At 64.4% G+C, this 112552-nt stretch carries 113 protein-coding genes and 1 tRNA gene (1 of these 114 cut by a window edge); 52 read left to right on the forward strand and 62 right to left on the reverse strand.

Going from position 1 to position 112552, the window contains the following annotated elements:
* The 4 genes in view from EPL00_RS20220 to EPL00_RS20235 are tightly spaced (at most 57 nt apart) and all read left to right on the forward strand, a layout consistent with a single transcriptional unit that may run on beyond the window.
* Positions 1-402 carry the 3' portion of a mannose-1-phosphate guanylyltransferase gene (locus EPL00_RS20220; protein ID WP_135854833.1) on the forward strand. Its footprint begins 648 nt before the window's first position, so only the last 402 of its 1050 coding nucleotides appear in the window; its start codon lies beyond the left edge, outside the window; it ends in the stop codon at positions 400-402.
* 49 nt (positions 403-451) lie between these two features.
* Positions 452-706: an antitoxin VapB family protein gene (locus EPL00_RS20225; protein ID WP_135854832.1), complete on the forward strand. Its 255-nt coding sequence runs from the start codon at positions 452-454 to the stop codon at positions 704-706.
* Positions 703-1095 (forward strand): PIN domain-containing protein, encoded by a 393-nt coding sequence (locus EPL00_RS20230; RefSeq protein ID WP_274381012.1) that lies wholly within the window; start codon positions 703-705, stop codon positions 1093-1095. Before EPL00_RS20225 ends, EPL00_RS20230 begins: the two co-directional genes overlap by 4 nt.
* Before the next feature lie 57 nt (positions 1096-1152).
* Positions 1153-1422: a hypothetical protein gene (locus tag EPL00_RS20235; protein ID WP_135854830.1), complete on the forward strand. Its 270-nt coding sequence runs from the start codon at positions 1153-1155 to the stop codon at positions 1420-1422.
* Between the two features lie 24 nt (positions 1423-1446).
* On the opposite strand, the gene EPL00_RS20240 is transcribed toward EPL00_RS20235, so the two are convergent.
* The 21 genes from EPL00_RS20240 to ahaH form a co-directional block, all read right to left on the reverse strand.
* Positions 1447-2142 (reverse strand): Dph6-related ATP pyrophosphatase, encoded by a 696-nt coding sequence (locus EPL00_RS20240; protein ID WP_135854829.1) that lies wholly within the window; start codon positions 2140-2142, stop codon positions 1447-1449.
* Positions 2143-2928, reverse strand: a complete 786-nt coding sequence (locus tag EPL00_RS20245) for an SDR family oxidoreductase (protein WP_135854828.1) — start codon at positions 2926-2928, stop codon at positions 2143-2145.
* 90 nt (positions 2929-3018) lie between these two features.
* Positions 3019-3558: a hypothetical protein gene (locus EPL00_RS20250; protein ID WP_135854827.1), complete on the reverse strand. Its 540-nt coding sequence runs from the start codon at positions 3556-3558 to the stop codon at positions 3019-3021.
* Between the two features lie 298 nt (positions 3559-3856).
* Entirely contained in the window at positions 3857-4333 is a 477-nt protein-coding gene (locus EPL00_RS20255) for a Tfx family DNA-binding protein (RefSeq protein ID WP_135854826.1), read from the reverse strand.
* A 158-nt stretch (positions 4334-4491) separates the two neighbouring features.
* On the reverse strand, positions 4492-4962 hold the full coding sequence (locus EPL00_RS20260) for a TRAM domain-containing protein (RefSeq protein ID WP_135854825.1): 471 nt from the start codon (positions 4960-4962) through the stop codon (positions 4492-4494).
* Positions 4963-5055: 93 nt separating this feature from the next.
* The gene (locus EPL00_RS20265) at positions 5056-5235 is read right to left on the reverse strand and encodes a hypothetical protein (protein ID WP_135854824.1); all 180 of its coding nucleotides are present in this window, start codon (positions 5233-5235) and stop codon (positions 5056-5058) included.
* A gap of 146 nt (positions 5236-5381) precedes the next feature.
* Entirely contained in the window at positions 5382-5636 is a 255-nt protein-coding gene (locus EPL00_RS20270; RefSeq protein ID WP_238398262.1) for a DUF6684 family protein, read from the reverse strand.
* Positions 5637-5739: 103 nt separating this feature from the next.
* Entirely contained in the window at positions 5740-6135 is a 396-nt protein-coding gene (locus EPL00_RS20275) for a DUF6276 family protein (RefSeq protein WP_135854823.1), read from the reverse strand.
* Positions 6136-6204: 69 nt separating this feature from the next.
* Positions 6205-6903: a V-type ATP synthase subunit D gene (locus EPL00_RS20280; RefSeq protein ID WP_135854822.1), complete on the reverse strand. Its 699-nt coding sequence runs from the start codon at positions 6901-6903 to the stop codon at positions 6205-6207.
* Positions 6904-7170: 267 nt separating this feature from the next.
* Entirely contained in the window at positions 7171-7992 is an 822-nt protein-coding gene (locus EPL00_RS20285; RefSeq protein ID WP_135854821.1) for an ABC transporter permease, read from the reverse strand.
* Positions 7989-9005 carry an ABC transporter ATP-binding protein gene (locus tag EPL00_RS20290; protein ID WP_135854820.1) on the reverse strand — a complete coding sequence of 339 codons (1017 nt, stop codon included), beginning with the start codon at positions 9003-9005 and terminating at the stop codon, positions 7989-7991. Before EPL00_RS20290 ends, EPL00_RS20285 begins: the two co-directional genes overlap by 4 nt.
* A 119-nt stretch (positions 9006-9124) precedes the next feature.
* Positions 9125-12244, reverse strand: a complete 3120-nt coding sequence (locus tag EPL00_RS20295; protein ID WP_135854819.1) for a type 2 lanthipeptide synthetase LanM family protein — start codon at positions 12242-12244, stop codon at positions 9125-9127.
* 62 nt (positions 12245-12306) lie between these two features.
* Positions 12307-12489, reverse strand: a complete 183-nt coding sequence (locus EPL00_RS20300; RefSeq protein WP_135854818.1) for a hypothetical protein — start codon at positions 12487-12489, stop codon at positions 12307-12309.
* A gap of 229 nt (positions 12490-12718) precedes the next feature.
* Complete coding sequence (locus tag EPL00_RS20305) at positions 12719-14134, reverse strand: ATP synthase subunit B (protein ID WP_135854817.1); 1416 nt, start codon at positions 14132-14134, stop codon at positions 12719-12721.
* 3 nt (positions 14135-14137) lie between these two features.
* Positions 14138-15904, reverse strand: a complete 1767-nt coding sequence (locus EPL00_RS20310; RefSeq protein WP_135854816.1) for an ATP synthase subunit A — start codon at positions 15902-15904, stop codon at positions 14138-14140.
* Positions 15901-16242 carry a V-type ATP synthase subunit F gene (locus EPL00_RS20315; RefSeq protein ID WP_135854815.1) on the reverse strand — a complete coding sequence of 114 codons (342 nt, stop codon included), beginning with the start codon at positions 16240-16242 and terminating at the stop codon, positions 15901-15903. The genes EPL00_RS20310 and EPL00_RS20315 overlap by 4 nt, the downstream gene beginning before the upstream one ends.
* Positions 16239-17300 (reverse strand): V-type ATP synthase subunit C, encoded by a 1062-nt coding sequence (locus EPL00_RS20320; protein WP_135854814.1) that lies wholly within the window; start codon positions 17298-17300, stop codon positions 16239-16241. Before EPL00_RS20320 ends, EPL00_RS20315 begins: the two co-directional genes overlap by 4 nt.
* Positions 17297-17878: a V-type ATP synthase subunit E gene (locus EPL00_RS20325; protein ID WP_135854813.1), complete on the reverse strand. Its 582-nt coding sequence runs from the start codon at positions 17876-17878 to the stop codon at positions 17297-17299. The genes EPL00_RS20320 and EPL00_RS20325 overlap by 4 nt, the downstream gene beginning before the upstream one ends.
* Before the next feature lie 24 nt (positions 17879-17902).
* Positions 17903-18172, reverse strand: coding sequence for a F0F1 ATP synthase subunit C (locus tag EPL00_RS20330; protein ID WP_135854812.1), 270 nt, complete (start codon positions 18170-18172; stop codon positions 17903-17905).
* Positions 18173-18363: 191 nt separating this feature from the next.
* Positions 18364-20553: a V-type ATP synthase subunit I gene (locus tag EPL00_RS20335; RefSeq protein ID WP_135854811.1), complete on the reverse strand. Its 2190-nt coding sequence runs from the start codon at positions 20551-20553 to the stop codon at positions 18364-18366.
* On the reverse strand, positions 20540-20872 hold the full coding sequence (gene ahaH, locus EPL00_RS20340; protein ID WP_135854810.1) for an ATP synthase archaeal subunit H: 333 nt from the start codon (positions 20870-20872) through the stop codon (positions 20540-20542). The genes EPL00_RS20335 and ahaH overlap by 14 nt, the downstream gene beginning before the upstream one ends.
* Positions 20873-21032: 160 nt before the next feature.
* On the opposite strand from ahaH, the gene EPL00_RS20345 reads away from it, so the two are divergent.
* Complete coding sequence (locus tag EPL00_RS20345) at positions 21033-21659, forward strand: methyltransferase domain-containing protein (protein WP_135854809.1); 627 nt, start codon at positions 21033-21035, stop codon at positions 21657-21659.
* A 31-nt stretch (positions 21660-21690) separates the two neighbouring features.
* Here the strand turns inward: EPL00_RS20345 and EPL00_RS20350 are convergent, their stop codons facing one another.
* Entirely contained in the window at positions 21691-22188 is a 498-nt protein-coding gene (locus EPL00_RS20350; RefSeq protein WP_238398263.1) for a type IV pilin domain-containing protein, read from the reverse strand.
* Between the two features lie 113 nt (positions 22189-22301).
* A complete protein-coding gene (locus EPL00_RS24325; protein ID WP_449405135.1) occupies positions 22302-23591 on the reverse strand; it encodes a DUF7096 domain-containing protein in 1290 nt (429 codons plus the stop codon).
* 127 nt (positions 23592-23718) lie between these two features.
* On the opposite strand from EPL00_RS24325, the gene EPL00_RS20360 reads away from it, so the two are divergent.
* From EPL00_RS20360 to EPL00_RS20370, 3 genes are all read left to right on the forward strand, one after another.
* The gene (locus tag EPL00_RS20360) at positions 23719-24930 is read left to right on the forward strand and encodes a helix-turn-helix transcriptional regulator (protein ID WP_135854807.1); all 1212 of its coding nucleotides are present in this window, start codon (positions 23719-23721) and stop codon (positions 24928-24930) included.
* Positions 24931-25008: 78 nt separating this feature from the next.
* A complete protein-coding gene (locus EPL00_RS20365) occupies positions 25009-25800 on the forward strand; it encodes an electron transfer flavoprotein subunit beta/FixA family protein (protein ID WP_135854806.1) in 792 nt (263 codons plus the stop codon).
* Complete coding sequence (locus EPL00_RS20370; RefSeq protein WP_135854805.1) at positions 25797-26747, forward strand: electron transfer flavoprotein subunit alpha/FixB family protein; 951 nt, start codon at positions 25797-25799, stop codon at positions 26745-26747. The genes EPL00_RS20365 and EPL00_RS20370 overlap by 4 nt, the downstream gene beginning before the upstream one ends.
* 39 nt (positions 26748-26786) lie before the next feature.
* Here EPL00_RS20370 and EPL00_RS20375 read toward each other — a convergent pair whose 3' ends face one another.
* A complete protein-coding gene (locus tag EPL00_RS20375) occupies positions 26787-27392 on the reverse strand; it encodes a helix-turn-helix domain-containing protein (protein WP_135854804.1) in 606 nt (201 codons plus the stop codon).
* Between the two features lie 130 nt (positions 27393-27522).
* On the opposite strand from EPL00_RS20375, the gene EPL00_RS20380 reads away from it, so the two are divergent.
* The 7 genes from EPL00_RS20380 to EPL00_RS20410 all read left to right on the forward strand — a co-directional run bounded on the left by EPL00_RS20380 (position 27523) and on the right by EPL00_RS20410 (position 33747).
* Positions 27523-27693: a hypothetical protein gene (locus EPL00_RS20380; RefSeq protein ID WP_162224284.1), complete on the forward strand. Its 171-nt coding sequence runs from the start codon at positions 27523-27525 to the stop codon at positions 27691-27693.
* A 23-nt stretch (positions 27694-27716) separates the two neighbouring features.
* Positions 27717-28856, forward strand: a complete 1140-nt coding sequence (locus EPL00_RS20385; RefSeq protein WP_135854803.1) for a radical SAM/SPASM domain-containing protein — start codon at positions 27717-27719, stop codon at positions 28854-28856.
* Positions 28857-28920: 64 nt separating this feature from the next.
* Positions 28921-30108 carry a radical SAM/SPASM domain-containing protein gene (locus EPL00_RS20390; RefSeq protein ID WP_135854802.1) on the forward strand — a complete coding sequence of 396 codons (1188 nt, stop codon included), beginning with the start codon at positions 28921-28923 and terminating at the stop codon, positions 30106-30108.
* 1 nt (position 30109) lies between these two features.
* Complete coding sequence (locus EPL00_RS20395; RefSeq protein WP_135854801.1) at positions 30110-30415, forward strand: hypothetical protein; 306 nt, start codon at positions 30110-30112, stop codon at positions 30413-30415.
* Positions 30416-30457: 42 nt separating this feature from the next.
* Complete coding sequence (locus EPL00_RS20400) at positions 30458-31675, forward strand: MFS transporter (RefSeq protein ID WP_135854800.1); 1218 nt, start codon at positions 30458-30460, stop codon at positions 31673-31675.
* A 71-nt stretch (positions 31676-31746) separates the two neighbouring features.
* The gene (locus tag EPL00_RS20405; RefSeq protein WP_135854799.1) at positions 31747-33048 is read left to right on the forward strand and encodes a S8 family serine peptidase; all 1302 of its coding nucleotides are present in this window, start codon (positions 31747-31749) and stop codon (positions 33046-33048) included.
* An 84-nt stretch (positions 33049-33132) separates the two neighbouring features.
* Positions 33133-33747 carry an ArsR/SmtB family transcription factor gene (locus EPL00_RS20410; RefSeq protein WP_135854798.1) on the forward strand — a complete coding sequence of 205 codons (615 nt, stop codon included), beginning with the start codon at positions 33133-33135 and terminating at the stop codon, positions 33745-33747.
* Positions 33748-33792: 45 nt separating this feature from the next.
* On the opposite strand, the gene EPL00_RS20415 is transcribed toward EPL00_RS20410, so the two are convergent.
* Positions 33793-34815, reverse strand: a complete 1023-nt coding sequence (locus EPL00_RS20415) for a BGTF surface domain-containing protein (RefSeq protein ID WP_135854797.1) — start codon at positions 34813-34815, stop codon at positions 33793-33795.
* Positions 34816-34959: 144 nt separating this feature from the next.
* Here EPL00_RS20415 and EPL00_RS20420 point away from each other — a divergent pair, with 144 nt between their 5' ends.
* Complete coding sequence (locus EPL00_RS20420) at positions 34960-35802, forward strand: polyprenyl synthetase family protein (protein WP_135854796.1); 843 nt, start codon at positions 34960-34962, stop codon at positions 35800-35802.
* A 15-nt stretch (positions 35803-35817) separates the two neighbouring features.
* Here EPL00_RS20420 and EPL00_RS20425 read toward each other — a convergent pair whose 3' ends face one another.
* Positions 35818-36921, reverse strand: a complete 1104-nt coding sequence (locus EPL00_RS20425; protein WP_135854795.1) for a DUF373 family protein — start codon at positions 36919-36921, stop codon at positions 35818-35820.
* 177 nt (positions 36922-37098) lie between these two features.
* On the opposite strand from EPL00_RS20425, the gene EPL00_RS20430 reads away from it, so the two are divergent.
* Together EPL00_RS20430 and EPL00_RS20435 are read left to right on the forward strand one after the other, a co-directional pair.
* Positions 37099-38091, forward strand: coding sequence for a radical SAM protein (locus tag EPL00_RS20430; protein WP_135854794.1), 993 nt, complete (start codon positions 37099-37101; stop codon positions 38089-38091).
* A 177-nt stretch (positions 38092-38268) separates the two neighbouring features.
* Positions 38269-38853 (forward strand): NUDIX hydrolase, encoded by a 585-nt coding sequence (locus tag EPL00_RS20435; RefSeq protein ID WP_135854793.1) that lies wholly within the window; start codon positions 38269-38271, stop codon positions 38851-38853.
* 23 nt (positions 38854-38876) lie between these two features.
* Here EPL00_RS20435 and prf1 read toward each other — a convergent pair whose 3' ends face one another.
* Both prf1 and EPL00_RS20445 read right to left on the reverse strand, forming a co-directional pair.
* The gene (gene prf1 / locus EPL00_RS20440) at positions 38877-40118 is read right to left on the reverse strand and encodes a peptide chain release factor aRF-1 (protein WP_135854792.1); all 1242 of its coding nucleotides are present in this window, start codon (positions 40116-40118) and stop codon (positions 38877-38879) included.
* Positions 40119-40248: 130 nt separating this feature from the next.
* Positions 40249-41307: a hypothetical protein gene (locus EPL00_RS20445; RefSeq protein WP_162224285.1), complete on the reverse strand. Its 1059-nt coding sequence runs from the start codon at positions 41305-41307 to the stop codon at positions 40249-40251.
* Positions 41308-41434: 127 nt separating this feature from the next.
* On the opposite strand from EPL00_RS20445, the gene minD reads away from it, so the two are divergent.
* Complete coding sequence (gene minD, locus EPL00_RS20450) at positions 41435-43297, forward strand: cell division ATPase MinD (protein WP_162224286.1); 1863 nt, start codon at positions 41435-41437, stop codon at positions 43295-43297.
* 42 nt (positions 43298-43339) lie between these two features.
* On the forward strand, positions 43340-43495 hold the full coding sequence (locus tag EPL00_RS23700) for a hypothetical protein (protein ID WP_202932723.1): 156 nt from the start codon (positions 43340-43342) through the stop codon (positions 43493-43495).
* Here EPL00_RS23700 and argS read toward each other — a convergent pair whose 3' ends face one another.
* The 3 genes from argS to EPL00_RS20465 form a co-directional block, all read right to left on the reverse strand.
* Positions 43496-45256, reverse strand: a complete 1761-nt coding sequence (argS, locus tag EPL00_RS20455; protein ID WP_135854790.1) for an arginine--tRNA ligase — start codon at positions 45254-45256, stop codon at positions 43496-43498.
* A 78-nt stretch (positions 45257-45334) separates the two neighbouring features.
* A complete protein-coding gene (locus EPL00_RS20460; protein ID WP_135854789.1) occupies positions 45335-47398 on the reverse strand; it encodes an outer membrane protein assembly factor BamB family protein in 2064 nt (687 codons plus the stop codon).
* A 200-nt stretch (positions 47399-47598) separates the two neighbouring features.
* Positions 47599-48354, reverse strand: coding sequence for a creatininase family protein (locus EPL00_RS20465; RefSeq protein ID WP_135854788.1), 756 nt, complete (start codon positions 48352-48354; stop codon positions 47599-47601).
* Between the two features lie 438 nt (positions 48355-48792).
* Between EPL00_RS20465 and EPL00_RS20470 the strand changes: the two genes are divergently transcribed.
* From EPL00_RS20470 to twy1, 6 genes are all read left to right on the forward strand, one after another.
* Entirely contained in the window at positions 48793-50439 is a 1647-nt protein-coding gene (locus EPL00_RS20470; RefSeq protein WP_135854787.1) for a hypothetical protein, read from the forward strand.
* 2 nt (positions 50440-50441) lie between these two features.
* Positions 50442-51386, forward strand: a complete 945-nt coding sequence (locus EPL00_RS20475) for a PH domain-containing protein (protein WP_135854786.1) — start codon at positions 50442-50444, stop codon at positions 51384-51386.
* Between the two features lie 213 nt (positions 51387-51599).
* Positions 51600-51746 (forward strand): hypothetical protein, encoded by a 147-nt coding sequence (locus tag EPL00_RS20480; protein ID WP_162224287.1) that lies wholly within the window; start codon positions 51600-51602, stop codon positions 51744-51746.
* Positions 51747-52122: 376 nt separating this feature from the next.
* Entirely contained in the window at positions 52123-55419 is a 3297-nt protein-coding gene (gene lanM / locus EPL00_RS20485) for a type 2 lanthipeptide synthetase LanM (protein WP_162224288.1), read from the forward strand.
* A 78-nt stretch (positions 55420-55497) separates the two neighbouring features.
* Positions 55498-55926, forward strand: coding sequence for an OsmC family protein (locus EPL00_RS20490; RefSeq protein ID WP_135854784.1), 429 nt, complete (start codon positions 55498-55500; stop codon positions 55924-55926).
* Positions 55927-56035: 109 nt separating this feature from the next.
* A complete protein-coding gene (twy1, locus tag EPL00_RS20495) occupies positions 56036-57013 on the forward strand; it encodes a 4-demethylwyosine synthase TYW1 (protein WP_135854783.1) in 978 nt (325 codons plus the stop codon).
* Here twy1 and EPL00_RS20500 read toward each other — a convergent pair whose 3' ends face one another.
* From EPL00_RS20500 to EPL00_RS20510, 3 genes are all read right to left on the reverse strand, one after another.
* Positions 57014-57490: an ArsR family transcriptional regulator gene (locus EPL00_RS20500; RefSeq protein WP_135854782.1), complete on the reverse strand. Its 477-nt coding sequence runs from the start codon at positions 57488-57490 to the stop codon at positions 57014-57016. It abuts the gene before it with no gap.
* Positions 57491-57554: 64 nt separating this feature from the next.
* A complete protein-coding gene (locus EPL00_RS20505; protein WP_135854986.1) occupies positions 57555-57947 on the reverse strand; it encodes a cupin domain-containing protein in 393 nt (130 codons plus the stop codon).
* A gap of 44 nt (positions 57948-57991) precedes the next feature.
* Positions 57992-58405, reverse strand: a complete 414-nt coding sequence (locus tag EPL00_RS20510) for an ArsR family transcriptional regulator (RefSeq protein ID WP_135854781.1) — start codon at positions 58403-58405, stop codon at positions 57992-57994.
* A 221-nt stretch (positions 58406-58626) separates the two neighbouring features.
* Here EPL00_RS20510 and EPL00_RS20515 point away from each other — a divergent pair, with 221 nt between their 5' ends.
* Together EPL00_RS20515 and ribB are read left to right on the forward strand one after the other, a co-directional pair.
* A complete protein-coding gene (locus EPL00_RS20515; RefSeq protein WP_135854780.1) occupies positions 58627-59334 on the forward strand; it encodes a DUF120 domain-containing protein in 708 nt (235 codons plus the stop codon).
* Positions 59331-59987, forward strand: a complete 657-nt coding sequence (ribB, locus tag EPL00_RS20520) for a 3,4-dihydroxy-2-butanone-4-phosphate synthase (protein ID WP_135854779.1) — start codon at positions 59331-59333, stop codon at positions 59985-59987. Before EPL00_RS20515 ends, ribB begins: the two co-directional genes overlap by 4 nt.
* 995 nt (positions 59988-60982) lie before the next feature.
* On the opposite strand, the gene EPL00_RS20525 is transcribed toward ribB, so the two are convergent.
* A complete protein-coding gene (locus tag EPL00_RS20525) occupies positions 60983-62419 on the reverse strand; it encodes an aspartate aminotransferase family protein (RefSeq protein ID WP_135854778.1) in 1437 nt (478 codons plus the stop codon).
* A gap of 153 nt (positions 62420-62572) precedes the next feature.
* Between EPL00_RS20525 and EPL00_RS20530 the strand changes: the two genes are divergently transcribed.
* Positions 62573-63508 carry a branched-chain amino acid transaminase gene (locus EPL00_RS20530; protein ID WP_135854777.1) on the forward strand — a complete coding sequence of 312 codons (936 nt, stop codon included), beginning with the start codon at positions 62573-62575 and terminating at the stop codon, positions 63506-63508.
* Between the two features lie 38 nt (positions 63509-63546).
* Here EPL00_RS20530 and EPL00_RS20535 read toward each other — a convergent pair whose 3' ends face one another.
* Together EPL00_RS20535 and EPL00_RS20540 are read right to left on the reverse strand one after the other, a co-directional pair.
* Positions 63547-64191, reverse strand: a complete 645-nt coding sequence (locus EPL00_RS20535; RefSeq protein WP_135854776.1) for a DUF502 domain-containing protein — start codon at positions 64189-64191, stop codon at positions 63547-63549.
* A gap of 828 nt (positions 64192-65019) precedes the next feature.
* Positions 65020-65856, reverse strand: a complete 837-nt coding sequence (locus EPL00_RS20540) for a proline dehydrogenase family protein (RefSeq protein ID WP_135854775.1) — start codon at positions 65854-65856, stop codon at positions 65020-65022.
* 192 nt (positions 65857-66048) lie between these two features.
* On the opposite strand from EPL00_RS20540, the gene EPL00_RS20545 reads away from it, so the two are divergent.
* The 6 genes from EPL00_RS20545 to EPL00_RS20570 all read left to right on the forward strand — a co-directional run bounded on the left by EPL00_RS20545 (position 66049) and on the right by EPL00_RS20570 (position 71118).
* Entirely contained in the window at positions 66049-66594 is a 546-nt protein-coding gene (locus EPL00_RS20545) for a CDP-2,3-bis-(O-geranylgeranyl)-sn-glycerol synthase (protein WP_135854774.1), read from the forward strand.
* Positions 66595-66960: 366 nt separating this feature from the next.
* A complete protein-coding gene (locus EPL00_RS20550; protein ID WP_394352086.1) occupies positions 66961-67320 on the forward strand; it encodes a winged helix-turn-helix transcriptional regulator in 360 nt (119 codons plus the stop codon).
* 170 nt (positions 67321-67490) lie between these two features.
* Entirely contained in the window at positions 67491-68012 is a 522-nt protein-coding gene (gene pyrE / locus EPL00_RS20555; RefSeq protein ID WP_135854773.1) for an orotate phosphoribosyltransferase, read from the forward strand.
* A 349-nt stretch (positions 68013-68361) separates the two neighbouring features.
* Positions 68362-69078 (forward strand): phosphoribosyltransferase family protein, encoded by a 717-nt coding sequence (locus EPL00_RS20560; protein WP_135854772.1) that lies wholly within the window; start codon positions 68362-68364, stop codon positions 69076-69078.
* A 230-nt stretch (positions 69079-69308) separates the two neighbouring features.
* Positions 69309-70730 (forward strand): NCS2 family permease, encoded by a 1422-nt coding sequence (locus EPL00_RS20565; RefSeq protein WP_135854771.1) that lies wholly within the window; start codon positions 69309-69311, stop codon positions 70728-70730.
* Positions 70731-70824: 94 nt separating this feature from the next.
* Entirely contained in the window at positions 70825-71118 is a 294-nt protein-coding gene (locus tag EPL00_RS20570) for a hypothetical protein (RefSeq protein ID WP_135854770.1), read from the forward strand.
* Positions 71119-71171: 53 nt separating this feature from the next.
* Here the strand turns inward: EPL00_RS20570 and EPL00_RS20575 are convergent, their stop codons facing one another.
* Entirely contained in the window at positions 71172-71534 is a 363-nt protein-coding gene (locus tag EPL00_RS20575) for a DUF7344 domain-containing protein (protein ID WP_135854769.1), read from the reverse strand.
* Positions 71535-71707: 173 nt separating this feature from the next.
* Positions 71708-72190, reverse strand: a complete 483-nt coding sequence (locus EPL00_RS20580; RefSeq protein WP_135854768.1) for an Lrp/AsnC family transcriptional regulator — start codon at positions 72188-72190, stop codon at positions 71708-71710.
* Positions 72191-72380: 190 nt separating this feature from the next.
* On the opposite strand from EPL00_RS20580, the gene EPL00_RS20585 reads away from it, so the two are divergent.
* The gene (locus EPL00_RS20585) at positions 72381-73817 is read left to right on the forward strand and encodes an aryl-sulfate sulfotransferase (RefSeq protein ID WP_135854767.1); all 1437 of its coding nucleotides are present in this window, start codon (positions 72381-72383) and stop codon (positions 73815-73817) included.
* A 365-nt stretch (positions 73818-74182) separates the two neighbouring features.
* Positions 74183-74440 carry a glutathione S-transferase N-terminal domain-containing protein gene (locus EPL00_RS20590; RefSeq protein WP_135854766.1) on the forward strand — a complete coding sequence of 86 codons (258 nt, stop codon included), beginning with the start codon at positions 74183-74185 and terminating at the stop codon, positions 74438-74440.
* 52 nt (positions 74441-74492) lie between these two features.
* Here the strand turns inward: EPL00_RS20590 and EPL00_RS20595 are convergent, their stop codons facing one another.
* Positions 74493-75452: a transcriptional regulator gene (locus EPL00_RS20595; RefSeq protein WP_135854765.1), complete on the reverse strand. Its 960-nt coding sequence runs from the start codon at positions 75450-75452 to the stop codon at positions 74493-74495.
* Between the two features lie 150 nt (positions 75453-75602).
* Between EPL00_RS20595 and EPL00_RS20600 the strand changes: the two genes are divergently transcribed.
* Entirely contained in the window at positions 75603-76946 is a 1344-nt protein-coding gene (locus EPL00_RS20600; protein WP_135854764.1) for a tRNA(Ile)(2)-agmatinylcytidine synthase, read from the forward strand.
* Here the strand turns inward: EPL00_RS20600 and EPL00_RS20605 are convergent, their stop codons facing one another.
* Both EPL00_RS20605 and EPL00_RS20610 read right to left on the reverse strand, forming a co-directional pair.
* Complete coding sequence (locus tag EPL00_RS20605) at positions 76947-77471, reverse strand: NUDIX hydrolase (RefSeq protein ID WP_274381013.1); 525 nt, start codon at positions 77469-77471, stop codon at positions 76947-76949. It lies immediately after the preceding gene.
* Between the two features lie 13 nt (positions 77472-77484).
* A complete protein-coding gene (locus EPL00_RS20610; RefSeq protein ID WP_135854763.1) occupies positions 77485-78657 on the reverse strand; it encodes a pyridoxal-phosphate dependent enzyme in 1173 nt (390 codons plus the stop codon).
* A gap of 121 nt (positions 78658-78778) precedes the next feature.
* Here EPL00_RS20610 and EPL00_RS20615 point away from each other — a divergent pair, with 121 nt between their 5' ends.
* Entirely contained in the window at positions 78779-79222 is a 444-nt protein-coding gene (locus tag EPL00_RS20615) for a DUF6653 family protein (RefSeq protein ID WP_135854762.1), read from the forward strand.
* Between the two features lie 41 nt (positions 79223-79263).
* Here EPL00_RS20615 and EPL00_RS20620 read toward each other — a convergent pair whose 3' ends face one another.
* Both EPL00_RS20620 and EPL00_RS20625 read right to left on the reverse strand, forming a co-directional pair.
* Positions 79264-80220, reverse strand: coding sequence for a succinylglutamate desuccinylase/aspartoacylase family protein (locus tag EPL00_RS20620; RefSeq protein ID WP_135854761.1), 957 nt, complete (start codon positions 80218-80220; stop codon positions 79264-79266).
* Between the two features lie 83 nt (positions 80221-80303).
* On the reverse strand, positions 80304-81086 hold the full coding sequence (locus EPL00_RS20625; protein WP_135854760.1) for a hypothetical protein: 783 nt from the start codon (positions 81084-81086) through the stop codon (positions 80304-80306).
* A gap of 114 nt (positions 81087-81200) precedes the next feature.
* Between EPL00_RS20625 and EPL00_RS20630 the strand changes: the two genes are divergently transcribed.
* Positions 81201-81638: a hypothetical protein gene (locus EPL00_RS20630; protein ID WP_135854759.1), complete on the forward strand. Its 438-nt coding sequence runs from the start codon at positions 81201-81203 to the stop codon at positions 81636-81638.
* 175 nt (positions 81639-81813) lie between these two features.
* Here the strand turns inward: EPL00_RS20630 and EPL00_RS20635 are convergent, their stop codons facing one another.
* Together EPL00_RS20635 and EPL00_RS20640 are read right to left on the reverse strand one after the other, a co-directional pair.
* The gene (locus EPL00_RS20635) at positions 81814-82563 is read right to left on the reverse strand and encodes a DUF7504 family protein (protein ID WP_135854758.1); all 750 of its coding nucleotides are present in this window, start codon (positions 82561-82563) and stop codon (positions 81814-81816) included.
* A gap of 322 nt (positions 82564-82885) precedes the next feature.
* Positions 82886-84931, reverse strand: coding sequence for a caspase family protein (locus EPL00_RS20640; protein ID WP_135854757.1), 2046 nt, complete (start codon positions 84929-84931; stop codon positions 82886-82888).
* A 204-nt stretch (positions 84932-85135) separates the two neighbouring features.
* Here EPL00_RS20640 and EPL00_RS20645 point away from each other — a divergent pair, with 204 nt between their 5' ends.
* Entirely contained in the window at positions 85136-86464 is a 1329-nt protein-coding gene (locus EPL00_RS20645) for an MFS transporter (protein WP_135854756.1), read from the forward strand.
* A gap of 94 nt (positions 86465-86558) precedes the next feature.
* Positions 86559-87260 (forward strand): hypothetical protein, encoded by a 702-nt coding sequence (locus EPL00_RS20650; RefSeq protein WP_135854755.1) that lies wholly within the window; start codon positions 86559-86561, stop codon positions 87258-87260.
* Positions 87261-87546: 286 nt separating this feature from the next.
* On the opposite strand, the gene EPL00_RS20655 is transcribed toward EPL00_RS20650, so the two are convergent.
* A complete protein-coding gene (locus EPL00_RS20655) occupies positions 87547-87684 on the reverse strand; it encodes a hypothetical protein (protein ID WP_162224289.1) in 138 nt (45 codons plus the stop codon).
* 129 nt (positions 87685-87813) lie between these two features.
* Here EPL00_RS20655 and EPL00_RS20660 point away from each other — a divergent pair, with 129 nt between their 5' ends.
* Positions 87814-89124 (forward strand): MFS transporter, encoded by a 1311-nt coding sequence (locus EPL00_RS20660; protein ID WP_135854754.1) that lies wholly within the window; start codon positions 87814-87816, stop codon positions 89122-89124.
* Between the two features lie 37 nt (positions 89125-89161).
* Complete coding sequence (locus EPL00_RS20665) at positions 89162-89488, forward strand: DUF7536 family protein (protein WP_238398265.1); 327 nt, start codon at positions 89162-89164, stop codon at positions 89486-89488.
* Between the two features lie 186 nt (positions 89489-89674).
* On the opposite strand, the gene EPL00_RS20670 is transcribed toward EPL00_RS20665, so the two are convergent.
* Together EPL00_RS20670 and EPL00_RS20675 are read right to left on the reverse strand one after the other, a co-directional pair.
* Complete coding sequence (locus EPL00_RS20670) at positions 89675-90502, reverse strand: hypothetical protein (protein WP_135854752.1); 828 nt, start codon at positions 90500-90502, stop codon at positions 89675-89677.
* Between the two features lie 116 nt (positions 90503-90618).
* Positions 90619-91836: a potassium channel family protein gene (locus tag EPL00_RS20675; RefSeq protein WP_135854751.1), complete on the reverse strand. Its 1218-nt coding sequence runs from the start codon at positions 91834-91836 to the stop codon at positions 90619-90621.
* Between the two features lie 156 nt (positions 91837-91992).
* Here EPL00_RS20675 and citZ point away from each other — a divergent pair, with 156 nt between their 5' ends.
* The gene (gene citZ / locus EPL00_RS20680) at positions 91993-93132 is read left to right on the forward strand and encodes a citrate synthase (protein WP_135854750.1); all 1140 of its coding nucleotides are present in this window, start codon (positions 91993-91995) and stop codon (positions 93130-93132) included.
* A 487-nt stretch (positions 93133-93619) separates the two neighbouring features.
* Here citZ and EPL00_RS20685 read toward each other — a convergent pair whose 3' ends face one another.
* Positions 93620-94201, reverse strand: coding sequence for a hypothetical protein (locus EPL00_RS20685; RefSeq protein ID WP_162224290.1), 582 nt, complete (start codon positions 94199-94201; stop codon positions 93620-93622).
* An 89-nt stretch (positions 94202-94290) separates the two neighbouring features.
* Positions 94291-95673 (reverse strand): MATE family efflux transporter, encoded by a 1383-nt coding sequence (locus EPL00_RS20690; protein WP_135854983.1) that lies wholly within the window; start codon positions 95671-95673, stop codon positions 94291-94293.
* 145 nt (positions 95674-95818) lie between these two features.
* Between EPL00_RS20690 and EPL00_RS20695 the strand changes: the two genes are divergently transcribed.
* From EPL00_RS20695 to EPL00_RS20715, 5 genes are all read left to right on the forward strand, one after another.
* Positions 95819-96247 carry a gamma-glutamylcyclotransferase family protein gene (locus tag EPL00_RS20695; RefSeq protein ID WP_135854749.1) on the forward strand — a complete coding sequence of 143 codons (429 nt, stop codon included), beginning with the start codon at positions 95819-95821 and terminating at the stop codon, positions 96245-96247.
* 297 nt (positions 96248-96544) lie between these two features.
* Complete coding sequence (gene ilvA, locus EPL00_RS20700; protein ID WP_135854748.1) at positions 96545-97756, forward strand: threonine ammonia-lyase; 1212 nt, start codon at positions 96545-96547, stop codon at positions 97754-97756.
* A 78-nt stretch (positions 97757-97834) separates the two neighbouring features.
* Positions 97835-98215: a Rid family detoxifying hydrolase gene (locus EPL00_RS20705; protein WP_135854747.1), complete on the forward strand. Its 381-nt coding sequence runs from the start codon at positions 97835-97837 to the stop codon at positions 98213-98215.
* Between the two features lies 1 nt (position 98216).
* Positions 98217-98429, forward strand: coding sequence for a hypothetical protein (locus EPL00_RS20710; protein WP_238398266.1), 213 nt, complete (start codon positions 98217-98219; stop codon positions 98427-98429).
* A 160-nt stretch (positions 98430-98589) separates the two neighbouring features.
* Positions 98590-98671: transfer RNA gene (locus tag EPL00_RS20715), tRNA-Ser, on the forward strand.
* A 341-nt stretch (positions 98672-99012) separates the two neighbouring features.
* On the opposite strand, the gene EPL00_RS20720 is transcribed toward EPL00_RS20715, so the two are convergent.
* From EPL00_RS20720 to EPL00_RS20740, 5 genes are all read right to left on the reverse strand, one after another.
* The gene (locus EPL00_RS20720; RefSeq protein WP_135854746.1) at positions 99013-100035 is read right to left on the reverse strand and encodes a phosphate signaling complex PhoU family protein; all 1023 of its coding nucleotides are present in this window, start codon (positions 100033-100035) and stop codon (positions 99013-99015) included.
* Positions 100036-100037: 2 nt separating this feature from the next.
* A complete protein-coding gene (gene pstB, locus EPL00_RS20725) occupies positions 100038-101003 on the reverse strand; it encodes a phosphate ABC transporter ATP-binding protein PstB (protein WP_135854745.1) in 966 nt (321 codons plus the stop codon).
* Positions 101000-102652 (reverse strand): phosphate ABC transporter permease PstA, encoded by a 1653-nt coding sequence (gene pstA / locus EPL00_RS20730; protein ID WP_135854744.1) that lies wholly within the window; start codon positions 102650-102652, stop codon positions 101000-101002. The genes pstB and pstA overlap by 4 nt, the downstream gene beginning before the upstream one ends.
* Positions 102652-103782: a phosphate ABC transporter permease subunit PstC gene (gene pstC, locus EPL00_RS20735; RefSeq protein ID WP_135854743.1), complete on the reverse strand. Its 1131-nt coding sequence runs from the start codon at positions 103780-103782 to the stop codon at positions 102652-102654. The genes pstA and pstC overlap by 1 nt, the downstream gene beginning before the upstream one ends.
* Positions 103783-103846: 64 nt before the next feature.
* Positions 103847-105049, reverse strand: coding sequence for a PstS family phosphate ABC transporter substrate-binding protein (locus EPL00_RS20740; protein ID WP_135854742.1), 1203 nt, complete (start codon positions 105047-105049; stop codon positions 103847-103849).
* 469 nt (positions 105050-105518) lie between these two features.
* Between EPL00_RS20740 and thsB the strand changes: the two genes are divergently transcribed.
* Both thsB and EPL00_RS20750 read left to right on the forward strand, forming a co-directional pair.
* On the forward strand, positions 105519-107171 hold the full coding sequence (gene thsB / locus EPL00_RS20745; protein ID WP_135854741.1) for a thermosome subunit beta: 1653 nt from the start codon (positions 105519-105521) through the stop codon (positions 107169-107171).
* Positions 107172-107736: 565 nt separating this feature from the next.
* The gene (locus tag EPL00_RS20750; RefSeq protein ID WP_135854740.1) at positions 107737-108732 is read left to right on the forward strand and encodes an ornithine cyclodeaminase family protein; all 996 of its coding nucleotides are present in this window, start codon (positions 107737-107739) and stop codon (positions 108730-108732) included.
* Between the two features lie 35 nt (positions 108733-108767).
* Here the strand turns inward: EPL00_RS20750 and EPL00_RS20755 are convergent, their stop codons facing one another.
* The 6 genes from EPL00_RS20755 to pheA all read right to left on the reverse strand — a co-directional run bounded on the left by EPL00_RS20755 (position 108768) and on the right by pheA (position 112406).
* Positions 108768-109040 (reverse strand): DUF7535 family protein, encoded by a 273-nt coding sequence (locus EPL00_RS20755; RefSeq protein ID WP_238398267.1) that lies wholly within the window; start codon positions 109038-109040, stop codon positions 108768-108770.
* A 59-nt stretch (positions 109041-109099) separates the two neighbouring features.
* Positions 109100-109705, reverse strand: a complete 606-nt coding sequence (locus EPL00_RS20760) for an OsmC family protein (protein ID WP_135854739.1) — start codon at positions 109703-109705, stop codon at positions 109100-109102.
* Positions 109706-109893: 188 nt separating this feature from the next.
* Entirely contained in the window at positions 109894-110448 is a 555-nt protein-coding gene (locus EPL00_RS20765) for a hypothetical protein (RefSeq protein ID WP_135854738.1), read from the reverse strand.
* Between the two features lie 70 nt (positions 110449-110518).
* Complete coding sequence (locus EPL00_RS20770) at positions 110519-110971, reverse strand: peroxiredoxin (RefSeq protein ID WP_135854737.1); 453 nt, start codon at positions 110969-110971, stop codon at positions 110519-110521.
* Between the two features lie 80 nt (positions 110972-111051).
* The gene (locus EPL00_RS20775; RefSeq protein ID WP_135854736.1) at positions 111052-111492 is read right to left on the reverse strand and encodes an Hsp20/alpha crystallin family protein; all 441 of its coding nucleotides are present in this window, start codon (positions 111490-111492) and stop codon (positions 111052-111054) included.
* A 101-nt stretch (positions 111493-111593) separates the two neighbouring features.
* Positions 111594-112406, reverse strand: a complete 813-nt coding sequence (pheA, locus tag EPL00_RS20780) for a prephenate dehydratase (RefSeq protein ID WP_135854735.1) — start codon at positions 112404-112406, stop codon at positions 111594-111596.
* Positions 112407-112552: the final 146 nt, after the last annotated feature.

Below are 112552 nucleotides of genomic sequence, written 5' to 3' on the forward strand. Positions count from 1 at the left end.
ACCTCCTCGCTCGGCCCGCTGGTCGAAGCACTCGACGCGGGCGAACCGGAACGTGGGTTCGCGGAAATCGAGGGCGTCAGCATCGACTACGCCGTCATGGAGCGCACCGACGAGGCCTACGTCGTGCCCGCCGACTTCGAGTGGGACGACGTGGGCGCGTGGGACGCCATCGAGCGCGTGGTCGAGACCGACGACGAGGAGAACGCGATTCTGGGCGACGGACTGACCATCGACGCCGCGGAGAACGTCCTCGCGGCCGACGACGAGACCCACGTCAGCGTGGTCGGGTTGGACGAGGTAGTCGTCGCGGCCTACGACGACCGCGTGCTGGTCGCGCCGAAAGACAAGGCCCAGTGCGTCCGGGAGGTCGTAGCGGAACTGCGCGAGCAGGGGCAGTTTTAGTCGGCGGTGTGCCAAACTTTGATGTTAACAGCGTTGTTAACAGAGTAGTATGGGCACGACGGACAAGCACGTCCGCATCAGCGAGGAGAACTACGAGCGACTGCGGGCGCGTCGGCGGGAGGGCGAGAGCTTCGACGACGTGGTAGACCGACTCCTCGGCGACGACCGCGACTTGCTCGCGGGGTTCGGCGCGTGGGAAGGAACAGACCAGCGAGAGGTAGTCGAAGAGATTCACGACCGAGGAGAGCGCGAGAGTACGGGACGAGTCGAAAAAATCGCCGACCGCGGGAGCGACGACGAGTGAAGGTCCTCGACAGTTCGTTTCTAATGGACTACGAAGACGGTCTGGCCGAGACGAAAGAGTACTTACTCGACCACAGCGACGAGAAGTTCTTCGTTCCCGCGCCGATTTACGCCGAATTTCTCCTCGGTGGCGTCTACGGTGAAGCGAGTTCCCCCAAGCGGGCACGACAGCATCTCGAATGGGTGGAAGTGTACTCGGCCAGTAAAGAGACCGCCGACCACGCCACCGATATCGCAAACGAAATCGATGCGCAGGGACCGCACCTGTCGCCAATCGACTCCCTCGTTGCAGGCGTTTCCCGCGAATTGGGCGCACCGTTAGTCACCAGCGACAGCGACCACACTCATCCCTCTTACCGGAAGATAATCGACGTTGAGGAGTATCGCTGACCGACCGCTTCCGGCGGCCAGTCGAACTTTGTCTCAGTCGGTCGTACGGCCGCCGTCATGTCCGATATGCCAGACGGAGAAGTCGTCGAGGAGACCGACGACTACGTTCACGTCCGGTTCCGCGACCCGGACGAGTTCGACACCATCCGGACGCCCGACTGGGCCGAGAACGCCGCCGGAGACGTGGCCGAGGGCGCGGAGGTCAGGACCGGGAAGCTGAAAGACGAAGACGACTGGCTGGTCGAGAGCGTGCTGATTCCGGCCGGAACCGACCGCGACGAGGCCGAATCCGAGGCCGAGGAGATAGTCGAGAAGATAGAGAGCTGAGGCGAAATTCCGGCGGATTCGCGCTCAGTCGGCCGCGACGAGGTCCCGGTAGTGAATCGTGGTCTCCTCGCCGACCTCCTTCGTGACGCGCTCGCCGGTCTCGATTGGGACGGGGCGGTCGAAGACGGGGCCGTCGTGGACGAACGTGTGGAACTCGCCGTTCTCGCCGCAGGGGTCCACCTCCTCGGGCAGGTCGGCGAGGAGGTCGGCGTCGAACCGCCGACCGGCGAAGTCGGCGTCGAGGGCGTCGTCGTCCACCGCGACCACCGTGGCCGCGAAGGCGTCGGCGAACTCGCGGGCGACCGATTCGGTGTCCCGGCCCCAGATCGGCCAGTAGCCCGCGACCGGGGCGTCCGCGAGGCGCTCCTCGCGGTAGGCCCGCACGTCTTCGAGGTAGAGGTCGGCGAACGCGATGCGCTCGACGCCTCGCTCGTCGTAGTCGGCCGTGGCCTCGGCCATCCGCTCGTCGTACTCGTCGTTGTCGGCCTCCTCGGGTATCTCCACGAACCGAATCGGCAGGCCGAGCGCGTCGGCCTGTCGCTCGTAGAGGTCGCGCCGGACCCCGTGCATGCTGGTGCGTCCGGTCTCGGCCGAGACCGTGGTCAGCAGTTCCGCGACGCTCTCTCCCGCCTCAAGCATCTTCCAGAGCGCGTAACTGGCGTCTTTGCCGCCGCTCCACGAGAGGACGGTCGGGGCGGCGTCCGGGGTCGCGTCTGTCATTTAGCTCCGGAGTCGCCCGCCGTCCACTGGCACGGCGACGCCGTTGACGAAACTCGCGCGCTCGCTGGAGAGGAACGCCACCGCGTCGCCGAGTTCGCGGGGTTGGCCGACGCGGTCGAGCGGGATGTCGTCTGCCCACGCCGCCAACCCCTCGTCGTAGCTGTCGTACTCGCCGCGCTCGACGGCCGCCTCCACGAGTTCTTCGATTCGGGGCGTCTCGTGCGCGCCGGGGAGGACCGCGTTGACGCGAATCTCGGGCGCGAACTCGCGGGCTTGGGTCTTCATCAGGCCGATGACGCCGCGCCGGACCGCGTTCGAGAGGACGAGTCCGTCGATGGCCTCACGGACGCTGGTCGAGGTGACGTTCACGACGGTGCCCGCGTCGCTCTCGGCGAGGTGCGGGTGAGCGGCCTTCGTCAGCCAAACGGCGCTCATCACCAGCAGGTCGTAGGCCTCGTACCAGTCGCGCTCGGTCGTGTCGAGGAACGGACCGCTCGGCGGCCCGCCAGCGGAGGTGACGACGTGGTCGAGTCCGCCGAACTCGTCTACGGTGGCGTCCACCAGCGCCTCGATTTCGTCCGGGTCGGTGATGTCGGTCGGGACCGCGACCACGTCGCCGTCGCCCGCCGCGTCGATTTCTTCTCTGGCGTCTTCGAGTTTCTCCTCGCCGCGCGCACAGAGCGCGACGTTCGCGCCTTCCGCCGCGAGCGCCTTCGCCGAGGCGCGGCCGAGACCGCTCGAACTCGCCGTTACCAGTGCGGAGTTACCGTCTAATCCGAGGTCCATGCCCGGTGGTTCGGAGGCCGTGGTCAAAGGTCTCGGGGTGGCGGCTATCCGTTCAATTTTCCCTCGTCGCTTTCGCCGTTCTCCCTGTCGTTACGCGTCGATTCGAGCGGTCGTCTCGCCGTGCGGGCGGCCGTATCGGGCCGCGAGGTCGTCTACCTCGGCTTCGTAGCGGGCGTCGAGTCGTTCGACCTCGCGGCGTCCCTCGTCGGTGAGAATCCAGTCGGTGACGCGCGCGTCGTCGGTCGTGCGGGCGTAGGCCGTCGGGTCGTCGGCCGCCTCGCCGTCTTCGAGCGCCCCGAGGTCGAACCGCGAGTCGCGGAGTTCCGACGGGGCGAGGTCCGAGACGCGCCGGACGAGTCCCTTCTCGGCGAGTTGGGTGAACGTCCGCCGGACCGTCGCCTTCCGAACGGTCACGTTCGCCGCTCCCTGCGGGCCGATATTAGCGTAGTCGCCGCGCTCGATGACCGCCGCCACGTCGTCCAGCACGCCGCTGACAGTCGTCGGCGCGTCGCTCTCGTGGTCGTCGCCGACCATGTGATTCAGTATCGTGCGCTCGACGTGACCGCTGGTTCGTATCTCCTCGTCGGCGGGTGACTCCTCCGTTCCGGCAGATTCCGTTTCGTTCGACATACCATATGTTACGTAGTTGCGTTGCATTAAACGTTCGGTACATTACATATCGATTCACACGGCGACTGCGAGCGTGAGCTACGACGCACCACGTGAACGCGACTCGTAACCGCCGACGGGACGCGCCGCGAGAGTCTCGTGTCTGCGGGGCGGGGAGGTACGGGGCGCGGTGCTGTGGAGGTGCGGTCGTGATTGTGGTCGGTGGCAACGAACACCGACCAACCAGTTCGCAGGCTTCCGAGTGACTAGAGATTTCTGAAGAATGGACACGAATCGTGAAGACGACACGGAGTCACGCCTACCGGCTGACCTCGCGGGACTTCCGGACCGTCACCGCGCCGTCGGTCGTCACGCCGATGAGGAGGTCCTCGTGAACCTCCCGGCCTTCCACGGCCTCACCGGCCTCGTCGCTCACGCGCTTCATCAGTTCCGGCGCGGCGTGGTTGACCTTCACGCCCGCCTCGTCGCAGGCGTCGTAGACCCGCGAGGGCACGTCGTAGAGGTCGGTGCCCGTCTCGACCACGACCCGGACCGGCGCGCGGAGCGCCTCGGCGAACGCGACGGTCTCGCGGGCCTTCCCGACGTTCTCGCGGGCGCTGGCCTCGACGCTGGAGACGTTGGCCCGCGACGTGCCGAGTCGGTCGGCGATGGTCGCCTGCGCGACCCCGCGCTCGCGCAGGGCCAGCACCTCGGCCTGTCGCCGGGTCAGGACGCTGGTCTCGGCGTCGAACCCCGCCCGGTCGAGAATCTCGTCTACGTCGTGTTGGTCGGTCACGGACCATCACCCGCCCGCGCCGGGTCGGTCTCCGCGTGGCGTGCGCTCATGGTCGGTGGTACGCACTCGGCACGAAAAAACCCGCCGTGGCGACCGGACGCGAGATGCACGCTGTTGGGACTGTCCACCCCGACGCGACCGGCCGCCGGTCCCGGAGGTCAGCTCCCCCAGAAGTTGTCCCGACTGCCGAGTCGCGTCCGATTCGACCCGTCGTCGCCGTCGTCGCCGTCGTCCGAATCGGCGTGGTCCTCCGAGTCGTCGTCGGGTTCGGTCTCGGTCTCGTCGGCGGCGTCGTCCATCGGCAGGCGCTCTACCTCCTCGCCGTCCGCGTGACTCCCGTGGACGTTCGTGACCCGGACCTTCGCGCGGGCTTCCGGCAGGACACCGTCCACCATGACGATGAACCCGTCGTCGGTGCGACCGACGCCAGCGCCGCTCTCGTGGATGTCCTCTACGTCCACGACGACCTCCTCGCCGGGTTGGACCGGGGCGGTCTTGAGGTCCGAAATCGGTTGGCTGTAGTGTTGACACCACTCGGCTCCGCCGCGGTCGCCGTAGTGTTGACATCCCATCCCCTCGATTCGTTCCTGAAAACTCGGGCACTCTTCAGCGAGTGGACAGTCCGGCATGACTGAGGGTACTGGCCGGTCTACCTAAACCTTTACGTCAACCGTTTCCAGCGGTCGCTCGCGGTCAGGGCGCTGGCGTCCGGAGGCCGACGGTCACTCCCCGGCGACGAGGAGCGTCCTGCCGCCCTTGCGTTCGATATACACGTCGGCCACGTCGGGGAACGACTCGCCGACGTACTCGTTCACGCGGCCGGTTTCGACGCCGGACACGTCGAGTATCGTCCGGTCGGTGCCGTCGGACGGCCGTTCTCCGCGAGCGAACTGGGTTATCATATCTACTAGCTGTCGCGGAACCGGTATGAATGTGAGCCGTCCGGAGCGAAAGTGAAACTAACCGCAAGCATCGGGGTAGAGACGCAGGCCGGAATTTCCGCGAACCGGCGTCCCGAACTCGTCGCTCCCGAACGCGCCGCGAGTCCTCAGATGTAGTAGGCCGCGATGTACGTCAAGAGAGCTAGCAGAACGAACGGAATGATGTGCAGTCCGAGCGCGATGAGGTCGAGGAACGTGTTCTGGGGCCACGGCGAGAACACCAAGAGGAACACGGTGAAAAACAGCAGGATGACCAGCGGGATGATGTTCACCGAGATGTCCAGCAGCGTCTCGCGGTTGAACACGGGATGGGACATGTCGTAAGAGGACACGGTCCGGACGAGTATAACGGCGTCGGCCACGCCGGTCGTCAGCGGCCGACGCGGCCTCAGTCCCCGATTCGACTTCGGCGACTGACGCGACCACGACGCCAGTCACGACCACGACGACCAACTGACCGCTCGGCTACTCGTACAACAACTGCTCGGCCTGCGTCCGCCGTCGGTCCACGTCGAAGTGCGGTTCCAGTTCGGGGTCGGCGTCGAGTCGGTCCAACACGAGGAGTGGGTCGGTTCCGCCGCGCTCGACGCGTTCCAACAGGGCGGCGATTTCGCGCCGGTAGAGCGCCAGCGAGTCGAGCAACCCGACCGCGAGCGCCATCGCCACGCCCGCGTCGCCGCCGGGGAACGCGTCGCTGATGCGGGCGAAGTCGGGCGACTCCGGCGGCTCGTCGTCGGTCGGTTCGAGCGCGAGGCAGTGGGTACAGACCGCGACGCGCTCGCTCTCCTCGGGGAGGTACTCCCGCAAGTCGGTCGGGACCGCGAGGAGTAACTGCTCGCTTCCGCACGAAGAACAGGTCATATCGAATGGTAGCGGCGCGTAGTGAAAAGCGTAAGCGAAAGCGGACCGTCCGAACGTGACGAAACTCTCTCAGTCGTCGGCGGTGACCGTCTCGGCGGCCTCCTCGGCCTCGGCCGCGGCGGCCTCGCGCTCGGCCTTCTCCTCTTCTTCCTTCTTGGCCTTGATCTTCTTGAGACGGAAGATCTCCTCGCGCTCCTGTTCTTCGAGTTTCTGCTCGATGTATTCCTTGTTCTCGTTGAGTTCCGGCAGGAGCTTGAACTCCAAGGCGTTGACGCGGCGCTTGGTCGTCTCGATTTCGGTCAGCATCTTCTTCATCGCGGTCTCGACCTCGGCCGCGAGGATGATGCTTTCCAGAAGCTCCTCGTAGGCTTCCGCGGCCTCGTCGATACGTGCGCTGGTCCCGAGAACGCCGTAGCCGCGCTCGTCGAGTCCTTTCCGGACCTTCGAGGACTCGATTTGGGGGACGACGACGCCCATGATGTTCTTGGACTCGGTCGTGATTTCGGGGTGTTCCTTGAGCGCGGCCGCCGCACCGCGGACCGCCACGTCGCCCTCCATCGCGCGAGCCATGTTGATCTTCTGCTGGGCGAGTTCGTAGTCATCTTCGAGGTCCGAGCGCACGTCCTGCGCTTGGTCGAGGATGTCCATGAACTCCATGATGAGACCGTCACGCTTCTTCTCTAGCGTGTCGTGACCCCGCTCGGAGAGCTGGATGCGATCTTCGATCTGCATCAGGTTCTTTCGAGTGGGTTTGACGTCCTTGGCCATCTTAGGGGGAGTTTGTAGCTCGAAGGGGTTAACCTTTTACAGTCAGCGTCGCGGAATCGGCGCTTGACGACCTGTGACGCCACCGGTAAGCCGAGATTTCTGGTATCACGAGAGCGGACCTCGTACGATTTGCATTGTCAATGTCGCCAGTCCGTTGCCCGTATCGTCTACCACGAAAAACTCGAACCGGAATCAGTCCGCCGCGACTTCTTCAGCCTGCTCATCCTCGGAGTACTCTTCGATGAGGTCTTAGCCGAAAGCAGTATATTAGTAGTGGCCGAGCACGCCGAGTCGTCGTGCTCGCCGTGTTGCGAGGTGAAAGACGAAGTAGCCGAGCAGCAGATAGCCGACTGCGGTTCCGACGAGAACTGCTAACGCTAAGGGCGGGAGTTCCCAGAGTCGGTCACCTTCGACCATTGCTCGCTGAAGAAGGGCACTCCCTTGGGCCAAGGGCAAATATCGTGTCCACGCTAAATTGAACGCAGGAGCCGAGATGAGCGGGATGAACGTGAACTGGAGAAAGGTGAGTAAGCTACCAATACGTTTGTAGAGGACGGTAACACCACCGGCAGCGAATCCTAGACCCAACACGGAGAGAATCGATAACGTGGCAACAGGAACGATTGTAAGGAATCCCAGCGAGAGTGTTTTCCCCGTAATTAAAATCATCACACCTAGAACTATTAAAGACGTGAGGAAGGCACGAACGATTTTTGCGACCCCTTTCGCAAGCGCGATAGGCGCAAAGCCAAAGGGGGTGATAAAGTGTCGTTCCAGTGTTCCCCACTGGACTTCTCTCCCGAGGTCACCCGACATTTCGTAGTAGGCACTGACAGAGAGACTCCACAGGAAATAGCCAACAATGATTCCTTCGAGTTGGTCGGTAAGTGCATGTCCGACGAGCATTTTCCCACCGTAGAACAAGAGGATGAAGAAAGCCAACTGTGAGAAAAGTCCGCCCACAGCATTAAGCGGATAGCGGACGAAAATGAGATACTCTCTGTAGAGAACTGCTTTGATGAGTTGAAGGTATCCGATAGATGCTGGTTGCAGGGACTCTATCGGCACGGAGGTTGAATCCTGGGTCATTGTTGATTACCTCGCGTCATCTGGAGAAACGCTTCTTCAAGATCCGGTTCAACCGTATCGACACTATCGAGTGTGACGTCGTGAGAAGAAAGGAGGTCGGTCAGCTCGTAGAACCCAGTAGAATCAGTTGCAACTTCGAGAACGGTTCGACCATTGTACTGCTCAGTTTCTACGTCATCGAACTGACCTTCTATTATCGAGATAACATGAGGTTCGATGTCGTGGCTTGCGATTCGGTAGCCGTAGGTGTCAAAACTGCGTAGCAACGTCTCGACAGCGTCATCGGCAATGACGCGTCCATCGCTGACGATGATAACCCTATCACAGATGTCTTCGATAACGTCCATGTCATGGCTGGAAAGTACAACGGTTAATTCCCGTTCATCAACGATACGGCCGAGTTCCTTTCGGAGAGTGGTCGAACTCTCAACATCTAGTCCAAGCGTTGGTTCATCTAGAAAGACGACATCTGCGTCGCTCGCCAGAACGCTCGCTAGCGAAACTTTCTGTTTCATTCCTCGAGAGAGGTCCCGAACCGGCTCGTCGGCTTTCTCGTCCATCTCGAGTTGTTTGAGTAACCGTTCGTGCCGATCGGCGACCGAGTCGGGGTCGACACCGCTGACTGTCGCAAAATACCGTAGATTTTCCTTAACGGTCAACCGCCAGTAATCGTTGCGAGCCCCTTCTAGCATTGCATCGATATGTCGATAAGCCTCCTTTGGTCGTTTAGCGACGTTAATACCGTTAACTCGAACGTCGCCAGCGTCAGGCAACATCGTACCAAGAATGCATTTGATGGTCGTCGTCTTGCCTGCACCATTCGGTCCAAGCAACCCGACCACCGATCCGGACTCAACACTGAACGAGATATCGTCGACAGCAACGATTTCGTCTTCCGCCGTTTCGAACGTCTTCGAAAGCCTTTCGACTTCGAGTGCTGGTGTGTTCCCGGAACCTCTCTCAGTCGCGTCATCAGTAGGTTGAATTTCTCGTTTGTCGTGCTGTTTTTGCATCCTTTTCTCAATTGTGGAATAAAAGATGCTATATTAAAAATATAACCATTTAATGACGTTTATGCTCCACTAATTGGGTAGAAAGTGGTCGTCCGGTGTTTGCTCGGGGAACGCGAGTGTCATTCAAGAAGAAGAGCGCAAGGGAGGGTGTCAGGCTCCTGGGAGCGAAGCAACGTGTAGACGACCCCGGAAAGACCATTGAAGAACGTCGGGTTGACGAACGAAGAGTCGTGTCCTGGTAGGGCAAGCGCACCGTCTCGGTCTCGACGGGCAAGACAACGCCCCGCTAGTTCGGTCGCGGTAGTGCGGTCAAGGTCGGTGTGACGTGAGCCTTCTATAAGCGCTTCGACACGTCCAAAGTTTCCACAGCAGACGTTGTCAAACGGTGCCGGTGTCGCATTGGCTGTCTCGGAAAGTGCTGCTTCCGCGTCGACGAGTAGCGATTCGTCACCTAGCTCTTTAGCGAGACCGATCCGTGAAAGGGCGATTCCGGTTCTTCCGTGACACCAGCGATCCTGGTAGTCGGGGTATTCGGGTGACTCCATCCAGTTAGTCTGGTTGGAGGAAAATAACTCTGACTCGAATGACAATGCCTCATGCGCCGCTTCAATGAACCGTGGCTCGTCAGCGGCTGCCCCGAGCCTACCGAGTGCGTAGGCGATTCCGCTCGAACCATGTGCGAAACCAGTACTCGGTGTGTCCTGCGTCGTCTTCCACACACGATAGTCCCCAGCGACCATACGTCCTTGAAGAAGGCGTTCTCCACAGACGAGTGCTCGGTTTAACGCCTCTTCGTCGCCGAACCTATCGTAGTATGCGAGTAATGCGAGTAACGTCCCGGCGCTTCCCTCCACCACATCGAACGTGTCATCGTCCGCAATTTTTTCTCTAGTTACCTGTCGAATAGCTTTCCGTGCTTTGGGTCGGTATGTTTCCTCATCTACCAATTCAGCTGCGACAGAGAGGGCGTACACTGGCGAGCCCACACCTTTCATTCCACCAAAACCGATCGAAGTATCGTCAGAAATAGTATTAATTACCGGTTTAAGAGCTTCTTCGACGATGTTTCGGTACTCCTCGTTTTCGGTGACTTGATATATGGCTGCTGCTGCGAGCGCGATGCCACTTCGTCCGTAGTACAACGAAGGACCGGCCCGAGTCAGCGAAAACGTTTGTCCAGCGGGGGTTACCGACACCCACCCATGCCCGTTGTTAGATTGAAGTACATCGTCAAACAGGCTGAGTGCTTCGTCCAGAAACCGATTGGCCGTCGTCGTGGTTGAACACGGAAGGTCAGTCGTCGGTGTCTCGGTTGCCCGATAACTCTGCCGTATCAGCCAAGCCTGTCGACGCTTGTCGGCGGCGTCCATTTCGTCAAGTCGATGTCGAAGGAGTTCGTACCCCGAGGTGTCGGCAGTTGCTTCTAAAGGCTTATTGTCGTGATATATGGTTTCTCGGTCGGAATAGGACGAGAACCGTGGAATATCGAGTCGGCGAAGTGCTTTGCGTTCGGCGGCGTACATCGGCCAATAAGACTCTGCTTGGGCATATGGATGGAAGTACAGTGCCGCTAAACTTTCCATTTTGACAGTGAACCAGACACCATTTCGAAGCGGTGCTAAGTCAGTGGCTGATTCTAGAATTGTATTATATTGTTGTGTAGGGCGGTACAATAGACGGTTTTTGACATCTGTTACCAGATCCGGAGTGACGATTTCCGTAAGAAATAGGCCAGAATCATGAAGTTCACGGATCGTCTCATACGTTCTTTCAAAGCCACTAACGAGCGAGTTAATATGATTTTCCGGCGGATAGTCTTTGGCGTCGAATGTCGGCGTATTAGTGCTCCGGTTAATCACCTCCTTTGACTTCGTGACGGACATGACATCTGTGTTGATTGCTTTAATCGAGGAACGCGACCGATTCGACAGACTCGAAGTGCCACTTCGTGTGCCAAGTCCAGCAAGGGCCGTCGCTAGTTGTTCTCCATCTATGTCCCCTGGTTCGCCAGTCAAACTGGGGAGTAGTCCAGACAGAAGGACGGAATTGATAATTTCGTTAGCTAATTCCGTTCTCGCCGGAAGTGACTTCGGCCCTACGTGTGGATGCAACAACGTCTCTCCGTCGACGAGTACTGGGTTGGCTCTGCTGACAATTAGGTTCTCTAACGAACAGTCGGTAAAGTTGAGAACATACGTGAAGCAGAGCAATGCACCAGCACGCTCGTAATACTTCTCAACAGCAGCATTGTCTGGGAGGTCTTCGTACTCTATGAATTCCATCCAACCATAACTGTCGCGAGGCAGGTAGTTCGGTGTCTCGAATTTTGGGGTTGAGAGATGATTGTCAAGTCTATTTAGAATTTCGTAGAATGATGCGCCTCCTTCGACAGGTCGTGGTTTGTATATTATACTACCAGATTCGAGTGAAACGCGAACTGGGACGCGACCTCCGGCGTGCGTGTCCTCCGTGAGCGGTTCAAGTTCCATTACGGCACCATCAACCTGAAAATGTTCGTGTAGCAAATTTAGATCGTCTTGAAGTCGCTGATACGTCTCCTCGACGGTAGTTATCCATTGTTCGGTTATTTGAATAAAGTTTCGCGCGAGTACTGGATACTCTATACAGAGGTCTTTAAACGCACCGTCGAACACTTCATTGACGAACTTTTGATAGTATTCAGTTGGAGGGTCTGCGAAGTCGTCCGGGTCAGCCGCTATTAGTTCCGGGTCCTTATACTCCACAAAGCTCTTAAACTCGGTATAAAGTACTCTAACACTGTGTCGCTCAAGTCGCTCTAGGAGCCACTCAATCAGCGGTGATATAGTTCGGAGATCGATGTTATCAGAGAGACGATCGTAAGCGTACATCGCGATCGGAGTTAGTATATCATCGAATGGCAGATCCTCCGATGAAGGTATATTGGGTCGGTTACTACAGGGAGAGTTTTCAATGTAATCAATCAGTCTTTCGATTTCTGTAATCCAATCCGGAAACGGAAGATCTTCTGGCCAATAATTTTTAGTGGCGTGTCTTCTGATATTTGATTCGGTGAGACCTTCCATTGCAAGGCGTTTCTGAAATGATTCCTCATCTGGAAACTGCGCTTTCCATTCGTGCAACAACTCCTCTGAATCGGTAACTGAATCGTGTCCGACAACATTAGTAGGCCCATTTTCTCGCTCGTGGAATGTCCGTGCCTGCCCTGCAAGTTTACGTTTTTCATCTTCTAATAGCATTTTTAATTAAAATAGTTAAATTATCTGGTTAATGTCCCCTTATCTCCTGCGTTCTGACGCACCTAGTTTTTGGAAGCGTAATCAAACGAATAACGAGTGCAGACCGCAGATTGTGCTCTACACGGGAACTCGGCCTCAGCGTCATCCCAGTCAACTACGGAATCAGACTCGTCGCTTTTGAACTTGTCAGCATGCATTTGTTTGTCGGCCGTTGCATCCACACCATCAGATATGGCAATTGACATGCAATGTTGGATAATTAACCCTAGGTATTAAATTTTTCGGTTAATATTTTGCTTATATATTTAAATTTCGTATTTATAATTATCCTATTATTAAGCACCAGCGGAAATAAACTCCATAATGATATCCAACCAATGGCATTTAGCTTAGAACCTTCGTGAAAATATAGATTTTGTGTGATCTGTGAGAGTCGAGTACGCCGAAAACGGATTGAGGTAGCGTCAGTCGTCCTCAATCCGCCGCGACCTCTTCGGCCTGCTCGTCCTCATAATACTTTTCGATGAGTTCCTCGTCGATGCGGTTGAGTATCTCCTTGGGGAGCATGCTCAGGAGGTCCCAACCGATGTCGAGGGTCTCGTCGATGTCGCGGTTCGTGTCGAAGCCCTGGTCGACGAACTCCTCCTCGAATCGGTCAGCTAAGTCCAGATATTTGTTGTCGCGCTCGGAGAGGGCCTCGCGGCCGACGATGTTTACGAGGTCGCGCTTGTCTTCACCTTCCGCGTACGCGGCGTACAGTTGGTCGGAGACGTCCCCGTGGTCCTCGCGGGTCAGGCCCTCGCCGATACCGTCGTCCATCAGGCGCGAAAGGCTCGGCAGGACGTTGATCGGGGGCGTGACGCCTTGAGAATTGAGGTCACGGTCAATGTAGATCTGGCCCTCGGTGATGTAGCCGGTCAGGTCCGGAATCGGGTGGGTGTCGTCGTCGCCCGGCATGGTGAGGATGGGAATCTGGGTGACCGACCCGTCTCGACCCTCGATACGACCGGCGCGCTCGTACAGTTGCGCGAGGTCGGTGTACATGTATCCGGGGTAGCCACGGCGGCCCGGCACCTCTTCGCGGGCCGCACCGATCTCCCGCAGGGCCTCACAGTAGTTGGTCATGTCCGTCAGGATGACCAGCACGTGGTAGTCCTTGTCGAACGCGAGGTACTCCGCGGTGGTGAGCGCCAGTCGCGGCGTAACCGTCCGCTCGACGGCGGGGTCGTCCGCGAGGTTCATGAAGACGACCGAGCGTTCGAGCGCGCCCGTCCGCTCGAAGTCCGCCATGAACTCGTTGGCCTCTTCGGCCGTGATGCCCATCGCACCGAAGACCACTGCGAACTCCGAGCCTTCGTCGTCGTCGCTCGCTTCGTCTTCTTCCGGCACGGTCGCCTGACGGGCAATCTGGAGCGCGAGTTCGTTGTGCGGCAGCCCGGAGCCCGAGAAGATGGGGAGCTTCTGTCCGCGGACCAGCGTGTTCATGCCGTCGATGGCCGAGACGCCGGTCTGGATGAACTCCTCGGGGTACTCGCGGGCGGTCGGGTTGATGGCGGCACCGACGATGTCGTCACGACGGTCCGGGACGATTTCGGGACCGCCGTCGATGGGGTTGCCGGAACCGTCCAGCACGCGACCGAGGAGGTCCTCGGTCACGGGCATCTTCATCGTCTCGCCGAGGAACCGGACCGAACTCTCGGTGTCGATACCCTCGGTGCCCTCGAACACCTGAATCGAGACGAGTCCGTCGCTCGATTCGAGGACCTGTCCTCGCTTGGTGTCGCCGTTCGGCGTCTCGATCTCGACGATCTCGTCGTAGCCGATGGGCTCGTCTACTTCCGCGAACACCAGCGGACCGCTGATTTCCGTAATCGTTTGGTACTCTTTCATGGTTTAGTAGAGGTCTCGGAGCTGTGCTTTGATGTCGTCTTCGAGGTCGGCAACGAACTCGTCGGCTTCGTCGTCCGGCGTCGTCGCGATGCGGTTCAGTCGGGGCGCGGCGTCGATGTCGGTGATCTCCTCGACCGGGACGCCAGCGTCGAGCGCCTCGAAGGCCTCGTCGTTGAACGTCCGAATCGCGCCCATGATGAGGTAGGACTTCTCGGGCGGACAGTTGGTGTCCACGTCGTGCAGCGCGTTCTGCTGGAGGAACGCCTCGCGGATGTAGCGGGCGACTTCCAGCGTGAGCTGCTGGTCCTCCGGCAGGGCGTCCTTACCGACGAGCTGGACGATCTCTTGGAGTTCGTCCTCCTCGTCCAGCACGTCCACGGCCCACTGGCGCTGTTCGGGCCAGTCCTCGGCGACGTTCTCTTCGAACCACGGGTCGAGCTGTTCCTTGTACAGCGAGTACGACTCGTTCCAGTTGATGGAGGGGAAGTGACGACGCTCGGCGAGGTCCGCGTCGAGCGCCCAGAACGTCTTGACGATACGCAGGGTGTTCTGCGTGACCGGCTCCGAGAAGTCACCGCCGGGCGGGGAGACCGCGCCGACCACGGTCACCGAACCCTCGGTGTCGTTGATGTTCTCGAAGTAGCCAGCGCGCTCGTAGAACTCCGACAGGCGCGCGGCGAGGTACGCGGGGTAGCCCTCCTCGCCGGGCATCTCTTCGAGACGCGACGAAATCTCGCGCATCGCCTCGGCCCACCGCGAGGTGGAGTCGGCCATCAGCGCCACGTCGTACCCCATGTCGCGGTAGAATTCCGCGATGGTGATACCCGTGTACACGCAGGATTCGCGCGCCGCGACAGGCATGTTCGACGTGTTGGCGATGAGGCAGGTGCGGGACATCAGCGGCTTCCCGGTCACGGGGTCTTCCAGTTCCGGGAAGTCGTCGATGACCTCGGTCATCTCGTTGCCGCGCTCGCCACAGCCGATGTAGACGACGATGTCGGCGTCGGCCCACTTCGCCAACTGCTGCTGGGTGACGGTCTTGCCGGAGCCGAACGGTCCGGGAATCGCCGCGGTCCCGCCCTTCGCGAGCGGGAACAGGCCGTCCTGCACGCGCTGGCCCGTCACGAGCGGCGTGCGCGGGGTCTTCTTCTCGTCGGCGGGACGGGCCTCGCGGACCGGCCACTCTTGGCGCATCGAAATCTCCTCGCCGGTGTCGAGTTCGACGACCGTCTCCTCTACGTCGAAGTTGCCGCTCTCGACGGCGACGACTTCGCCGCCGTCCGAACCCGGCGGCACCATGACCTTGTGGTCGATGCTCTCGGTCTCGGGCACCGTGCCGAGGATGTCGCCGCGTTCGACTTCGTCGCCCTCGCTGACTTCGGGGTGGAACTCCCACGTCTTGTCGAGGTCGATACCGGGTGCGTCCACACCGCGGTCGAGGAACGCGCCCATCTTGTCTTCGAGGACGGTCAGGGGTCGCTGGACGCCGTCGTAGATAGAGTCCAGCATCCCCGGACCGAGGTCCACGGAGAGGGGTTCGCCGGTGTTCTCGACCGGTTCGCCCGGCGCGACGTTCGATGTCTCCTCGTAGACCTGAATCGTCGTCAGGTTCCCTTCGATCTCGATGACCTCGCCCATCAGCCCTTCCTCGCCGACGTACACCACGTCGTTCATCCGGGCGTCGAGGTCGGTCGCGGTCACGACCGGTCCACTTACGCTCTCGATTTCGCCGTCCTCTCGAACGGCATCGCTTTCAGTTGCTTGGCTCATACGTTGTCACCTTGTTCGTCTTCGTCCATAAGGTCGATACCGATCGCACGCTTGATTTTCTCGCGCAGTCCGCCGCTCCCCGCGCCGCCGCCGATGGAGACCATCGTCGGTTCGACGCTCGTCTCGACTTCCTCCCGGACCTGCCGGGACAGGTGGTCGAGGTCCTCGTCGTGCATGACGACGATACCGACCTCGTCGTCGTCGAGAACGCGGGAGACCGCGTCGTCGAGTTCCGTCTCCTTCTCGTCTTCGGGGACGTTCTCGAACTTCCGGACGCCAGCGAGTCGGAACCCAGTCGTGAACTCCGGACTGCCGACGACAGCGATTTCTTGGCTCATAGCATCACCAGTTCGCTCTCGATTTCGTCCTCGCTCAGGCCAGCCTCGCGGCCCCGAGCGATGGCGCGGATGTTGTCGACTTCCCGCTCTTTGGCCAGCACGTAGGCCAACACCGGACAGATCGACAGCGGGAAGACGTGCGAGAGGTGGTCGGAGTACTCCAGCAACGCGGCGTCTAGAGCGTGCTCGAAGCCGATGAGGCTGTCGGCCCGCTCTAACTCGTCCAGCGCCGCCGAGAGGTCCTCGCCGTACGTGCTGTCACGGATGAACGTGACGAGTTCGTCCACGCTCGCGGCGAGTTGCGACAGCTCCGAGGCTCGGAACAGTTCGCCGCCCTCGATGAAGTAGTCGGCCGGGTCGAGGTCCGCGCCGCTTCGCGCGATGCGGAGCGCGTTGCGGGCGTTCCGGAAGTCGATCTCGGCCTGCAAGAACTCGACGTACAGTTGGGTCGCGCGGTTGTCCGTCTCGGTGACGCCTTCGATGAGGCCCTCGTAGTACGTTCGGTCTACCGCGTTTTCCAGCGGAATCAGGACGCCGGTCGCGTCGTAATCCTCGTACGCCGCAGTCAGCGCGTCGCCGTACCGCGTGCTGTCGAGCATCTCGACCGCGTCCTCGATGGACGCGGCTTCGACCAGTCGTTCGAGGAACTGCCGGTCGAACTCTCCGGCGTAGATGAGGTCCTCCTCGATGGCCTCGCTGCTCGAATCCGAGTAGATACCCCGGATGACGGTCTTGACGTTCCACGCGTCGAACTTCCGGAGGTACCGGGCGATGAGTTCGTACAGCGTCCCGTCGGCCCACCGCAGCAGGTCGTTGAAGTGCTTGGCGAGATTCCGGTTGAGGGCGTGTTCGATGAGGTCCACGCCGTCGTAGCGGGCACCGAGCGCGTTGATTTCGTCCTCGTACTCGGTCTCCTCCATGTACCGGGCGATCTCGCCGGGGCCCATGCGGACGAGCTTTCGGTAGTCCTCGTCGTCGAACAGCGCCGCTCGCCGGGCCTGCACCCGAGCGGTGACGTACTCGTAGTTCGAGGTGCCTTCCGTCTTTGGTACGCTCATTGCTCGAAGAGGCGTTTACTGATGTCCTGAAGGTTGTCGTCCCAGATGTCCTCCAGCACGGAGTCGAACGTGTTGTTCACGCGGAGACGAGACTGCTCGCTCTCGACCACGACGCCGCCGAGACAGTCGTACTCTCCGGCGTACTCGTAGCCGTCGTAGTCGGTCACAACGTCGGTGAGCAACTCGTCGTCTTCGGGCTTGCCGTAGACGTGGACGGTGTCGCCCTCGTCGAACTCCTCGCTGGCGGCGTCCAGCAGTTCGCGCGTCAACTCCTCGCGCTGGTCGCCTTCGAGGCTGGCGATGCGGTCTTCGACTGCCGACCGAACGTCTTGGAGTACGTCTCGGCGCGCTTCGAGGCGCTTCTGCTTGGCTTCCAGCTTGGCGCTCGAAAGCTTCTGCTCGCGCTCTTGGGCGATTGTCTGTTCGGTCTCCCGTTCTTGCTCCGCGAGTATCTCCTCGGCGTCGCTCTCGGCTTCGGAGATAATCTCTGCTGCGCGCTCGTCGCCCTCGGAACGAATGTCCTTCGCGCGCTCGCGGGCTTCGTTTCGAATATCCTCAACTACCGTGTCCAAACTCATTGATGAAGAGGGAAAGGGGTGCGTTTAACCGACGAAGAACGTGACCAGCGCCAGAATGACGAGCGTCTCGGGCAGGACCGTCATGATGAGGCCCGTACCGAAGAGGCTCTCGTCCTCGGCGATGGCACCGATGGCGGCGCTACCGATACCGCGCTCGGCGTATCCCGCACCGATAGCCGCGAGACCGACCGCGAGGGCGGCCATACCGTTCTTAGTGATGGTCGGACCGGTGGCGGCACCGGTGTCCTGTGCGAGCGTTACCGCGTCGACGAATGCAGGTGCAAGTTCGAGCATGGTTTCTGGTTCTTCTGTGGCTCTCGTAACCGGACAGTCGTATTTCCCGCTACTGTAGTCATAAAGCTTCCCAAAAGAGTTCGGCAGCGACACCGTTCTGGACGGCTCAATCCGGTGTTTATGATACCAATTACCAAAGCGTATCGCGCGAAAACGACCGATTCCTGTAAATCGAGAGAAAAGAAACGAGGTCAGTCCTGCGTGGTGTACGTCCGGTCGTGACCGAACGGTTCGTACTCCTCGCCGCCGCCCTCGTAGAACTTGCCGAAGAACTCGACGTATTCGAGACGGACCGCCTGTAGACCGGCGCTCGTGATACCGAGCGCCAGCACGAGGAGGTGCCCGAACACGAGGACGAGCAGGCCGATGAGCAGGCCGCCGATGCCCGAGTGGAACAGGCCGCCGAACATGTGGCTCGTCACTTCATGGCCGTGGTACATCGTCCCGACCTCGGGCATGTGGTTGATGCCGAAGTGCCACTCGGCGTGGCTCCCCTCGCCCGTGACGAAGACGCCGAAGAACAGGAGATTGACCACGAAGGCCATCCCCGCCTTGGCGAGCAGGACCGCGGCGATTCGGGTGTACGAGAGCGCGTCCGACAGGACGCTCAGACTCTCCAGCAGGCCGATGAGCAGGCCGGGGCCGCCGAGGTGCTTGACCTCGCCCGCGACGTAGAGGACCAGTCCGAGTCCGCCGATTGCGAGACCGAGCGTCCCGATCTGCGACGAGAAGCCGCTGAAGCCGAACGCGAAGGGCTCACCGGCGAAGATGTCGAACAGGAAGCCGGGCTTCGCCCCGCTGGCCTGCGTGCTAAATATCCACGTCCAGACGCCCGCGAACAGCAGGACCCACGAACCGCTTTCGAGGACTGCATCGACGGGGTCGTGGCTCAGCTCCTCGACGAAGCCGAACAGGTAGCCGACCGTCATGTGGAACAGACCCACGAGTATCGAGACGACCAACCACGTCAGGGCGTAGTCGGCGTTGACCGGCTGGAGACCCTTCTTCATCGGCGGTTCGCCGCCCCAGACGATGCTTCCGAGCTGGTGCAGGCCGAAGACTTCGCCGTACAGCACGCCGAACAGCGCCGTGAAGCCGCCAGCCCACAGCGCGATGCCGCCGAGGCTCTTGAACGCCTCGTTGTCGAAGCTACTGTAGAGCCAGTAGCCGACGCCCATGTACAGGAGTCCGTAGCCGAGGTCGCCGATCATGAACCCGAAGAACGCCGGGAACGTCAGGAACAGGACGACCGTCGGGTCGAACTCGAAGTACTTGGGGCGGTTGATGGTGTTGACCAGCAACTCGAATGGCTTGACCGTGCCGGGGTTGTCCTGCACGACCGGCGGCTGGTCACCGTCCATCGTGGTGCCGCCGTCGGCGGCGACTTCGCCGCCGGTGGCCTCATCCTGTGCGGCGGGTTCTTCGTGACCCATCGCGTCGCGGGCGTCGTACGAAGCGCGTTCGAGTTCGTCTACTTCGACGCGGTCGCCGACCGCTTGGCCGAGCGCGCTAGTGAGTTCGGTGTAGCGCTCGGTCGGAATCCAGCCCTCGGCGACGAACGCGTTCTCGGTCGTCGCGAAGTTAAGCGGCGCTTCGGACTTCTGAACGTCGATGGTCAGCTTCTCCTCGGCCGCCAGCAGGAAGCCAGCAGTGTCGAGTTTGACGTTCTCGATCTCGTTCTCGACGCTGTCGAGCTTTGACTGGAGCTTCTGGTGTTCGTGTTCGAGTTCTTCGACGTACTCGGCGGGACTACCCTCCGCGTCGGGCACGTCCAGCGAGGCGAAGTCCACGCCCACGAGGAGTTCGTCCAGCACGTCGTCGTCGGCGCTCTCCTCGGGGTAAGCGAAGACGGCGACGGTGTTCTCGCCGGAGAACGTGCCGAACTCGGCGATAGAGTCGGCGTCGGCGAGCGCGCTCCGGACCTCGCTCTCGTCGGCTTCGCCGACCGCGACCTGTAGGGTCTCGTAGCCAGACAGCAGGTCGAGGTCGATACCGAGGTCCGCGAACGGCTTGACGGAGTCGAGTCGGTCCTCCACGTCGCGGAGGTCATCCTCTAGTTCGCTCCGGCGGTCGTCCAAGTCGTTGACCTCCTCGCGGACCGACTGGAGTTCGTCTTCGAGCGCCTCGTCGGTGACGATGCGGCTCGGTCCGGCGTCCTCGTCGTCGATGTCGAGGATGCTTTCGAGCGACCGGACGGTGACGAGTTTCTCGGAGGCGTCGTCGGCACCCTCGACGGGGTCGCCCGGCTCGAAGCCGTCCCACGAGCCGTCGTAGTTCGAGAGGTGGACTAGATTCAGCTCGTGGACGGTCTCGATGACATCGTCCATGACGGCGCGCGAGCCGGTCACGGACACCTTACTCATTCGTTCAGGTCTGAGCATGCACCGCCTCCTCGAACAGGTCTACCACGTAGTCGGTTACTTCCTCCTCGTTCCCGCGCGCCCGCGATTCGAGTTTCTCACGCTCGTCCTCGCCGGAGGCGAGGACCTCTTCGCGCTCGGCCTCGATTTCCTCGCGGGCCTCGGCGAGACGCTCGTCGTGGAGTTCGGACGCCTCGTCGTCGGCTTCGCGCCGAATTTCTTCGGCCTCTTCGCGAGCCTCGGAGATGCGCTGGTCGCGCTCCTCCTCGGCCTCGGCGACGATATCGTCGGCCTCCTGTTCGGCCTCCTTGATTCGTTCGAGAACCTCTGGCCTCGGCATACTAATCACGCGAAAGTTGCAGAAGCGCGTATATACTACTTGCGAACTTTTCCCCGGTTGCGGTGACATGGTAGCTGTTTCCAAACCACAATGAGATGCCGGGAACGACGCGCAGACCGAATAGCAGGATTATTTGGCCAGCGGTCCTAACTGTTAGCCAATGGGTATCCTCGAAGACAAGAGTCGGGCGCGACTCTTCTACAAGTACCTCTCGAAGGTGTACGATACCGTCAACCCGTTCATCTGGAACGAGGAGATGCGCGACCAAGCCCTAGAGATGCTCGACATCTCCGAGGACGACCGGGTGCTGGACGTGGGGTGTGGGACCGGGTTCGCCACCGAGGGCCTCCTCGAACACACCGAGAACGTCCACGGACTCGACCAGAGCGTCCACCAGATGGAGAAAGCGTGGGAGAAACTCGGCAAGCGCGACCCCGTGAGCTTCTACCGCGGCGACGCCGAGCGCCTGCCGTTCAAGGACGACACCTTCGACGTGGTGTGGTCCTCGGGGTCCATCGAGTACTGGCCGAACCCGGTCGTCGCCCTGCGGGACATGCGCCGCGTCGTCAAGCCCGGCGGGCAGGTACTGGTCGTCGGCCCGAACTACCCCAAGTCGTCGGTGATGCAGAAGGTCGCCGACGCCATCATGCTGTTCTACGACGCCGAGGAGGCCGACCGGATGTTCCGCGAGGCTGGGTACACGGACATCCACCACTACGAGATGGGACCGAGCTACGACCCGGACATCGCACTCACGACCATCGCGCGCGACCCCGAAGACGAGTAGTTGCCGACAGGACTCCTCGAACGCCGTCGGCTCACGCTACCTCCTCCAACTCCGCGAGAACGGCCGAATCCGTCGAGACCACCACCGTCACGGTCGCGCCCGAGGACATCGCGGGGTCGTTCGTCCCCGCGACCGCGAAGCTCGCCGTCTCGCCAGCCGTCCACCGCTGGTCGGCCGCGCTGTTGAACGGTCCGGTCGGTCCCGGCCGGAACCCCTCCGCCGAGAAGAACGGGACCGGCGGCTGTGCGTCGAGCGCGGTTCCGTCGATTCGGACCCGCACCGAGAGCGCGGTCACGTCGAGGGCGTCGCCGCCGCGGTGGACCAGCGTGACGCGGTTCTCCTCGGCGTCGAGTCGCAGGTCGATGGCGGCGCGGGGCGAGTCGGTCGGCATCGGCGTACCGAGTGCGACGGTCCCGACGGCCCCCGCGAGAACCGCGGTCACGACGAGGAGCAAGACGACGCCGAGGACCGGCGACACCGCGCGGTCGGATAGCGACACCGCGCTATCGGATAGCAACTCCGTGGACACGGACGGGGTTCGTCCCGGCTTCGCTTTTCAACCTTCGGCCGTGACGCGCGAGTTCTGAGGCGACTTCTGAGAATAGCGTCGTCCGCGAGCGAAATCGAGAGGACCGACGCGTGCTACGACTGGACCGGCGTCGCCGTCAGGTTGACCGTCCGGAAGTCGTACGAGGCGCGAACCTCGAACCGGTCGGCGGGCGAGAGCGTCCAGAGGAAGCCCTCCGCGTTCGTCCGGCCGACGAGTTCGCCGTCGATTCGGACCTCGCCGCTCACGGGCGCGCCGGTCTCGTTCGTGAGTTCGACGCGGAGCGGACCACCAGCGTAGGTGCGGTTGACCGTAACGGTGAGGTTTTCGGAGGTATTGGTCGCGCTCGGTCCCGTCGGGAGCGGGGTGTCGCCGGTGAGCCGTTTGTACTGTATCTCTCGGAACACAGATTCCGTACCACCGTCGTAGTAGGCGACGAGTTCCCCGTGCGTGTGTTTTATCCACATTCGATAGATATTGTTGGTACCGTACTGCTGGTTCGTCCCGGTACTTCGCCGGTTGTCGAACGCCCAGCGGTACCGCTCGATGATGCTGTCGCGCGCGCTTCCGATAGTCGATTTATCCGAGAGTGCCGGGTTCCGTCTGTCTTTGCGAACGATTTCACGGACGTACTGTCCGTTGAGTATCGACGCGAGGACTACGCCGTCCTCGTTGGTCGCTACGTAGGTTCGAGTCGAGGACTTTTGACCTTGTACCGTAGCTGAGAGCCGGTCACGGACCGGTCCTTCGAGCATCACTAGTTTTCCGTTTAGCGAGTACGACTCCGTGTCCATCGTAACCCGAGGAATCGAGTCGGCACGTGACCGCAGCGTATCAACCAGCGTGCGAATTTCGCCCGCTTTCGCATCGATGTGACCCAGTGTTCGCAGATACTCGCTCGCTGAAATCGTCCCGTTCGTAAACGCTTGGGTCGCCTGTCGTTCTCGGGCTTTGAGCGAGATGATGTGGTTCTCGATTTGGTACCGGTACCGGTTCAAAATCTGCTTTTTCTTCTCGATGGTCTCGGCGGATCGCAGCTGCCGGTCGAGTACGTTCCTGTTTAGTTTCGTCTCGAACTCGTCCCGGTTGATAGTGAGCGAACTTCCGAGAGAAATCGACGGCGTATCGAACGCTGTTCGAGCCGGTTCGGACCCGAGCGTAGTCACGTTCGTCGTGTTTCCGTCCACTGACAGCCGAATCGTGCCGCCGTCTGTCTGAGCGAGCGAGTCGTTCATCGAAACGGGGGTGAGCGAGGCGTTTCGGGCGGGCGCTGGCGCGGTCGGTGCCGAGGCCTGCACCGCGACTGCTCCGGGGGAGAGGGCGAGCAGTAATGCCAGCATAACGGGGGTGAGGCGCATACGTGCGCCTACTCGGGGACCCATCATTAAAATATTCCCGGAAGTATGAAACCCGACGAGAACCGACGAGAGTACCCGAGACGTTTTACGGACGCCGCTGACGTTTTATTTGTAGATAGAAAGTATTTTCTTGTCGGCGCATTCACGCGATGGTATGCGGTTACTCGCCGCCCTCCTCGTCGTCCTCCTCCTCGTCGGCTCCGGCGGAGCCGGGGCGAGCCACTCGGCCGCCGACCGAGCCGACGCCTCCCAGCGCACGCAGGCGCAAGCGGTTCCGGTCGCCGACACCGAGACCGTCGCGAACGCCACGAACTCGACAGGAGCCAACGTGACGGTACGCGAGGAGACCCTCATGGACATCACGCTCCGCGAGAACGGCGACGCCCGGTGGAACGTCACCGCGCGATATCTCCTCGGTGACGACAACGAGACCGAAGCCTTCCGCGAACTCGCCGCGGAGTACGAAGACGGCCGCGCCGATTTCGGACTCACTTCGGGACCGTTCGAGCGCATCGTCGAGCGCGTGAACGACAGCGTCGAACGCTCGATGGAGATTCGAGAGGTCGGTCGGTCGGCGCAACTCCGACGCAACGGCACCGTCGGCGTCCTCTCGCTGTCGTTCACGTGGACGAACTTCACGGAGATTAGCGACAATCAGATCGTTCTCGGCGACGCGTTCTGGCTCGGGTCCGATACGTGGCTCCCGACGCTCGGCGACGAGCAGACGCTGACGATATCGGTCCCGAACTCCTACTACCTGTCGAGCGGGAGTCCGTCCGGCGGGAAAATCGTGAACGGCACGGTCCTGCGCTACGAGGGACCCCAACAGTTCGAGCGGGGGGACTTCGATATGACCTACTCGCCGAAGAACACCGAGACGCCCACGACGACCCCGAAGGAAGGATTCTTGCCCGGCGGGTCGGGCCTCTGGGGTGCCGTCGTCGTCTTCCTCCTGCTGACGGGGAGTTTCGGCGCGTACGCGTTGGCCCAGCGGCGCGGCGTGGACCCGACCCCCGCCGCCGAACCCTCGTCGGCGGACGCGCCCGACGACGACGACGCGGGAGCGTCGGCCGCCGAACCGCGGGCGAACGACGACGGTAACGCCCTCGCCGACGAGCGAGCGTCGGAGGACGAATCCGAACCCGAACCGGAACTGCTGAGCGACGAGGAGCGCGTCCTTCGACTCCTCAGGGACAACGACGGGCGGATGAAGCAGGGCCAGATCGTCAAGGAGACCAACTGGTCGAACGCCAAGGTCTCCCAACTCCTGTCGAAGATGGACGACAACGACGACGTGGACAAACTCCGCATCGGTCGGGAGAACCTCATCACGTTGCCCGACGAAGACGTGACCGAGATGGGTTGAAAACCCGCGTCAACCCGTCGAGCGTTTCGCGTCGCGCGTTTCGAAACCGTTTACCCCCAAGACGGAGACGTACCGGGTATGAAGGTCCTGGTGACTGTGAAGGAGGTCGCCGAAGTCGCCGACGACTTCGAGATAGCGGGGACCGAGGTAGACGAGCGCTACCTCGAATACGATTTGAACGAGTGGGACGACTACGCCGTCGAGGAGGCCGTCCAGTTGAAGGAGGACGGCCCGGCCGACGAGGTCGTGACCGTCACTATCGGTCCCGAGCGGTCCGAGGAGACCATCCGGATGGCGCTGGCGAAGGGCGCGGACCGGGCGGTCCGGGTCTGGGACGACGCGCTGGAGGACGTGGACTTGCTGGACGTGGAGACGAAGACGAGCCTCCTCGAAGCGGTCGTCGAGGAAGAGGACCCCGACCTCGTGTTGTCGGGCGTGCAGGCGGGCGACGACGCCTTCGGTGCGACCGGCGTCTCGCTGGCCGACGAAATCGGCTTCCAGTGGGGTGCGGTCGTCAACGCGCTCGACTACGACGACGACGGGAACGTCGCGCACGTCCACCGCGAACTGGAGGGCGGCGTCGAGGAGCTAACCGACATCGACCTGCCCGCGGTCCTCACGATTCAGACCGGTATCAACGAGCCGCGATACGCCAGCCTCCGGGGCATCCGACAGGCCCAGAGCAAGGAAATCGCACCCAAGAGCCTCGACGACCTCGGCCTCGACGCGGGGGCCGTCGAGAGCGACCTCGATTTGACTTCGATGTACGAACCCGAGAGCGAGAGCGACGTGGAGATGTTCGAGGGTGACGCCAGCGAGACGGCCGGGCGACTTGCGGAGGTCCTCCGCGAGAAGGGGGTGGCAGAATGAGCGACGTGCTTGCCGTCACCGAACACCGCCGCGGCGAACTGCGCGACGTGAGCTTCGAGGTCATCACCGCCGGACGCGACCTCGCCGACGAGACCGGCGGCGACCTCCACCTCGCCGTGGTCGGCGGCGACACCGAGTCGTTCGCCGACACCCTGAACCGCGAAGGCGTGGACGCCATCCACACCGTCTCGGAGGGCGAGGAGTTCGACCACGACGTGTACACGCAGGCTATCGAGGCGCTCCACGCCGAGGTGGACCCCGGAGTTCTCCTGATGCCCAACAGCGTCAACGGCCTCGACTACGCGCCCGCCGTCGCCAACAGCCTCGACCTCCCGCTGGCGACCGACGCCGTGGGCATCGAGTACGACGACGGCCTGACCGTCACCCGAGAGATGTACGGCTCGAAGGTCGAGACGACCGTCGAGGTCGCGGGCGACCAGCAGGCAGTCACCATCCGGAGCGCCGAGTGGCCCGCCGCCGAGGGCGTCGGCGACGCCGACATCTCGGAGTTCGACGTGGACATCGACGCCGACCGCGGCGCGACCGTCACCGGCTTCGAGGAGGTCGGCAGCGGCGACGTGGACATCAGCGAGGCCGACTTCATCGTCTCCATCGGCCGCGGTATCGAGGAGGAGGACAACCTCCCGCTCATCGAAGACCTCGTGGAGGCGACCGACGCGACGCTAGCCTCGTCGCGACCCATCGTGGACAACGGCTGGCTCCCGAAGAACCGGCAGGTCGGCCAGTCCGGCAAGGTCGTGACGCCGACGGTGTACCTCGCCATCGGCATCTCCGGCGCGGTCCAGCACGTCGCCGGGATGAAGGGCGCGGACAACATCATCGCGGTCAACACCGACCCGAACGCGCCCATCTTCGACATCGCCGACTACGGTATCGTCGGCGACCTCTTCGACGTGGTTCCGGAACTCATCGAGCAGTTCGAGTAGACTTTCGGTCTCCGTTCGGGTCAGTTACGGTCGCGCGGTTCAGTCGAGTATCTGCCCGAATATTTTCCCCATCGCGGTATAGAGGTGCTGAGTCACCGTCGAGGGCGACAGGTCGAGTTCAGTCGCCAAATCGCTGACCGATGCTCGGCGGGGTTGTTCGAAGTAGCCGTGCCGGTACGCCACCCGAAGAATCTCGGACTGTCGCTCCGTGAGGTCGGCCATATCGACGGTCGAGATGGTTGTCGGGTCCGATCCCGCATCGCTATCGACTAGTTGCCGCACCGAGACCGCCTCGGCACGCTCCCGGAGTTTCTCGACCGCCCGCTGGAGTTGGTCAGTGTCCTCAACGTGGAAGGTGAGCCAGAGTCGGCCCTCCTCGAATCGGCTCTCGGACACCGGGACGCCGACCGCTTCGAGTCGGTCGCAGGCGCACTCGTCCGGTCGGGCGAACCGGAAGACGCCACCGTCGTCGTAGCGGAAGATGCGGGAGAAGGAGTCGAAATCCGGATTCGAGGGAGTCTCGGACAGAACTACCTCCTCTACGTCGTTACCGCGGGACACGACCTCGACGGTTTCGTCGTCGGAGTCGGCGAGGTCGGTGACGGGACAAGCCTCAGGGCTCTTCACGACGACTTTCGCGCGCATATTTTCAATATTATCGCTATATGTACTAAACTCTTACCGGGGTACGTCGCACCGGCGACGACCGTTTAAAATGCCGCCATCTTTCGACACAACCCACATGCTCGTCGTAGGTCTACGTGAAGATGCGGTGATGCCAATGGCAGTAGCCCAAGATTCCACCCCCGAGCGGAAGGACGAACAGGACGACGATGTGAAAATCGTGGCCGACATCTCGACCTTAGACGAGTGTCGAGACGACGTGGACGCCACGAGCATGAACGTCGTCGGAACCGGCGCACACAGCCACTCCATCGTCGATTAATAGACCAGTTTCCCATTTTTATCATGCCCGAACTATCCCCGGAGGAGCGCGAGGCACTGCGAGCGCAGAGTGCCACCCCGAACAGGTGGTTCTGTGAATACCTCACCGAACTGTTCGTGGAACTCGACTACGTTCCATCGTTCCCCGTTAAGGTCCTTTGGGAAGTCGAGAGCCGGTGCCATCTCGACTGCGAACACTGTTGGGCCGACACGACCGACGAGATAGACGGTCCGTCGCTGGAAACAAAACTGGAAACCGCCGACGAAATTGCCGAGGAGGGCGCGGAAGTCGTCTCGTTCTCGGGAGGCGAGCCGCTTCTCGCACCGGATTTAGAGCCGGTCGTCGAGCGCCTCAAAGACGGCGACGTACGGGTTGAGCTACTCACAAACGGGGAACTCGTTCCGAAGAACATCGACTGGTTAGCGAACAATCTCGACGACACCGACGAAGTGCAGGTCAGCATCGACGGTCCACCGGCGGTCCACGAACGACAGCGCCCCGGAAGTTCGTTCGAGCGACTCCGACGCGGAGTAGGGCTACTGCGCGAGGAGGGCATCTCCGTGCGCGCGAACTTCACCGCGACTCCCATCAACGTCGAGACACTCTCGGAAGTCATCGGGATTTGCGCCGAGGAGGGTGTCGAACCACTGAGCGTCCTCCCGGTGTATCCGATGGGTGACGGCATCGAACTCTGGGAGCGGTTCTCCGCCGAGACGTTCCTCGAAACGGTCGCCGCGGCCGCGGTGGATTGTCCGATAGAACTGGACATCTACCTCCCGATAGAGGCCTTCGAGTTACTCAACTGTCTGAAAATCGAGGAACCGACCCCTGCTGCCGACGGCGGCGAACTCAGGGTGCCGCTCCCCGAGGCCCGCACGCACGTCCAGATTCAGGCCGACGGCGGCATCTATCCGGGGAGCGAACTCACCGACCCCGCGTACCGGAACGGGAGCATCGCCGACCGTACGCTGAAAGCCGCGTGGGAAGACGATACGTGGGACAACCTCCGGGAGGGTCGCCGCCTGACCGAGAGCAAGTGCGTCGATTGCCCGTACCGGTCGCGCTGTGGTGGAGGAAATACGGCGCGCGTCCTCCAGTTCTACGGCGACATCCACCACGCCGACCCGTTTTGTGACTACGTTCCGGAGTCCGAGAGTATTTAAAATACCGAGGATATTGCAGGTTTCATTCACACTGCTGGGCCACGAACTTCGAGTAGGTGGTTAGATGGCCGAGTACGAACACGACGAGCCCGGAGCGATGTCCGAGACGGAGGCCGTACAGACCATTCTCTCGACGGACACGCGGCCACCCGAAGGAATACAGGGCAAGTACAACGACGCGACGATGATGCTGAACAAACTGGCGTTCCGTGAGGAGGACCAGACCGAGTTTCCTGCGATAATCGGCATCGACATCATCAAAGCCTGCAATCTCGCGTGTGACCACTGCTTCCTCCAGTCACAGTCGGTTCCCGACGCGTACCCGACGTTTGAGCAGCTCGAACTGCTCCGCGACCAGTTGGACGAGGCCCGACCCGTCAAGGTATACCTGACGGGCGGCGAACCGACCCTTCACCCGTCGTTTTACGACGTGTTCGAGTTGTTCGCCGACGGTCCCTACGATCTCACGGTGTTCACGAACGGCGTCCTAGTTGACGACGAGATGGTCGCCGAACTCGCGCCCTACGCGGGGGAAGTGAGCTTTCAGGTCAGTTTCGACGGTCTCGGTGAGGTTCACCGGCGAATCCGGGGGATAGAGGCTGAACCGGTCTTGGACGGTATCGAACGTCTAAGCGACGCGGGATTTGACGTTCACTTGCGGACCACCGTCCAGCCCGGAAACGTCGAACAGATTCCCGATATCTACGAAAAGAGCGCAGAACTGGGTGTGAACTACGTCGAGTTCGCGCCCATACTCCCGACGTTCGGGTGGGACCACCTCACCGACGAACCGTATCCGGAGTTCCGCGAGCGGTCGCTGGTCGCCTACGCGGAGTTTCTCCGGAGCCGAGAGACCTTCCCGGTACCCATCGGTCGGGACCCCGTACCCGTCCCCTGCGGTTACGACGTGAGCGACGAGGCTGCGCTCGACGGATACATCTGCCCCGCAGCCAGTACCGCGCTCGAAATCAGCGCCGAGGGCGAGGTGTATCCCTGTCCGTACCTCCACCACGAAGAGTTTAGCGCCGGGAACGTCTACGAGGGGGACGCCAGCCTTCAGGAGATATGGGAACGCTCGATGGAAAACCCGGCGTGGGCTTGTATGGTAGCGTACACCAACGTCGGCGGCGACGACTGCAAGGAGTGTCCTCACGCCGACGCGTGCAAGGGCGCGTGTCCGGCCGCGGGGTTCGCCGACACAGGCAAAGTATCGAATCCCGACTACCGCTGTCCCCGAGTCACGGGTGATTGAGATGTACGAGCTACGCGAACACGTCCAGCGACGATTCGAGCCGAACCTCGAAGACGGGCTGTTCCTGATATACGACGCCAAGAACGACGAGTTCCGGACCGGCGGCGAAGTCGTTCGCGACATCGTGGACGGCATCGCGGAGGGTAAGTCACTCGACGAGATAGAGCAGCAACTCGTGGTCGAACGCGACATCGAGCGCAGGAACGCCGAAGCCACTGTTCGGGAAGTTTGTGATCGATTCGAGTCGGCGGGATTCCTCCGGCGACTCGACCCCGACGGCCGAGCGACGCCGAACGATGCACGATAATATCGAAAGAAGGACATATAGTTGCGACGGAGATGCCGACAGATGAGTACCACGAATAGACTGGGTGAGTACGTCGCACAGGTCACCGACGGCGTTCTCCGAAACGACAAGCTCCGCGCGCTGTTTCCGGCATTCGTGGGCATCTTCCTTGTCGGCGAACTCTACAAACAGGCGCTCCCGCTGTACTTCGAGGCGGTCGGCATCCCGCTGGCGGTCCTCGGGGTCGTGAAGAGCGCGGCCAACGCCGTCGAAATCGGCGTCTCGCCGGTCGCGGGCGTCCTCGCCGACCGGACCGACCGGATGGGGCTGGCCGCCGTCGCCGCCGTCGCCGCGAGCGTCGTCCTCGCGGCGTTCGCGCTCCGACCCGGACGGGCCGTCGTGACGGGACTCGTGGTGCTGACGGCCGTCGCGTTGCTGTTGCTGAACAACGCCATCACGCCCGCGGTCAACGCGGCGCTCGAGGAGGGCGTCGAGGGAATCGGCTGGGGCGTCCGCGACGTTGGGATGTACCTCGGGAGCGGAGTCGGACTCGCCGCGGCCGGGGCACTCGTCTCGCGGACCGAGCGCGTCGAGGTCATCTTTCTGGTGGCGGTGCCGGTCCTCCTCGGCGTCGGCGCTGTCGCGTGGCGACGGCGCTCCGGCGGGGCGCTCCGGGCGGCGCTGTCCGACATCGAACTCGATGACCTGTTCGCCATCGGCGTCCGCGAGCAGGTCCGTTCGGTGTCGAACCGACGACTGCTGTACGCGTTCTGCCTCGTGGAACTGGCCACGACCGCCGGGATGGGAATGACGATGTTCCTCCTGCCCGCGCTGGCGACCGACCTCGGGTTGGCGGCGTCGGGCTACCTGTTCGTCTACTCGGCCTCGCGGCTGGTCGGCGCGCCAGCGAGTCTCGTCGGCGGGGTCGCGGCCGACCACCTGCCCAAGAAGTGGCTGTTCGTCGCCAACTACGCCGTCGAGGGCGCGATGTTGGTCGCGTTCGGACTCGCGGACGGTCCCGCGCTCTTCCTCGTCGGAATGGCCCTGTTCGTCGTCCAGACGACCTTCGAGCCCGGCGTCGTGGCCTACTTCTTCGACAACTTCGACGACGAGGAGGGCGGCACCATCTGGGGAATCAAGGGGAGCGTCCACAAGGTCGCCAACGTCGCCGCGCCGGTCGTCGGCGGCGGTCTGTACGCCATCGACCCGCACCTGTCGTTTCTCGCCGGGGGCGGGTTGATGCTCGTCGGGTCGGGAATCGCGACGACGCTCCCGCGGTGAGTGACGCCGGGCCGACCGTCGAAGTCGGCGTTTCGTCACGTATTTGATTCGTCGGTCGCCAGTCCCGTGCGATGGACTCCCCTGCAGTCCGGCGGACGCTGACCGTGGTCGTCCTCGGCGTCCTCGTCCTCGCCGGAAGCCTCGGCCTCCTCGGACTCTCGCTGTCGGCGGATGCCGGGCAGTCGGCGGACGCCGGTCGGTCGGCAGACCCGACAGCGGGTCGCGGCGTCGGGCCGCCCGTCTCGACGCTCCACGACGAGGGCGCGACGGGCGAGAACGTGACCGTCGGCGTCGTAGACGTGACCGGATTCGACACCGAATCGCGCGCGCTCGCCGGTCGAGTCACCGAGGCCCGAGCGTTCGGCGAGGCGTCGGTCTTCGGCGACGACGCCAGCCACGGCACCGCGGCGGCCGAGACCGTGGCGCGAATCGCGCCCGACGCCGACCTCTCGCTGGCGACGGTGGACTCCCCGACGAGCTACCGGCGCGCGGTCGAGTGGCTCGTCGCCCAGAAGGTGGATATCGTCGTCGCTCCGGTGTCGTTCTACGGGATGCCCGGCGACGGAACCTCCCCCGTCGCCGAGGTCGCGGAGCGCGCGACCGAGGAGGGAGTCGTCTTCGTCTCGCCGACCGGGAACCTCGCGCGGAGCCACTGGGCGGGCCGGTATCGCAACGTCGAGAACGAAAGCGTCAGGTTCGGCGAGAGTACGCGAAACTACATCAGAGGAGACGGGCGGGACGTGACCGTGTGGCTGTCGTGGGACCGGGACCACCGCGGGCAGGACTACACCGCGAAGCTCTACTGGACCGACGGCAAGCGGAGTCGGCTGGTCGCGCGTTCGTCGCCGTACCCCGGCGACGGAGTGCCCAACGAGCGCATCGTCGCTCGCGTTCAGTCGGGAACCTACTACCTCACGGTCGAGGGACCCGCGAACGCAACAGGTGCCCGTCTCGAACTCTCGTCGCCGACCCACGACTTCCAGCACGTCCGGGCCGAGGAGAGCCTCGTCGCGCCCGCGAGCGCCCGGTCGGTCCTGACGGTGGGCGCGTACGACACCGACGGCGGCCGGGTCGAACCGTTCGGTTCCCGCGGGCCGACGTTCGACGGCCGAAACGGGGTGGACCTCGTCGCTCCGAGCCGTCCGACCGCGGCCAACACTGAGGGGTTCGCGGGCTCGTCGGCCGCCGCGGCGTACGCTGGCGGTATCGCAACGCTCCTTCTCGACGAGCGACCGGGTCTCTCCCCGAGAGCCGTCGAGCGACGGCTGGAGACCACCGCACTCGACACGGGCCAACCGGGAATCGACCCCGTGTCGGGGCACGGCCGACTCCGACCGGTTCGAGCGGTCGGGTTGGGCAACGCGACCGAGTGAGCCACGACGCGACCGCTTAAATCGGTCTTTAAGTTATGAACAACGTTTAGTGCCCGCTTTGGGAAGATTCGACAACGAGACGCCATGTCGGGACTCATCGAACGACTCCAAGACCGGACCGCGAGTGGCGACGAGCAGTTGCGCGTCCTCGACGTGGAGGGCGACGAGACCGACGACGTTCTCGACGCGCTCGGTCCCGACACGCGCCGGGAGGTCTACCGTACCCTGTTCGAGTCGCCCGGAACGCCCTCCGAACTCGCCGAGCGCGTGGACACGTCGGTCCAGAACCTCCACTACCACCTCTCGACGCTGGAGGAGGCCGGACTCATCGCGCAGGTCGATACGCGATACTCCGAGAAGGGCAACGAGATGGCGGTGTACGCGCCCGCGACCGACCCGCTCGTGCTGGTCGGCGACGGCGACATCCGCCCGCAGGTCCGCCACTCGCTGGCGGATGTGGTCGGCGGACTCGGGGTGCTGGCGGCCGCCAGCCTGCTGGTCCAGCGGGGCGTCGAACGACTCGCCAGCCCCGCAATCGGCCGCGGGACCGTGGTCGGCCCGGCCAGTCCGACGGCCGACCCGACGACGGCCCGCGAGACCGTCGCGTGGTTCGTCTTCGACCTCGCGGAGCCGGGCGTCGTCTTCTTCGTCGGGTGTCTCGTCGTCGTCGCCGTCGCCGCGCTCGTGATGGACCGGTAGCGCGAAGAGAGAAAAGTTGACGCGAGCGGAGCGTCGCAAGAACTCTCAGTTGCGGAACAGACCGAGAACGACGCCGATTCCGACTACTGCGAGGAGGCCGCCCGCCGCTAGCAGGCCGACGCTTCCGAGGAGTCGGTCGCCAGAGTCGTCGGCGGTCGAACCGTTCGCGTCTCCGTCAGCCGAGACGGTGCCGACTGCCGTCGCGGTGGCGGTCGGCGGCGCGTCGTCGCCCGAATCGCTGGCGTCGGTGAAGACGACGACTCGCCCTCTGGCCTCCAGTTCGCCGTCGGTCGTCGGCCCGGCGTACAGGCGCACGTCGTAGGAGGCGGGCGCGAGCGGCGAGTCGAGCGACGTTTCGGCGGTCTCCTCGACCACGCGGGTACTCCCGTTGTCCACGACGCCGAGCGTGGGCGCGTCGGTTCCAGCGCGGTCGGTGTGGAAGAGGATGGTCGCGCTCCCGTCGCCGTCACGGTCGCGGACGGTCCCGTTGACGACGTAGTTGACGCTCGGGCCGCCGACGGAGACCGAGACGGTCTCGGCCTGCCCGAACAGCACTTTGATCGACGCGGTCCGGTTCTGGGTGACTTCCGTGACGGCTTGGACCGCAGGGCTATCGACGGATTGGGCAGTCTCGTCGGTCGTGGTCGTCTCCGTCGCGCAGTCGCTCGAACAGACGACCCGTCCGTCGGCTTCCGCCAGCACGGTCTCGTTTCGGTAGACTCGAATTTCGAACTCCTGCTCGGGTAAGCCGCTCATGTCGTAGCTCGCACCGAACGTCCGGTTGTCGGAGACGCGGACCGTGTTCGTCTTCAGGAACATCTCTCCTTTGACGTTGACACTCAGGTTCGTTCCGGGTTCCAGCGTCGTCTTCCCGCGAATCGTCTGGTTCGGCGCTGGGTCGAGGAGTAACTCCTCGCCGTCAGTGAAGATGGTCGCGTCGGCTCCGTCGGCCGTCGCGGCCGCCACTTCCGGAACGGTCACCGGCACCGCGATGCCGGAAGTCACCGCGAGGAGGGCGAGGAGGGCCGCGGACAGCGGTACGTCGGTCGGTCGTTCGCTCGGGGACATACGCGTCGATAGACGAAGGGACGGGAAAAATGTGTCACGTTACATTAACCTGTGATTTAAGCTACGGCTACCGGTCGAGACCCCACGACGACGAGACACCACGTATCGTCACGTACTTGTTTTATCGGTCCTGAGTCCCGGCCAATGGATTATCCCGAGTCCCGGAGGGCGATGGTCGAGGAGCGCCTCGAAGCCGTCCTCGACCGCGTCGAACCGACGGAACTCGCCGACGAGGTTCGGCACGTCGCGCTGTCGGGGGGCAAGCGCGTCAGGCCGACCGTCACCGTTCTGTCCTGCGAATCGGCCGGAGGCGAGGCGGAGGCGGCCGTCGATTTCGCGGTCGGCGTCGAACTCGTTCACGACGCCTCGCTGGTGGTGGACGACATCATCGACCGGTCGGACACCCGCCGGGGGAGCGCGAGCGCGTGGGCCGAGTACGGCTACTCGCCCGCCATCGTGGCCAGCGACGGACTCATCGGCGAAGCCTTCGAGTTGTTCTCGCCGGACCCGCGAGCGATGGAGGCGGTCGCCGACGCGATGGTCGAACTCGGCGAGGGCGAGGCGACCGAACTCGTCGCCCGGCCGACCAACCGCGAGGAGTACATGGAGTTGGCCCGCCGGAAGACCGGGGCGCTGTTCCGGGCCGCCGCGGAGTTGGGCGCGATAGCCGCCGACGCCGACCCCGCGACCGTCGAGGCGTTCGGCGAGTACGCCGAGAAGGTCGGCGTCGCCTTCCAGATTCGAGACGACGTGCTGGACGCGACCGCGGACGAAGACGAGTTGGGCAAGCCCACCGGCCACGACGCCGAGATGGGCCGCCCGTCGATAGTCCGCGTGACCGACTTGGACGCCGAGGAGGCCGACGCCTTGGCCCACGAGCAGAGCGAGGCGGCGCTAGCCGCGCTCGACCGCGCCGAGACCCCGGACCTGACCGCGACCGACTACCTCCGGGACTTGGCGGCGTTCGTCGTGACGCGGGAACACTGACGCCCTTTTCCGTACTCAACTCGGTTCGGCCCGGCGGGACCGCCGGGATTCGGCGATGGCGAACGCGAGCGTACTCGTGAGTCCCAATACTGTCCCGACCGTGAGCATCACCGCGAGGTAGGTGAGCCGTGGGAGTTCCAGCGGCACCCGGTGGAGGAAGTACGCGCTGATGGCGTGGAGGACGAGCGCGATGGAGAGGACGTAGAACGGCGCGTTGAGGTAGCGCCACTGGAAGCGGTCGGCCAGATACTCGTCGGTAATCTGGCCGAGGCTGGTGGTGACGCCCGCCGCGGTGAACCACGTCACCGCGCCGTGGACCAGCGCCGCCAGCACTTCGAGCGGTCCCACCGGTCCGCCCGCCGATGCCTCGACGGACTCCAACGTCTCGACGCCGCGGACCCCGCCGACGACCAGCAGGGCAGCCGCGACGACGTAGGTGATGAGCGTAACTCGGCCCGCGTAGAGGCTGTTTCTGGCCTTCTCGGCCGCGCGGTCGAGGAGTCGTTCGACGCCCAGTCCCCTGCCGAGGACGTAGAGACCGAGGAGGCCCGAGGTCACGCCGAAGACGGCCGCGCCGGGGAGGCCCAGCGAGTCCGAGATGATGGCCAGCGGGTAGATGAGGAGCAAGATGCCGAGCGGCACGAGGATGGTCCCGCGGGTCTCGGGGTCGTCCAACACCTGCTTGATGGTGTAGTACATGGATTCGAGGTCTTGGGCCTGCCGGACGACGACCCGGCGCACGCCGTCGATGGGCACCCGCGAGCGGATGACCGGGATGACGCTCTCGTCTTGGGCACCGTCGGTGACGATGACCGCTTGGACCTCCTCGCGGGTCGAGAGGCTGGCCAGCACCTCGTCTACCTCGTCGCCGACCGCCCGGTTCGCCGCGATGTCGCCGCCGTCGGTGCCCGTGACGACCGCGACCTCGACGGTCTCGTCCTCGATGCGGTCCGCGAGGTGGACCCCCTCGAACATGACGTTCACGTCGCTGTCCTCGGGGTCAGCGGTGGCTAACGCGACCGCGGCGGCTTCGACGTTGTCGCGGCCGACGACGGGGGTGTCGAAGTCGGTCTTGCGACCGAGGTCGTCGTCGAGGTCCACGCAGAGGACCAACAGCATTACTCGGGGGTATGCGTCCGGGGTTTAACTTCTTTCGGGACGCCTGACAGCGGTCGGAATCGGGAACGTCTTCCCTCGACGGAGAACGTGGACGCTGTCGGGTGCTTCTTCTCGAACGACTCCGAACCTCAATGCGCACGCTTTTTCAGCGTTGGACGAATATACGTCCAGTAACGAATGATATCGAAGGGTTGCGAACAGTGCGCCGAAGGGGGCAAGATGGTACTCTTCGTCTACGGCTACTGCGACCAGCGCGATTGTTTCTACTGTCCCCTCGGCGAGAACCGCAAGAACGTGACCGACGTGTACGCCAACGAGCGGAAGGTCGAATCCGACGAGGACGTACTCGCCGAGGCCAAGCGCATGGACGCGCTGGGGACCTCCATCACGGGCGGCGAACCCCAAGAGGCGATGGAGAAGACCTGTCGGTACCTCCGACTCCTCAAAGACGAGTTCGGCGAGGACCACCACACGCACCTCTACACCGGCATCACCGGCGGCCGCGAGAACATGCGTCGCCTCTCGGAAGCGGGCTTGGACGAGATTCGGTTCCACCCGCCCCTCGATTTGTGGGGCGAGATGCACGGCACCGAGTGGGAGGAGATTCTCTACATCGCCCGCGAGGAGGGCCTGACCCCCGCGTTCGAGATTCCGGGCATCCGCGCCGAGGAGGAGTTCCTCGAATTCTTGGACGAGGGCGCGGCCGACTTCTGCAACGTCAACGAGTTCGAGATGTCCGACGGGAACTTCCGCCGGATGCAGGAGGAGGGCTACGAACTACAGGACGGCCACATGAGCGCGGTCGAAGGCTCGAAAGAAATCCTCGACAAGATGGGCGACCACGAGCGCGTCTACTTCTGTACCTCCGTGTTCAAGGATTCGGCCCAGCACCGCAACCGGATGAAGCGCATGGCCCGCAATATCCGGCGGGAGTTCGACGAGGTGACCGACGACGGAACCTTGGTCTACGGCAAGACGTGGGAACCCGAGCGCCGCCTCCGCGAACTGGGCGTGCCCGACGAGTTCTACACCGCGAAGTCCGACCACGTGGAGTTGGCGTGGTGGTTGCTCGAAGAGATGATAGAAGAGGGCGACGTGGAGAAGGGTGAAATCGTCGAGCAGTACCCGACCGTGGACGGGCAGGTCGTCGAGCGGACGCCGCTGGCGTGACCGACTGCGGCAATTCTACAGATTGTTCCTCACGGTAAGTACGTCGCTTTGAGCGATCGCTATCGTTGTCTGAGGTCGCTTACCGCGGTCGAGAGAGCGCACGCCAACGAGAACGCCGACCGTTCGCGGAGAGGCCGACCAGCGGGAATTTTACGACAGCGCGCCGGAACGGCGCACATGGTTAGTCACCACCGCACCGAAATCGGGCGCGAGGTCCGAGCGCGCGCCGAGGAGGTCTTCGCGGGCGTCGAATCGAGGTGGGACGACGTACCCCGATTGAACCCCCTGACCGTCGAACCGCTCCCGGACGACGACGCGACCTTCCCCGACAGCGCCGCGGCGTTCTTCGATCGGTTCTACCCCTACGCCGCCGGGGCCGCGGTCACGGACGACGAGGGGCGACTCCTCTGCGTCTACAGTCCGGTCCGCGACGAGTGGGAGACGCCCGGCGGTGCTGGGGAGTCCGGCGAGCGCCCCGAGGAGACCGCCCGCCGGGAGGCCCGCGAGGAGACCGGTGTCGAGTGCGAACTGACGGGCGTCCTCCAGACGCGACTGATGGAACTCGACCTCGGAGAACCCGAACTGCTGGCGATTCCGGTCGTGGAGTTCACCGGGCGCGTCGTCGGCGGGGAGGCACTTTCGGGAGGCGAAATCGAGGACCACGGCGAGATTTCGGACCTCGACTGGTTCGGTCCCGACGAGCTACCGAGCCACGTCCGAGAGTACGAGCAGAAGGTCGCGCACCTACGGTCGCTGGACTGACGCAGGACGCGAAGACAGAGAGTTTACACGCCGGTCGAGTACCGCAGAATCCCGGCGACGCCGCCGAACGCCGACTGCAACTGCTCGCCCTTCTCGAAGTCGGTCGAGATAAACTTCGTCTCGGTGCCCCGCTGGTCGGCGATGTTCATCAGGAACTCGATGGCGTCCTCGCGCTCGTCGGCTTCGACCTCCGACCCGTCCTCGCAGGTGTGAGTGGGCGTGTCTTGGCGCTGGTCGACGAACTCGTACTCCTCTTTGTCGCCGCAGTCGTAGACCACCACGTCCTTCCGGAGGTCCTCGCTGAGGAGCAGTCGGTCTACCGACCCCATGACGAGGTTCTGGCGAGTCGGCTCGAAGCCGTAGGTCGCCTTGTTGCCGTCGTGGAGCTGTTTGAAGAACTCCTCCATCTCGTTCTTGTCCTTCATCACCTCGGCGTCGGCCAGCGCGTCTTCGGCGTTGTCCACGAGGTCGTAGAGACCAGACTCGTCGGTGTAGGCCACGTCGAACTTGCCCAGCACTTGGTCCTGAAGCTCGTGGTGGAGGTAGTCGCCGTCCAAGAACTCGTCTTTGGTCGGCGAGGGACCGCCGACGAGGACGCCGTCGAGTTCTCCTCGCTTCGGGACGAACAGGTCGTTGGCCATCTCGGCGACCTCCTGATAGAAGTTGTCGATGGCTTCGAGTCGCAGGCGGGCGAAACGCTGGGCGGACTGACCACCTTTGCGCTGTTTGCCCGGCACCAGCGACGAGGCCGATTTGACTGGTTCGACCCGCTTGCCCTTCAGCCACCCGACGTTGGCCTCGCGCCGGTCCAAAACGATGAGTCCGTACAGGCCCTTGTCGGCCAGCATGCCCTCCAGCGGTTCGGTGAGGAACGCCGAGTCGCAGTGGTAGCGGAACGACTGGACGGGGTCCGGCGGGTTTTCGAGGACCTTCGTGACCATCTCGGTCCGGCCGCCGCCCGAGTCGATGGCACCGCTGAAGATGACGATGCCGTTGTCCGGCGGGTAGGTGTCGTAGTAGCGCAGGCGGTCCTTGATGGACGTGAGCGCGTCTTGGACGTTCGTCCGGGTCTGCTTGGACTTGATGTTGCTCGCTTCGCTATGCTCCTGAGTGACGTGGGCGACCACGTCGCTAATTTGCTTGTCCGGCGGGATGTAGATAGTGACGAGCTGAGTCCCGGAACCCTCGTAGTCTCGGAGGTCCTCGATGACCTTCTGGAACTCGTACTTTTTCCTGTCGGACTGCTCGCCTTCCTGCTCGCTCATTAGGACGTTCTAGGCTAGCCAGAGGGTAAGTAACCTTTGCATACAATCGTCGTGTATCGAACGTGGATTCCCGGACGACGCCGGTTAGCCGCTCTACGGCCGACGATCGCGTTCCCGTCGGGGACCGACCTCAGTCGTCGGAGTCGGCGGTCGTCGCCAGTTCCCGCTCCTGTTCCTGCGAGGAGGTCGTGAACGGCGTAATCGCCGCGGTGCGCTGGGCGACGACCGAGATGCGCAACACGAACGCGAACAGGATGGCCAGCGGTGCCGCCGCGAGCGTGATGGCGACCGGCACGACCACCGCGAGCGTCGTCGGCGCGAGAATCGGTTGCGTCGAGGCCGCGAACACGAGCAACATCGTCAGCGCCGTCAGTTCCGCCGGGATGCCGACGTAGAGCAACATCCGCGAGAGGTACGCGAGTTCGTCCTGCAGGTACAGCGTCTTGAAGTACTGGCGAGCCACGTCCAACTGCTGGATGCGGACGATCAGTTCCTCGAGGAGGTCGTCTAGCTCGTCGGAGAGCGCGTCGCCGTACGTCGTCTGGATGTCCCGAATCCGGTAGATCTCTTGGGAGTAGTTGGTCTTCAGCGTGACCGACAGCGCGTTGAACAGGCCCACGTCGGACCGCTCCAAGACGCGTCTGGCGTGCCCGATGTTGCGCTCGGTGTCGTCCAGAAACGCCGAGAGCTGTTCGGCCGCCTCGTCGTCGACCACCTCGTCGGACTTCTCGTCGGCCGACTCGACGCTCTGCTGGGCGCTGTCGAGAAGCATCTCCAAGAAGTCCGAGGGCGTCACCGGAGCCACCCCCTCGGTCAGGGTCTCCTCGACGGCTTCCCGGTACTCGTTGACGCCCTGTATCTCCTCGCGGAGGCCGCCCGGCGAGTTGAGGTGCTGGGAGATGACCAGTTGGTTGATGGAGAGGACGATGGTAATGAGCGTGAGGTTCCCGCCGATGAGCGCGCTGAAGATGTAGAACAGCGGGACCATCTGTTCGTGTGTCATCCCGAGGAGCAGTTCGAGCGAGAGGAAGAAGACGAGGAACCCCGAGAGCAACGCTCCGGCGATGACCGTCCGCTTCTCCAACAGGAAGAACCACTCGAAGGGGTTCTCCAGCACCGAGCCGAGACCGTTGCTGAGTTGCGGAAACGTGTACTCGTCGGCCGAACCGTCGTCGCTCGCCTCCGCCATCCTTGTCGCTCCTCGGGTCGGAACGCGGTTGAATACTTCGGCCACCCGACGCGACCGGGCCGAAAGTGTCGTCGCTCACGGACTAACTTTATATGCGTGTCATGGTTCGATTGGGACAACGAGTATCATGTCCGACACGGTATACGCGATAGCGAGCGGCAAAGGAGGTGTCGGGAAGACGACGACCGCCATCAACCTCGGGGCGATGCTGGCCGACCGCGGTCACTCGGTCGTCGTCGTTGACACCGACCTCGGGATGGCGAACCTCGCAGACTTCCTCGACTTCGAGATAGAGACGCCGACGCTCCACGAAGTGCTGGCGGACGAGACCGACTTCGAGGAGGCCGTCTATCGAGCGCCGGGCGACATCGACGTGCTGCCGAGCGCGACCGACATCGAGGCGTTCGTCAAGTCCGACCCCGCGAACTTGCAGGGGGTCGTCGAATCGCTCCGCGACGAGTACGACTACGTCCTGCTGGACACGGGCGCTGGCGTCAGCTACGATACCCTCGTGCCGCTGGCGCTGGCCGACGCCGTCTTGCTGGTGGCGACGCCGGACGTTGCCTCGGTCCGGGACACCGCCAAGACCGGCGAGTTGGCCGAGCGCGTCGAGACCGCGGTCCGGGGCGCGGTCCTGACCCAGCGCAGTAGCGACATCCTGAACGCCGACGACGTAGAGGAGACCCTCGGTGCGGAAGTCCTCGCGGTCGTCCCGCAGGACGAGGCGGTCCCGATGGGCATCGACGCCGGGCGACCGCTCGCCGCGTTCGCGCCCAACGCGCCCGCCGGGCAGGCCTACCGGGACCTCGCCGCGATTCTGACCGGCGTGGCCGACCCCGACCCGGAACTGGAGGCGAACGCCGACGTGGAACTCGACCCGGACGCCGAAGTCGAACCGGACGCCGACCCCGACGAGACCGAGGCCGAACCGTTCGAGATGGCGGCGACCGACGCCGCCGCTGACGCCGCATCGGTGGACACCACTTCCTCGGACGCCGACCTCACCGCGTCGGACTCGCCGGACACAGACCGTACCGAACCCGATTCGCCGGACACCGACCGTACTGCGTCCGACTCACCGGACGCGAGCGGCCCCGAAGACCCGCTCAGCGCCGACGCCGCCCAGAACGTCCGGGACGCGCTCGGCGACGAGTCGGGCGGCGACGCGGACGCCCTGTTCGGGAGTGAGTCCGAAAGCGGCTCCGGGAGTGAGTCTGAGGGAGGGTCCGGAAGCGAGTCGGGAGGAGAGTCGCCAGTCGCCACCGACTCGCGGGACGCCGACGGGTCGCCGGACGACGCGACCGGTGACTCGTCGGACACCGGCGAGGCCCGGAGCGTGGACGACCTCATCAGCGAACACATCAGCGACGAGCGACTCGGCGCGGGCGGTGACGACCCGCTGGCCGCGAGCGACGACGCGTCCGAGGGCGGTGACGACCCGGACGAGAGCGCGGCGAGCGAAGGCGCGGGCGACGAGGAGAGCGTTCCCTTCGGGAGCGACGGCCCGCTGGCTGGCGGTAACGAGGACTCGGCCGAGAGCGCCGAGAGCGACCCGCTCGCCACCGACGACTCACTGGCCGACGACCCGCTGGAAGACGACGGCCCGCTGGCCGCCGGAGCGGACGCCGAGTCCGTCGTGGCGGCCGACTCCGAGAGCGACCGAGGAGACGGGTCGGACGACGCGACCGGGAAGTCCCCCGGTGGAGCGTCGGCCGACGGGAAGTCGGCCGGACGGAGAGCGACCGAGGAGAAGTCGGCCAGCGAGGAGTCGGTCGGCGACGAGGAGGGCATCCCCTTCGAGACGCGCGGTCGGGACGGCGAGAACCCGCAGAACCCGCTCGCGGACGAGGCGCGGGGCAACAGTGCGTCGGCGGAGAGTCCCCGAGACGCCGACGACGCCGACGGTTCGGACGACGACGCCGACGGTTTGGATGACGAGTCCGACCGGAGCGGCGGCGTGTTGGGTCGCATCGGCTCGCTGTTCAAATGACGGCGCGAACTCATAAGGTGCTTCGCGGTGGAACGTATCAGTATGGCAGACGATACCGCGGTTCCGTTCTGGTGGATACTGCTCTTCGTGTTACTGGCGCTCGGAGCGGGCGCGGGAGCGGTTCTGTTCGTCGGCGGACAGTTGGTATCGGTCGCGGTCGGAATCGGCGCGAGCGCGGGAGTCGCGCCCCCGACGTGACTACATCGACCGCGGCGCGGCGACGCCCAGCACTTGCAGGGCGTTGCCGACCGCGTGCTTCGACGCCGCGACCAGCGCGAGGCGGGCGTCCCGCAGGTCGTCGTCAACGTCGTCGGAGAGGACCTGACACTCCCGGTAGAAGGTGTTGAACGTCTCGGCGATGTCGCGCGTGTAGGTCGCCACGACGTGAGGTTCGAGGTCCTCGGCGGCCTCCTCGATGACGGCGGGGAACCGCGCGACGACCTCCAGCAGTTCGCGCTCGGCCTCGGTCTCCAGCAGGGAGGCGTCGAACGAGTCGGGCGCGGTCCGGAGTCCGGCCTCGTCTAAGATGCCGCAACAGCGCGCGTGGACGTACTGGACGTAGGGCGCGCTCTGGGCCTCGAAGTCGAGCGCGCGGTCCCACTCGAAGGTGATGGCCTTGGTGGGTTGCTTGGACACGATGTCGTAGCGGACCGCGCCGATGCCGACCTGCTCGGCGATGCGCTCCACGTCTTCCTCGGTCAGGTCGTCGTCGCGGATGCGGTCGTCCAGTCTGGTCTCGACCTCGTCGCGGGCGCGGTCGATGGCCTCGTCCAGCAGGTCGTCCAAGTCGATGCCGGTGCCCGCGCGGGTGGACATCTTCCCCTCCGGGAGGTTGACGTAGGAGTAGATGACCTGCCGCAACTGGTCAGTGTCGTTGCCCAGCAGGTCGAGCGTGGCGTTCATCTGGCGGGCCTGTAGCTTGTGGTCCTCGCCGAGGACGGTGACGGCCCGGTCGTAGTTGTCGAACTTCCACTCGTGGTGGGCCAAGTCGCGGGTCGCGTAGAGGGTCGTGTCGTCGGAACGCAGGAACACGAAGTTCTTCTCGATGCCGAACTCGTCCAGTTCGAGTTGCCACGCGTCCTCCTCGTAGACGGCCTCGTCCAGTTCCTTCAGGCGAGCGACTACGTCGTCGGCCGCGCCGTTGCGGAGGAAGCGCGTCTCCTTGACGAACTCGTCGAACTCGGCGGGCAGGCGGTCCAGACTCTCGCGCATCCCGCCGAGGACGGTATCGACCACTTCTCGGACGCGCTCGTAGGTCTCGTCGTCGCCCGCTTCGAGACCTTGCATGATGGCCTGAATCTCGTCCTCGGCTTCTTCGACCTCGTCGGGGTCGGCGTCTTCGAGGAAGCGGTTACCCTTCCGGTAGTAGCGCACGAGGTCGTAGTCGGCCTTGTCGCGCTCGGGGTCCGAATCGAGGTCTGCCTCGTCGAAGGTCTCGTAGGCCCACGTAAAGACGGCCATCTGGCGGCCCGCGTCGTTGACGTAGTAGTGGCGGTCAACGTCGTGGCCCGCGAACGAGAGGACCCGCGCCACGGCGTCGCCGACGATGGGGTTGCGCGCCCGGCCGACGTGGACCGGCCCGGTCGGGTTCGCGGAGGTGTGTTCGACCACGACCCGCTGGCCGGTGGGTTCGAGGTGCCCGAAGTCCTCGCGCTGGGCCTCCTCGACGGTGCCCTCGTAGTAGGCGTCGCTCGGTACGAAGTTGACGTACGGTCCCTGCGCCGACGCCTCCTCGATGAGGTCGTACTCGCTCGCGTCGATTTCGCCCGCTATCTTCCCCGCGACCTGCGGCGGCGGTGCGCCCTCCTCGCCAGCGAGGCGGAACGCCGCGCTACTGGCGAGGACGGCCTCGACGCCCTCCGGCGGGTCTTCGACGCCGAGGTCGTCGGTCGGGAGGTCGAGCGCTTCGAGTGCGGAGACGAGCGCGTCCTCCACGTCGTCCCGGAACTGGAGATACATGTTACTCTGTGGTTTTCGACCGGGGGGTAAATGGGTTTCTGAACCGTGTTACTCCGTCCACGCGGACACGTTTCGCCGTCACCGCCGTCCGGGGCGGGCGGTCTCCCGGACGGCCCACCGGAGCGCGTCGGCGAGTTCGAGCGCCGAGTCCCGCCCGTCCAGTAGGTCCCCCGAATCGTCGGTCAGCACGTCGTCGGGCAGTAGTTCGGCGGCGATTCCGACGAGGAGTCCGATGTCGGACTCCTCGCCCGGCCCGTCCTCCCCGAACGCGCCGGACTCCTCGCGGCACGCCGCCGCCAGTCCCCATCCGCCGACCCGGACCTCGCCGTCGGCGAGAAAGACCGTCTCGGCCGAGAGCGCGCCGTGGACGACGCCAGCGCGGTGGGCGCGGTGGACCGCCTCGGCCGCGTCCGCGAGCGCGTGGGCGAGGTCGGCGGTCGGGAGGTCGGCGGCGCGGTCCGCGAGCGTCGCGTCCACCGGGTCGGTGGCGACCCACGGCACCGGGTCGCCGTCCCACGCCCGAACGCCGAGGAGGCCCCGGCAGTCGAGGTCCGCCCACGTCTCGACGGCCGCTTCGAAGGCGTCTGCCGAGAGCGCGTCCGGGTCGAAACTGGCGAGCGCGACGCGTTCGCCCGTCGGACTGCGCGCCTCGTGGACCGTGGCGCGCTCGAAGTCGGCGAGGAGGTCGCCGAAGTCGTAATCCGCGAGCGAGGAGTCGGCGGTCTCGTCGGTCAGGTCCTCTTCGTCGCGGGCGGGGCGCTCGCGGCGACGGCGGTACGCCGCGGCCGACAGCGCAGTGGCGAACAAGCCGCCGACGCCGAGACCGAGCGGCGACGAGACCGTCCGATAAGCGTCGTAGACGGGCGTCGAGTCGGGGGCCGAGAGCGCGTAGAGGGTGCCCTCCTCGGTGGCGAGGTAGACCGCATCGTCGGCGACCTGCGGCAACCACCGCGGGTGGCCGGAGTAGCCGAAGCGCCACCGGAGGCGACCGCGTTCGGCGTCGAGTCCGTAGACGGCGTCTCCTCTGCTGTCGGCGACGACCGTCCCGTCCGCGACGCCAGCGACGTAGACCGGGGCGTCAGCGCCGGTCGAGAACGTCCACCGGCGGGTCCCGTCGGCGGTGGAAACGGCGTGGACGCCGCCGACCGTACCGACGTACCCCGTCGAGTCGGCGAACTGCGGCCACCCGACGACGTTCTCGCCCGCGGCGTATCGCCAGCGTTCGGTGCCGTCGTCGGTCGAAATCGCGCGGAGGGTCCGTCTGTCCCCGAGATACGCCGTGCGTTCCAGCACGGTTCCGGGGAACCCCGTCGCGTCCGTCTCGGGGTCGAAGCGCCACCCGAGCGCCCCGTCGGCGCGGTCGAAACCGTACAGTTCTCCCTCCTCGGCGTCCCACGCGAGGACTCTTTCGTCGGTCACGCCAGCGACCGAGAAGTGGCGGGCACCGTCGGCCGACCGGTCGGCGCGCCAGCGCAAACTCCCGTCGGCGGCGTCGAGCGCGTAGACGAGACCCCGAATCGTCCCGGCGAAGACGGTGCCACCGTCGAAGCGCGGCCGGAACCAGAGCGGGTCGTCCGGTTCGAATCGCCAGCGTTCCTCGCCGTCGGCCGCCGCGAGCGCAGTGAGGCCCTCCTCGCGGACGAGGACCGCTTCGGGCGTCACGAGCGACACGTCCACGTGGCCCGCCACGACGCCGGTGTCGCCGAAGTAGCGCCACCGCGTGTCGCCGTCGGCGGCGTCGAGCGCGCGCAGACCGGTTTCGCCCTCGACGTAGACCGCGCCGTCGCCGGGGTAGACCTCGACCGGCACGTCCGACTCGACGCTGGCTATCGAGCGCCGCCAGCGTTCGGTGCCGTCCGGCGAGAACCCGGAGACGCCCGTCGGCGTCCCGAGGTAGAGCGTCTCGTCGGCCGCCGACCACTTCGCGAGCGGGCGCTCGCTTTCGGTCTCGACGGCCCACCCGACCTCGGGGGTCGGCGCGAGCGGGTGGTCGGGCACGGCGTCGGTCGCGTTCCCGAGCGCGCCGTCGCCGAGGCCCGCGAGACGTGCCGAGTCGGCCGACGCGGCGCGTCCCGAACTCGCGGCCGCGACGAGTCCGCCCGCGGCCCCGAGGAGCGTCCGTCTGGTCGGCGAGTCGTCCATCGTCCCGGTCGTCTCGGCGATTCTACATCTATTTTACTGTCGCACCCGCGGATAGAAAGCCGACCGGCGGGGCGCGGCGAGTGCGGTCGGCGTCGGTCGAGAGGAGGTCGCCCGCAAGTCGAGATAGCAGGAAGAGTGTTTAAAATACTTCTACTTATCTATAACACTTGTATAGATTGTTTAAAAGTTGGATAAGATTGCTACGACGGCTCGTCCATATCCGATTCGATCGCGTCGAGGATGCGCTCGGTCGCGTCGGCGACCACCTCCTCGACGAACTCGGGGTCGGCGTTCGTCGGGTCGCCCCACCCGCCCTGCTCGGTGAGGTCGTCGAAGTACGCGAACTGACGCGCCTCGTACTTCGCTTTTCTGGTCTGTGGCTCTTTTTTCTCCTCGCGCACGAGGTCCGGGTGGAACAACTCCACGACGCTGATCTCGTGGTCGCCCGCGTGGCCCCACTCGTCGCCGAACTCCTCCTCTAGCTGGTCGCGGGCGTAGTCGGTCCAGTGGACCGGATAGACCTCGACGCCGTGGTCGCGCTGGATGCGGTCGGCCGCGAGTTTCATCGGCGACCGGTTGCCGCCGTGGCAGTTGACGAACACCAGTCGGTCGGCACCGTGGGCCGCCATCGACTCGCCGATCTCCTCCAGCACCGACTGGTACGTGTCGGCCATCAGCGTCACCGTCCCCGGATAGTTCATGTGGTGTTCGGAGTAGCCGTAGGGGAGCGTCGGCAGGCGGACCATCGAGCAGTCGCGGTCGGCGGCGGCTTCGACCAGTTCCCGCGAGAGGTTCTCCGCCCGGAGCGTGTCCACCGTCACCGGGAGGTGCAGCGAGTGCTGCTCGACGCTCCCGAGCGGGACGACCGCGAAGTCGGCCTCCTCGATGGCGGTTTCGGCGTCCTCCCACGTCATGCTTCCGAGGTCGTACTCGTCGTAGTCGAGCGAGACAGTCATCGCGTCGCCCCGGTCTGGCCGCCGACGAGTGTCGTGCGCAGTGCTATCATAGTAGTGAACGCATCAACCGACGAGGACGATTCACATCAGGATTCCGGTGGGTCGAATCGACGGGAGCGTCGCGCCCGTCGTTCCGACTCGTTCTGCCGCACCTGTCGTTCCGACTCGTTGTGTCGCGCCCGTGACCCGACACGTTCGGTTGCACGCTACTGTTTGGCTCGCCGCCGTGAGACCGTGGCACGAGGAGTGAGAGGCCGTCGTCGCCGCGGCGGAGTCGGTCCTGCCGACGACCGCCGAGTCGGCGTGAACACGACGCCGGAGCGGGCATCGGTCGAACCGCGGTGGTCCCGGCGACCGAGGGCGGAGCCGCGAGGGTCCGGGGTTGTATCCGCCGCTTCGGGACGGGATTTTATTAGCCGGGGGCGAACACACCCATTCGTGTTTCGGCAGTTCGACCGGTTCTTCCCCGCGCTCGCGGTCTGGTTCGTCTGCTCCCTCCTCGCGGTCGGCGGCGGCGTCGCCGTCGCGAGCGGCACCGAAGGCGGACCGCCGAGCGACGCCGCGCCCACCCGCGTCGCACCGACCGACCTCGCGTCTTGGGAGGACTCGACAACCCACGACGAGGAGGCGACCGGCGCGGCCAGCGCCGTCGCCGCCCGGACCAGCAACGCCACGACGACCGAGAACGGGACGACCGACGGTACCTCGACGACCGACGACACGACCGGCGGGACCCCGACGACCGACAGCACCCCGACAGCCGACGGCGGCACGACCACCGACGCCACGACGACCGAGAGCGGGACGACCGACACCGCTCCGACGACCGACGACACGACTGCCGCGAGCGAGACCGAGACGACCGCGACAGCGCGCCAGAACGGGCGTTCGACGCTGGTCGTCGCCGGTCTCGACGCCCCCGAGCGCGTCCGCCGAGGAGCGACGTTCGCGGTGACCGCGACCGTCACCAACCGGGGCGAGGGCGCGGGGACCGACCCCGTCGGCTACGCCTTCGGCGGCGAGACGGTCTCCTCGCGGGACGTGTCGCTGGCGGCGGGCGCGTCGCAGAACGTGACCTTCGAGCTTTCGACCGACGACCTCGGGACCGGCAACGAGTCGGCCGCCGTCGGGACGTACGTCCACGGCGTTCGAAACGAGTCCGGGGCGGGCGTCGCCCGGCGGATTCGGGTGAGTCCCGACGTGGACCTCCGCGTCGAGGAGTTCGACGCGCCGGTCGAAATCTCGCGCGGCGGGTCGTTCGTCGTCCTCGCCACCGTCTCGAACCCCGCGGACATCTCGGTGACGCGCCGGGTCGCCTACCGGTTCGAGGGCGAGACGGTCGCCGACAAGACGCTCACGGTCGCGGGCGGCGAGCGCGAGCAGGTCGCGTTCGCGGTCGATACCGCGGCGATAGCGGCCGCGGGCGTGGAACTAGGAAACGGGACGACCTACGACCACGCCGTCGTCGCGGACGGCGGCGAGCGCGACGGCGACGCGGCCCGCATCGTCGCCGGACCGAGCGGGGACGCCTCGGCGCTGGCGGTCGAGGAGTTCCGAGCCGCCGACGACCTGCGCGAGGAGGGGCGAGTCTACGCGAACATCACGGTTCGAAACGTCGATACCGTCCCGTTCGAGGGGCAACTCGCCTATCGACTCGACGGCTCGGTCGTGACGACCGACCGGGTTGAGGTGCCGGTCGGCGAGCGCCGGACGGTGCGTTTCGTCGCGGACTACGCGGCGGTCGAGCGCGCCGCCGTCCCGGTGTCGAGTCGGAACACCGACCACGGCGTCTGGGTCGGCAACGACTCGCTCGCCCGGCGACCGCTCACCGTCGAGGCTCCGGTCTCGACGCCCGCGACGACGGCCGCGGCTACCCCGGCGTTCACGGCGACGACGACCGCGACGACCGAGGCGGTCACGACCAGCGAACGGACGGGGACCGTCTCGACCACGACGCCGACGACCTGCGAGCGCGGGTTCTTCGCGCGCTGTGGCGGAACGGTGTTCGGACAGACGACGCTGACGCTGATCGGCATCCTCACGTCGGCGTTCGGAATCGTCTACGAGATGCTACAGGGGAGCTAACCGTGGCGCGAGGTCTCCCCGCCGTCTGGAGCGCGGTGTTCGGCGGTCCGCTAATCGGTGCTGGCGTCTACCTGTTCGGCTTCCAGTCGTCTCTCCCGATAGTGCAGAACCAGCCTCACGCGCCGCCGCTCGCCGGACTCCTGTTGGCGGCGTTCGGCTGTTTCGTCGTCGGACTCGGCGCGTACGTCCGGTACGTCGGTGCCCCCGAAGCGCCCCGGATGCGCGAGGCCGAGGAGATACTCGACCAGCGCGACCCCGCCCAGCGAAACGCGCTCGCCGAGACGTTCGTCTCGATGCCGATTCTCGGCGGCGGCGGCTACCTGCTGTACTTCACCGAGCGACCGCTCGTCTACCCGACGGTGGCGCTCGCGGTCGGGTTCTACCTCTTCTCGCGGGGCATCCACCGCTACTGGCGCAACACGCTCACGACCTACTACGTCACCAACCAGCGCGTGTTAGAGGAGTACCGGTTCGTCTCGCTGGTCCGCGACGAGGTGCCCCTACAGAAGGTGCGGGGCGTCCAAGAGCGCCGGACGGTCTGGGAGTCGCTGTTCGGTCTCGGTCACGTCGCCGTCCGGTCGGGGGCCGCGAGCGGACTCACCGTCTCGGTGGACGGCATCTACGACCCGACCGAGTTCGCGGACCTCGTGAGAGACGAACTCGCCCCCGAGGTCTCCTCGGACTCGAAGCGCGCAAGCGAGACCGGCGAAGCGAACGGGAACGGAGACGAGGGCGAGACCGGCGACGAACTCGCGGCCGCGGTCGAACAGACCGCGGCGAGGACGGACCGGCGAGAACCCCACGCGGGAAGAAACGCCACCCGAGGCGAGGCGACCCGAACCGACCGAGGGCAGGGCCGCACGGAGAGCGTCCGTCGGTCGGTCTCAGACGGAGCGGAATCGGACGGCGACGGTGACGACGACTCGACCACGGAAACCGCCGAGTAGTGGGTTTCACGGCGCGGCGAGGACCGGACGACCGAGCGATTGTGTATCGAACCTACCTCGAAGCCGACTCTACGTCGAGACGACCGCGTTCGGCGGCGTTGTCTACCGGTCTGTGTTCCTATCTTCAGTCCTGAACCATTCTTTCTTCTCTTATAAATAAATTCTATAGTGGGGGAAATTTTTAATACAGATGGTTTCAACTATGAGGTTGCAATGTCCGTTGCAATTCAATCGAACGACGACGAATCGCTGCGCACCGAAGTCGAAGCCGAGTACAAGCACGCCGACCACGACGTGCCGGACGAGAGCAAAGCTGGCCTCCCGTCCGCCTCGATGTACAGCTTCGAACACTGTTGCTGACGACGCGGGGGACCGCCCCCTAATTCGGACCGAACTTCGTCGGGGACAGGTACGCCGACGCGAGACGTACCGTTCTCCGTCCCCGTGACGCGGTCGGCCGAGCGTGCGGTCCGCCAGACGGTGCGCGCTCGGTCGCTCGTTCCGCGAGACGACGACAACTGCCGATGGTACTTCCTCTCGAAATGGTACGACGCTACTGCGTCCGAGGTCGCCGAGACCGGGGCGCTCGAATCGCTACGAATCGACCTCGAACACCGACGGTGGCCGCACCGAAGCCCACCTCCACTCGGTGGTGTCTCCCGATAGCGGGTCGCCGACAGACGCCGGGCTACCGACGGACGCCGGTCGCCCGCCGACGACCCGAGGAGGCCCGGCCGTGAGCCGCGGACTATCGGACGACCGGCGGCGGCGAATCGCCGGACGCGCGCGGACGCTCCGGGAGCGCGTCGCCGCCCCCGCCGAGGGCGGCCCGCCGGTCGAGAACCCCGACGAGTGGGTGGCGGAGTGGCGCGAGCGAGTCGCCGACGGGGACGCCGCGTCGTTCCGGCGTCGCCTCGACCTCCTCGGCGTCTCCGAGGAGGAAGCGCGGGCGGCGGTGTCGTCCCACGGGTGGCCGGAGGGCGACCCACTGCCCGACTGGGTGGACGAACTGGACGCGATAGTCGCCGACGTGACCGCCGCCGACCGGGAGTCGGCCGCGGTGCCCACGCCCGAGAACGTCCCGTTCGTGGACGTGTTGGCTCCGGTCGTCGCCCGCGCCCGCGAGCGAGTCGAGGCGTCGGTCGCACCCGCGGAGGTGCCGTCGGTCGCCGACGCGATGGTTCCGTGGCTCTACGAGCGACTGGCGCAGTTGTCGGCCCACTCGCTGTTCGTGGAGTTCAAAACCTACGTCGCCCACCACGACCGGGAACTGGCGCTGGCCGAGGACCCCGACCCGCCCGAGGACGACCGCCGCCACTACCGCGGGTTCGTGGACGCGATGCTCGGCGACGGGTTCGTGCGATTCGTCGAGGAGTACGCCCTACTCGCGCGGTTGCTCGTGACGACGGTCCGCCAGTGGGTCGCAACCGTCGAGGAGTTCGCCGCGCGACTGGCGGCCGACCGACCGAGCCTGCGGCGTCGGTTGGGCGAGGGCGACCTCGGCCCCGTCGAAGCGGTCGAGGCCGCGGGCGACCGCCACGAGGACGGCCGAGCGGTCCTCGCGGTCACGTTCGCGTCGGGCGTCCGCGTCGCCTACAAGCCGCGGGCGCTCGACGTTGAGGCCGCGTTCTACGACCTGCTCGACTGGCTCGCCGAGCGGACCGACCTCCCGACTATCGAGCGCCCTGCGGTGCTGGCCCGCGACGAGTACGGCTGGCTGGAGTGGGTCCGGGCCGACTCGTGTCCCGACCGCGCCGCCGTCGAGCGGTACTACCGCCGGGCGGGCGCGCTACTGGGCGTGCTGTACGCGCTCCGGTTCACCGACGGCCACTTGGAGAACCTCGTCGCGGCGGGCGAACACCCGGTCGTCGTGGACGTGGAGACCCTCGCGCACCCGGCGTTCTCCGACGACCGACTTCCCCACGACGACACGCCCGCGCTCCGGGAGTCGGTGCTTCGGACCGGCCTGTTGCCCGTCGACCGCCCCGACTCGGACTTGGCCGACCTCAGCGGCTTCGGCTCCGACGAACTCCACGCCGAGGGCGAGCGCCGGGAGTTCACCGCGGTCAACACCGACCTGATGGACATGGAGTCGGTCGAGGACGATGTCGAGACGTTCGAGAACCTGCCCCACATCGACGGCGAGACCGTTCCGGCCGACGAGTGCTTCGGCGAACTCCGGGCGGGCCTCCGGGCGGCCCACGAGGCGCTGGCCGACGAGCGCGAGGCCCTCCTCGCCGACGACGGCCCGCTGGCCGCGTTCGACGACGCCGAGGTTCGGGTCATCTACCGAGCGACCCGGACGTACGGGACGGTCCTCTCGTCGCTGACCACGCCCGAGTACCTCCAGACGGGGCTGAAGGCTGGCTGTAAGCTGGAGGCGCTCGCGCGCCCGCAGGCGACCGAGACCGTCGATGCGCCGTGGAGCGTCCACGACCACGAGCGGCGGGCCGTCGAGCGACTCGACGTGCCCCGGCTCACCATGTCAACGACCGGAACAACGCTCCACGGTCCCGCGGAACCGGTCGAGGAGTTCGCGTCGCTGTCCCCCCGAGCGGCGGTCGAGCGACGACTCCGCGCGCTCGACGCGACCGACCGACGCGAGCAGTGTCGGTACGTGGAGTTGGCGTTCGGCGAGTCGGCCAGCGACGACGCCGAGGGCGCTGGCCACGCCGACGCCGACGGCCGGGATACCATCGACACCGACCACTCCGCCACTGCCGACGCCGACTCCTCCGGCACTACCGACGCCGACTCCTCCGGCACTACCGACGCCGACCACTCCGATACCAACGACAGCGACTACCACGACACCAACGACGCCGATTACCTCGGCGATACGGGCGCTCGACCGGCCGAGGAGTCCGACCAAATATCGGACGCCGCCGCCGAACGCGTCGCCCGACAGCTGTTCGAGCGGGTCTCGGCCGCGGCGGTCGAGGACGACGGCGAGCCAGCGTGGTGCGTCCCGTCGTCTCACGGGAGTCGCGGCGTCCTCGTCCGGTGGATAGACGAGAGCCTCTACCGCGGTCGTCTCGGCGTCGCGACGTTCGCGGCGGCGGTCGCCGCCACGGCCGACGGAGCGGTCGCCGACGACGCCGCCGCGCTGGCGTCCGACGCGGCGGCGGGCGTCCGGGACGCCGTGGCCGCCGACGGCGCTCCCGACGACCTCGGCGTCACCGGCGTCGGCGGACTCGTCTACGGATTCTGCGTCCTCGACGACCTCCTCGACGGCGACTACCTCGCCGACGCCCGGCGCGTGGCCGCGACCGTCACCGACGACCGCGTGGCCGCCACCGACCGCTACGGCGTCATGGACGGCCTCGCCGGTGCGACGCTGGGCCTCGCGGCGCTCGCCGAGCGAACGGGTGACGACGACCTCCTCGACCGCGCCGCGACCTGCGGCGACCGCCTGCTGGCCGAACGCTCGGGCGGTCGCTGGCCGCTCGGGATGGACGACCGACCCCTCACCGGGTTCGCCCACGGGGCCGCGGGCGTCGGCTACGCCCTCGCGCGACTCGGCGACGCGACCGGCGAGGACCGCTTCCGGGAGGCCGTACTGGACGCCGTCGCGTTCGAGGAGACCCACTACGACGCCGCGTCGGGGACGTGGGCCGACCTCCGGATGCACGCCGGGACGACGGTCGATGGCTGGTGTACCGGCCGAACCGGCATCGGGCTGGCGCGACTGGGGACGCTGGCGACCGTATCCGACGAGTCCGTCCGCCGGGACGTGGAGCGCGCGCTGTCGGCCCCGGCCGACCGAGTGCCCCCGTACGACCACGCCTGCTGTGGCACCGCGTCGTGGATGGCACTCCTCGGCCGCGCGGGGCGGCAACTGAACGCCCCAGAGTACGAACGTCGGGCCAGACGGGTAGCCGGAACCATCGTCTCCGGCGACGGCGGGCCGACGCTCCGGTCGGGGACGCAGACCCGGCCGGACCCGTCGCTGTTCCGCGGCCTCGGCGGCGTCGGCTACGCGCTCTTGGAACTCTCGAACCCCGACCTCACGTCGGTACTCCTGTTCGAGTGAGTCGAGGAGTGCCGGTCGATACGATTCGGCGTTCCGCCGGTACTTCCTTAGGCGCGTTCGTCGTAGCGTCGCCGAACCATGCCAACGAGAGAGGCCGAGACCACGTGGGAAGGAGGCAAAGACGGAAGCGGCGACTTCGAGACCGAGAGCGGCCAGATAGCGGGAACGTTCCGATTCCCGACCCGCTTCGAGGACGAACCGGGCACCAACCCCGAAGAACTCATCGGCGCGGCCCACTCGGGCTGTTTCTCGATGCAACTGACGGCGTTCCTCGAAGAGGAGGGGTACACGGCCGACCGCCTCCACACGCAGGCGGATGTCCATCTGGAGACGGCCGACGGCGGCGGCTTCGAGATTCCGCGCATCGACCTGACGCTGGAGGCGGCCGTTCCGGAAATCGACGACGAGACCTTCGACGACCTCGCCGAGCGCGCCAAGGAGAACTGCCCGGTGTCGAAGGCACTGGCCGGACCCGAAATCGCGCTCGACGCGACGCTGGAGAGCTAACCGTCCGCCGTCGTTCCGGGAGACGACCGAGCGGCGACGAGTCGGCCGAGCCGGCGGCGCGGGTTACAGAGGAAAGAAGGTTTTAGCCTCGGTCGTCATTCGTACGGTAATGAGCGACGCCGACGGCCCGAAGCAGGTGGACTCGCCGGACTACCACCACGAGAACCACACCGCGGCCCAGACCTGCGGCTGGACCGCCAACGCCCTGCGCGGAGAGGGGAAGTGTTATAAAAATATCTTCTACGGCATCGAGTCCCACCGGTGCATCCAGATGACGCCGGTCGTCAAGTGCAACGAGCGATGCGTCTTCTGCTGGCGCGACCACGCGGGCCACGCCTACGAGTTGGGCGACGTGGAGTGGGACGACCCCGAGGCGGTCGTGGACGCCAGCATCGAGTTGCAGAAGAAACTCCTCTCGGGATTCGGCGGCAACGACGAGGTTCCCCGCGAGCGGTTCGAGGAGTCGATGGAACCGCGCCACGTCGCCATCAGCCTCGACGGCGAACCGACGCTCTACCCCTATCTTCCCGAACTCATCGAGGCGTTCCACGACCGCGACATCACCACGTTCCTCGTGAGCAACGGCACGCGGCCCGAAATCATCCGCGACTGCGACCCGACGCAACTCTACGTCAGCGTGGACGCCCCCGAGCGCCACACCTTCGACGAAGTGGTGAAGGCGATGGAGGACGACGCGTGGGAGAAGTTGGTCGAGACGATGGACGTGCTGGCCGAAAAGGACGAGACCCGGACGGTCCTCCGGACGACCTTGGTCGGCGGCGAGAACGTCCACCATCCGGAGTGGTACGCCGGGTTCTACCAGCGCGCGGACCCCGACTTCGTGGAACTCAAATCCTACATGCACGTCGGCGAGTCGCGCGACCGGGTGGCCCGCGAGTCGATGCTGGACCACGAGGAGGTCGTGGCGTTCTCCGAGGAGATACAACAGCACATGCCCGACCACGAGTACCTGAAGGACGTGCCGGTCTCGCGCGTGGCCCTGCTGTCGAAGACCGACGACACGTGGGTCCCGAAGCTGAAGAAGGACAGCGAGTTCTGGGCGCGGGACGCGGTTTCCGGGGACTGATTAGGATTCGTCAGTTTGGGTGACCTCGCTATTCTCTTCGGCCGTCGAAAGTGCGTCCCGAACTGCATCGGGAAGGTCCGGTCGCGGCGCATTCTCGTATCGCTCCACTGCTGGCGATTTTTCGGTGTTCTGGTACAGCGCCTGTACGACCGGTACACCGCGAAGGTATCCGAACTCGTAGAGAAGTCCGACGCCGTACTCGGTCGGACCGTAGAACTCCGACGGTACCTCCGTCTTCTCTTTCGGTCCTTCCGGAGAGTACCGGCCGAGAATACCGGCTTCTACGAGCGAGTCGAGTTGCGTACGTATTTCTGCCCGAGACTCGGGAATCGCATACTCTAGTTCCGTCAGCGACGGCAGATGCTGTGGATGGCCGAGGACGAATTGGACGACAAGATGGCGTATTCTGTGTGAAAGCAAGTCGAACACGCGCCGTTCGTCTTCCGACAGCCGGTTTTGCGACCAGTCGTCGTTCACGAAGCCGACTTATCTTCGAGAGATATAGTCTATTTCGACTCGGTTTCGTCTATCGTCATAGGCGTCACACTCGCTCTAACTCGTCTTCGGTCTCCTCGCTCTCGACGTTTCCCGTATTCTTCGTCTCGGTCGGCTCGAACAGCAACACCTCCGCTTCGCCCCACTCCGCGACCGGGCGGTGTTCGACGCCCGCCGGAACGACCAGCATCTCGCCCTCCTCCAAGGTCACGTCGTCACTCGGTGCCGCGTCTTCGTCGGTCTCCTCGTCCCGAAATTCGACACGGAGTCGCCCCTCGCGGACGAGAAATAGCTCGTCGGCGTCGTCGTGGTGGTGCCAGACGAACTCGCCTTCGAGTTTGGCGAGTTTGACGGCCTGTTCGTTGAGTTCCGCGGCGAGGCGCGGCGACCACTGCTCCTCGAAGGAGTCGAACGCCGAATCGAGGTTCACTTTCTGCACATCCATGTGTCCTCGATACCGTTCGACGGAGAAAGGTCTGGTCGTCAGTCCGGACGCGGGACCGCTTCGGCGGCTTGTACGTCCTCGGGTTTCTCGACGCGGGCGTACACCGGTCGCCAGACAGCAGGGTCGAACATGCCGACCTCGTGGAACAGGTCGCGGGCGCGGTCGGTGAACCGGTAGAACGTCCGGACGTTCGAGTCGGCCTCGTCGGGTTGTTCGCCGGGGTCGTAACGCAGTTCTTCGAGGACCCCCGAGTCCACGAGGTCGCCCAGTCGTCGGCCGACGGTTCGCCGGGACACGTCGGGGTTCGCCCAGTTCAGTTCCTTCTCGCTCGGTGCGCCTTCGGGGTGGCCAGCGATGTCGACGAGGAGTTGGTGGGCTACCTCCTCGGTGGCGACGTGGAGGAGTCTCCTGTGCGTCTCAGATGCGTTTCGTTTTCGAGCGTCTTTTCTCATCGACTCGTCTCGTGCCCGCTACTCGTTTCAGACGGAATATTCTTGTGCAAATTCCGCACATGCTGACTAAGGACGACTCCGGAAGAAACAGGTGGAGGAAATCCGACGGTCGAAACACAACCGCCGTTCGTCGCTCGGAACTCGGCATTCCACCCCATTCCATTTCTGAGAACCGTACCGCATCCGTTATCCTTAAACCGAGCGCGGCCGGAGTATCGAGTATGTCAGCGACACGGCCGCGCGCAGTCGGGTACGACGAACTCGCGGCGCTCAAACTCCTCGCGCTCGACGGCGGACTGGAGGGCGAGGTCAAGGTCTCCTGTTCGGGCCTCGCCGAACGCCTCGACGCCTCGAATCAGACCGCCTCGCGGCGACTCCAGCGACTGGACGACGCCGGACTCGTGGAGCGCGAGATGGTCAGCGACGGTCAGTGGGTCGCCATCACGGAGGACGGCGAGTGGTCGCTCAAGCGCGAGTACGAGGACTACCGGCGCATCTTCGAGACGCCCGCCGGAGTGGACCTGACCGGCACCGTCACCAGCGGGATGGGTGAGGGCCGCCACTACATCTCCCTGCCGGGCTACATGGAGCAGTTCGAGGACCGACTCGGGTACGAACCGTTCCTCGGCACGCTGAACGTCGAGTTGACCGACGAGAGCCTGCGCGCGCGGTCGGCGATGGAGGCGCTGGACCCCGTGCCGATAGACGGCTGGGAGGACGACGACCGGACCTACGGTCCCGCGGTCTGCTACCCCGCGGTGGTCGAAACGCAGGACGGCGAGGTGTACGACGAGGCCCACACCATCGCGCCCGAGCGCACCCACCACGACGACGACCAGTTGGAGGTCATCGCGCCCGAGAAGTTGCGCGAGAAGCTGGGACTCGAAGACGGCGACCACGTGACCGTCCACGTCGAGGAGGACGCATGAGTCAGGCCGCCGCGGGCGTCGAGGCCGCCATCGAGGCGTTCCGCGAGGGGTCGGCGCTCCTCGTCCACGACGCCGCCGACCGTGAGGGCGAGACCGACCTCATCTATCCGGCGGGCGCGGTCACGCCCGAGGACGTGTCTCGGATGCGCAACGACGCCGGAGGGCTGGTCTGCGTGGCGCTCTCGGACGCGGTGGCCGACGCTTTCGGCCTCCCGTTCTTGGAGGAGACGCTTGACCATCCCGCGAGCGCGGCCCACGAGTTGGGCTACGACGAGCGCTCCTCGTTCTCGCTCCCGGTGAACCACCGGGACACCTACACCGGCATCACCGACGAGGACCGCGCGACGACGATTACCGAGTTGGCGGACGCGGCCGCGAGTCCCGACGAGACCGACTTCGCCGACGAGTTCCGCGCGCCGGGCCACGTCCACGTCCTCCGGGCCGCCCCGGACCTGCTGGCCGACCGCGAGGGCCACACCGAGTTGGGCATCGCGCTGGCCGAGGCCGCAGGTAGAGAGCCTGCAGTCGTCGTCTGCGAGATGCTGGACGACGTGACCGGCGAGGCGCTCTCGCCCGAGGACGCCCGAGCCTACGCCGAGCGCCACGGCTTCCCGTATCTGGAAGGCTCGGAAGTTATCGAGCGACTGGCATAGAATTTGACCACTGTATGCTATTTTTACCCCTCATTTAAATCCCATCGCCACCGCATCAATGAAATAGAAATATTCATCCATATTATACCAGATTTCTCCCCCATTAATGCACAGTAGATATAAAAACTGAGATTATCCAAGGATTTCCCCAAATATTTTCTAATAGTGGAGATGTTGCACTTTCGCAACACCCGCCAGTAAAGAAGAATTTGGATATAGTGGCCTTGAGAATGTTGAAAACCGCTTTTTTCTAACCATCGTAACTTTTAGGGACTAAAAGAGAGTAGAACAGGATGGACTAGGTATGTCATCACCACCGAGTCCATGATCAACGTCAATCCACTGGAATAATTGATCCCAGCCGCCTCACTATCGGCTGACCAGCCAGTGGCGGTCGCCTTACCAACGACCGCGATGACGTTGGAAACCATCATCTTCCCGATTTCTATAGCCGCTGTGGGTACTAATCTGGATGAGGGTATTCAAAAGAGTTGTAAGTTCGTGGAGTGAGGTTAGCCGCTTATGAAGGCGGTGCCGTTTTACCCAGTTCGGTTCTCACCTTTGTCGGGGTTCGGCTTATTTTGGCGGGGCCGCGCTACTGCGTAGCCGAGTACCAGACTCGACCCACAGATAATTACGCCTACAGTAGCAACCGGAAGATTACTACTGAGAAGGCCCGTTCTTATCATCTCTGCGCCAGCCAGAACCCCCATACCAAGGGGGCCGAGAGTAACGTTGGAAACCATCGTCTTCTCGAGTAGACATGAAGGTAACTACCCTCCATGCGCCCTCATTGTTGGAGGACTCGCGTACCGATAACTTCGTCAAACGCCTTTCTCGTCGAAGAGACGTACCAAGAATTCGTCTCATAAACGCTAACACTAAATTCCGTTTTGAAGGTTAAAAGTGTTCGTCAATCTAACCACACCGGGGTTATAGCATGTACTCGGAAACAGTTGAGTCTCCCTCAAATCTATGTTAACATAACTTCGTTTTTACAATTCCATTAGAACTTCGTCGGCGTCGGCGAGGTACTCGTCAAGATTCTTCTCGTCGTGGGCCAGCGAGAGGTGATGGCGCTTGTAGGGGTTCGGCGTGAAGAAATGCCCCCGGTCGTACATCCCGCGTGCGAATTTCCGGAATCGCTCCTCGTCCAGTCCGACGACCTCCTCGTAGGACTCCGGTTCGCCGGTCACGCCGAACTGGACGCTGAAGATGCTCCGGTAGCCGACGACGCGGCCCTCGATGTCGTGGTCTTCGAGGAGGTCCCGGAGTCCGGCCCGATACCGGCCGCCGAGGTCGGCGAGTCGGGCCGGGACGTTCTCCGAGTCCACGAGGTCCAAGGTCGCCCTCGCGGCGGCGAGACCGACCGGGTGGCCCGAGTAGGTCCCGCTGATGACGACGCCAGACTCGTGGTCGCCGCCCGCCTGTTCGAGGAGGTCCCGGCGGCCGCCGACCGCGGCGACCGGGTAGCCGTTGCCCATCGCCTTCGCCACGCAGGTCAGGTCGGGGTCGGCGTCGAGTTCCGACTGCATCCCGCGGGCCGAGTGGCGGAACGCCGTAATCACCTCGTCGAAGACGAGCGGAACATCACGCTCGCTCGTCTCGGCGTCGAGCGCGTCGAGGAACGGGCCGGTGGGCTTCAGACAGCCGACCGAGTGGGGCACGGGTTCGAGGAGGACCGCGGCGAGGTCGTCGCCGTGGCGCTCCATCGCGTCCCGAAACGCCTCGGGGTCGTTGAACGGCACGACGACCGTGTTTTCGACCGCGCTCCCGAGCATGCCGTCGGACTCGGGGTAGGGGGCGAGTTCCGGCGGCGCGTCGCCGGAACTCGCCGCTCGCTGGCGTTCTCCATCTCGGTCGCACGCTCCGGCTCGATGGCGCTCGGCGACGTGTGCCTCCGGCGGGTAGACGCTCACGTCCACGTAGTCGTGCCAGCCGTGGTAACAGCCCTCGAACTTCAGAATCTTCTCGTTGCCCGTGGCGGCTCTGGCGAGTCGAACGGCGTGGTAGGTGGCCTCGCTCCCGCTGTTGCAGAAGTTCACCATCTCGACGCTCGGCAGAAGGTCGGTCAGTCGCTCGGCGACCTCGACTTCGAGTTCGGTCGTCCCGGCCCCGTAGAGGACTCCTCGGTCGATGGTTCGCTTCACCGCGGCGTCCACCTCGGGGTGGCCGTGGCCGAGGAGAACCGGGCCGAACGCGAGGTGGTAGTCGGTCAAGTCGTTCTCCTCGACCGTCGTCAGCGTCGCGCCGTCGGCGCTCTCGAAGGCCACGTCGCCGAGGTCGTAGGCCTGCGCGCGAAGGCCGGTCTGTGCGCCGCCGGGGACGACCCGCCGGGCGCGCGAGACGAGTGCTTCGCTGGCCGATTGGCGTTCAGGTGTCGAGTCGGCGTGTCGCGTCGAGTCGGGGTCGTCGGGTGGCTGGTTCGTCATGTGTTCTCTATTCTTGTTTGGCTCTCGAACCCACACCGACGAGTCGGATAACTGTTTTGCGGCAATGAGTTCCGGAAGTCGGGCGGCGACTCGGGTAATCGACCGTGACGAATCTGGAACACTCTTAACGGAGGCCTCCGTTCGTTCGCACGTATGAGCTTCGACGAGATGGACGTGGACACGATCTGGATGGACGGCGAGTTCGTCGATTGGGACGAGGCGCAAATCCACGTCCTCACGCACGGCCTGCACTACGGGAGCGGCGTGTTCGAGGGCGTTCGAGCCTACGACACCGAGAACGGACCGGCCCTCTTCCGGTGGGAGGAGCATCTCGAACGACTGTACGACTCCTGCAAGCCCTACGACCTCGAAATCGACCACGACCCCGAGGAGCTAACCGAGGCGACGAAGACGCTCATCCGCGAGCAGAACCTCGCCTCGTGTTACGTCCGGCCCATCGCGTTCTACGGCTACGAGAGCCTCGGCGTGAGTCCGGGCGACTGCCCGACCAAGACCGCCATCGCGGCGTGGCCGTGGGGCGCGTATCTCGGCGACGAGGCGCTGGAGAACGGCGTCGAGGTCATGGTCTCGTCGTGGCGCAAGCACGCCTCCAGCCAGATTCCGACCAACGCCAAGACCACCGGTCTGTACGTCAACAGCATGCTCGCTGGCGAGGAGGCCCGCCGGAACGGCTTCGCGGAGGCCATCGTCCTGAACAAGGAGGGCAACGTCGCGGAGGGTCCCGGCGAGAACCTCTTCATGGTCAAGGACGGCGAACTGTTCACCCCCGGCCTCGCCGAGAGCATCCTCGACGGCATCACCCGCGACTCGGTCATCACGCTGGCCGAGGAGTTGGGCTACGAGGTCCACGACCAAGCGACCATCTCGCGGGGCGAACTCAACACCGCCGACGAACTGTTCTTCACCGGGTCGGCCGCCGAGGTCACGCCAATCCGGCAGGTGGACAACGTGGAAATCGGCGAGGGCGGTCGCGGTCCCGTCACCGAGGAGATTCAATCGCGGTTCTTCGACGTGGTGAACCGTCGGACCGACGACTACGAAGAGTGGTTCGAGTACGTCGGCGAGTAGCTAGCTGACAATTACGAATTTTTTCGGCGAGCCGCGCGCTACTGAGGTGGCGGCGATTTGGTCTCTTTCTCGTCTTCCACGTCGATGGGGATGCCCGACTCGCTGGTCTCGCCGAACCCGGCGCTCAGGACTCGGGTCAGCGCGTCCTCGACGCTCTCGTCGGTCTCCTCGAAGTCGCTGGGTTCGACTTCGACCACGAACCCGGTGGTGATGTTCGGCGCGGTCGGCAGAAAGAGGAGTTCGCGGCCGTCGTCAGTCGTTTTGCCCGTCTTGAACGCGGTCATGCGCATCCCGTCCCAGACCTGCACTTTGACGGGCGCTTGCAGGTCGGTCGTGTCCGAGAGCGCCGTCTCGGCCGCCATCTTCGAGGCGTTGTAGACGACGCGGAGGCCGGGGACTTGGTTCATCAGGCCGTCGATGGCGTTCTCCACGAGCGACCCGACCGCGGTCCGCATCATGTAGCCGACGCTGAGGACCAGCATCGAGAACACCAGCAGGACGATGGTGACTCGGAGCGCCGACGAGGGAATCACCAATCCACCGCCGAGTCCGTACGGGTCGATTTGTTCGAGGAACGGCAGACCCGCCAACAGCGAGTACAGATACGCGATGATGTACGTCGTGACTATCAGGGGGGCGAGGACGATGAGACCGCTCGCAACGTCGCGCTTCCACGAGGACATTTGGTCGGAGTATCCGAGCGCAGGTCTATAAACTAGGTGTTATCGGCCGAACGTCTCCGCGGCGGCCGACTGCGAGACGCTCGTCGCGGGCGACCATCCGCGACGTACTGGGCGCACTATCCGACTGGACTGCGCGGGGTCATCCCAAGCAGACCACTTCACCAGCACCGGCGTAGTAGCCGCAACCCCAAGCGAATATTTCGAACATGTGTTCACCTCCAGTTGCATGCTATCGTTCGACACACTAATATTTTCATGTTTGTCGATAACATACAGTCTTTCGTCCGTCGAATCAGCCGGAGGAAGTAGTCGAACAGCAGAGCGGACAGTGCCCGGTACTCGGACTTCGAGGAGTCGCGTCGCGGCCGCCCGCGACGTTGTGAACTCCTCCTACTCGTCGGGATTGATCTACGCGCAGACTACTTCGTGGGAACCGTAGTGGTACCCACGGCCGAAGGTCTCGAACCGATTACGGGTTCTCCTCCAGAAGGCTCTGCGCATCCGTCACACTACCTGTGCGTTTTGGCTTCGGGACAACTCGTCGCGGAAACGGTCGGCCGAAGTAATTTCGACGGGAAAGTCGGCGAGAGCGGTGCGTGACCGCGGCTTGTTCGGAGACGATTCGACTGACGGGTGACGTTATCCCAAGCAGATCACTTGACTGGAACCGTAGTGGTAGCCACAGCCCCAAGCGAAGAGGTCGACCATGTGTTCACCTCCAGTCCGTTGTTACCATTTAACACACAAATATATTTTGGTACTATACGTTTAAAATACAGTATCTCTCTTCGTAGTTCGGACGGTCGGGTCGGCCCGAGGAGCCCCGTCCTACCGGCCGAGGACGGCCCGAGCCGCGAACAGCAGGTTCTCCTTGCGCTCCATCACGCGCCGGTAGAAGTACGACAGCCACTTGTCGCCGTAGGGGACGTACTGCCAGACCTCGTACTCGTCGGCGAGGTCGGTCTGGGCCTCCTCGCGGACGCCCATCAGCATCTGAATCTCGAAGTCGGTGCCGTACTCGTCGTGGAGTTCCGTGGCGCGCTCTATCATCCGGGGGTCGTGGCTCCCGACCGCGATACCACCGTCGAAGTGTTCGAACATGTATTCGAGTTGGCGCTCGTAGGCGGCGTTGACCTCCGACTTCTCCTTGTAAGCGACTTCGGCGGGTGGGTCGTAGGCACCCTTGACGAGTCGGACCTTGCCGGGGAGGTCCGCGAGGCGCGCCAAGTCGTCGTCGGTGCGTTTCAGATTCGCCTGCACGCAGACGCCGACGCCGCCCTCGTGCTTGCGAGCGAGTTTCTCGAAGATGTCGAGGGTCGCGTCGGTCGTGTCGTGGTCCTCCATGTCTATCCAGACGAACACGCCGCGGTCGGCGGCGTAGTCCGCGATGCGCTCGACGTTCTCGTGGAAGACCTCGGTTCCCACATCGAGACCGACCTGCGAGGGCTTGACCGAGATGCACGCCTCGGCCGCCGCGCTCTCGATGTCGTCCACGAGTCGGAGGTACGCCTCGGCGTCCTCGTCGGCGGGCGCGCGCTCGTGGTAGTGTTCCCCGAGCAAGTTCAGGATTCCCTTCACGTTCCGGTCGTTCAAGTCGCGGGTGTGTTCGAGGACCTCGGCCGGTGACTCCCCGGCGACGAACTTACTCGCGATGGGTGGTATCATTAGTCGGGGGTTGTGACCGATGGGTCTTTAACTTAGCCGATTCGCCGCCAGCGATTCCGACACGAACGAACCGGTCGCCCTCGGAATCGAACGTGTCCGGCTCGAAGACGAGACGACCGAACCGACGACGAGACCACGAGTCGCCTCCCGAGAACCGCCCGCGTTAAGGTCCCCGCGTTCGCGTGTGGACGTATGGGTGTCTTCGAGACTGTCGTAATCGCGCTGTGGGCGATGTTGCCCGCGTACGTCCCGAACAACGCCGCGGTGCTGGCGGGCGGGGGTCGGCCCATCGACGGCGGACGGACGTTGAACGGCCGCCGACTCCTCGGCGACGGCAAGACGTGGCGGGGCACCGCGATGGGGATTCTGGTCGGGGCGCTCCTCGGGGCGCTCCTCAACGCCGTCGAACCGAGTTCCTCGGACCTACTCGGCGTGAGCCTGCCGACGTTCCCGGTCGCGGTCCTGCTGGCGCTCCCGGCGGGCGCAATGCTCGGCGACATCGCGGCGTCGTTCCTCAAGCGACGGACCGGCCGCCAGCGCGGCGCGGCGTTCCCCGGCGTGGACCAACTCGACTTCGTGGTGTTCGCGCTCCTGCTGGCGTTTCTCGCCGCGCCGGAGTGGTTCGGCGAGGTGTTCACCCTGCCGGTGCTGGCGGTCGTCGTGGTCGTGACGCCGCTGTTGCATCTGGCGACGAACGCCATCGCGTACGCGCTGGGACTGAAAGACGAGCCGTGGTAAAGGACCATTTTATCGCGTGGGGGGTCGCCGATGGCGACCCCCACGATAAAAAGCTCCACCAAAAAGCCTGCGTCACCCTCTCTGTCGCGCCTCACTTCGCTCGGCGCGGCGTCGAGGGATTCCTTGGCCCACTCGCTCGGTCGCTTCGCTCCCTCGCTCGCGGTGAGTCGGTGGCGTGAACCGCAACCGCTCTGCTACTGCAACTACACTGTACCGCCACTGGGATTGCTCCACCTCACAACGCACTGCCGCCGCATCGCCGACGAGTCGTCACTGTCGTTCGAACAGTTGGTTTCGTCTCGTTACCTACTTCCGAACGGAACCTATTTGTGAGCCACCGCGGAACAGAGAAGATAGTTACCACCCATGTCCTCGATGCACTCCCAGACCGACGCGACCGAGAGCAAGAACGCCGGGGCCTGCCCGGTCGTAGAGGCCATCGAGCAGATCGGCTCGCAGTGGCGACTCGTCGTCCTCCACGACCTCCACGGCGACAGCGAGAAGCGGTTCAACGAACTCCAGCGTTCGACCGACGCGAGTTCCCGGACGCTCTCGCGGGTCCTCGACGACTTGGAGGCCGACGGCCTCGTGAACCGGCGCGTCGAGGAGAAACCCATCGCGACCTACTACAGCCTGACCGACAAGAGCCGCCAGCTCTGTCCGGTCTTCTCGGAACTCGAAGACTGGGCCGACGAGTGGGTCGAGCCGTCCGGCGCGGACCGATAGGCGCGGTCGCTCGCCAGAAACCGAGGAGTTCCGCCGCGCGCCCCGAACCGTGAACACCGACCGCGCGCCCCGAACCGTGAACACCGACCGCGCGTCCCGGACCGGGAACGCCGACCGCGCGCCGCGGCAAACGGAACTGCTTTTCACGCCCGCCGCCCCGAGGTTTCTACATGACGAACGAAGAGCTAATCGCGGCACTCCGAGACGCTGACGCGGTTAAATACGGCGAGTTCGAACTCTCCCACGGCGGCACGAGTGACTACTACGTGGACAAGTACCTCTTCGAGACCGACCCCGACTGCCTGCAACTCATCGCGGAAGCCTTCGCCGAGGAGGTCGGCGACACGAAACTCGCGGGCGTCGCGCTGGGCGGCGTCCCGCTCGTCGCGGTCACGAGCGTCGAGACCGGCACGCCCTACGTCATCGCCCGGAAACAGCAGAAAGACTACGGCACGGCCAACCTCGTGGAGGGCCGACTGGACGAGGGCGAGGAGGTCGTCGTCCTCGAAGACATCGCCACGACCGGCCAGAGCGCGGCCGACGCCGTGGAGGCCCTGCGCGACGCTGGCGCGACGGTGAACCGCGTCCTCGTGGTCGTGGACCGCGAAGAGGGCGCGGCCGAGAATCTGGCCGCCCACGACGTGGAGTTGGAGTCGCTGTTGACCGCGAGCGAACTCCTCGACGCCGAATAGTTCGGCTCTGGATTCCGGTTTCGGAGTCCGTCCGTACCGTCTAAACGGAAACTAGCAACGAGGTATCGAAAGCCCTCGTGCGGTTCGCGGTCGTTCGGCGGGATATTCTCGCGTCTCGCGTCGCTCGCCGCGTCGAATACTGGCCGCGCCGAGACGACCACGGGCCGGAGGCCCGCGAACCGCGCTCGCCCTTTCAGTCCGCCGAGGCTGGTAGATGTGTCACCGAGCGCAGTGGGGGAAGTCGGTCCTCCCGAATACTCCGGGAAACCTCACGATTGCGTAGTTCTGCCGAAATCTTCGCGCTCTCCTATCGGTCTATTCAAGTTCGTGGAATACGACCGCACAGAACATGAATCGCGCAGAGAAGGCGACCTTGCAGTTGCAGGCGGTCGCCGTCCTCCGGATGCTGAAAGAGACCCGAACGTACGACGAACTCGCCGAGGTGACCGACCTGCCCGCGGGCGACCTGAACCGCTACGTCAACGGTCACGTCCTGCCGAGCGTGGACCGCGCCGAGGAGATAGTCGGCGGCGTCGGCCGCGACGAACTCGCCGCCGAGTTGGAGGCCCGGATTCGAGTGGACGACGAGGGGTACGTGGACAACTCCGGTGTCGTCTTCGACCAGTCGTTTCTGGACCTCGTGGCCCCCGTCGCCGCCGAGACGCTGGGCTTCGACCGCCCCGACGTGGTGCTGACCGCGGCGACAGACGGCATTACCTTGGGTGCCGCGATGGCCCGGAACTTCGACGCCCGCGTCGCCTACGCCAAGAAGTCCAAGGAGACCGCCGTCGAGGAGTTCATCGAATCCCGCCAGCGACTCCAGTCGGGAATCGAACTCACGTACTACCTCCCGGCGTCGGCCATCGACGCGGGCGAGACCGTGCTGGTCGTGGACGACCTCATTCGGTCGGGCGAGACCCAAGAACTCCTGTTGGACATCGTGGACCGCGCCGACGCCCACGTGGGCGGCGTCTTCGCGCTCATCGCGGCCGGGGACGAGGGACTGGACCGCGCGAAGGGCCGGACGGAGGCTCCGGTGGGCGCGCTGACGACCTTCGAGGAGTAGCCCGACCGGCGCGGCGAGGCGTCATTCTCCTCGTCGTCCCTCGTCCGCCGCCCGCCGTCCGGAGATTCCGAACGAGGGGGCGACTCGCCGCCGAGACGTAGGCACGTCCGTGCAGAGTTTTCGATTTTCTCACGGGTTTCGGGCACGAATCCATGCAAGTTTGTGTATATCTGTCGAGATTCGATGGGAATCGTTAAGTACGCGTTCGAGAGTATGCTCACTCGTGCAACATGGGAATCGAAGAAACGAGTGATTCGCGCTCCGACTCGGGTGCGACCGGCGCGCTCGCGGAGTACTTCGGCTTCGAAGAACAGGGCACAGACCTTCGGACGGAGGTTCTCGCCGGGCTGACCACCTTCCTGACGATGAGCTATATCGTCGTGGTCAACCCCCAAATCCTCGCGCAGGCTATCCAGCTACAGGGGTACTCCACGAGCCAGACTCAGTCGATGCTCGCCGTCGTGACGCTCATCTCGGCAGCGGTGGCGACGCTGGTGATGGCGTTCTACGCGAACAGACCGTTCGCACAAGCGCCGGGACTCGGCCTGAACGCCTTCTTCGCGTTCACCGTCGTCCTCGGGATGGGCGTCGCGTGGCAGACCGCGCTGGCGGCTGTAGTGGTTGAGGGCATCGTCTTCATCGCGCTCACCGCAGTCGGAGCGCGCGAGTACGTCATCCGAATCTTCCCCGAACCCGTGAAGCTCGCGGTCGGCACGGGTATCGGACTCTTCCTCGCAATCATCGGCCTCGAAGCGATGGGCATCATCACGGGCGACGCCGGGACCATCGTCGCGCTCGCCCAGATCGGCCAGAGTCCAGTCGCCATCGTCTCCATCGTCGGCCTGTTCGTGACCTTCGCGCTCTACGCTCGCGGGGTTCCGGGGTCCATCATCCTCGGCATCCTGTTCACGTCCGCACTCGGCTACGGCGCAGAGTGGGCCGGCCTCGTGGCCAGCGGCACGCTGACTCCCGGTTCGACACAGACGACATACAACATCGCGCCCCTCGCTGGGGCCTTCCTCACAGGCCTCGGCAACATCGAGGCCTTTTCGTTCGCGCTCATCGTCTTCACGTTCTTCTTTGTGGACTTCTTCGACACCGCGGGGACCCTCACGGGCGTCTCGCAAATCGCTGGCTTCCTCGACGAGAACGGTAACCTCCCCGATATCGACCGACCGCTGATGGCCGACGCCATCGGGACCACCGTCGGCGGGATGCTCGGCACCTCGACGGTCACAACATACATCGAGTCGGCTTCGGGGGTCGAGGAGGGCGGTCGGACCGGCATGACCGCGCTGACGGTCGCCATCCTGTTCATCGCGGCGCTGGCGTTTATCCCCATCGCGGCCGCGGTTCCGATGTACGCCTCCCACATCGCACTGGTGGTCATCGGCGTCGTGATGTTCCAGAACGTCGTCGACATCGACTGGAGCGACATCACCAACGTCGTCCCCGCGGGCATGACCATTCTGCTGATGCCCTTCGCGTTCTCCATCGCCTACGGCATCGCCGCGGGCATCGTCTCCTACCCCATCGTCAAGGCCGCCGCGGGCGAACTCGACGACACCCGGCCGGGCCACTGGGCGCTGGCGGCCGCGTTCGTCCTGTACTTCTTCGTCCGGACGAGCGGGATGTTGCAGGGCAACGTCTGAAACGCGGCAGTTCCCTTTCCGCAGTCGTTCCCTGCGAGACGTTCTCTCCCTGCGGAAACACTTATATCGTTATCTGACGACTTAGACTTCGACAATGAGCGAATACGACAGTCCGCAGGTCGCCGAGGAGACGATTGCCAAAATCTACTACGCCGACGAGGAGGCCACGCAGGTAGACGCCGCGTTCATCATCGAGGACTGGGACTGGGTAGTCGGCTTCGACCAAGTGGCGACCGACGAGTACGACTACGTCTCGATTCCCGCCGACAAGGTAATCGGCGTGAAGTCCCCGGAGTACGCCTCCTTCTCGCGTAACGGGCGGCGCATCGTCGGCTACGGCGTAGACGACGGCGAGTTCGAGAGCTTCGCCGACCGACTCCCGGTCTGAGCGGTCGATTCGTTCGGGACCGGCTAAAGGGACTACCGCACCATCGGCGTCGTTCAATCGTCAGCGGCAAGCGGTTCGTTCCGCTCGATATCGACGGCGTCGGTCAAGAAGGGGTCGAGGCCGTCCGTGTCACGCAGTTCGACGGTTCTCGACTCGGAATTGACCGCGACGACACCCGCGTCTTCGAGTTTGGGAACGTGTACGTGATGGAGCGCGATTTGTATGCTCCGAACGGTCTCGTCGGTGACGCTCGTAGCGGTGTCACCGGCCTCCCACGTGGCGAGTTCGGAAGCGAGGGTCTCGATTTCTACCGGGTCGGAACGGTTGACTAAGTAGTACAAGACGTATCGACGCCGTGGATTCGAGAGCAGGTCGAACGTCCGGTTCAGATCCTTGGTATTGAGTCCCCCGGTCACGATACAATGCAGATGCGCGAATCGCATAAGTGTTTTTTATTTGGTATTTGTGAGATTTTGGCTGAGTCAAGTAGTCGGACAGAGCCGCTTTACATTCCCAAGTTAACGGAGAGAAATTAGCGAGGGGTCGGTAGATAGGTTCAGTATTTCAATTCTGCTACCCCGTAGTCAGGCTACTCCTCGTCTTCGGCGACCTCGATGTGAAAGTGGTCCCACGGTTGGGTCGTATGCTCGGAGATGATGTCGCTTCGATGAATCTGAAGCCCGATACTATCGAGTTCTTCGGTGATTTGTTCGATACGGTCTGTCGATTCAGCCACGGCTTGAACGTGGATGTTCTCTTCGCCGGAGAGCAACTGTTTCACGTCCACGACACCCAACACGTCACGGGCTTGGTCGGCAATCGTTTTCCGTTCCGTGACTGGGACGGTACCGACGAACAGGATGACGAGCGGATACCCGGCCTCCTCGTAGTCGATTTCGGGGTGGTAGCCGCGGATGATGCCTCGGTCTTCGAGGCGTTCGATGCGGTTCGCTACGGTCGTGCCGGTCACGTCCGTCTCCTCGGCGATGTCGGTATCACGCTTGCCTCGTGCATCCACCTGCAAGAGGTGGAGGATTCGGCGGTCGATGTGGTTGAGCGGTTCGTCGTCCATACGCTGGACACGCCGCCGAACGAGTTGAAGATTCAGGCTAGACGTTGCGGGTCCGTACACCAGTCAAATAAGAACACGCTCCACATCGCGCGCCACGAAGCCACCCATCAACGTGCGAGGATTTCGGCGAGGCGGAGCAGTTCGAGCCGAAGGCCCCAGTTTTAATCCCGCCGCCTTCGTTCACGGTGACATGAACCTGCCCTCACTCATCCATTCGTTGCGCGCGCTCTCGCGCCGATGGGTCATCCGCGGCGTCGCGGCCCTGCTGGTCGTCTCGCTGGTCGCGCCCGCGGCCATCTCCGGCGCGACGCATCTCGCCACGACCGAGAACCCGACGAACCTGCGGGCGTCGGTGGACGACCCCGCGAACGGCACGACCGTCATCTCGATTCAGGGCTTCCACTTCCAAGGCATGGCCAACGAGGACAAGCCAGCGCGCCTCGTCGCGGTCGGTCCCCGCGGGAACGTCCAATGGGTCCACGACGGGTCGGGCTTCGACGCCCGCTGGTTCTACGACGTGGACCCGATGGACGACGGGCACCTGCTGGTGACGGCGACGACGCCCAACGCCACGCTGGTCTACGAGTTGAACCCCGAAACGCAGGAACGCGTCTGGACCGAGCGACTGGACATCCACGACACCCACGACGTGGACCTCATCAACGGCGACCAGTTGCTCGTCGCCAACATGCGCGCGCCGAACCGCAACGACCGCATCTTCGTCCACGACATGGAGACCGACGAGACGGTCTGGGAGTGGGAGTTCGAGGAACACGGCTACCCGGCGTCGGGCGGCGGCGGGAAGGCCGACTGGACCCACGTCAACGACGTGGACAAAATCGGCGAGGGCGAGTATCTGGTCTCGCCGCGGAACTTCGACCAAGTCATCGTCGTGAACCGCTCGACGGACGAGGTGACAATGCGACTCGGGAGCGACGGCGACCACGACACCCTCTACGAACAGCACAATCCGCAGTACCTCGAAAGCGAGAACGGGACTCCGACGATGCTCGTCGCCGACAGCGAGAACGACCGCATCGTGGAGTACGCCAAGACCGACGCCGACGCACCGGTCGGAAGCGGGTGGACCGAGACGTGGAGCGTCGGCACCCGCGGACTGAACTGGCCCCGCGACGCCGACCGACTCCCGAACGGCAACACCTTGGTCGTGGACACGATGCACCACCGCGTCTTCGAGGTGACGCCGAGCGGCGAGGTCGTCTGGGAGTTCCACGCGCCGTGGGCACCCTACGACGTGGAGCGAATCCCCTACGGCGACGAACCGGGCGGGCCGACGATGCGCGACCTCGGAAAGTCGGGCGACTACAACCTCAGCGGGAGCGGCCTGAAGGTCTCGGGGAAGGGCACCAAGACGGTCTCGTTCTGGCTGACCGCGACGTTCAAGGAGACCCCGATAGAAGCGCAGGCCGACGAGTTCGCCCGGACGTGGGCGCACGTCACGCCGTGGATTCGCCCGGTCTGGATGACGAGTTGGGAGTTCCTCGGCGCGATTCTGGCCGGGGGCCTCGCGCTGGCGTGGGGTCTCGGCGAGGCGGTCTACCAGCGACGCCGGATTCGACGCGGCGTTTCGCGGCTCGTGCGTCGCGTCCGGCGACCGGTGGAGTAGCGATTTCGGACAGAAGTTTACTCACGCTTGACGACACCCTCGACTCCGGCGCGTGCGACGCGGCGCGTTCGTGCGCCGCGCTATTCCGCGCGAGGGCCGAGCATCGGAGCGAAGCGAGAAGCGCAGGCGGTTGGGGAGGACGAGGTGCGGTCGCGGTACTGTGCGGTACGATTGGAGTCGGCAACTGCTCGCTTCTCTGCACTGTCGTCTGTCTCAGATTCGAAATCAGTAGAGGGGGTCCGTCTCTCGGCCGAAACCGGCAATCGCTTGCTCTCCGATATCTCTGCGAGAAAGAACTGTCCGAGATCACGTCACGCCCTTCCGGGACCACCACGCTCTTGCCGCTCAAAGCCCCACTAGCGAACATGGCGAACCTCGAACTGTACGAACTCGACGGCTGTCCGTACTGCGCGAAAGTGGTAGACAAACTCAACGAACTCGGACTCGACTACGAGTCCCACATGGTCCCCTCGTCGCACTCGGAACGCACCGAAGTCGAGGAGGTCAGCGGTCAGACCGGCGTGCCCGTGCTGGTGGACAGGGACAACGGCGTCGAGGGCATGCCCGAGAGCGACGACATCGTGGAGTACCTCGAAGAGACCTACGGCGACGGCGCGGCCTGACGGCTCGAATCGCTGTTTTCTGCGGAGAGTGAAAGAAACGAGACGAGAGCGATCAGGCCGGTTCCTCGCCGCGCTCCCGAATCAGGTCCCGCAACTCGTCGGGGTCGTCGATGTCCTCCAACTCCTCGCGCTCGACCAAGCCGGTGCCGTCCACGCTCTCGCGCTTGGCCTCGTCCACGAAGTAGACCGAGCGCGTCCGGGCGACCTCGCCGATGGAGGACATGATGCGGGCGCGCTTCTCGGCCGCCTTGGTGAACGCCGAGTGGCCGGTCAGCACGTTCTCCTCGCTGGAGTTGTCCTCGCTGACGGTCTTGAACGGCGCGCGGACGGTCGGATGGACCTCGAAGCCAGCGCGGGTGAGGACCGTGACGATGCGCTCGTCGTCGTCCTCCGGCTCGGGGTCGTCGGGGGTTGGTTCGCCCTCGCGGACCTCGTCGGCCCCGTCGAGAACGTCCACGGGACTGGTGAGGTCGCCCTCGAACATGTTTTCGAGTTCGAGCGCCACGTCCACGCTGGCGTTCATGCCGTCCTCGTACTTCGAGACGGTGCGCCGCGAGACGCCCAACTCGGAGGCCAGACGGCCGAGGCTCCAGTCGCGCTTCTCGCGCTCGTCGCGCAACACGTCGCCGTCGATGTTGACGTACAGGCCGCCGGGCGCGGCGTAGACCAGCGGCGACATGCCCTCGACGAACAGTTCCATCGCGGTGTCGGGACTCAACACCGGGACGCCGTGTCGGAAGTAGACGACGCCCGGTTCTAGCTCCTCGTCGCGGGTTCGGAGGCCGACGACGACCGGCGTGGCGCTGAGGTACTCGCCGAGTCGTCGCATCTCTAGACCGGTGGTACCGTCGAACGCATCGACGTTCGCCAGCACCTTCAGCAAGAGGAGGTCGCGTCCGCGTCGGGCGGCCACGTCGAAGCTCTTCGGTCGAATCGCGCACCGGTCGCTGACCGTGAATCCTGCGTCCTCAAGCATCGCGGTCACGTTCCCGACCAGTGCAGACCGGGACATATCCCCATGTAAGTGATTCCCCTATATATGCATTGTGCTGACTGTATCGCCGCTCCTGCTTGCGATTGGCCGGGCGAGCGGCGGTAGTTTGATAACGATAGACGCGACCGCTCCGAAAGTCGTTAATCCGACACGCACCAACGAGGAGCCGTGACTGTCATCGGCGTGGACGACACCGACTCCCGCGAGCGAGGGATGTGTACCACCTACCTCGCGGCCGTAATCGCCGACCGCCTGCGCGAGACCGGAGGTGCCGACGGGGACGAGGGCGCGAACGTCGAGCGGGCACTCCTCGTCCGACTCAACCCCGCGGTCGAACACAAGACCCGCGGGAACGCCGCGCTCGCGGTCCACACCGACGCCGACCCCGAGCGAGCCTTCGAACTCGCCCGCGAGGAGGTCGCCCGAGTCGCCGAGACCGACGACCGGCGGACCAACCCCGGTCTGGTCGTCGCGCCGGGTAACCCCGGCGACGTGCCCGAATCGGTCGCCGACTTCGCCCGCCGCGCGGTCCGGGACCGCCTCGCCATCGAGGAGGCCGAGGAGCGAATCGAGACCGCGGGCTACCGCGGCGAGGGCTGGAAGCTCGGCCGGGGGCGAATCGGGGCCTTGGCGGCGGTCGGCGCGTGGTCGGCGTTCGGCGGAGGAGACGAGGCGAGCGCCGAAACGGGCGCGGACTGGACCTACGAGTGCATCTCGTACCGGGACCCCGAGCGCGTCGGGACGCCCCGAGAAGTGGACCCCGAGTCGGTCTTCGACGCCGCGACCGCGGCCTACCCCGCGGCGTGGGACACCGTGGACCGCGAGACCGGCGAGTTGGTCTGCGTCCCTCACACGCCCGGTCCCATCCTCCACGGGATTCGCGGCGACGATCCCGAAACCGTCCGGGAGGTCGCCGAGGCCATCGAGAGCGAACCGGTCTCGCGGCGCGCGCTGTTCGTGACGAATCAGGGCACCGACGCCCACCTCCGGGACGCCGACGGTTTCGATGCGGTCGAAGACGGCCGCGCCTACCGCGTCGAGGGAACGGTCGCCGAGGAGCCCGAGACCCGCCGAGGAGGCCACGTCTTCTTCGCGCTCGAAGCTCCGGAATCGGCCGACGACGAGAGTCCGACGCTCCGGTGTGCCGCCTTCGAGCCGACGAAACGCTTCCGCGACAGAGTGCGGGACCTCCGGGTCGGCGACCGCATCGCGGCCTGCGGCGAAGTCTCGAACGGCACCCTCAAACTCGAAAAGTTCGCGGTGCGAGCGTTGGACCGGACCGAACTCGTCACGCCCGACTGCCCCGAGTGCGGCCGGTCGATGAAGAGCGCCGGGGCCGGGCAGGGGTATCGGTGTCGGGACTGCAAGACGACCGCCGACGGGAAAATCGAGCGCGAGGTCGAGCGGGAGCTAGAAGAAGGGTGGTACGAAGTCCCCCCGGAAGCCCGCAGGCACATCGCCAAGCCGCTGGTCCGGGGCGGCTTCGACGCGCCGATTCACCCAGAGAAGTAGCTACCCGAGACGGTCCCACGCCTTCCGGAATCGCTCGCCGTGGGGCGGCAAGAACGCCTCACCGGTCTCGCCGAACGAGTCGGGCGTGAACCATCCCACGTCCGTCACCTCCGTCCCCGCGTGCGGTTCGCCGTCGGTCTCCTCGCGCCGAACCGCGAACCCGATGGAGACGACTCGTTTCCCCTCGAACTGCGTGACCGAGAACGTGTCGAGGAGTCGCAGGTCCTCGGGGTCGGCCCGCAGGCCGGTCTCCTCGCGGAGTTCGCGGGCCGCCGCCTCCTCGGGGGACTCGTCCAGTTCGAGGTGACCGCCGGGGACGGCCCAGTCGCCGACGCCCGGCTCCACCGCGCGTTCGGTCAACAGGACGCCCTCGTCGCCGACGACGGCGACGCCCGCGGTGGGGACGGGGTTTCGCCAGACGACGCGCTCGCAGTCCGGGCAGAACTGCCGGTCGCGCTCCTCGATTTCGCGGGTCGAGAGCGCCGCTCCGCAGTGCGGACAGAAGTCCGCCGGATAGGTAGTCACGCTTCGTCACCGCTCATGATTTCAGTCCGCTCCCGGTCAGGGGCACTACCACATCCTCGTCGTCGTCCAGCACGCCGCGCTCGCGGAACCGCGCGAGGGCGGCGGGCGCGACCGCGCAGGTCGGTTCGGTGTAGAACCCGCCGCGGTGGAGGCGGTCGAGCGCGTCCGCTACTGCGTCCGAGTCGAGCGCGATGGCGTCGCCGCCGGTCTCCGCTATGGCGTCGAGAATCTGGTCCTTCCGGGCGGGGTCGAGAATCTGGATGCCGTCGGCGACCGAGTTGTCGCCCGCGGCGGCCTCCTCGCCGTGGAGTTCCGCGGCGATGGGCGCGTATCCGGCGGCCTGCGCGCCGAGGAGCCGCGGCATCCGGTCGGTCCAGCCAGCGTCCTTCAAAGCGCGAAAGCCCCGGTAGGCTCCGAGAAAGAGCGTGCCGTGACCCAGCGGCGTGACCACGGCGTCGGGCACCGCCCAGTCGCGCTGTGCCGCGACCTCGAAGGCGAAGGTCGCCGTGCCCGCGAAGAACGCGGGGTTCCACGCGTGGCTGGCGTACCAGCCCGTTTCGTCCCCGTCCTCCTCGGGGTCGCCGCCCCCGCTCTTGGACTCGACTGCTTCGATGCAGGCGTCGGTCACGTCCTGCCGGGTGCCTTCGACGCGAATCGGGGTCGCGCCGACGCGCTCGATGGCCGCGAGTTTCGAGGCCTTGGCGTCGGCCGGGACGTAGATGTCGGCGTCGATGCCCGCCCGCGCGGCGTACTGCGCGATGGCCGCGCCCGCGTTGCCCGACGAGTCCTCGACTACCTTCTCGACGCCCAGTTGCGCGGCGCGCGAGAGCGTCGCGGTCGCGCCGCGGTCCTTGAAGCTTCCCGAGGGAAAGACGTACTCCAGCTTGAACTGGACGTTCTCCCCCCAGTCGGGCGCGTCGGTCGAATCGGTGGCGTCGAGGGCGGTGGAGGCGTCCTGAAGCGGCGTGAACCCCTCGCCGAGCGTGACCTCGGGCGGGATTGGAAGGAACTCCTCGAAGGCCCAGAGTCCGGCGCGAGTGTCCAACTCGGCGAAGTCGGGTGCGGGGCGGTCGGGTCGCGGACGGTCGGCGAATTCGAGGGGATGGCCGCAGTCACACCGCCACGGTTCGTCGGGCCCGGCGTCGTAGCTCCGGCCGCAGTCGGGACAGGCGAGGTCGGTCGGCATACTCGCTACTGTCGTACTCGGGCATCAATAGTTGTCGGACGAGGACTGCGCTCGTGAGGTTCCGCGCTCGGGATGCTCTGCGCTCGGGACGTTTATCCCCCTCACGTGCGTCGGCGAGGACATGAGCGACGTGGATTGGGACGACGGGTTCGCGGAACGCTACTTCTGGTCGGGCCACGCAAATTCCCGGAGCGTCTGGACCGCCGTGGCGGCGTTCCCGACGCTGGTGGCGGCGCTCTACCGGCGCGACGGTTCGCTGTTCGCCGCGACGTTGCTCGTCGTGGTCGGGGTGACGCTGTCGAGTCCGTCGCCGGAGGACGACGAGGCGTGGGCGACCCGCGTCGTCCTCGGCGAGCGCGCGTGGCTGGACGAGGAGTCCCCGTTCTCCCGAGAAGGACTGTTCGTCGCGTTGAGCGCGCCGGTCGTCCTGTTCACGATTCGGGCGGCAGTTCGACGGCGACTCGTCGGGACAGTCATCGGGACCGTCGTCTCGATGGTTCTCATGCTCGTGTTCTTCCGACAGATGGTCGCGGTCTACAAGCGGCGAAACGAGCGAGTCGAGTAGAACGAGCGCGTCGGGAGTCGGTAACGGGAGCGAGCGGACGTTCAGAACTCGTCTACGTCGGTGCCGACCGAACAGACGTACTCGCCGGTCGCCACTTGGGGCAGGCGGCGCGAGCGCCAGAAGACGCCGCGGTCGTCGGCGGTCACTTCCGCCTTGAGTTGGCCGAAGGGGTCGGTAATTTCGAAGAGGAGGTCGCCGACATCCACCCGGTCGCCCAACTCCTTCCGGAAGCGGACGAGACCGCCCGAGGGCGACCCGTAGCGGTCGAAGCCCGTCGCGCGGGTCTGGGGCGCGAGGTCCACGTCGCCGTCGAGGAAGCCGTAGTAGCGCAGGACGTTGAACAGGCCCTCGACGCCGTACTGGATGCTCTCGTCGTCCCAGCCGACACAGCCGCCCAGTTCCGGGTCGATGGTCGGGATGCCCTCGTCGGGTCCGGCGCGGGCGAGTTGGCCGTCCGGTCCCTTCTGGTCCAAAATGTGGCCACAACCGAACACCTTGGCGAGTTCGAGACACTCGTCGTGGAGGCGGTGGCGCTGGCCACAGCGGACGCGGACCTCGTTGAGCATCTGACTGGTCGAGCCTTGGTGCAGGTCCAAAATCAGGTCGGCCCGCGAGGCGGCCTCGAAGGTGGCGGCCGCGATGCGCTCGCTGGAGGTCCCCGACTCGTCGCCGGGGTAGGTGCGGTTCATCTTCGTGTCGTCGATGGGGTTGCGGTGTTCGGCGACCTGAAACGCGTGGTAGTTGACGATGCCGACCACGAGAATCGTCCCCGAGAGGTCTCCGGGCGGAATTTGGGGAATCGCCCGCTGGAGGACGCCGAGACCGTTCAGTTCGTCGCCGTCGCTGACCGCCTGTGCGTACAGCGTCGGGCCGTCGGTCGCGCCGTTGAGTACCGCGACCGGGAGGCCGAAGTCGCCGCCGTCGCGCGTTTCGCCGACCTGCAACCGCCCGGTGTCCATCTCGCCGGGGGCCGCACTCGCCGTGCCGAGCGTCTTCATTATACCATAACGGACGCCTACACGCCCTTTAGCGGTTCGGTATCGGCTATATAAAAATGAGTGTATGAATACCGTTACTGGAGTTACTTTACTGCGGTGTGGGCGGTGTCTACATACGCGTCCCATTTTCGAGCACTACCAGTAATGCCGACGTTGAACTCGTTAGCTCCGGGGAGTCCCCAGCTCACACTCCAATTAGACGGTGCGCAGAAGGGGTCCCAAGTGTGAATGAATTGACCGTAAATGGTAGTATCGGCCCCGTGTTCATCATCTCGCGCGTCCACTTCACATTCAATGAAGCCATTTTCCGGCGTATACGAAGCGACTTGGGTTCCTGTCCTGAGTTTGGCATAGTAACCGTGTACAGTCGGCTTCTTGTCGGCAATAAGCCCCTTAGAACCGCTCCGGGCACCATCAACATTTCGATAAATATCCTCCGAGAATGAGATCGCAGCACCGTCGTAAGGCCCATGACAATCAAGGCCGGTCGCAGATGCGAGATCCCAGTTGAAAACGAAATGTTGACGACCATCATTATTGTCGTTACCGACGGAGTATGCTCCGAGACTGATAGTTGAGTCAGGATCGTTGTCGGGGTCGGCGAATCGCTTCTGAGTCGATACGTCGCCGTCAGACATTTTATTGATCGTCTTGGATTTACGGGAGAATTGTGTCGTGTTATAATTGTAGTTGATTCCGTGTTGGTCACAGAGCTTGTTTGCTTGCTCGGTCTTTCCGTTTTGGAGAAGCCGTTTCAGGACATCATACACGCCCTTTTCGGACGAGGCTGAAACAGTTGACGTGCTAAGAGCGCTGATTGTGAGTCCGGTACCGCCAATCGATTTTATGAATCTTCTACGATTCATATTACACCAATAACATATTATATGCTTATAACTTTATGAATTTCAAGTATATAACTATCTTTTCTATTGGAATATTAACAAATCTTTTTATGTTGGTAATTCGTAGAAATTTCTATGGATCGAAGAACAGTCGTTCGTCTATCAGGAGTCGGAACTATGACGTGTCTCACGGGTTGTAGTTCATTCTTCAAAGATAATAGAGCAGAACCTAAATTAGAGTCAACGTTTACTTGGAGCGGCGCACAGTGCGGCGGGAGTGAGCCGAATACACAGGCAGACTGGAGTGGATCCGGCGTGAAGATTACCGGCACTGCCGCACTCCCGAAAGGATGCTATGAGACAGCCATTGAATCGCACGGACCTAGTGACGAATCTACTGCAACTATAGAGGCCAAATTCGAGCAGAACTCAGAGGGAAAACACTGCGTTGACTGTGACTCAGCAGTTTCTTATCAAATAGTAATAGATTTTATTAACTCATCTATTTCTTCTATAAATATTATCCATAAGACACCTCTTAAAGAGGAGGTAGTCGCGACCCATTCGAGATAGCTGTAGTTTTGGTTTAATATTACTGAAATAGCTGAGATTTCGCTGCTTCTTATCAATAGTACAGACATAGTGACCGAGAGGGAACAACTGGACTCTTTTCCGGTTTCCCGGCAATTTCTCAGACCGGAGTAAGCGACGAGGACGAGCGACGAAAGTGAGCGACGAGGAGTGCCGACTACAGTCCGACCCAGACGGTCCGCACGTCGTCGTCGGGGAAGTGCCAGCGTTGCTCGGGACGGCCGTGTTTCTCGCGGAGTTCGATTCGGGCGTCGAACAGCGAGGAGAGCCGCCGGACCGGCTTGGAGTCGTCGGCGACCGGCAGGTGGTAGTGGGCCATCCCATCGACGCCGCGGACGTGGTCGCCGACCGCGCCGACGAACCGCTCGACCGCCGCGGTGTCGTGGCGGTTCAGGAGATACGAGAGGGTGAACACCGAGATGCGGAGTTCGGCGGGTTCGAACCCTGACCGGCCGATTTTCGCGGTCGTGATGGCGTCGCAGAGCGCGCCCCGGAACTCGCCGAGGTCGCGCGCGGCCGCCGACGAGTCGGTTTCGACCGCCGAATCGGAGTCGGACGCCGAATCGGTCTCGAACGCCGCGGCGTCGGTCGCCGAGGAGTCGGCCTCGGCGGGCGTCGCGGCGCTCGCGGTCCGCGCCCCGATATCGTATTCGGCGAAGTGGACTCGGTGGTCGGTCGCGCGAACGTCGCCGGGCAGGAGGTCGGGCGCGTCCTCGCGGCCGTGGTCGGTCAGCCCGAGGAGTCGCGTCCGGGACTCCTCGGGTGACCCGAGGAGCTTCCGGGTCGCGCGCTGGGAGACCTCCTCGCGGACGTTGCCGGTCACGAGCAGGTTACAGCCGTTTCGTTTCATCCGTCTGAGTTTTCGGCGGATGTGCGCTATCGGCACGTCGCTCGAATCGTCGCTCATATTGGCTATAGACGACTATGTATGATTTAAAATTTGTTACTCTACCTGTAGGTATAATAGCACTAACACGGCGTTTCGAGCGCCGACCGCGACGAGAAGTCGCGTGAACGAGAAACAGCTAACAACTTGTATTTAGTTCTAGGTATCAAATTTAAGGAAAGTATTTTTTACTTGGTTGTCCGAGTACGGGTATGCTCAGAGGCAAAATCGAGAGGTGGCTAAAGCGGCATCCGTGGGCGATTGGGGCGATATTTTCTGCGGGAACATATCTGACAGACCCTATCGCGCCACTGAGTTGTGGTATTTGTACTACTCCCGGACCTTAAATATCCTCCCCGGTGATTTCGTCAGTCCAACAGATTTCACCGTCGATTTGGACGGGGCTTGTCTGATCGTCAAAGTACTCATTAAGAGCCTCAATATTGACCGTTTCTTGGACAAATGAGGAATTAAGAGAAGAGACTGCCTCCCTTCCGAGTTTTATATTAGTAAGTGAACCTAAAGGAAGACTCAACGAAGGATACGGGTCAAGTTCCAACGAAATCTGTCCTTTCTCGCTGGAATCAGCTGTAATAAGGCTAGGCGTACCACACTTCGGCTGGACTAAATCAGTACTACCATCGCCGACAACAACATACTGACGGTCAAACGTACTTACATCAGTCACCACCGACAAGGCACTCTGCATCGAGAACCCGTGGTTCAGCAAGCGCGCCAACTCCTTGCCCACGTCCGTCGCGGGGTCGTTGCCCACCTTGGTCAGCGTGACGACGCCGACCTGACTGCCCTTCTCGACCAGCGTCTCGCCCTGCTCGTAGGACCGACAGCCGTTGAGGATGAAGCCGCGGACGCCGGACGTTTCGAGGTCCGCTACGTCGAGCATCCCGTCGGCACACTCGATGCCCTCGTCGGTGACGTGGCCGATGTAGTGCAGGAAGTCCGTGCCGGATTCCAGCAGGTCCCGTAGCTCCTCGGTCGTCAGGTCGTTGTGGAGCGACACGTCGAAGTCGTAGAGGTCCCGCGTGCCGTAGATGTCGCCGACCACGTCCTCCTCGCGCATGCGCTCGTCGTTGCACACCACGTCCACCGAGATGTGGTGTTTCGGCGTCGCGTCGAGGCGACGCTTCAGCGCCTCGGGCGTCGCCTTGCTCGCGCCGATGGGCATCTCGTCGCCGACCCAGACGTGTTCGATGGTGTCGGCCGGGTCGGGCTGAATCACGTCGCTCACGGGAGCCTCGCCGTCGTCGGCCGAGCGGTAGAACGCCTCCAACTCGCTCGGCTCCGGCTCGACCACCGACGGGTCGGGCTGGTCGGGACACCTGACGAACGCGAGTTCGTCCGCGGCGAACGGGAGGACCGCGACGTTCTCGTGGGTCGGCGACACGTCCATCGTGACCTTCCACTGCGGGAGGTGGGGTTCGACCACCTCGAAGGGAACGTCGAGATACCGGCGGAGTTGTTCGGCCAGCGGCTCGTCGTACAGCGACTCGAAGTCGAGGTCAACGTCGGGTTCGAGTCGCTTTCGCTCCCGCAGGTCCACCTCGTAGTAGCCCTCGGTCCGCGTCACGCAGTCGAGGAAGAACACCTGCTGGAGGACGCGCCGGACTCCCGCTTCGAGTCCGCCGGGCGCGTCGAGCGAGTGGCTGAACTCGTCGGTGAGCAGGCGCGGGTCGTCGCCCGGCACCACGCTCGCGCCGAGGTAGAACGCCAGCGGCGCGACCGCGTAGATTGCCTCGCGCTCGTCGGGAACCTCGATTTTGACCCCCGTTTCGGGCCGCTCGATGTCCCCCTCGACGCGGAACTCCTCGCCGGGTTCGAGCAACGGCGGGTGGCCGCGCAACGTGGGGAACGACCGCTCGCAGGTCGTCGTCTTGAGCGCCGACCCGAGGAGGGACACGGCGTCCATCAGCGCCCCGGTGTCGTCGGGAACCGTAATCGTCCCCGCCGGAGTCTGGTGGAGCGAGCGCGCGCCGACCTCGACGGTGGTCTCGTCGCCGAACGAGAGTTCGACCGCTTCGGTGCTTCCCGAGATGGCGACCTCGCTCTCGACCGCGAGGTACACCTTCATCTGCGTGTTGGCGAGTTCGAGGTTGTACGCGTCGGCCGGGAGGTCGAGTTCGGACCCGCCGCTGGACTGCCCGACCATCTCGCCCGCGTCGTCTCTGACGTACACGTCGAGACCCTTCGTGGTCCGGAGCGAGTCCGTCCGGACGGACACCGCGGTATCGACCGGGAAGTAGAACGCGTCCGTGTCCGCCACCTCCGGCGAGACGGCCGAGGAGGCGTGCAGGTCGAACTGCGTGCGCTCGATGGGGTCCGTGGCGCGGACGCCGTCGGGTTCGACGAGAGCAGTAAACTCGGGATTCATTGACACACATGTCGTATCTGAACCTACTTATACGTCACCTAATTCTAACGTCGCCGAGGACTCATCGTACTCGGGCACCCTCCGCGAGCGTCGGTCTCCGAACCCGCCGAGACGCGGACGGAATCGGCGGGGCAGTATGCGGTACGATGACAAACGTAGTTTCTGTTCCCCCGGAGTTTTGACGACCGACTCCAATCTTCGCACATGGCGACCGACAGGGAGCGAGCCGACCCCTTCGCGGCGTTCCGGCAGTTTCTCGCGCTGGAACGGGACGTGCTGGTCCTCTCGCTGGCGATGTTCGCGTTCAGCCTCGGCTTCCAGATGACCGGCCGGTACATGGGTCGCTATCTGGAAGTGCTGGGCGCGGGGAGCCTCGTCATCGGTCTCTACGGGAGTCTTGGCAACCTCATCGGCGCGGTCTACCCCTACCCCGGCGGAGCCATTTCCGACCGAATCGGCTCGCGGACCGCGCTGACCGCGTTCGGTCTCGCCTCGACGCTGGGCTTTCTGCTGTGGTTTCTCGCGCCGACCGTCTCCTTCCTGCCGGTTCCGGGCTGGGCGTGGATTTTCGTCGGCTTGCTACTGGCCCAAGCGTGGAAGTCGTTCGGACTGGGCGCGACGTTCGCCATCGTCAAGCAGAGCGTCCCGCCCGAGGAGCTAGCCACCGGCTTCGCCAGCACCGAGACGTTCCGTCGGACCGCGTTCCTGCTGGGTCCCCTAATCGCGGCGGGTCTCCTCGCGGTTTACGAGTTCGCGGTCGGCTTCCGCTACGTGCTGGCGGTCGCGGCCGGGTTCGGTCTCGTGGCCACGGCGGTCCAGCACCTCCTCTACGACGCCAGCGAGGATAGCTTCGGCAAGTCCTTCGAGGGCGTCGCGCAAGTCGTAGACGACCTCCGGGAGATGCCCGCGACCCTGCGGCCCCTGCTGGTCGGCGACACGCTCGTCCGCTTCGCCAACGGGATGGTCTACGTCTTCGTCGTCCTCGTGGTGACGAACGTGTTGGAGGTGAGCGCGCGTCTGCCGGTCGTCGGGCTCCTCGGGCCGGACGCGTTCTTCGGGGTTCTCCTCGCAGTCGAGATGGCGGTCGCGCTGGTCGTGATGATTCCGGTCTCGAAGGCGGCCCAGCGGTTCGGTCTCAAGCCGGTCGTCGCGCTCGGGTTCGTCGTCTACGCCGTCTTCCCGGTCCTGCTGGTCAACGCGCCCGAGGGCGGCCTGACCGTCTCCGGAATCGCCCTCTCGGAGACCGCGCTCGTCACGCTCCTGTTCGCCGTCTCCGGACTGCGATTCGCCGGACTCCCGGCACACAAGGCGCTCATCGTCGGCCCCGCAGAGGAGAACGCCGGTGGTCGAGTCGTCGGGTCGTACTACCTCGCGCGCAACGCGGTGGTAATCCCGAGCGCGGCCATCGGCGGGTGGCTCTACGGCCTCTCGCCGGGCGGCCCGGAGGTGGCGTTCGGCGCGGCGACCGTCATCGGACTGGTCGGGACGGGCTACTTCCTGCTGTTCGGGAAGGAGTTGCCCGCGTATCGGTGAGGACGGGACTCGGAGGCGTCCGGAAGTATCCCATTCCAAGTTCGAGATGGATATAAAATTACTACTATCGAGACTATAACGACTAATACGACTGATGTCGAGTCGGGACCCCGACGAGTTGCGAGACGAGTTGCAGTCGATAGATTTCGGTGGCGATGCGGAGTTGCTTTCCGAACTACGCACTGAAGCACGGGAGACGGTCACGGGGCAGAAAGAGACCCTCGCCGATATAGATTCGAAGGCCAGCAAGATACTTCGACTCAACGTCTTGCTCGTCGGTGTTATCGTTTCGGCACTCTCTATCGTAGCGAAAACCGGGGGTACTGCTACCGCGGAGAACACCCGTATTGAGGGGAGTCGCGTTCTGCTTCACGGTCTTCTCAACCCGTACACCGGACTTGGTGTCGGGTCGTTACTCATCTCGACTGCACTCGCCGCGATGACCTACACGGTCTCGGAACTCGACGTGGGTACTAGCTCGGACAATCTTACGAATCTTCTCAGAGCAGACCTATCGACCCAACAGGCTCGGGAGCTTCTCGTGAAAAACTACATCGTACGTATCAACTTCAATCGGAGTACGAATATCCGAAACACTCCACTGATAACCGCGACTATCGTCTTCCTCGTCGCCGGTATTCTGTTCTTTGCCGTGGGTGCATACGAGGCGACCGTCGGAGCCGTTCCGGGGTGGCTAGCGGTGTCAGCAGTCGGAATCCTCTTCGGAGTCGTCTGGATATCGGGATTAGCGGCCCAAACGAGACGGGCGATTCGAGATATCCGCGAGTGGCGGTGAGTGCCAAAAGACTGTGAGTGCCAAAAGACTATCAGTGTGAGTCTACTACGTGTCAGTATGACCGAAAGCGAGGCCGAAGACCAAACCGACCGAGAGCGAGCGGAAGAGAGCCTCCTCAGCGGCGGTGAGCGAGTCTCGAAAGGTCGGCGGCGTTCCGACGACAGCGAGGAATAAAACGCCGATTCGTCTCTCTGTCCACCGTCGCTTTTCTTCTGTCGTCCAGATTACTATCTACCACAGATTTCCGAATTTCGTTCTTCCAACCGGAATCGAGACAGGTGTTCGGCTACCGATAACGACCCCGCGATTCCTGCGAGACGCGCGTTCCCCGACTACCAGCACAGAGTAGCGACCAGACCAGAAACAGCGTGCCGAGCCAACCGACGGCGACGACGAGGAGGCCCGCCGGGAGTGAGACGACCATACTCGAAATCACCGCGTCGAGGAGCTTTCCTATGCGCCGGGTAAGACCGAGTTAGCCGTCTCGTACGTCGGGTCGGCGGCCGTTCCGCTTCCCGAATCCCTTTCACGCGACCGCGAATACCACCGATAGATGTCGGTTCGCTCGTCGCTGTCCGACCTCCGCGGGTTCGACCGCGCGGTCTTCGTCGTGGCCGCGGCCCGGTTCGTCAACGTCCTCGGGTCGGGCATCGTCTACCCCTTCGCGACGCTCTACTTCTACGGCGAGGTCGGCATCCCGTTCACGCTCGTCGGGACCGGCCTGTTCGCCAACAGCGTGGCGACCGCGGGCGGGACGCTCGTCGGGGGCTACCTCGCCGACCGGTACGGCCGCAAGCCCGTGATGGTCGCGAGCATGGCGCTCTCGGCACCGACGCTGGCGGCCTACGCGCTCGTGACGACTGCGCCCGCGTTCGTCGTCGCCGCCACCGCGGCGGGACTGGCGACCGGGCTGTTCGCCCCCGCGAGTCAGGCGATGATAGCTGACCTGACTCCCGACGCGGACCGCGACCAAGCCTACGCTCTGCTGAAGGTCGCCAGCAACGCCGGGTTCGGTTCGGGGTTCGTGGTCGGCGGACTCCTCTACGGGGTGGCTCACACCGCCGTCTTCGTCGCCGACGGCGCGACCAGCGGCGTCGTCGCGCTTCTGCTGGCGGTCGCGCTCCCGCGGGTCGCGTCGGATGGGGACACCGCGGCCGACGGCGACACCGCGACTGACGACGCCGCCGCGACCGACCCCGAGGAGAACCCGTCGCTCGCCGCGACCCTCCGAACGTGGAGTCGCGCGGTCACGCAACCCACGATTCTGGCGCTCGCGGTGCTGAACGTCGGGTTCGCGGTCGCCTACGCCCAGATGCAGAGTACGGTGCCGGTGTTCGCCGAACAGACCTTCGGGCTGACCAGCGAGCAGTTGGGCACCCTCTACGTCCTGAACCCGGTGGTCATCGTCCTCTTTCAGTTGCCGGTCGTCTCGTGGGTCCGGTCGTGGCGACGCACGCGCGGACTGGCGCTCTCGGCGCTGTTCTGGGCCGCGAGCTTCGTCGCCATCGTCTTGGCACAGGGTGCGCCCGTCCTCCTCGGGGTCGGTCTCGTCGGGGCGTTCCTCGTCCTTCGGACAGTCGGCGAGATTCTGCACGCGCCGCTCGTCACGGCGCTGGCGAGCGACGTGGGCACCACGGCCGAGCGCGGGTCACAGCTCTCGGTGTTGGAAATCGCCAAGCGACTCGGGTTCGGCATCGGCCCGGTCGTCGGCGGCGCGTTCTTCGATTACGGCGTCGAGGGACTGCTGTGGCCCGCGCTGGTCGGGATGAGCCTGCTTCTGGGCGTCGGCGTGCTGTCGCTGGAGCGGCGAGTCCCGCCCGCGGCGAACGGGCAGGGTCACGCCGAGAGCGAGCGTCCGCAGTAGTCTCACGTTTTCCCGTTCGCGGCCGCGCGGGGGGTAGTTGCAGGTCGGAACGTCTCGAACCGACGCGCCTTTTATCGGTGCGTGCCAACTCCCGGACGTGTCCGAGAGCGTCCCCGAGCGGCCGCGAGCGAACTTCGTGGCCGCGCTGAACGTCCGGCGCAACGCCATCCGCGGGTTCGCCTTCAGCCTGCTGTTCACTGGGGCGGTGCTGGCGGTGTTCGTCCTGCTACCGGGGACGCGACAGCCGACGCCGTACTACCTCGGGTTGGGGTTCGTCCTCTCGACGGCGCTCGGCGCGCTGGCGACGACCGTCCTGACGCTGGTCTCGGCGTATCGGCTGGCGAAAGCGACCGATTTGGAGTGACGTGGAAAACTTCTAAGGGGCGAGAGGACGATACTTCGACCGGAGCGCCGAGGGTACCGGCGTTCGAAGCCCGTCGCACCGCTCCTGCCGTCCCGGTGAGACGCGGTCCGAACGAAGACGCAAACGGCGTCTTCGGACAGGTCCCGCGTGGAAACGGGGGTGGAGACGGGAATCCGTACCTTCTCACTACTGCTCGCTAAGCCACGTAGCTACGGCCTCGCAGTCTACCGCTTCGAGTCGCCCGACGACGGGGGCGATGCCGTCGCTCGTCGGAGGCAACGAGTCTCGGTTCCCGAACTGACCGCGAAACCAACACGAAACCCGCTCACGAAGCGAATCCGCGTATCGCTGTTCGAAGGCAGGCCGAGGAGTTTCGCCTTCGCTACGCGCGGCGGCAGCGTAGCCACGGTCCCATCGTCCCGCGTGAGAGCTACCGGTCGTATCCTTCACGGACACCACCGATCCGCCGGGCGAGACGCCGGATACGACCGTCGAGTCCGAACGAATCTGGCCTGCTACCGCGCCAGCGACGAAGTCGGCCAACAGGAGATGGGGATAGTAGAGTTCCGCTCGCGCACAGTTCACCACGGGAGGAGGCACGACCTCGATTCCCGACGCGGCGTGATAGAGTAAGTCCGCTCGACTCTCGTCACCGTCCATGATAACTACCGCGTCGGTCGTGGGGACGCCGAGTTCGTCGAGGAGGATGGCGGAGTGAGTCGCTTCCGCGTACGAAAGCGTGACGTAGTCGCGATGGACGCAGATGCCGACTTTGCCAGCACATCGGAGCAAGACGCCGCGGAGTTTCCGAGGCGGAAGCGATAGGTCTCGACTCTTCGTACGGAACGGACGGTATCCGTCGTCCGAGAGGGCTACGTAGAGACGCTCCAGAAGCCTCGCTTCCTGAGTCCGATTCACCAGAACGCCGACGGTGACGAGTACGCCGTCGCGCTTCGTAGCGTCGAAACCGATGGACCACGCCCGCGACTCGCCGTCGACTACGAAGTCCTGCATTCCTGTCGGTCGGTATCTGGAGACGCCGCACAATTATGTCCGGCGACTTCGACTCGAACGACGATAGTAGTAATATAGTTGGTTACTGGCGGGGGTGTCGAAGGCCGCGAAAACGCTCACTCCGAGGAGTACTCCGACCCGGTCAGGGCCGCCAACCGCTCGGCACCCGAGCGGGTCCCCTTGGCGATGAACACGTCGCCAGCGAGGAGTTCGGTCTCGGGACCGGGCTGAATCACCCAGTCGCGCTCGTCGTCCCGAGAGCGCCGGACAGCGATGACTCGCATCCCGGTCTCGGTCTTGACCTCCCGAGCGCCCAAGGTCACGCCGTCGAACTCGCTGTCGGGCGCGACCGTCATGCGGACGATGACCTCGTCGCTCTCCTTGACCGCCTGCTCGACGACGGGGTGGGTCCCGAGTCCGCGGAGGACGCCCTCGCTAATCTCGACCGCGGCGTCGCTGATGACCTCCGTCGCGTTGGCCAGATGGACGAGTCCCCGGAGCGAGACCGGGTCGTCCACGCGCGCGGCCGCCCGGAGCGTCCACGCCTCGAAGCGCGACTGGAGGGCGTCCACCTCGGCTTCGAGTTCGACCACCTCCTCGGCGACCTCCTCGCTGTCGAAGAGGACGCTCCCGTAAGCGAGGTCCACCGCGAGTTCGCTGATGTTCTTCATCAGGACGATGGAGTCCACCGCGCGCTCCAAGTCCTCGATGCCGGGTTCGGGCGGCTCGGGCGGTTCGTACTCGACGCCGGTCGCGCGCCGGTACACGTCGGCGACGCCTTCGTCCGGCCCGCGGAGGAGAACGGTGTCGCCCCCTTCGAGCGGGGTATCGCGGTCCGGGTTCGTAATCCAGTCGTCGCGGCGGCGGATGGCGATGACTCGCACGCCGGTCTCGGTTTCGACGTTCAGGTCGCCGAGCGTCCGACCCGCGAGGTCGGCGTCGGCGGCGACCTCCGCGCGAACCAGCGTCTCGACCGCCTCGGGGAGCGCGGCCCGCATCGCGTCGGGCAGGCCGATGTCCTCCAAGACGACCTTGGCCACGTCGCCCGCGGCGTCGCTTATCTTCTCGGCCGCACCGACAACCCCGAGGACGGGAGCCAACTGCTCGGCGTCGTCGGTCGTTCTGGCGGCCATCAGAAGGCTCATGCGAGCGCGCATCTGGAGGAGGTCCATCCGGGCTTCGAGGTCAAGCACCTCGGCGGCGATGTCGTCGCTCCCGTTGAGGACGGCCGAGAACGAGAGGTCGATGAGGAGTTCCGCGGTGTCTTTCATCTCCGCCAGCACCTGCTTGACGCCGACGGGTTCGTACTCTACGTCGCCGCCCGAGGAGTCCATGTCGCTCTGTTGTGGGGCGCTCGATAAAAACGTTCGTCGGGAACCCGAGTCACCGGGGACGCTGGGCGTCGAGACGGCCTCGAAGGGTTGGATGGGGAGCGTCCGGAACGGAAACGAAAGATAATCCTTTTCCGGTCATGCCGAGAAGTTCAACGCATGTCAGAAGAGGTCAAGAAAGGGCTGGAGGGCGTCGTCGTCGCAGAATCGGAACTCAGCTTCATCGATGGCGACGAAGGTCGTCTCATCTACCGCGGCTACGAGATCGAGGACCTCGCGCAGAAAGCGAGTTACGAGGAGGTCCTCTACCTGCTCTGGCACGGCGAACTCCCCACACGGGACGAACTCGACGAGTTCTCCGCGGCGATGGCCGCCGAGCGCGAACTCGACGCGGACGTACTCGACACGGTGCGAAAGCTCGCCGAAGCCGACGAGGAGCCGATGGCCGCGGTCCGGACCGCGGTGTCGATGCTCTCGGCCTACGACGCCGACGACTCGGACGCCGACCCGACCGACCGCGAGGCCAACCTCCGGAAGGGCCAGCGCATCACCGCCAAGCTTCCGACCGTCGTCGCGGCGTTCAAGCGCATCCGAAACGGCAACGACCCCGTGGAACCCCGCGAGGACCTCGGGCACGCCGAGAACTTCCTCTACATGCTCAACGCCGAGGAACCCGACGAGGTGCTGGCCGAGACGTTCGACATGGCGCTGGTTCTCCACGCCGACCACGGCCTGAACGCCTCGACCTTCTCGTCGATGGTGACCTCCTCGACGCTCTCGGACCTCCACAGCGCGGTCACGAGCGCGGTCGGCACCCTCGCCGGACCGCTCCACGGCGGCGCGAACGCCAACGTGATGAAGATGCTGAAGGAACTGGACGAGAGCGGCAAGGACGCCAAGACGTGGGTGGACGACGCCTTGGACCGCGGCGAGCGCATCATGGGCTTCGGCCACCGCGTCTACAACGTCAAGGACCCCCGCGCGAAAATTCTCGGCGAGAAGAGCGAGGAGTTGGGCGAGGCCGCGGGCGACACCAAGTGGTACGAGATGTCGGTCGCTATCGAGGAGTACATGGGCAACGAGAAGGGTCTCGCGCCGAACGTGGACTTCTACTCGGCCTCGACGTACTACCAGATGGGCATCCCCATCGACCTCTACACTCCCATCTTCGCCATGTCGCGGGTCGGCGGCTGGATCGGTCACGTCTTGGAGCAGTACGAGGACAACCGCCTGATTCGCCCCCGTGCGAAGTACACCGGGTCGAAACAGGAAGATTGGGTTCCCATTGACGAGCGGTAGAATTCGAGCAATCGCACTGCGAGCGAGCGCAGTGAGCGAGCAGGTCGAGGGAGGACCACCGGGACGACCGACGGCTTTTGATCAACCTTTTGCCAGCGACGGAGCGAGCGAAGCGAGTGACGAGCGCAGCAAAAGGTTGCGGACGACCGCCTGATTCGCCCCCGTGCGAAGTACACCGGGTCGAAACAGGAAGATTGGGTTCCCATCGACGAGCGGTAGAATTCGAGCAATCGCACTGCGAGCGAGCGCAGTGAGCGAGCAGGTCGAGGGAGGACCACCGGGACGACCGACGACTTTTGCTCCACCTTTTACCAGCGACTGAGCGAGTAACGATTACAACAAAGGATTGAGAAAGTCCGTCTGATTTGACCGCGTGAAATATACTCCGAGAAGTTAGTCGGAATCGTCTTCTCTGGGTTTACTGTTCTCTACAAAGTGAATCTCGTATCCTTCTTCGGAGTCTTCTTCGTCGTCGTCGCTCATGGTATTAATCTAGTCGTCCACCATACAAGAATCTTCCGTAGAGTACAGGAACAACGACTAACGAAATAAGGAGATAATCACCACAATTGGGGAAGTTCTCTAACAACGATCGCGGTACCAGAGCTGAAAAGAGGAGAATCGCCGCTGACGAAGACCACAACGCGTTCCGGAAGTATTTCACCTCTTGTTCGTACGATGACTCCGAGTAATCGAGCATCTTTCGAAAAGCCAGCATGAGATTTCGATAGTGTTCGGTTCGTCCCCCGTTCTGCTCCACGACTTGTTCGATTTGTTCCGTCGCTCCCGTTCCGATTCCATTCGTGAACCACCGTGGACGATACACTTGTAGACAGTACCCGAACGAGAGGAGGAGTGCTACCGTCCCAGCGAGGATTATCGGAATACCGTTGATTTTGTCAGAGATACTCGTTCCCGAAACTACGATACTGATAGCGAGAATATCGATCTTTGCGAGATCAATCGCTCGTTGGTTGAGTTCGTGGTGTTCCGTGAGTTGGTTCTCTACCGTATTCTGAAGCTCCTCGTATCCGGAGCGATAGATTTCGGCTTTCTCGTTATTATCCATATTATCGCGTTATTTGACTACGATTAAAATATGCACGATACGAAATGGTTCGATTGGTGCAACAGGAGTATCGGAACTGGAACGAGAGGTCACGCTTCGCCGACGCTCCCCCGCTCCTCCATCATCGCGGCCGCTTTCGCGGCCCACCCGCCCCACCGGAACCCGGCCGCGACCACGAGGAGTGCCCACACGAAGTACAGGAAGATGCCCGCGTAGACGCCTTCGACGCCCCAGCCGAGGCGGACGCCGACGAGCCACGAGAAGCCGACCATGAAGCCGAACATGCCCGTGGTCCGGGCGACGAACGGGGTCCGGGTGTCGCTCCCGCCCTGCAAGGCCCCCGAGAGGACGACGTAGAGGACGAGGAACGGCGAGACCAGTCCGTAGACGCGGGCGAAGTCCGCGGCGTAGTCGATGGTCGCGGGGTCGTCGGTGAACAGGCGGACGAACGACTCCGCGCCGACGAACAGCAGGAGACCGATTGCGCCGACCGTCACGAGACCGAGCGCGGCGCTCGCCCACCCCTCGAATCTGGCGCGGGCGGGGTCGCCCTCGCCGAGGGCCTGCCCGACGACGACGCTCGACGCGACGTTGTAGCCCCGCGAGAGCGGACTCGTGACCTGCTGGTGCATCCGGCGACCGATCTGGTAGGCGGCGTTGACCTCGGTGCCGAACGACAGCAGGATGGCGTTGAAGGGGAACTCCGCGACGGTCGCCGCCAACCCCTCCGCGATTTTCGGCGCGCTGACCGAGAGCAGTTGCTTGGCGATGGTGGCATCGGTCGGCCGAGCGAACGAGGCGGCGGCCCACGGGCCGTAGATGGCCGCCAGTAGCGCAACCGCGGTGAACAGATTGCCGAAGGCCGTGGCGATGCCGACGCCGACGATTTCGAGGCGCGGGACCGGACCCAAGCCGAGGCCGAGCGCGACGGTACCGACGATGTTGAGGAGATTCGAGACGACGTTGACGTACATCGGCGTGCGGGTGTCGCCGGTCCCCTGCAACGAGCGCGCGGCGATGAGCGCGACGTGGCGGGCGGGCGCGGTGGCGAAGATGACCGCGAGGTAGGTGCCGCCCATCTCGGCGACGTTCGGCGGTGCCCCGAGCGCCGCGATGGCGCGCTCGCCAGCGAGGAGGCCGAACAGGATGAAGGGGATTCCGGCGAGAATCCCGACGACGAGGGCCTGCGTGATGGCCTCGTCGCGGTTCGCGGCGGCGGCATCTCCCCCGGCGTCGTCGGTGTTATCTTCCCCGGCGTCGTCGGTGGTCGTCTCGTCGCCGGGCGCTCGCGACGCGCCGGTGTCCTGACTCGACAGCGCGATGGCACCGCTCCCGAGGCCGAGTCCGATGCGGAGGGGAAGTCTGGCGAACAGGTCGGCAAGACCGATGGCCGCGACCGCGGCGGGCGAGAACAGCCCCGTCACCACCACGTCGGTCGTCCGCATCAGGGTCCGAAGCGTCTGCTCGGCCATGATGGGCCACGACAGCGAGAGGACCCGCCGCCACACGGCGAGGAGACGCGAACGGACGGACTCGACCATGCGTGGTTCGGGCCTGCGCCGGGAGCGAAATGAGTGTACCGGAACGAGCAAGCCGCTCGCGGCCTCACCAAGTCGCATGCAAGTCTTCGTCTACGGGACGCTGACCGACCCCGAGCAGGTCGCACGGGTCTGCTCGACGTTCGAGTTCCGCGGCGCGGCCACTCTCGACGGACTCCGCCGCGTCGAAGGCGAGTATCCGACGCTCGCACCCGGTGGGGCCGCGACCGGGAGGCTCCTCGAAACGCCCGAAATCGAGGAGCTAGACGCCTACGAGGGCGTCGAGCGCGGGTTGTACGTTCGGGTATCGGTGCCACTCGCCGACGGGAGCGGAGGGAGCGCGGACCGCGAGCGCGACGAGCGTGACGAACGCGTCGAACTCTACGTCGGCGACCCGGCGGCGCTCGGTGCCGACGCGGAGTGGCCCGGAAGCGGGTCGTTCGCCGAGCGCGTGCGTCGATTCTGTCGGGAGAACGAGGTCGCGGTTCGCCGGTCGGGGCGAGGCTAACGGCCGTCAGCTTTACGTCTGACACAGACGTGTGCCGTCCGTCAGACACGGCGGTTACCCCGACGCCGTCTTGCACTTTCACTTTCAGTCCGTCCACCGGGGCTTTAAGTTCCTGCCGTCCCACTCATCGAGTGCGCGTCACACGCTTCGCGCCCACTTTCCCCCTTTCCCCCTGTTCCACTTCGGTAGTCGCGACGCTCGACAGCGATGAGATACGCCGAGTCGCTGGGCCGACACCGAACCGACGAGCGGACACGGGTGAAAAAGCGTAAAGAGACGCCGCGAGTACCATCGGCTATGATAGACCTCTCGGACGTTCTCGACGCGCGAGTCCGTGTCGAGGAGACCGCCCGGCGGACGCCGCTGGACTACAGTCACACCTTCTCGGACATGACCGGTGCGGAGGTACACCTGAAACTGGAGACGTTCCAGCGCACCGGGTCGTTCAAGATTCGCGGTGCGACCAATCGCATCGAGACGCTCTCGGACGACGAGAAATCCGCGGGCGTCGTCACCGCGAGCGCGGGCAACCACGCTCAAGGCGTCGCGCTGGCGGCGACCAAGAGCGGCGTGGACTCGAAGATAGTGATGCCCGAGAACGCGCCCATCTCGAAGATACAGGCGACCCGCGACTACGGCGCGACGGTCGTCTTGTGGGGCGACGACTACAACGAGGCCCAAGCGAAGGCCCACGAAATCGAGGAGGACGAAGGCCGGACCTACGTCCACGCCTTCGACGACGAGAAGGTGATGGCGGGACAGGGGACCATCGGTCTCGAAATCATGGAGGACCTGCCGGACCTCGACACCGTGGTCGTGCCCATCGGCGGCGGCGGTCTCATCGCCGGAATCTCGACCGCGGTCAAAGAGCAGAACCCGGACGCGCGGGTAATCGGCGTGCAGGCCGAGGGCGCGTCGAGCGCGGCCCAGTCGCTCCAGAAGGGCGAGATTCACACCCTCGACTCGGTGGACACCATCGCGGACGGCATCGCCACGCGGAACGTCGGCGAGAAGCCCTTCGAGGTCATCGAGGAGCGGGTGGACGAGGTGGTCACCGTCTCGGACTCGGAAATCGCGGTCGCGGTGACGATGTTGCTCGAACGCGCCAAGACGCTCGTGGAGGGCGCTGGCGCGGTTGCGCTGGCGGCGCTCCTCTCGGGCGCGTTCGACTACGAGGAGGACGAACTCATCGTCCCGGCGCTCTGCGGCGGCAACATCGACATGAACACGCTCACGACGGTCATCATGCGCGGACTGGTCGAGACCGGCCGGTACGTCAAGATTCGAACCGTCCTCAAGGACCGCCCCGGCGCGTTAGACGACCTGCTGGACGTGATTTCGGGACAGCGCGCGAACATCTACGGCATCCAGCACGACCGGACCTCGCGGGACATCGCGATGAACGCCGCGGAGGTCGAGTTGGACCTCGAAACCCGCGGGACCGACCACGTGGAGGAACTGCTCGCCGCGCTCCGCGAGGAGGGCTTCGACGTGGAAGTCATCGCCTGAGTTCCGCCTCCGGACCTCCGCGGAGTTCTCGGGTCGGTCACGCCTACGTTTAAGTGCTGTAGCGAGAATGGGATGAGTATGAAGCGCATCATCAGCACGCAGGACGCGCCCGAGGCGGTCGGCGCGTACAGTCAGGCGACGACCAACGGCGACATGCTGTTCACCGCGGGCCAGATTCCGATGACGCCCGACGGCGACCTGCTGGACGACGAGGAGATAGCGGTCCAGACGCGCCAGAGCCTCGAAAACGTCAAGGCCATCCTCGAAGAGGAGGGCCTGACGATGCAGGACGTGCTGAAAGTCACCGTCTTCCTCGACGACATCGAGGACTTCGACGAGATGAACGACGCCTACAAGGAGTACTTCCAAGACAACCCGCCAGCGCGGAGCGCCGTCGAGGCGGGCAACCTCCCGAAGGGCGTCGGCGTCGAAATCGAGGCCATCGCGTCCAGCGAGTAGCGTGGCGCTGGAGATAGGTCCGGTTCGCCCGCGCGTGAAGGCCAGTCTCCTCTGGGGCGTCGTCGGCCTGCTGGCGTTTCTGGTCGCCGTGCAGGGGTACGAACTCCTCACGGGGTATCGCTACTCGCTGGCGGTCAAGGCGGGCATCGCGCTGGCCGTCGGATTGGGCGCGACGGCGCTATCGTATCTGGCCGAGGGGCGACTGTTCGAGTGAGCAATCAGTAGCGGTTTTAGAGCAATATTTCTACATGTTTCGGACCGGTAGAGGAGCCTTCGGCGACGGCGAGGCTCCTCGGGTCGAGCGAACTCCTCGGCGTCCACCAATCGACGCAAAGGGAAGGCTTTAAACGCAGGACGGAACTATCATCGTACGGGCCGGGATGGCCGAATGGCAAAGCGCACGCCTGGAAAGCGTGTCCCCTTACGGGGTTCTGGGTTCAAATCCCAGTCCCGGCGTTTTCGAGCGAGTTACCGACGCACAGTCTCGTCTGTGCGTCGCTACGACGAGCGAGAAAACCTAACAAACTGGATTTGAACTCCTGCCAGTCACGGCCCGGAAGCGCAACGTAGTGAGCATCCCGGAATGTCTGGCTCCGGGTTCAAATCCCAGTCCCGGCGTATTCTCCTGCGAACTACACGGCGAGCGCCTCGTGCGCTCGCAACAGAAACGTTACCAGTGTTGCTATACAACGACTACACGGTACCAACCGATGCGGGTGGTGTAATTCGTTCACCCGTTTCCGATAGAAAACGTAGAGACATCTCTCACCGCACAACGGCGATAGAAGAACGGGACGCTACTCCGCCCGAAGGCCCATCTTGAGCGCGCGTTCGGCGATACTGCCTCCGTGGTCGGCCGTCCGGTCGAGGGCGTCCAACAGGAGCGCGACGTAGTAGGAATCCATCTCGTCGGCCTCGACCGCGGGCGGGTCCAGCAGGTCGAGGTCGCTCCGTAGCTCCTCGCACTGGTCGAGGGCTTCGTAGGCCGTTTCGGGCGACCGGCCGTTGATGGTCGCCTCGACCGCGCGCTCGACCACGCGCCGCGAACGTCGGGCGTAGTCGGCCAGTTCCGACTCCAGCGAGTCGGCGGGCGGCGCGTCGAGTTCGCTGGCGACGGTGGCGATGCGCTCGGCGCACGAGGAGATACCGTCGAGTTCGCGCGCGATGGCGTAGTAGTCGAGCGCGGTCCGGCGGTCCAAATCCGGACGATTCGGCCCGCGCGGGAGACTGACCCGGCGCTCGACGCACCGACTCACCAGCGCGAACTGGCGGTCCACGTCCTCGGGTTGGCGCAGGACCTCCTCGGCGCGGTCCGAGTCGGCGTCGAGGAGCGCGCTGGTGGCGCTCCGGTGCATCGAGAGCGCGACGTACCGGAGGTTCAGCACGGTCTGGCCGATGGAGAGTCGCTGGGAGCGACGCATGCTCCGGAAGGTGACGGCGTCGGTCGATTCGTCGGCGACTTCCAGCCCCACGAGGTCGTTGCCCGCGGTGGTTATCGTCCGGCGCTCGGCGGAGGAGAACCGGTCGTCGGTCCGGAGCGTGAAGCGGTCCTCGCCAGCGACGTAGAGGGCGTAGACCACCCACGGGAACTTCTCGCTCGACAGGTCGCCGACCGAGACTTCCGGGACGGCGTCGCTCGCGCCGCGCTCGCAGGTCCGGAGGATGAGCGTGCCGTCCTCGTGGGGGTAGAGGTACACCTCGTTTCCGGCTTCGAGGCCGTGGTCGGTCGCCCAACCCTTCGGGAGCGAGACGGTGAACGACGACCCGCCGACCGACTGGACCTTGCGGGATATCTCGGTGTCGCTTGTCGAACTGCTCATCGTTATCCGAACTTCCCGGTGATGTAGTCCTCGACGCGCTGGCTGTTGGGATTCTCGAATATCTGGTCGGTGTCGCCGTACTCGACCAACTCCCCGCCGGTGAGGAAGACCGCGGTCTGGTCGGAGATTCGGGCGGCCTGTTGCATGTTGTGGGTGACGATGACGACCGTGTACTGTTCGGAGAGGTCGTCGATGAGGTCCTCGATTTTGGCGGTGGCGATGGGGTCGAGCGCCGAGGCCGGTTCGTCCATCAGGATAACCTCGGGGTCCACCGCGAGACACCGACCGATGCACAGTCGCTGTTGTTGGCCGCCCGACAGGCCGAGCGCGTTGTCGTCCAGCCGGTCGCTGACCTCCTCCCAGAGCGCGGCCTGCTTCAGGGCGCGCTCCACGAGTTGGTCTTCTTTCTCCTCGTCGGCGCGTCCCAGCAGTTTGTCCAGCAGGCCGTCGTTGATGTCGCCGTGCTTGCGCGGGCCGTAGGAGATGTTGTCCCGGATGGACTTCGGGAAGGGGTTCGGAGCCTGAAAGACCATCCCGACGCGCTTGCGCAGTTCCACGAGGTTCACGCCGTCCTGATAGATTTCGTCGCCGTCGAGTTCGACCGAGCCGTCCACGGTCGCGGCGTTGATGCGGTCGTTCATCCGGTTGAGACACCGGAGGAACGTGGACTTCCCGCAACCGGAGGGACCGACGAGTGCGGTGACGCTCTTCTCGGGCACGTCCATCGAGACGCCCTTGAGCGCGTGGTCGTCGCCGTAGTACACGTCCAAGTCGTCGACGGAGAGCTTCGGCGCGCCGTCGAACTCGTAGTCGGTCCACTCGTCTTGGACGGGTTCTTCGGACTCGCCCGTCGTGGTCGCCGACGAGACGCCGGGCGACTCGGTTCCGGCGGACTCCTCGGCGGTTTCGGGGGTCGGGTCGGTGCGACTGTCTGTCGGTGACGTGGAATCGAGGGTACTCTCTGTCATTGGTGGAGTTTCTTCCGGAAGTAGTGTCTCGTCGCGATGCCGATGGCGTAGAACGTCAAGACGATAGCGAGGAGGACCAGCGTGAGTCCCCACGCGAAGTTCTCGGGATTGCCGAGCGGGCCGCCGACTCCGGCCGTGACGAGCGCGTACACCTGATAAGGGAGCGCGCTGGTCGCTTGCAGGAGTTCGGGGTTCGTCACGAACGGCGGTGCCGAGGTGAACTCGAAGCCGCCGAGTACGTCCACGGTCTGGCTCCCCGGCAGGAACGTCCCGCCAGCCATCGTGAGTAAGATGGGCGCGGTCTCGCCAGCGATGCGACCGACGCCCAAGATGATGCCGGTGACGACGCCGGGCATCGCGGCCGGGAGGACGACGCTCCGGACGGTCTCCCACTTCGAGACGCCGAGCGCCGCGCTCGCGTCGCGGTACTCGTCGGGGACCGAGAGCATGGCCTCGCGGCCGGTGATGACCACCAGCGGGAGGAGCATGAACCCGAGCGTGAGCATGCCCGAGAGCAGCGACTTCTGGTCGCCGAACCGCGGGATGAGGAACGCGTAGCCGAACAGCCCGTAGACGATGCTCGGCGTACTCCACAGCCCGTTGGTCGCTATCTCGACGAGTTCGGTGAACCGACCTTCGTCGGCGTACTCGCTCAGGAAGATGGCCGCGCCGACGCCGAGCGGAACCGCGAACAGCACCGCGCCGACGACGAGCCAGACCGTCCCCGCGATGGCCGGGAGGACGCCGTCGACCTCGGCCAGCAGGGAGACGCCGTTCATCAGGAACGGCCACGAGACCGGCCAGACGATGGTGTAACTGAAGCCGAAGAGCGCGATGGTCGTCTCCGGTCCGGTACCGGCCCCGAGAGTGAATCCTTGGAAGAGACCGGGGAAGCCCTTGGCGACGACGAACGCGACGAGACCGAACAGGACCGCGATGATAGCGAGCGCGTTGAGGTAGATGAGGACGTGCGCGCCGACGTGGCGGCCGCGCGCCCCGAACCCGCCGTAGGCTTTCGCGGCCGACCAACCGAGGAGCAGCGCACAGAACATGACGACGGTCGGGACGACGAACCGGGGGAAGAAAGTCGCGCGGAGTCCGCCGGGTGCCCACGACCAGTCCGGGCCGATGGTTCCCGTGACGAAGACGAGACCGGCGAACAGCGCGAGCGCCCCCGCTGGCACCGTCGAGCCGATGTCCTCGCGGGGCACGACCGTCGCGGCGAACGCGAGTCCGGCCGCGACGAGTCCGGCGAGGAGCCAGCCGACGAGGCCGAGACCGAACGTCTGGGAGCCGACGAGTCCGCCGACGACGAACCAGATGGCCGAGAACGCCGTCGCCGCGACGAGACCGGCGTCGGCCTGCGGTTCGGTCGGGAGGTAGTCGAGGCGCGAGGCGACGCCGAAGCCGACGATAATCGCGCCCAGAAGCCCGAGGAGCGCGCCGAGCGCGGTCACCATCGGGACGCCAGCGACCGAATCGGTCATGGCGAACAGTTCGAAGTGGGCGGCGAGCGCCAGCGCGAACAGCAGGGCCGAGAGGCCAACCGTCGCGGCCGCTATCAGCTCCGGGACCGAGGTGCCCTCGCGGACGAGCGTGTCGCGGTCGTCGGCGACGCTCTCCCCGTCGTCGCCGGTGAGACCGCTCATCACGGGTCACCCCCGAGTTTCTCCTCCATGCGTCGCTCGATGAGCTGAGACCCCACGCTGAGGAACAGGACCGTCACGAACAGGACGACCCCGGCCGCGAACAGCGCGTTGAACTGGAGTCCGTGGGAACTCCCGTAGCGCGCCGCGATGAGCGACGTGAGCGTCTCGAACCCGTAGAAGACGTTGAACAGCGGGTCGGGGAGCGCAGGGCTGTTGCGGAGCATCACCGTCGCGGCCATCGTCTCGCCGATGGCGCGACCGACGCCCAGCAGGACCGCCGCCGAGACGCCCGAGAACGCCGCTGGCAGGGTGATGGTGGACATCGTCTGCCAGTCGGTCGTGCCGAGCGCGAGCGACCCGTTCTTCATCGACTCGGGGACGCTGTTCAGGGCGTCCTCCGCGACCGACACCACCGTCGGGAGCGACATCAGGCCGACGACGATGCCGACGAAGAGGTACGTGCCCTGTCCCACGAGGTCGAACTGCTCGCTCGCCCACGGACTGAGGATGGTGAAGCCGATGAAGCCGTAGACGATGGAGGGGATACCAGCCAGAATTTCGACCGCGGGCTTGACGAACTCCCGAACCACGGGCGGCGCGATTTCGCTGATGAACAGCGCGGCCGCGACGCCGAGCGGCCCGGCGACGATCGTAGCGATGATGGTCACGAGGACAGTGCCGTGAATCATCGGCACGAGCGAGAACCGCTCGGCGGTTACTGGGTCCCACTGCGTCTCGGTGAACAGCCTGAGACCGGGGATTTCGATGCCGTACAGGGTTACGCTCGCGTACTCGAACGCGGGCCACGCTTCGAGGAAGATGAACACCGTGATGAGTCCCAAAATCAGGAGAGTCGAGACCGTCATCACCAGTGCCAGTGCGTGTACAGTCACCGCTTGGTGTCGGAACCAGCCGTACGCCACAGTCGCCAGAAAGCCGACGAGCGCGACGATGGTCAGCGGCGACATCACGAGGAAGCCGACGAACGTCCCCAGAAGCGCCAGCAAGCCCACTGCACCAGCCACGAGCGCAGTGTTCTCTGCGTCTTCGACCTGCTCGCGGGCGTCGGCCAGCTTGCGCTGGACGGTTCCGCGTCGGTCGGTCGAGTCAGCGTCAGTCACAGATGCCATTTGTTGTACTAGTAGTTGCGTATTCGAAAACGGAACGACGAAGGCCACACCGGGGGTCGCTACCTTACGCTTGGTCGGGCAGCTTGGCCTTCTCCTTCTCGATGTCCTTGTCCGGGAGCGGGATGTAGTTGTTCGCCTCGACGAACACCTTCTGACCGAACTCGGTCAGGAACATGTTGAGGAACGCGGCCTCGCGCAGGTCGGTCCCGTCCGGGGTGTCGTCGGTCTTCGTCGTGTACATGTGCAGGTCCCGGTTGAGAGGGTACGAGCTGTCGAAGATGGTGTTCTCCGCGCTCTTGTCGGGCTTGTAGGTCGTGCCGTCGAAGTCGATGGCGATGGGTCGGACCTGCTCGCCCGTGAACGCCAGCGCCATGTACGCGATGGCACCCTCGTTCTGCTGGACGACCGTCTTGACCTGCTGGTTCTGACCCTTACGGGTGTCGACGCCCTCCATCGAGGCCTCGGCGTCGCCGAGCATGTTGAGGCGGAAGGAAGTGTCCGTCCCCGAACCCTCGGCACGGCCGACGCAGTAGATTTCCTTGTCCGGACCGCCGACTTCGCTCCAGTTGGTGATCTCGTTCTGGTAGATCTTCTTGATCTGCTCGCCGGTGAGTTGCTGGACGCCAGCGTCCCAGATGTCCTTGCTCACGACGACGGGCTGGCCGTCGCGGCCGACGACGTGGTCGACGTAGTTCTCGTCGCGCTTCTCCTCGCTGATGCCGAGTTCGGCCGTGATGGGACCCGAGGAGTTCCCGATGTCCACGAGGCCGTCGCGGACGGACTTACAGCCGGTGCCGGAGTGGCTCAGGGCGACGCTGGTCGCGTACGGCGGCGTCGCCTGCTGGCCCGTCGGCTCGAAGCCGTAGAGGCTCGCGAAGTAGTCGGCGAGGCGCTCGTCGGTCTCGATCTGGTCCCAGCCGGGGACGGAGGCATCGCCGTTCGACCCCCAGTACTCGCCGTCGCTGGCGGGCGCGTTGGAGTTCCAGTACGAACTCCCCTTGTTCGAGATGGGGTAGACCGTCGAGGAGCCCTCGGCGGTGAGCATCGAGGTGTCCATCCCCGAGGACTGTTCTTGGGTCGTCGCCTCCTCGTCCATGGACTCCTCGGTGGCCTCGGAGTTGCCGGAGTCGCCGCTCGACTCGGTGGTGGCGTTGTCGTTCGAGCTACCGGAACAACCGGCGAGTGCGGTCGTGACACCGGCACCAGACGCGAGCAGGAACATGCGGCGCGATACGTCGTCCGACTGCCGTCCTTTATCAGACGTCATCAGGTAATGAGAACCCGAGCTACAGTAAGTACCCTTATAATTTCTCGATATATACGATTGAGGCGCTAATATCCGTCATTTACGGCGGAATGAGAAACACCCGCATAGATACTCTACATAGCCGAGGAGCGACCGTCGGCACGCGCCGGTAAAATGAACGACGAACCGATAAAGTATAAAATTACTTGCCGTATGTTCGATTTATCCGTGATTTGATATTCTCACGCGAACGTCCGCGAGCGGGAGTCCGACTTCTCGGAACCGCTACGAATTCGATGTAGTATATAAATCCCCGTGTCCCGGTCGCTACGCTCGGCGGTCGTTCCGTGAGAACAATTCTCAGATTATTCCACGGCATCGGAGTTCTAATCGGTGATCTGGTCGGGTCGAGTACGTCGTTTCACTACGTTACCGTATGGCAAGGAAGAAAAGGTTTATATAGAATCGCAATTATATCATCGAGTGTACTATGAGTCAGCGAGGACAGCGAATGCAAGGCCAGCCGATGATCGTAATGTCCGAGGAGTCCCAGCGCGTCAAGGACAAAGACGCCCAAGAGCACAACATCAGCGCCGCCCGCGCGGTCGCTGACGCGGTTCGCTCGACGCTCGGACCCAAGGGGATGGACAAGATGCTCGTCGACTCGATGGGCGACGTGACCATCACGAACGACGGCGTGACCATCCTCAAGGAGATGGACATCGACAACCCGACGGCCGAGATGATCATCGAGGTCGCCGAAACCCAAGAGGACGAAGCGGGCGACGGCACTACGACCGCCGTCGCGGTGACCGGCGAACTTCTGAAGAACGCCGAGGAGCTTCTCGAACAGGACATCCACCCGACGGCCATCATCAAGGGCTTCCACCTCGCCAGCGAGAAGGCCCGCGAGGAGATCAACAACGTCGCCGAGGACGTGGAACCCGACGACGAAGACCTCCTGCGCAAGGTCGCCGAGACCTCCATGACCGGCAAGGGCGCGGAACTCAACAAGGAGGTCCTCTCGGAGATCATCGTCGAGGCGGTCCAGCAAGTCACCGTCGACGGCACGGTCGACCTCGAATACGTCAAGACCGAGACCCAGACCGGTCGCTCGTCGGGCGAGTCGGAACTCCTCAAGGGCGCGGTCATCAGCAAGGACCCGGTCCACGACAACATGCCCAAGAGCGCCGAGGACGCCGACATCCTCCTGCTCAACGAGGCCGTCGAAATCGAGGAGACCGACGTTGACACCAGCGTCAACATCGAGGACCCCGACCAGCTCCAGAGCTTCCTCGACCAAGAGGAAGAACAGCTCAAGGCGAAGGTCGACAAAATCGTCGAGACCGGTGCCGACGTGGTCTTCTGTCAGAAAGGCATCGACGACATGGCCCAGCACTACCTCGCCAAAGAGGGCATCCTCGCGGTCCGCCGCGTCAAGAAGAGCGACGTTGGCTTCCTCAAGGAAGTCCTCGGCGCGAGCGTCGTCTCGGACCTCGACAGCGCCAGTAGCGACGACCTCGGCAAGGGCGACGTGACCCGCGACGAGGGCGACGAACTGTTCTACGTCGAAGGCGAGGACAGTCACGGCGTCACCCTCCTGCTGCGCGGTTCGACCGACCACGTGGTCGACGAACTCGAACGCGGCGTCACCGACGCTCTCGACGTGGTCGCGCAGACCGTCTCGGACGGCCGCGTCGTCTCCGGCGGCGGTGCCATCGAGGTCGAAATCGCTGGTCGCCTCCGCGACTACGCCGACTCCGTCTCCGGCCGCGAACAGCTCGCGGTCGAAGCGTTCGCTGACTCGCTCGAACTCGTCCCGCGCGTCCTCGCGGAGAACGCGGGTCTCGACTCCATCGACACGCTCGTGGACCTGCGCTCGGCCCACGAGTCCGGCGACGAGCGCGCTGGCCTGAACGTCCACAGCGGCGAGGTCGAGGACACCTTCGACGCGGGCGTCGTCGAGCCTGCCCACGCCAAGGAGCAGGCCGTCTCCAGTGCCACCGAGGCCGCGAACCTCGTGCTCAAAATCGACGACATCATCTCCGCCGGTGACCTCTCGACCGACAAGGGCGACGACGAGGGCGGACCCGGCGGCGCTGGCGGCATGGGCGGCATGGGCGGCATGGGCGGCGCGATGTAAGCTCGGCCCGACCGACTCTCGCTTTCGCAGTGGCTACCGTTCGTCCGAACCAACGACGACTTTTTTGACCGAGACGCGACCGGCGCTAGCAGTCGTTCGAGTGGAGACTCGAACTGCACCGTCTGTGGCGACGATGGATTAACGTGGGGCCTCCTCGCTGTAAACGACGGGGCGTCCTGCGCATGGGGGCATCAGTTGATAGTTTCGCGGGTGACATTCGCCCCGCGCTAAAGAACGAGGGTTCCGCAAGGTGAATTGTGATTACTGGAGAAGTTTCGACATACAGTCAAAAAATGAAGCGGGTAGTTGTAGACCTGTTCAGGGACAGTAGTACGGCGGGAAGGCGTCGCACGGACAGTAGCCAGCCGTACAGAGTGCTTCAACAATCATTCCATTCACCTCCAAAATCAATTTAGTGTAGTTGAGTTTAAAATGTTTCTTTTTATCTAACTAATATAATTAATTGTTGATAATTTGACACTCGCAGAACGCTACCTGCGGCGAAGGTTGCACGATTCGTCGGGTTTAGGTAATTTATAGTAGCCGCGGGGTCCATCGGCAAGTCATGGACACGCTGTTGCTGAATCAGGAAGCCGTAGACGAGAACACCCAGATGCCGGACGTAATTCGAGCGGTCGAGGACGCGTTCGCGGCGTACGCCCGAGGAGACGCCCAGATGCCCGCCAAGTCCTACATCGACCTGCCCCAGTACAACGGGGACTTCCGGTCGATGCCCGCCTACCTCGAAGCCGACGACTGGGACGCCGCCGGAATCAAGTGGGTCAACGTCCACCCCGACAACCCCGAGAACTTCGACCTGCCGACCGTGATGGGCACGATGGTCTACTCGAACCCCGAGACCGCCTTCCCGCTGGCCATCATGGACGGGACCGAACTGACGATGAAGCGGACCGGCGCGGCCGCCGCGGTCGCCACCGACTACCTCGCGGTCGAGGACGCGACGACGATGGGCGTCGTCGGCGCTGGCGTTCAGTCCTACACCCAACTCGAAGCCATCTCGGAGGTCCGCCCCATCGAGGAGGTCGTCGTCAGCGACTTGGACGACGAGCGCGTCGCCGACTTCATCGCGTACTTCGAGGACGACTTCGAGGTTCGCGCGGGGTCCATCGAGGAGGCCGCCCAGTGTGACGTACTCTCGACGGTCACGCCGGTCGAGGACCCCATCGTCACGCGCGAGGACATCGGCGAACACACCCACGTCAACGCGATGGGTGCCGACGCCGAGGGCAAGCACGAACTCGCCGACGAGATTCTGCTGGACGCCAAACTGGTCATCGACGACCACGCCCAGACGACTCACTCCGGCGAGATCAACGTCCCGTACCACGAGGGCGTCCTGACCGACGACGACATCTACGGCGAGGTCGGCGACATCGTGGTCGGCGACTTGGCGGGCCGGACCGGCGAGGACGGCATCACGGTCTTCGACAGCACCGGACTCGCCATCCAAGACGTGGCCGCGGCCCACGTCGTCTACGAACACGCCGACGAGAACGACAACGGCTACCCCTTCGACCTCATCGGCACCGGCACGCAGTAACGGGAGTTGCGACGACGCCCACAACCGCTCGTCGGTCAGCGAACCCTGTCGGTCGGCGCTTTTCGAGCGAAGTACCCCGTAATCTTCGAGACGACCCAGACGATGACGATGAACGGCAGGAGCGGAATCAGGACGACGACCAATCCCAGAGCGTAGGCGATTCCGATGGTCGTCATCTCGGCGTCCGGTCGCCCTCGGTAGGACGGCGTAACCGTCCGCACGATTTCTTTTACCGGCTCCGGCACGGCTTCCGTAATCGGTTCCGGCACCACGCTCTCGTCGCCCCCTTCGGACTCCCCTGAACTCATGACGAGAGCTATCGACGGCCGGAGAAAAAAGCGTTTGTGGCGATGCCACTGCGAACCGGTCACATCGACGGCGCGTCTTTTAGTCGCACTTCGGGCGATAGTTCGTGGGAGCGCGTCATCAGATTGAACACCGGCGAGCGCGCCACGCCCGCCCGGAGCGTCTCACGGTCCTCGTCGGAGAGGTCGGTCCCGGCGACTTCGATTTCGACGGCGAAGTCGTCGTACACGTCGCCAGCCTCGTCGGCGTCCCGGATGCCGAAGAACGCCCGCGGGTCGAGGGTGACGCTCACGTCGGTTTCGAGCGCGTCGAGTTCGATCTCGTTCTCCAGCGCGACCACGTCGAGGGTGGCGTTGATGCACCCCGTGAGCGCCGCCAGCGCGACCTCCACGGGTTCCGGACGGTCGTCGGGGTCCACGAACCCCGCGTCCCGCTCGACTTCCTTGAACGCGCCGAACTGGAAGGTGTACTGGCGCGTCGGACGGCGTATCTCCTCGTCGCCGTAGCGGTAGCCGTCTATCTTCGCCAGCGTGTGCATCGGTCGGCCCTCGTCGATGCCCGTCGCGCCGAGGCCGAGCATCACGTCGTCGGGGTTCTCGGTCCCGCGTTCGATGAACGCGGCGTACTGTTCGAGGTCGATACCGTGCTTGATGGTCTCTGCGGCCATGCGAGGAGCTACGCCGAACTAGTCTATAATTATTTTTCGTTATGTTCTAGGAGGTCCGCGGGTAACACTCTCGCGCCCGCGCTGCGAACGATGACAGGACTGCGGGCAACCGCTCACTGGCGGTGCGTCTCCGAACGACAGGTCCGCGACCTGTCCGAGAAAATCCTGTCCGAAACTCTCGTTCGCCTTCACTCCCAAAACTCCGGCCGCTCGGAGCGGTGCGGTCCGAGGAAGAACCGCAAACCGAGTCCGTACACCAGTCCGTACGAGAGCGCGAGCGTCAGCGCGTAGGCCACGCCGAAGCCAGCGAGCGGCAGACCCAACTCGATTCCCGCGAAGTCCAGCGCGGGCGGGACGCCGAACGGGAGGAGAAACCCGAGAACGAGCAACGTCACGACGACCTCGATTCGCCGGTCGTGCGCGGCGGGCGCAGGGTCGCGCGACCGAACCCAGAGGTACCCCGCGAGGAACGCGATGACGGCGAAGGCGGCGAACGCCCGCGAGAGGTCGAACGAGACCGGAGTTCGGGTCGCGCGGAGATACCAGCCGGTCGCCAGAACGCCGAGGAGAAAGAGGTACGCGCCGGTTATCGCCCACTGGAACCCGCCGACCAACTTGGCGGCGAGGGTCGGCCGGTGGCCCGTCACTGGTCGAACTTCGGGGTCGCTCGGGCCGGGGGACGCCGAGGAGTCCGGTGACTTCGAGGGTTCCGACGACTCCGAGGAGTCCGACGACTCGTCCATACCGACCGGTCGGCGGCCGGGAGAAAAACGGTGTCGGCGAAGAGCGTCCCGAACACCCGAGTCGGCGACGCTACTCCAAGGTCACGAGGTCCGCGTCGAGCATGTCGTTCAGCACCTCGCGGGCGTGGCCGTCGGGGTCCACGCCCTCGTAGACCGCCTTCACTTCGCCGTCGGCGAGGACGAAGGTCGTGCGCGGGGCCGCGCCGCGGGAGGTGTCCACGTCGAAGGCGTCGGCGAGTTCGCCCTCCGGGTCGGCCAGCAGGTCGAATCGGAGTTCGTACTTCTCGGCGAACTCCTCGTGACTCGCCACGTCGTCGGTCGAGACGCCGACCACCGAGACGCCCGCGTCGCGGTAGCCCTCCAACTCGGCGTCGAACTGCTCGGCCTCGGTGGTACACCCCGGCGTGTCGTCGCGGGGGTAGAAGTACAGCACGGTCGGTTCCGAGAAGTCGAGTTCGATGGTCTCGCCGCGCTGGTTCGTGGCTTCGACAGTCGGCGCGTCCGCGCCCGTTTCGAGCGTCATGGGCCACGATTACGCGCGGGACGGCAAGGCGTTTGTGCTTGGCGAGCGCGCTCGCGTCGCGTTCGGGAGCGACCGCGCTCTCACTCGATGTCGATGCTGTGCGAATCCTCGCCGCCAGCGGCCAGTTTCCCGACCGTCACCGTCAGCACGCCGTTTCGGTACTCGGCGGCGACGTTCCCGTCGTCTACCTCCTCGGGGAAGGTCACGGTACGGTTGACCGACTGGTGGCGGCGCTCCTTCCGGATGTATCGGCCCTCCTCGTCGCCTTCTTCTTCGGTCTCCTGTTCGGTCTCGGCGCGAATCTGGAGGTGGTCGCCCCGGAGCGTCACGTCGATGTCCTCCTTCCGGAAACCGGGGAGGTCGGCGGTGACGACGAACTCGTCGCCCCGGTCGGCCACGTCGACGGACGCGCCGCCGCCGAGTTGACCAGCTATCTCGCCGCCCATCGACTCCTCGAACTGGCGGCTCATGCGCTCTATCATCTGTTCCAAGTCTTCGAACGGATTCTTTCGTCCTGCCATAGGTCCCCACTGGGCGTCTCGCCCGTCGGGAGTTCGCCGCGTTCCGCCTTAAAAATTCAGCCCGACGGGAGACCCGGAGCCGTCGAGCGCCAGTCGGGCGGTCAGTACAGCACGTGTTCGGTGTCGTAGGACCCGAGTCGCCGGACCCACCCGTTCTCGGCGATGTCCTCCACGTCGGCGATGGCCGCTCGGGCGCGCTCCTCGTAGAGGCCCGCCTCGAAATCGACGTGGAACACGTAGTCGCCCAACCGCTCGCCGCTCGGGCGGGACTCAACGCGCGTCAGGTTGACATCACGCTCGGCGAACGGTTCCAGCAGTTCGAGCAGGAGACCGGGGTAGTTGGCGTTCGGGTAGACCACCAGCGAGGACTTGCCGCCCGCCTCGGACTGCTCGCTCGCGGGCGCGATGACGAAGAAGCGCGTCGCGTTCGAGTTCCGGTCCTGAATCCCCTCGGCGACGACCGAGAGGTCCGGGTCGCCGCTGGCGTTGTCCGGGTGGCCGATGGCGGCCACGTCGGGGTTCTCGCGGGCGTGTTCGACGCCGCGGGCGGTGCTGGCGACCGCTTCGAGGTCCGCGTCGGGGTACTCGGCTTCGAGGTAGCTTCGACACTGGGCCAACGCTTGGGAGTGGCTGGCGACGACGGAGAACTCGTCGCGCTGGGCGAGCAGGGCGTGGCGAATCGGCGTGACGATTTCCTGCACGGCGGCGATTTCGCGCTCGCTCAGCGCGTCCAGCGTCTCGGTGACGCTCCCCTCGATGCTGTTCTCGATTGGGACCACGCCGCGGTCGTACTCCTCGTCGGCGACGGCCTCCACGATGGCGGTGACGGACTCGCGGAACTCGACCTCGTCGGCGACGGCGCTAGCGGCGCGGTGCGAGTAGGTCCCCTCGGGACCGAGCGTGACTGCTTGCATGGGCCAGCGTTTCGCGGCGGCGGTCAAAAGGGCGTCGGGTATGACAGATTTTCTCGACAGAAGGAGCGGGAGCGACGAGATATTGGTTTTGGTTTCTTAAGGAATTGTTTAGGGTGTGAGAACAAATAATTTTGATTTTTGACTGC

The organism is Halorussus salinus, assembly GCF_004765815.2.
Lineage (GTDB): Archaea > Halobacteriota > Halobacteria > Halobacteriales > Haladaptataceae > Halorussus > Halorussus salinus.

Coding starts and splice junctions, on each gene's coding strand:
- EPL00_RS20225 (WP_135854832.1), top strand. CDS start 452: ATGGGCACGACGGACAAGCACGTCCGCATCAGCGAGGAGAACTACGAG.
- EPL00_RS20235 (WP_135854830.1), top strand. CDS start 1,153: ATGTCCGATATGCCAGACGGAGAAGTCGTCGAGGAGACCGACGACTAC.
- EPL00_RS20240 (WP_135854829.1), bottom strand. CDS start 2,142: ATGACAGACGCGACCCCGGACGCCGCCCCGACCGTCCTCTCGTGGAGC.
- EPL00_RS20245 (WP_135854828.1), bottom strand. CDS start 2,928: ATGGACCTCGGATTAGACGGTAACTCCGCACTGGTAACGGCGAGTTCG.
- EPL00_RS20250 (WP_135854827.1), bottom strand. CDS start 3,558: ATGTCGAACGAAACGGAATCTGCCGGAACGGAGGAGTCACCCGCCGAC.
- EPL00_RS20260 (WP_135854825.1), bottom strand. CDS start 4,962: ATGCCGGACTGTCCACTCGCTGAAGAGTGCCCGAGTTTTCAGGAACGA.
- EPL00_RS20265 (WP_135854824.1), bottom strand. CDS start 5,235: ATGATAACCCAGTTCGCTCGCGGAGAACGGCCGTCCGACGGCACCGAC.
- EPL00_RS20275 (WP_135854823.1), bottom strand. CDS start 6,135: ATGACCTGTTCTTCGTGCGGAAGCGAGCAGTTACTCCTCGCGGTCCCG.
- EPL00_RS20280 (WP_135854822.1), bottom strand. CDS start 6,903: ATGGCCAAGGACGTCAAACCCACTCGAAAGAACCTGATGCAGATCGAA.
- EPL00_RS20285 (WP_135854821.1), bottom strand. CDS start 7,992: ATGACCCAGGATTCAACCTCCGTGCCGATAGAGTCCCTGCAACCAGCA.
- EPL00_RS20290 (WP_135854820.1), bottom strand. CDS start 9,005: ATGCAAAAACAGCACGACAAACGAGAAATTCAACCTACTGATGACGCG.
- EPL00_RS20295 (WP_135854819.1), bottom strand. CDS start 12,244: ATGCTATTAGAAGATGAAAAACGTAAACTTGCAGGGCAGGCACGGACA.
- EPL00_RS20300 (WP_135854818.1), bottom strand. CDS start 12,489: ATGTCAATTGCCATATCTGATGGTGTGGATGCAACGGCCGACAAACAA.
- EPL00_RS20305 (WP_135854817.1), bottom strand. CDS start 14,134: ATGAAAGAGTACCAAACGATTACGGAAATCAGCGGTCCGCTGGTGTTC.
- EPL00_RS20310 (WP_135854816.1), bottom strand. CDS start 15,904: ATGAGCCAAGCAACTGAAAGCGATGCCGTTCGAGAGGACGGCGAAATC.
- EPL00_RS20315 (WP_135854815.1), bottom strand. CDS start 16,242: ATGAGCCAAGAAATCGCTGTCGTCGGCAGTCCGGAGTTCACGACTGGG.
- EPL00_RS20320 (WP_135854814.1), bottom strand. CDS start 17,300: ATGAGCGTACCAAAGACGGAAGGCACCTCGAACTACGAGTACGTCACC.
- EPL00_RS20325 (WP_135854813.1), bottom strand. CDS start 17,878: ATGAGTTTGGACACGGTAGTTGAGGATATTCGAAACGAAGCCCGCGAG.
- EPL00_RS20330 (WP_135854812.1), bottom strand. CDS start 18,172: ATGCTCGAACTTGCACCTGCATTCGTCGACGCGGTAACGCTCGCACAG.
- EPL00_RS20335 (WP_135854811.1), bottom strand. CDS start 20,553: ATGCTCAGACCTGAACGAATGAGTAAGGTGTCCGTGACCGGCTCGCGC.
- ahaH (WP_135854810.1), bottom strand. CDS start 20,872: ATGCCGAGGCCAGAGGTTCTCGAACGAATCAAGGAGGCCGAACAGGAG.
- EPL00_RS20345 (WP_135854809.1), top strand. CDS start 21,033: ATGGGTATCCTCGAAGACAAGAGTCGGGCGCGACTCTTCTACAAGTAC.
- EPL00_RS24325 (WP_449405135.1), bottom strand. CDS start 23,591: ATGATGGGTCCCCGAGTAGGCGCACGTATGCGCCTCACCCCCGTTATG.
- EPL00_RS20360 (WP_135854807.1), top strand. CDS start 23,719: ATGCGGTTACTCGCCGCCCTCCTCGTCGTCCTCCTCCTCGTCGGCTCC.
- EPL00_RS20365 (WP_135854806.1), top strand. CDS start 25,009: ATGAAGGTCCTGGTGACTGTGAAGGAGGTCGCCGAAGTCGCCGACGAC.
- EPL00_RS20370 (WP_135854805.1), top strand. CDS start 25,797: ATGAGCGACGTGCTTGCCGTCACCGAACACCGCCGCGGCGAACTGCGC.
- EPL00_RS20375 (WP_135854804.1), bottom strand. CDS start 27,392: ATGCGCGCGAAAGTCGTCGTGAAGAGCCCTGAGGCTTGTCCCGTCACC.
- EPL00_RS20380 (WP_162224284.1), top strand. CDS start 27,523: ATGCCAATGGCAGTAGCCCAAGATTCCACCCCCGAGCGGAAGGACGAA.
- EPL00_RS20385 (WP_135854803.1), top strand. CDS start 27,717: ATGCCCGAACTATCCCCGGAGGAGCGCGAGGCACTGCGAGCGCAGAGT.
- EPL00_RS20390 (WP_135854802.1), top strand. CDS start 28,921: ATGGCCGAGTACGAACACGACGAGCCCGGAGCGATGTCCGAGACGGAG.
- EPL00_RS20395 (WP_135854801.1), top strand. CDS start 30,110: ATGTACGAGCTACGCGAACACGTCCAGCGACGATTCGAGCCGAACCTC.
- EPL00_RS20400 (WP_135854800.1), top strand. CDS start 30,458: ATGAGTACCACGAATAGACTGGGTGAGTACGTCGCACAGGTCACCGAC.
- EPL00_RS20405 (WP_135854799.1), top strand. CDS start 31,747: ATGGACTCCCCTGCAGTCCGGCGGACGCTGACCGTGGTCGTCCTCGGC.
- EPL00_RS20410 (WP_135854798.1), top strand. CDS start 33,133: ATGTCGGGACTCATCGAACGACTCCAAGACCGGACCGCGAGTGGCGAC.
- EPL00_RS20415 (WP_135854797.1), bottom strand. CDS start 34,815: ATGTCCCCGAGCGAACGACCGACCGACGTACCGCTGTCCGCGGCCCTC.
- EPL00_RS20420 (WP_135854796.1), top strand. CDS start 34,960: ATGGATTATCCCGAGTCCCGGAGGGCGATGGTCGAGGAGCGCCTCGAA.
- EPL00_RS20425 (WP_135854795.1), bottom strand. CDS start 36,921: ATGCTGTTGGTCCTCTGCGTGGACCTCGACGACGACCTCGGTCGCAAG.
- EPL00_RS20430 (WP_135854794.1), top strand. CDS start 37,099: ATGATATCGAAGGGTTGCGAACAGTGCGCCGAAGGGGGCAAGATGGTA.
- EPL00_RS20435 (WP_135854793.1), top strand. CDS start 38,269: ATGGTTAGTCACCACCGCACCGAAATCGGGCGCGAGGTCCGAGCGCGC.
- prf1 (WP_135854792.1), bottom strand. CDS start 40,118: ATGAGCGAGCAGGAAGGCGAGCAGTCCGACAGGAAAAAGTACGAGTTC.
- EPL00_RS20445 (WP_162224285.1), bottom strand. CDS start 41,307: ATGGCGGAGGCGAGCGACGACGGTTCGGCCGACGAGTACACGTTTCCG.
- minD (WP_162224286.1), top strand. CDS start 41,435: ATGTCCGACACGGTATACGCGATAGCGAGCGGCAAAGGAGGTGTCGGG.
- EPL00_RS23700 (WP_202932723.1), top strand. CDS start 43,340: ATGGCAGACGATACCGCGGTTCCGTTCTGGTGGATACTGCTCTTCGTG.
- argS (WP_135854790.1), bottom strand. CDS start 45,256: ATGTATCTCCAGTTCCGGGACGACGTGGAGGACGCGCTCGTCTCCGCA.
- EPL00_RS20460 (WP_135854789.1), bottom strand. CDS start 47,398: ATGGACGACTCGCCGACCAGACGGACGCTCCTCGGGGCCGCGGGCGGA.
- EPL00_RS20465 (WP_135854788.1), bottom strand. CDS start 48,354: ATGACTGTCTCGCTCGACTACGACGAGTACGACCTCGGAAGCATGACG.
- EPL00_RS20480 (WP_162224287.1), top strand. CDS start 51,600: ATGTCCGTTGCAATTCAATCGAACGACGACGAATCGCTGCGCACCGAA.
- EPL00_RS20490 (WP_135854784.1), top strand. CDS start 55,498: ATGCCAACGAGAGAGGCCGAGACCACGTGGGAAGGAGGCAAAGACGGA.
- twy1 (WP_135854783.1), top strand. CDS start 56,036: ATGAGCGACGCCGACGGCCCGAAGCAGGTGGACTCGCCGGACTACCAC.
- EPL00_RS20510 (WP_135854781.1), bottom strand. CDS start 58,405: ATGAGAAAAGACGCTCGAAAACGAAACGCATCTGAGACGCACAGGAGA.
- EPL00_RS20515 (WP_135854780.1), top strand. CDS start 58,627: ATGTCAGCGACACGGCCGCGCGCAGTCGGGTACGACGAACTCGCGGCG.
- ribB (WP_135854779.1), top strand. CDS start 59,331: ATGAGTCAGGCCGCCGCGGGCGTCGAGGCCGCCATCGAGGCGTTCCGC.
- EPL00_RS20525 (WP_135854778.1), bottom strand. CDS start 62,419: ATGACGAACCAGCCACCCGACGACCCCGACTCGACGCGACACGCCGAC.
- EPL00_RS20530 (WP_135854777.1), top strand. CDS start 62,573: ATGAGCTTCGACGAGATGGACGTGGACACGATCTGGATGGACGGCGAG.
- EPL00_RS20535 (WP_135854776.1), bottom strand. CDS start 64,191: ATGTCCTCGTGGAAGCGCGACGTTGCGAGCGGTCTCATCGTCCTCGCC.
- EPL00_RS20540 (WP_135854775.1), bottom strand. CDS start 65,856: ATGATACCACCCATCGCGAGTAAGTTCGTCGCCGGGGAGTCACCGGCC.
- EPL00_RS20545 (WP_135854774.1), top strand. CDS start 66,049: ATGGGTGTCTTCGAGACTGTCGTAATCGCGCTGTGGGCGATGTTGCCC.
- EPL00_RS20550 (WP_394352086.1), top strand. CDS start 66,961: ATGTCCTCGATGCACTCCCAGACCGACGCGACCGAGAGCAAGAACGCC.
- pyrE (WP_135854773.1), top strand. CDS start 67,491: ATGACGAACGAAGAGCTAATCGCGGCACTCCGAGACGCTGACGCGGTT.
- EPL00_RS20560 (WP_135854772.1), top strand. CDS start 68,362: ATGAATCGCGCAGAGAAGGCGACCTTGCAGTTGCAGGCGGTCGCCGTC.
- EPL00_RS20565 (WP_135854771.1), top strand. CDS start 69,309: ATGGGAATCGAAGAAACGAGTGATTCGCGCTCCGACTCGGGTGCGACC.
- EPL00_RS20570 (WP_135854770.1), top strand. CDS start 70,825: ATGAGCGAATACGACAGTCCGCAGGTCGCCGAGGAGACGATTGCCAAA.
- EPL00_RS20580 (WP_135854768.1), bottom strand. CDS start 72,190: ATGGACGACGAACCGCTCAACCACATCGACCGCCGAATCCTCCACCTC.
- EPL00_RS20585 (WP_135854767.1), top strand. CDS start 72,381: ATGAACCTGCCCTCACTCATCCATTCGTTGCGCGCGCTCTCGCGCCGA.
- EPL00_RS20590 (WP_135854766.1), top strand. CDS start 74,183: ATGGCGAACCTCGAACTGTACGAACTCGACGGCTGTCCGTACTGCGCG.
- EPL00_RS20595 (WP_135854765.1), bottom strand. CDS start 75,452: ATGTCCCGGTCTGCACTGGTCGGGAACGTGACCGCGATGCTTGAGGAC.
- EPL00_RS20610 (WP_135854763.1), bottom strand. CDS start 78,657: ATGCCGACCGACCTCGCCTGTCCCGACTGCGGCCGGAGCTACGACGCC.
- EPL00_RS20615 (WP_135854762.1), top strand. CDS start 78,779: ATGAGCGACGTGGATTGGGACGACGGGTTCGCGGAACGCTACTTCTGG.
- EPL00_RS20620 (WP_135854761.1), bottom strand. CDS start 80,220: ATGAAGACGCTCGGCACGGCGAGTGCGGCCCCCGGCGAGATGGACACC.
- EPL00_RS20625 (WP_135854760.1), bottom strand. CDS start 81,086: ATGAATCGTAGAAGATTCATAAAATCGATTGGCGGTACCGGACTCACA.
- EPL00_RS20630 (WP_135854759.1), top strand. CDS start 81,201: ATGGATCGAAGAACAGTCGTTCGTCTATCAGGAGTCGGAACTATGACG.
- EPL00_RS20635 (WP_135854758.1), bottom strand. CDS start 82,563: ATGAGCGACGATTCGAGCGACGTGCCGATAGCGCACATCCGCCGAAAA.
- EPL00_RS20640 (WP_135854757.1), bottom strand. CDS start 84,931: ATGAATCCCGAGTTTACTGCTCTCGTCGAACCCGACGGCGTCCGCGCC.
- EPL00_RS20645 (WP_135854756.1), top strand. CDS start 85,136: ATGGCGACCGACAGGGAGCGAGCCGACCCCTTCGCGGCGTTCCGGCAG.
- EPL00_RS20650 (WP_135854755.1), top strand. CDS start 86,559: ATGTCGAGTCGGGACCCCGACGAGTTGCGAGACGAGTTGCAGTCGATA.
- EPL00_RS20655 (WP_162224289.1), bottom strand. CDS start 87,684: ATGGTCGTCTCACTCCCGGCGGGCCTCCTCGTCGTCGCCGTCGGTTGG.
- EPL00_RS20660 (WP_135854754.1), top strand. CDS start 87,814: ATGTCGGTTCGCTCGTCGCTGTCCGACCTCCGCGGGTTCGACCGCGCG.
- EPL00_RS20670 (WP_135854752.1), bottom strand. CDS start 90,502: ATGCAGGACTTCGTAGTCGACGGCGAGTCGCGGGCGTGGTCCATCGGT.
- EPL00_RS20675 (WP_135854751.1), bottom strand. CDS start 91,836: ATGGACTCCTCGGGCGGCGACGTAGAGTACGAACCCGTCGGCGTCAAG.
- citZ (WP_135854750.1), top strand. CDS start 91,993: ATGTCAGAAGAGGTCAAGAAAGGGCTGGAGGGCGTCGTCGTCGCAGAA.
- EPL00_RS20685 (WP_162224290.1), bottom strand. CDS start 94,201: ATGGATAATAACGAGAAAGCCGAAATCTATCGCTCCGGATACGAGGAG.
- EPL00_RS20690 (WP_135854983.1), bottom strand. CDS start 95,673: ATGGCCGAGCAGACGCTTCGGACCCTGATGCGGACGACCGACGTGGTG.
- EPL00_RS20695 (WP_135854749.1), top strand. CDS start 95,819: ATGCAAGTCTTCGTCTACGGGACGCTGACCGACCCCGAGCAGGTCGCA.
- ilvA (WP_135854748.1), top strand. CDS start 96,545: ATGATAGACCTCTCGGACGTTCTCGACGCGCGAGTCCGTGTCGAGGAG.
- EPL00_RS20705 (WP_135854747.1), top strand. CDS start 97,835: ATGAAGCGCATCATCAGCACGCAGGACGCGCCCGAGGCGGTCGGCGCG.
- EPL00_RS20720 (WP_135854746.1), bottom strand. CDS start 100,035: ATGAGCAGTTCGACAAGCGACACCGAGATATCCCGCAAGGTCCAGTCG.
- pstB (WP_135854745.1), bottom strand. CDS start 101,003: ATGACAGAGAGTACCCTCGATTCCACGTCACCGACAGACAGTCGCACC.
- pstA (WP_135854744.1), bottom strand. CDS start 102,652: ATGAGCGGTCTCACCGGCGACGACGGGGAGAGCGTCGCCGACGACCGC.
- pstC (WP_135854743.1), bottom strand. CDS start 103,782: ATGGCATCTGTGACTGACGCTGACTCGACCGACCGACGCGGAACCGTC.
- EPL00_RS20740 (WP_135854742.1), bottom strand. CDS start 105,049: ATGACGTCTGATAAAGGACGGCAGTCGGACGACGTATCGCGCCGCATG.
- thsB (WP_135854741.1), top strand. CDS start 105,519: ATGAGTCAGCGAGGACAGCGAATGCAAGGCCAGCCGATGATCGTAATG.
- EPL00_RS20750 (WP_135854740.1), top strand. CDS start 107,737: ATGGACACGCTGTTGCTGAATCAGGAAGCCGTAGACGAGAACACCCAG.
- EPL00_RS20755 (WP_238398267.1), bottom strand. CDS start 109,040: ATGAGTTCAGGGGAGTCCGAAGGGGGCGACGAGAGCGTGGTGCCGGAA.
- EPL00_RS20760 (WP_135854739.1), bottom strand. CDS start 109,705: ATGGCCGCAGAGACCATCAAGCACGGTATCGACCTCGAACAGTACGCC.
- EPL00_RS20765 (WP_135854738.1), bottom strand. CDS start 110,448: ATGGACGAGTCGTCGGACTCCTCGGAGTCGTCGGAACCCTCGAAGTCA.
- EPL00_RS20770 (WP_135854737.1), bottom strand. CDS start 110,971: ATGACGCTCGAAACGGGCGCGGACGCGCCGACTGTCGAAGCCACGAAC.
- EPL00_RS20775 (WP_135854736.1), bottom strand. CDS start 111,492: ATGGCAGGACGAAAGAATCCGTTCGAAGACTTGGAACAGATGATAGAG.
- pheA (WP_135854735.1), bottom strand. CDS start 112,406: ATGCAAGCAGTCACGCTCGGTCCCGAGGGGACCTACTCGCACCGCGCC.